The following is a 115,343-nucleotide window of genomic DNA, read 5'->3' as shown; positions in this document are numbered from 1 at the left end:
GCCAATGTTGTAATCCACATAATCCGTTCTGAGCGATAGATTGAGTATGGCATCTTCCCAGTCCAATACTGCGGTACTTAGTATCGGTTGAACAATGTCCACAAAAAAACCAACTTGCCGATCACCAAATTGCTGCGTAAAAGTGTCCGGAACATCGACCCATATGTAGGCCATCTCACCGATAAACCTTGTCCCCGTTTTTTTAATGGCAGTATTTAAATCCAGGGCAAGAACATCTACCCTTCTTGATTTTGTATCAACCTGAAGCCCATCAACTTCTTTCCTGTTGTATGCCCCGCCCATATAGGAAATGCCCAATTCTCCTAATTTTCTGTGCTTGATGGCGAACTTTCCATTGAGGAGCGCATTGCCGCTAAAATTCTCCTCGAAACGCGAGGAATTCTCCTTGACTGCGGCCAAAAATGTCCTTTCTTCCTCATTATCTATAATGCTTGTATCAAAGCCATTGGTGAGGTATGCTTCATAGCCCAAGGTCCAAGCTCCCTTATATGCCTTTCCATATATACCAAATCCGGCATTGGAGAAAGTGGCGGGCAACAAATTGGTGCTGACATCTGGCCGCTCGACAAACTCCCATTTTGGTCCGTCGTGATTTTGATTAAAGGATCCTATTGGATTCAGTACGATGCCTCCCCTAAGGTTCAACAAGGGGTGCAAGGCAATGTCCATTGAGGCGAATTCAATGGCAATTTCCTCTGTCCCGTTTTCAAATTCCAGTTCGGTCAAGAACTTAATGCGCTTTGAAATGGACGCCGAAACGAAAAGGGTCAATCTTCGGGCCTGAAAAGAAAGCCCCTCCGACAATCCGTCCTCAATACTGTAGATTGAGTTCGCCTCAAGATAACCACCAAGATTGACTGGAAATTTATCGAAAGTCAAAAACGGACGGTCATAAACCGCATCCATATTCATGGATTCCCGAATACTGTCCCTATCGATGGTTTGCGAGCTAAGGGTTAAAACGCAGACGTTCATTAAGACAAAGGCCACATATATTTTACCGGACATGCACATAGATATTCTCATAATCGGTGGTTATTTCAAATGATTCTAGGTTTTCTTCGGCCGGCCCTTCTAAAACCCTGCCTGAACGGTCGAACTCACTGCCATGACATGGACAGTTGAATATGCCGCCGCCAATGTTGAGTTCACAGCCCCTATGGGTACATTGCATCAAACTGGCCAGATAATTACTGTTTTGTGTTTTGAATATTCCGATCGGATATCGCATGGAATCGCTCTGGATGACTACGAAATCACGTTCAATCTGCTTTCCCCCTTTCACCTGTTGAAACTCACCCTTTGAAATTCGTAGCACTCTCCCTTCTTCAACAAAGGAAGCATAATACAGGCCTGCGCAACTACTGAGCAAAGCGGAAGAAGCTGGCAGGACTGCAATCAGATATCCAAATTGTTTAATAAAATCTTTTCTATGCACCTATAGGGAATTAATGAATTTTATCAGTTGTGATTTTTCTTTTGGGGTCAGGGACAAATACCGGGCTTTTGAATTATCGGCCTCACCGCCGTGCAATTCAATTGCCTCTTCAATGCTCGAAGCCCTTCCATCATGTAACAGGAACATTTGCCCGCCTTGGGAATTGGCCGATAAACCGATTCCCCACAGCGGTGGGGTTCTCCATTCAGAAGTCCCGACATTTCCTTCGGTGAATCCATCATCCAATTCAGGCCCCATGTCATGTAACAACAAATCCGTGTAGGGATGAAATTCCTTAAGGGATAACGATTCAATTGGGGAAAATCCTGTGGTCAACGTGGGTGTGTGACAGACAGCACATTGTACAGATTCAAAGAGTTCTTTCCCAGCAATTACATCGGGGTCTGTTTGATTTCTGGGAATTGGTGCTTTTAAGGTTTTAAGGTAGAAAACGACATCGTTCAAGGTCTGGGTGCTTATTTCAGGATCCTCTTCAAGTCCACTGAACGGGTCTATAGGGTCATAAAGGGATGTAATTCCTATGTCCTGGTTATATGCGCTGACGCTTTGGTGCAACAAATCATAACTACCCGCTTTCTTTCCAAACCTGAAGATATAATTGTTTCCCTGGGGAACACTATTATTCCGAATCTTGGTGAATTCAGGAGGAATATTGTAGTGAGGCCTTCCACTAATGCCGTCCTGATTTTCATCAGAAGGGTCTGCGTGAGCCAAAATATCCGCATCAGAGACAGCATCCAACAAACCCAATCCCGTCACCGCCGGAGCGACCAAAATGGAAAATGGGAAGCCTTCCGGCACGGTCTCCGGTTCAAAACCCGGTATGGCTTTATTTTGAATCTGGTTCCTGCCATCACCAAAGGATAACATCGAGGGTATGGTCAAATCATTGTTACCAAACCTAATAAGTTGATTAAATGGGTGACCTTTTCCATCCCCTGAATGGCAACTTGCACAGCTGGTGCCAACAAACAAGGGACCAAGGCCTTTTTCAACGGTAAAAACATCATCGTTAAAGGCAATATCCCCGGCTAAAAAACGCTGTTGCTCACTAACGGACAATCCATCCAACGGCCCATCCAATAACTCAAACTCCATAGGTTCTTCGGGTCCGAAATTTTCACAGCCAAGTAGAGCGATTAAGGACAGACCAATGTAAAATTGAATAATTTTAGGCATTGCTATATTTATATTTTTGTAAATATAAATATATTTTTAGTTTAGTCTAAATTTATTTATAGTAATTTATCAAGAAAGAAGTGTTTACATCTTAAAAGGGTTGTTGATTTAATTATGCAAATCCCGTACTGTGGGAAATTGTGCGTTGGTCAGAATGAAAATTTATATTTCGATACTTACTATTCCTAAGTCCACTTCATCTTCTGCAATCGAACCGCATTGAATATTGCCAATAACGCTACTCCCACATCGGCAAATACGGCCTCCCACATTGTGGCAAGTCCACTAGCTTCCAGAATGAGCACGATAATTTCGCGTAGTAAGCGAAAACTAATATTTACTAGAGCACATAAGTAGAAGGGCTACTTAACTATCAGCAATGGGGCCTTGGAGGCATACAGCATTTTTTTTCTTAGCCCCTTTTTGAAAACTGCCTCAAAAAATCCGTGTTCCCTGTAAAGCAAAACCAATAGGTCTATTGGGGTTTCAGTCAAAAATTCATCGATACCCTCTTCGGGTTTGCCTTCCTCGATAACTGTAAAAGACCATTGATTAGGTACAAGAAGTTTGCCAAATCTTTCACGAATAAATGCTTTCTCCGGCACCCTTTCCTGTTTGTCCGCTATATGTACAAAGTGCAATTGTGCATTATAGTTTTCCAATAATTTGGACAACATTTCAAAATCTATTCTATTATCCATACTATCCGTATCCACTGCGACCCCGATACGCTTATATGCAGTATAGCTGGCATCTTCAGGTACGGCCAGTACTGGACAAGGTGCCTTTTGTGTCACCTTTTCGGTAACGGTTCCAATAAAAATTTCATCAAATCCCGAAGCCGTACCCTTGGTACCCATAACGACAAGACTGGTATTTATTTCCTTAGCTAGGCCAGAAATCACATCGACCGTTGCCCCGAAACCGATCATTGCTTGAAATTCCAACTTGTCCAGTTCAGGAAAGCCTCTTAGAAACTTATCCAATTTTTCTTTATTGATTTTTTCTTGTGATGCTGTGGTATCTGTTACATTGTGTGCCATAGTTGCCATCCCGATGGGCGTACCGGATGGATATGCCACTGAATAGGCGTGGACAAAAACCAGTTTTGATTTCAATTTTTGTGCTAGCCCAATAGCATAGCTCACCGCATTTTCTGAAACCTCTGTGAAATCTACAGGTATTAAAATTCCGTCATCTTTCATATCATTTTGTTTTTATTGATTTGACTTCATTAATCTTTCTTTTTAGGTTTAATTATTCAATTGAAAAGCAGGTAAAAACCATATAGAATTGCATCTAGAAAGGCAATTGTCAGCACCGCAAGGAACATTGCCACAAAAACCAACAGGCAATACGCTTTCTCCTTTCTGGTTCTCACTTTTTTGTTTATTGAATTACCCTTTTTTTCCTCTAGTCTCCGCTTTCTCCTTTCCCGTGACATAATGTACTGTGCTTTACTTAAATTAACGCACCAATGCTATCCCCTAAGGTCATAAAACCATTCTTCTGCACGTTTGATTCCCTCCGTAATGGCCTTCTCACGAGAATACCCATTCTCCTTTACCAATTCTTGCGCAATTTTGAGGGCCTTCTTCCGAACTGACGGCTGTAGGCCATCAAGCTTTGTTTTGAAATCTTCAAATGTCCAGTCCATATTCTATACTTTTTTTAGAGCTTTCGCCCTTCCATCTCTGCTTTTACAATACCGCGTTCAAGGGCTTCCTCCTTGGAGCATTGGTTTGTTATATAGTATTCTTCAGCATACTTTACGGCCAATTTGTGGATGTTTTCATCCAGCATATTGAGCCTCATCGAGCAATCTTTAAAAAGTTCCTTTTTCATCTATCAAAAAGTTTCAACACGAAAAAAACCATGACCAGTAAATAGGCGACATAGGCAGCATCAAACACAAAAATTTGCCAACGAGAGAAACCGTGCAGTTCCTTGCTTTGATGCACAAATAGTGTGTAAAGCAGCGGCATAAGCCCGACAAAGGCCAGGTTGACCCAGAACAGTTCAAAATCCTCAATGGGGGTGGTTACCAACGCCAGCGGAAAAAATGCCACCGTCATCGTTACGGCATTGTCCGCTATAACACTGGTGGTACCCGCAGTCACCTCTCCCCCTTTTACCACGCTCCAGGTCTTGAATATTTCCGGTGCGGTGGTCATTATGCCCGTGATGAAAAGGCCTCCCACGATTTCAGAAATATTTAGGGCAGAAACAATATTTTCGGTCGCCTTCACTATGAAAAATGCTCCGACTGCTATGGCCAAGGCCCCGGCAATCGATAACCAGACCTGTTTTTTGTTCCATTCTACTTTTTTGCCCTTTTCCTTGCCTTTTATGATTGCGTGAGTCAAAAAGGCAGCATAAGCGACCAGCATAATCCACCCGTCTATTGGTTGTAGCCCGCGCCAGGGCTTTGGCAAGGTCAAAATGGCCACAAGGGCGATAATGCCCAAGTATGGAAGGGACAGTACGGAAACCGAACGTTTGTTCAATGCCAGAACGTTTTTATCAAGATGCTCTTGATGTTCCTTGTTGTTCTTGAACTGTTTCCGGGAAGCAAAATAAGCTATGGTCACCATTAAGGGAATGGAAATAATATTGGAACCCAACAAATTTCCCAGGCCAATATTGGAGACTCCCCGAGCTGCACTGGTAATATTTATGGCAACTTCAGGGCTTGCCGTTACAAAGGCAAGAAAAGCGGCTCCAGCGGAAGCGGTAAGGCCCCATTGCTTGCGGAGCAACTTTAAAGGGGTCAACAATCGATCCGCACCCCAGTGTGCTGCCCAGGCCGCTAGGCCCAAAACGAGTACCAATAGCCAACTGTTCATAATTCTGTCATTTTAACATTTCTCTCTTTGCTAGGTTCGATATGGATGTGCACGTCAAGTATCTCGGAATATGACCTGAACAATCTCTCCTTTACTTTGTGTGCAATATCATGGCCCTCGGTCACAGTTAATTCCCCATCGATCCAAATATGCATATCGATATGAAAGGCCGTTCCCATCTTTCGGGAATGGCAGCGCTCTACCCTTACCACTTCAGGAACGGCTTCGGCCTGTCGGATAACCTCATTTCGAAATTCGGGCTCAACAGCTTCGTCCAGCAACTCCCTTACCGATGACCTAGCTATTTTATAGGCATTGAACAGAATAATGCCCGCTGCAATGAGTGCCGCGAAATCATCCGCTATCTCAAACCCTTCGCCACCGATCAATGCTATGGAAATACCTATAAAAGCGGCTATCGACGTAATGGCATCACTCCTATGGTGAAATGCATCGGCCTTGACGGCCGAACTATTGATTTCATCACCTGTTTTCATGACATAACGATACAACGCCTCTTTCGTGAGGACAACAAATACCAGTATGAAGAGTGTGAAGGGTGCAGGAGTTTTGTGGGGTACCAGAATATGGTCGATGCTGTCCCTTATGATTATACCACCTGCAATGGTTAGGGCTATAGCAATACCCACCGCCACCAGGGCCTCTATCTTACCGTGTCCGTAGGGATGGTTTTCATCCGGTGGCCTTGACGACCATTTCAACCCGGCCCATAATAGTGCGGATGTCAGCACATCCGCCCCGGATTCGATCGCATCGGCAATAAGGGCATAAGAATGCCCGAACACCCCGCCCAAACCTTTGATCAATGCCAATAATGCACTGATCAAAATACCTACGAGGGTAGTTTTGAGTCCTATTCGGGATATGGCATTTGGATTCCTTTCCAAAATCTTTCTTTTGCTATTTCTTTTCTTCCCAATACGTTATTTGGACAATTTTAAAATTCTAATGGCTCCTCGCATCACAAAGGCAAATACAATACCGCCTATGACCAAATCGGGCCATTTACTGTCTAAAAAATAAACCAGCACCCCTGCCAGTATTACCCCGCCGTTCACAATAATGTCGTTTGAGGTAAAGATGGCACTTGCCTGCATATGCGCTTCCTTGCTTTTGGCCTTGTTTATCAGCCATAGGGAAACGAGGTTGCCGATAAGGGCGAAAATGGAAACGATTATCATCCATTGGAACAAAGGGGTTTCACTACTGCTCAAAAACCTTCTCAGGACTTCCGAAAATCCCAGCAGGGCCAAGGCCATTTGAAAATAGCCACTGAACTTCGCCACTTTCTTTTTTCTGGAAATAGCGCCGCCTACGGCAAAAAGGCTCAACGCGTACACAATGGAATCGGCTAGCATATCTAGTGAATCCGCAATAAGGCCCATCGAGGAAGAAATCCAACCCGTGGTCATTTCGATAACGAAAAACCCAAAATTGATGTACAAGACCCACCAGAGTATCTTCTTTTGTTTGGTCTCGTCTTCGGCAATAGGTGTTTCCGCCTTTTCTGTTCCCAAAAGTTTTTCCCCCAGCTTTAATGCACCCAATTCCACGTTTATTTCTTGGGCATTCCCCTGATGGTACACATCCAACTTTCTATTCGGAATGTCAAAGTCCAGATATTTGATTTGAGGGTTTGACTCCAGTTTCATCCTTATCATCTGTTCTTCTGAAGGGCAATCCATTTGACTTACCTTAAAAGTGGTTTTGTTTATGGTGGACATTTAAATAATCTGTATTAAATTCTACGTTTGGTCTTTTCACTCTTTACTTATTATGGGATTCCATATATTTTTCCAAAATCGATTTTAAGCTCTCCAAATAATCAGCGAACGATTTAATGGTCGGTTTTGCTTCATCATCTACGGGAATCGTTATGGGGTTCTCATCCAAATACCGATAGAGTTCGGGATATTCGTGTTCAATCCTTACTGTCAATTCGTTGATTTCCTGGGTTAGCTTTTGAATTTTCTTCATCATCTTATATTTTATATGGTATTACTTGCCCCAATATTTATATATGCAATGCCCTATCTTCGGTAGCGGCCAGAAAGGCTTCCTTAAAGGTTTCTGAAAATGTGGGATGCCAATGGGGCATCCGTGCGATATCCTCTGCCGCTGCCCTGAATTCCATTATCGCCAAAACACAAACCAATAATTGTTATATCATATTTTTCTATAGTTGTATTTTTTTGGTTAAATAAGGTGGAAGAACCTTGAACTTGACTCTTGGGCGCAAGGGTTCAAAGTTCTGGAACTCCCACCTGTTATTTTTTCTTACATTTCACGCATATTCCTTTTAATACCAGGTTGACATCGTTTATTTTATAATCAGCTGGTAAACTTTCTTCCGGTATTTTATTTGGCAAACAGATTGTTTTCTTACATTCGGTACAATGAAAGTGCAGATGTAAATCTGAACCGTATTCACCTTTTGCATTTTCACCGGAAATCGCAAATTTTGCCACTCCGGTTCCATCATTTATCTGATGAATAAGTCCTTTATCCTCAAAAATCTTAAGGTTGCGATAAAAGGTCGTTCTGTTTGCTGTCTTATTGGTTTCGCTCTTTTCAGCAAAGACCTTTTTCAAGTCGGAAAAGGACACGGCACTTTGCTTCCTTCTCAGATACCTGTATATCTTGGACCTCATTTGAGTAGGGCGAATACCGTAATTCGACAATATTTTTTCCGTTTTGTTCATTTTTAACCTTGATTCAAAGGCAATCTCCTTTATTGAATTTATTTTTTGTAGGCGAGCAAACGCAATGCATTGACCACCACTACCAACGTAGAGCCCTCGTGAATGGCCACGGCTATCCCTATACTTGCCCAACTCATAATTGTCGCAGGAATTAAAAGGGCAACAACCCCCAAGCTAACCCATAAGTTTTGCTTGATTATCGCCTTCGCTTTTCTGCTTAAACCGATGGCAAAAGGCAAGGTTTCCAGTTTGTCTGCCATTAGTGCTATATCTGCGGTTTCTAAAGCCACGTCGCTTCCCGCCGCACCCATTGCAATACCAACGGTACTGTTTGCCATAGCAGGGGCATCATTGACCCCATCACCTATCATTGCCAGTTTATTTTCCTGTTCCGCAAGTTTTTTGATGGCCTCCACTTTTTCTTCGGGAAGCAGACTTCCGCGAGCTTCGGTCAACCCAATTTCCTCGGCTACGGCATCTGCCACTTTCTGGTTGTCGCCCGTAAGCATTATCATTTTCTTGATGCCTATTTCCTTTAGTTGGGCAAGGGTTTCCTTGGCTTTTTCCCGTGGGGTGTCCATCAGCCCCAGCATCCCTATAAATTCATTGCCCCTTTTTATTAGCATCGTGGTCTTTCCTTCCCCTTCAAGCGCTCTTACCTTTTCTGATACATCGTCGGGTACGCCCTTATCAATATCCTCGAAGAGTTCCAGGTTACCAATGTAAATGGAATTCCCTTGATAGTTTGCCTTTATGCCCTTGCCCTGTACGGCCTCCAAATCATCGGCATCCGGAATCTTTGTGTCCTTCCCGAGCCGTTCCATTCCGTCCCGTACAACTGCCTTTGCCAGGGGGTGGTCGCTCAGTTCCTCAACCGCAATCGCGATTTCCAACAGTTCCTTTTTATCTATACTGCCAAAACTTTCGACGTCGGTAAGCTTTGGTTTTCCTTCGGTAAGCGTTCCTGTCTTGTCAAAGGCCAATGCGGTAAGCACCCCTAAATCTTCCAATGGGCGACCGCCTTTTATCAAGACCCCGCCACGCGCAGCCCTTGCCACACCACTCAATACAGCAGATGGCGTCGAAATGGCGAGCGCGCACGGACTTGCAGCTACCAATACCGCCAAGGAACGGTATAGGCTTTCGCTCCACGGTTCATCGATGACCAAAAAAGCAAAATTCAGTGCAACGACCAGTATAATGACCGCTGGCACATAGTACCGCTCAAACTTGTCGGTCAACAACTGGGTGGGCGATTTCTGGTCTTGAGCCTCCTGAACCATAGTGACCAAGCGGTTGAGGGTAGAATCTTTTGCCTCTTTGATTACCTTTATTTCAAGGGTATTGTTGCCATTGATGGTTCCTGAAAATACACGGTTCTCATTGGGAATATTGCTTTTTGAGGTATACTCTTTGTCCGGATTTTCTATTGGTGTTTTGTCCACCGGAACGCTTTCCCCGGTAATGGGTGCCTGGTCAACACTACTGTTACCTTTTACAATTACACCATCGGCGGATATCTTGCTGTTGGGGCGCACCACGATGATGTCGCCCACCTGTAGTTCTTCAATACCCACTTCAACGGTATCGTCATCTTTCTTGAGAAGGGCTGTTTTTGGGGCGAGGTCGGTCAGTGCCGCAATGGACTTTTTTGCCTTGCCCATTGCATAGTTTTCCAATGCGTGACCCAGACTAAAAAGGAAAAGCAACAAGGCACCTTCTGCCCATTCGCCCAGATAGGCCGCCCCCGCAGCCGCGACCAGCATCAGGAAATCGATTTCAAATTCGCCCTTGGCCACTTTGCTAATAGCTTCCTTCAGGGTAAAATAACCTCCAAAAAAGTAGGCCGCAATATAGAGTCCAAAAGGAATGTTTTCTGAAACCCCTGTAAATTTCTCCAATAGGAAACCTGTTATTAGTGTGACCCCACTTAATATAGCAAAATAGAGTTCGGTGTTTTTGCCGAAGATGCCACCGTGGTCGTGATTGTGGCCATCGTCATTACTATGTTTTTCCTTGTCATTCATATTATTAATCGTTTTGTTATCGTTAATTAAGATTTAATCCACTTTTGGGCTTGTGATTTCTCGGAAATATCGAAATACTTAACTTCCGAGCTAGTGAAAAAATCAGTTGCCTTAGCCACCCACTCCTGCCATTTTTTGTTACCCACAAAGGCTATCTTGCCGTAATCTCCCAAGTGTGCCGAATCAATTTTTAGGTCTTCCCAAAAGCCTTTAAGGGTATAGCCTTCAAAATCTTCCATTTCAATATAGAAATCCACTTTATGGCCTTTTTCTATGATGTTGTGGATGAGCGGATGCATCTTTTCCATATCCTTTTCCGTAAGTTTCCCGCTGATTTTAGCGGCAATAAGATGTTCCTGTTCTAAGTTTATTATCTGTACCATTTTTGTATATTTTTTAATCAATCTAATTAAAACAAACGTGCAACGGAAGTGCCAATAACCCTTCCTGCATGGCCCAATAACCTCCTGTTTCTAGTTGCACTGTGCCTTTTCCTTACCTATATACACCAGGGCTTCGGGCAAATCTAGTTCGCGCGTGGCATTGCCCGTGCGTATATAAAACCGTGACCGTCCCTCAAGGTTCACATATACCGGCATTTGGGCTGGTAAAATCTCGATACAGCACACTTGCTTTTGACCAAACCCAAAAAATGCTACGTTCACTAGCGTACAAAGATGGGTTCCCAGTTTTTGAGCGATCAATTGCATCAAATACTGCTCAAAGCCATCGCTGTCCGGCTTTTTAAGCGTATCGAAATCCTGTTGCAGGCCCAGAATGGTTCCCCCGTCATCGACACCCATGAGCAACTTGCCCCCCTCGGTGTTCATAAACCCGGCAATGGTCTTTGCAATGATAAGCTCAAGTTGTTTGTTTACCTTGCCCTGCCGTACATCCCATCGCAAGCTTGACTTGAATTCCACCCGGCTGCTCTCTCCCTTGTTTATGAGTTCGAGAACGGTTTGCCTGTCCATCCGTTGCCTGTTCAGTTGAAAAATCTTTTTTCTGAAAAAGACCATCAGGGCAAGGCTGCTTCCCATTGTCCCGAACAACAGGTTTCTAAGAATTTGGTCAACATCGACAACGTTCCATACGGTTTTGAAGGCTTCAAGAAAAAAGCTTGACCAGTGACCGGAATCGCCCGACCGGTCAAAGAGAAAAAGGGATAGGCCCAAGGGTTGCAGTATAAATACCCCAAAGGCAAAGCCTGCCAAAAGCCATATCCCTATTTTTCTTCTTTGCATAGATAACGGTGTTATGGTCGTTCGGTCAAAAGCAAAACACTGTTATTTTTTGTTCTTTAACAGGAACGTCTTTCGTTTTTCAAATTCCTCTTCGTCGATTTCGCCCCGGGCGTACCGCTCTCTCAGGGCTTCCATTGCGGTGTCCCTTTTTCTTTTCTGTCCCGGTGTGGGGTAGGGAATTAAAAATATCCAGAAGATGAGGATTATCCATAACCCCCACCATATCCAGTGCATTCCCCCAAAATACCAATCGTCCATCATAATTTTCTAGATTTAAAGATTCATGTTTCAGTTACTATTGAAATTGCTTGTTTGTTCGAGCCAGTTGTTGGCCATGTTTCCATCTTCAGGTCCGAAATATTTTATGTGGGCTTCGCTAAACGGCAATAGCGATTCGGTAAACCGTTCTTGCCAAGTTTTTTCGCCCACCAAGGCTATTTTCTTAAGCCGTGTTTCTTCGGGAAAGGAAAAATCCAACCTCTCACCGCTGCTTTTCTTCACTCCTTTTTTGCGAGGCTCCATTTCCATATACCAAGCGGCTTGTTCATTGCTTTTCAAATGTTCATTCAGGGCCTTGACCAAGGTCGCCCCATCATCGGCATCCATTTCTTGATCTGCGATGGTATATATGATTTGGTCTTTTTTATAGATTGCTATCATCGTCGTATTCTTTTGATGTTATTGGCCTTTAAGGCTACTCCAAATTGCCACTGCATTTATTGCATACTCCCGTTACGACCAGATTGATATCGTCTGCCATATATCCTTGAGGCAGGTTTACCTGTGGGATTTTACGATCGGTCAAACAAACGGTCTCGTTACACTGGGTGCAGTGAAAATGTAGGTGCAGGTCGCTGCCCACCTCACATCCACAGTTTTCCTCACAGAGTGCATATTTCATAATCCCTGTACCGTCCGCTATCTGATGTACAATATTTTTTTCCTCAAATGTTTTCATCGTCCGGAAAAGGGTGCTCCTTTCCGATTTCTCGAAAAAATTCTCTAGCTCTCCCAAACTGATGGCTACCTCGCTTTGCAGTAACTTTTTATAGGTCAACAGTCGCATCGGTGTGGGCCGTATTCCCTTGCTTTCCAGTTTTTTGACAATTCTTTCCATTTTAAAAGGGGTTAAAGATCGTAGCGTTTAAGGGATTTTCCTGTTTTGATCTGAAAGGCATCCTCAATATAGGATAGATAAATGATTCCATCCCCAGGTTCGGGCGTTTTACCATTTTCTAATATGATATCTATGGCTGATTGCGCCTCCTCATTTTGACATACCAACTCCACTTTTACCACCGGGCTATCGGTTATATTAAAATCAAGGGAGGGTCTTGCTCCTTTTGCTTTGAACGCCCCGGTACCCTCCGCCTGTGAAAGCGTCATACTTTTAAAACCGTTATCGCTAAGGGCTTCGATGACCCTTTGTATCCTGTTCGGTTAACAAATGCTTTTATTTCTTTCATTTTTAAAATGTTTAAATTTTTAATCGATTTTGAACCGGGCATGTTTTCTAATTTTTAACTAACTAATTAAGATGATAAACAAACCCGGAATCAAAATCCTTGATTTTTTAGAGAATTAATGTCCGTGCTCCAATTCGCCTTTCACCATTTCTGAAGAAAGGGTATAGGCCCCATTGATAACCACTTTTGAACCATATTGAAGGGGTTCCATGGGATTTATGGAAACAAAGCCCAAATCGATAACCCCTACCGATACCTGCACCATTTTAAATTTGAGCTTGCCTTCTTCCTGGGCATCGCCATCGTCAAGTACAAAAATGAACGACTTTTCACCCTCTTTGATGACCGCTTCCTCGGGTACTGCCAGAGTGTTTTTTTCATCCTGTACAATCCTGCCCTCTACATACATACCAGGCAATAAATCCCTTTCGGGATTTTCTATATGGGCGTGGATATGCACGGCCTTGGGATCTTCCTCGAAGGTCTTGCCTATGGAATGTACCTCAGCGGTAAGCAGCTCGTCTGGTCTCGAGGCAACACTGAAAAAAATCTTTTGCCCTTCTTTGACCCTCGGGATGTCCTTTTCATATACCTTTAGATCCACGTGTATCTTAGAATTGTCGCTTACGGCAAACATCTTGGATTGTGGTGCCACATAATCGCCAAGGCTTATCAACACCTCATCGACAAAACCGCTAATGGGACTTATAACGGGTACACCCTGATATATTTTACCATTGGCGATTTCGTCAACATTAAAGCCCAATAGCCGTAGTTTTGCCCGCATTGCATTGACCGAAGAGGTCGTGGAACGATATTTGGATTGTGCCATCTGAAATTCCTTGCCGGATGAGACCCCTTTGTCATAGAGGGTTTTTTTTCGTTCGTAGTCCTGATCCAAAAAGACCAGTTCGTCATTTTTCTCCTGAAATTCCTGTTGCATCGTTATGATATCGGGGTGTTCCAAATAGGCGAGAACCTGTCCCTTGCGCACCTTATCACCCTCTATAACAAGTACCGAGCTTATATTGCCGCCCACAAAGGGGCTTATATTGGCCCTGTCCTGTGGGAAAAGTTCGAGTCTGCCCGTTACCTTGATGTTGTTGCCCAGGCTACGTTCTTCCAAAGGTTTCATTTCGAGGCCGATGGTTTCCGCCTGCTGTTGGGTAATTTCAACGGAACCTTCTTCTTCCTCATGGCCGCCCTCTTCTGCATGGGCCTCATTACCATGCCCTTCTTCCCCTTCCTGTAACGTCTCTTTAGTGGTCGCTTTGCCCTCATCATGGCCTAATTCTCCCTTTTGCCTACCGTTGCAGGAAACAAGGAACGCTGTCAAGGCCAGGATTGATGTCAATGTAATTGCTATATTTTTCATTTCTTTTTCTTTTAAATTATAGGTTGCCCAGTTGATATTGAATTTCAATGGCCTGCTGGTTATACTGATTTATAAATTGTAAGTGGTTCTGTTTTATGCGTATGGCACTATTAAGGATAGTGATATAGTTTACATAGTCTATCTCGCCTTCCCGGGATGCCAGTTCTGCCGTGGCAATTTGTTCATCGGCCAACCGCAGTGCCCCTTTTTCGTAATACTCAAGACTTTTTTGGGTTTTTTCCAGAGCCTTAACCAATTGGGCCAACGTGCTTTCGGTCATCGCCTTCTGTTCAAGGTATTGGCTCTCGGCCAAAATCGCATCGGCCTTTGCCGCTTTCACCCTGTTCTTTTGCGGTAAGAACCACAGGGGAATACTTATTCCCACTTGATAGGTGTTAAAGCCTGAAACGTCGTCAACTGTTTGCCTTCCATAGGTTAGGTTGAACTTGGGCAGGAACTGTGATCTCTCTACCTCTACATTGGCTTCGCTTACGGCCACATTCTGTTCGGCAAACTGTAACAAAGGGTTCTTATTTATATTCTCCGAGGGTGAATCCAGAAACCTTTCCGCCCAAGCGGTAAAAGGTTCGTCAGCTATGTCGATGGGGTCATTAATGCCCAGATATTGCTTCAGCTGCCTTTTGGCAATCTCGATATCATCGTAGGCCTGTTGCCTGAGTACCTGTATCTGCTGGTATTCCGAAGAGGCCGCAATGTATTCCAATTTTCCCGTCTCACCGGTATCGTACCGCAGCTTTGCGGCCGATTCAAAGTCTGTATAGACGCTGTCAAGGCGCTCGGCAAAGCGCAGCTGGGCGGTATTGTACTGTATCTGGTTGTAGGCCAGCATCACATTGCGTACCAATTGCTGTTCGCTGAGCTCATACAGTTTTTCTCCCAAGGCTACCCTTTCCTTGAAAAACTTGGATTTGGAAAAGCCCGACAGTAGATCGATATTTCCCTGTTGAACACCAATCACGGTCTGAACGCCGGGCACACCGCTGCCCGTTTCTTCCTTACCGGTAAATACTTGGGTGTTCCCCAAATCGAAGCTTGTGCCCCTTAAGGCCTTCTCCCGTGCAATGAAGGCCTCGCCCTGTTTTAAGGTTGGGTAATACTCCCTGGCTTTGTCAACGGCCTGTTGCAGGGTAAGGGTCTGGACAGGATCAGGTTCTTGGGCAACCACCGTACCCGATGACAAAAAACCACTTACGGCAAGTAGAATCCCGAGCATAGGCAGACTGTTCTTTACATATCCGGTATCTCCGTTGTCGGATTGTTTGCGCTGCTTTCTGCTCTCGAGCCAGTTGTAGAGGACGGGCACCACCACAAGTGTCAACAAGGTGGCCGTAATCAAACCGCCAATTACCACAGTGGCCAACGGTCTTTGTACTTCAGCACCCCCCGACGTGGAGACCGCCATTGGCACAAAACCCATAATGGCTGCCGTAGCCGTAAGCAATATTGGCCTCAATCTCTCGTGGGTGGCCTCTTCGATGCGTTTTTTGATATTTGTCATTCCTTCTTCTTTTAAATCGTTGAATTTGTTGATGAGCACTAGTCCATTGAGGACGGCCACGCCAAAGAGTACGATGAATCCCACTCCGGCCGAGATACTGAAGGGCATACCACGTAACCAAAGGGCAAAGACCCCACCAATAGCTGCCAACGGTACTGCCATATATATCATCACCGATTGTGAAAATGATTTCAAGGCAAAGTACAGTAGGATAAAAATCAATACCAGGGCAATGGGTACCACCACCATAAGACGGTCTGTTGCACGCTGTAAATTCTCAAATGAACCACCATAGGTAATATAGTACCCAGGAGGCAGTTCCAGTTGTTCATCAAGTTTTGCCTGTATTTCCTCGACCATTGACTTAACGTCCCTGCCCCTAACGTTTACACCAACATAAATCCTTCTATAGGTATTATCACGCGATATCTGCATCGGCCCCGGTTTATAACTAATATCCGCAACCTCTTTTAATGGAACTTGGTTGCCATTGGGTAAATCGATGTACAGGTTTTTAAGATTGTCAATGTTCTTACGATAGGCTTCCGCCAATCGTATTACCACTTCAAACCGTTTTTCCCCTTCAAAGATGACACTGGCCGCTTCACCGGCAAAGGCCGCGCTCACGTAATCATTGAGCTTTTCAATTGTAACTCCGTACTGTGCCATTTTCGCACGATTATAGACAACGGTCATTTGAGGCAAACCGCTAGTGGCCTCTGCCCTTACATCACCGGCACCCGGCACGGTCTGAATTATGGATGCCATTTCGTTGGCTTTTTCAGCCAGAATGTCCAAATCTTCTCCATAGAGTTTTATGGCTACATCTTCCCTTACTCCGGTTAGCAACTCGTTGAACCGCAGCTCGACCGGTTGGGTGAACACGAAGTTCACCCCCGGGATGACCGATATTTTCTCCTTTATCTTTTCTATCAATTCTTCTTTACTATCGGCACTCGTCCATTTACTTTTATCCTTTTCTAGGATAACATAGCTATCGGCGATATCCATTGGCATCGGATCCGTAGGGATTTCGGCAACTCCAATCCTTGAAATCATTGTCTTGACCTCTGGAAATTCATTTACCAGGTTTTGTAGTTTTTTGGAAGCTTCAATGGATTCCGTTAGGCTGCTTCCAGGTTTTATAAGGGCCTGCATCGCTATATCGCCCTCATCGAGTTTAGGAATAAACTCACCCCCCATACCACTGAATATAAATACCGCAATGGCAAATAGGGCGACGGCGCCCAACACTACACCAGCCTTGAACCGTAGAGCAAAATTCAACAGCGGTTGATACCCCTTGTGCAAGGTTGCCATAATTTTATCGCTGAAACCTTCAATCTTATGTTCAAACTTGGCGAACCAGTGGTCTGGGTTTTTGGCGGGACGTAGGAACAGGGCGGAAATCATCGGCACGTAGGTGAGGCACAATATAATTGCCCCCAAAACGGCAAAACCGAAGGTGAAGGCCATTGGACGGAACATTTTGCCTTCTATTCCAGTAAGGAAGAGGATAGGGGTAAAAACAATCAGGATAATCAATTGACCGAAAAAGGCCGAGTTCATCATTGTACTGCCCGATTCATAGGCCAGTTCGTCCATCTCTACTTGCGTAAATACGGCCTTGGATTTTTTCAGCCGCATCTGTATATGGTGCACCATACCTTCCACAATGATGACGGCCCCGTCTACAATGATACCGAAGTCGATGGCACCAAGGCTCATCAGATTTGCCCAAACGCCGAACTGCCTCATCAATATGAATGCAAACAACAATGAAAGCGGGATGACCGATGCCGTAATAAGGCCCCCACGAAAACTACCCAATAGCAGGACAAGTACAAAAATCACGATCAACGCGCCTTCCACGAGGTTCTTCTTTACGGTACTGGTAGTTCGCGCTATAAGTTCACTTCGTGAAAGAAAAGGTTCTATAGTAACGCCTTCGGGAAGTGATTTTTGTATTTCAGCGATTCGCCCTTCCACATTTTCGATGACATTGCTCGGGCTCTCGCCCTTGAGCATCAAAATCTGCCCGCCCACGCTTTCGTGCCCGTCCTGTGTAAAGGCGCCATAGCGCACCTGGTTGCCATAGCCTACTTTTTCTGCAACATCGCTTACCAGTATGGGGGTCCCGTTTTGAGTCGTGACCACGGTATTTTTTAGGTCTTCAAGACTTCTTGCGAGTCCTTCGCCCCGAATAAAATTGGCTTGATGATTTTTTTCAATATAGGCACCTCCGGTATTTGCATTATTTTTTTGAAGTGCCTCGAATACCTGGCCCATCGTGATGCCAAAGCTCTTTAGCTTATCGGGATTTAGGGCAACTTCATACTGTTTGACATACCCACCAAACGCGTTTACTTCCACTACGCCGGGCACTAGGGCCATTTGCCTTTTTACCAGCCAGTCCTGAATGGTACGAAGCTCCATAGCATCGTATTTGTCTTCGTAGCCCTCCTCGACTTTTAAGGTATATTGAAAGATTTCTCCCAAACCTGTAGTTATGGGTGCCATAAATGGTGTACCAAAACCTTCGGGAATTTCTTCAGCAACTTCAGCTAATTTCTCCTGCACCAATTGCCGGGGCAGATAGGTACCTGCTTCATCCTTAAAGACAATGGTAACAACTGACAATCCAAAACGGGATACCGAACGCAGCTCGATAACGTCAGGAAGGTTTGCCATTGCCAATTCTACGGGATAGGTCACGAATTGCTCAATATCTTCAGTACCTAAATTTGGGGCAACGGTAATAACCTGTACTTGGTTGTTGGTAATATCAGGTACAGAACCCAGATTTATAGTGGCCATAGACCATATTCCGGTGCCTATTAGGGCAACCATAAACAAACCGATTATAAATTTGTTGTTTATGGAAAATGAAATGATTTTGTTAATCATAGAAAAAGTATTAATTCAGTTTAAACATCGCAATGCAATGAGATGCAATGCATTTAGAATGTGATGCTTACGTTGAAAGCATCACGATAGGATAGAGCTATCCTTAAAAAAACTGAATTATACTTGAGGGGGTTGGTAAAGGGAAAGGGCAAAATCTTTGCCAAGGCTATCAAAATAGGCAAAGTTTTCTTGAGAAATCACGGATTGAAGCGGTTGAAATTCGGCTATATCAAAATCAATTGTATGCACGTGGCAACAATGGCACTGGCAGAATGGTGAACACAGCTCACAATCTTGGTCGTGATTGCCATCATAGTCCATTACCGAAACGACCTGGGCGTCATCTTTAGCTTTGCCCGAATCGCCACAGGGCACTACATTGAGCGCCAAAAAGTAAAAGGACAATATGATTGTTAAAAATTTCACGGTACAAAAATATAAAAAAATCGATGCAACGCCTATGCAAAAACTGGAAAGACTGAAGAATTGGTAGTCTACGCTTTTGCGTCAAAACTTAAGAAATAACCTTTTTACCAATTCCAACTACCATACGGATTCATCATTTTTCAATTCAGGATAAAGGGTATTGAGCAATGGTCTTCTCAATTGGAAAAGTCCAATCCTTTTCCCATATCCTTATTATTCTTGTTTGATTGAACACTGGCAATATTTTGTGGTTTTACATTTGATTCCTGATGTTGGACATTTCCTTTATGTAGATTTTTATTTAGTTCGTTACTGTATTGCATCATTCCTGCTTGCACAGCATTCATGTGATCGTCGGTCGGCACGACACTTTTGAACATCGGAGTTTTTAGATTCAACTCTTTCGCCAATTCATATCCAAGATTGAATGCCTTTTTATACTCCTCATCAATTTTTATATTTTCTTCCATGGCTAAAAAGTTTCACGAACGTGTGCCTCGATATATTCATTAATAGAATCCCGATCGTACAGAATTACTTTCTTTTGAGGTTGGGAAAACCTGATTTTACCCTCGTCCCGCAGTTTTTGCAAAGTGGTGGTGGATTTTATTTTGAGATGAAACATTGCTTCCTCGCCGTCAATCCATTTTTCTGGCTTATCAGCTCTTTTTTGCTCTAAATATTCCACTACCTTGTCAAACAAGGCATAGAAAGCTTCTTCTTGTAGGCAAACTACTTGCATCGAATACAATTATAGAAAAGTACAAGGTACCCTAATAATCCAATTGTATTCAAATCTTTCGACAAAATACCCGAACTACTGGATGTTCTTAAAAGTTTACTACCTTTTCTAAGGCATCATCGGTTTCTTTGTGCATGAAATTCGATTGATAGTTAACCGTTGTTGTAATCGAAGAATGACGATACAGTTTTTGAAGCATTTGAATAGGTATTTTATCGCCAGAAATGTTTCCAAAGCTATGACGGGCTATATGCATAGATAGTTTTTTCTCAATACCCAGTTTTTCTCCAACGATTTGCAATCGCCGGTTTAAATTTCGGGTTACGGTTTTAACCCTAGTTGCTACTCTTTTGTCATCTTTCAAATTGGTGCCTTTTAAAAAAGGAAAAACCAAATCATCCTTCCCCCTCTTTTGAGCCTCAAAATACTTAAGAATTTCTTTGGTCTTATCGGGAACGACCAATGAGACAAGTTTCCTGTTCTTCCCCATACGATAATATAAGCGATTATCTTTAAAGTCGGACCATTTTAGTTTTATGACATCAGCAACCCGAACACCCGCAAAGTAAAAGCTCGTTAGCCATACGTACACCGCATGAAGCTGTGCTTTTGTCAAATTGTCTGCGGTTTCAAGTAATTGAACCTCTTCCTTGTTCAATCCGATTTTTTCGCTTTCAGGAAACTTAATCTGTATTTTACCTTTTCCAAATGGGTAGTTCCTATCATCAACATGATATTCCTTTCGGGCAAAATTATAAATGGTGCGGATAAGCATTAAATAGTTTATCGCCGTTCTTGGAGCGACTTTTCGTTCATAAAGAAGATATGCCTCGAACCTTTTCAATAAGGTGACGTCCAAATCGGTAAAGGAAAGCTCTTTTCGCCCTAAATAAGTTTTAAAAATCTCCAACCTCTTTTCTTGATTGTATTGTTGATTGAACTTTTTTCTTTTTAGGAGATTCGCCAAAAAAACCTCACTTACTTTGAAAAAATCATATTTATCCTCTCCCACAATCTTTTTAGTGATTGTAGCTACAGATTGCTTTTTTTCGCTTGATTCAATTTCCAAAGCCATGTCATGCGCTTCAGTAATCTTTTTCAAAAGCATGTTATTAAGGCGTGAAGAATTAGGATGACTTTTTTTAGCCAACCCCTTTGTTTGGTCCCAATCCTTTTCAAGAATGTACTCACCTGTAAAAAGGAACTTGGACTTTCTATCTTTTGTTATTCGTAGGGCAATTGGGAAAGTCCCGTCCTTCTTCTGATAATTCTTGCGTAATACTATCTTTACAGTCGCCATAGTGTTATTTTTTGCCTTATAAAGATACGAAATCTATGTACAACATATGTACAACAAATCATGTTTTAATATGAATTTTTATGGCTTTGAATAAAAATTGAACATCCTTAAATATCTTATAAACAATTGATTATCAAATCAAATAAGCCCAAATGGATTCAAAAGACTCAGGATTCATAACCCGGAGGCCGGGGGTTCAAGTCCCCCTCTCGCTACAAAAAATAAAGCCATTTAACGATTTATTAGTTAAGTGGCTTTTTTATTTTTCCATATTTTTTTTCCTAACTTCAAGACTTTAAACCAACCTTCGAATGAATTACTTTAAAAAGTTAGGGACTCCCAATTTACTCATGCTTTTGCTCTGCGCCATGATCATTATTATGGCGGAGTACCTCTTCCTTACTGGTAACACGGAGCATGGCCTCTTTGTGGGGCTTTGGGCACCAACCCTTCTGGGCGTGATGATCTACCTAAAACTTGTGGACAATGACAGCAAATGATATCGTTTTAGGGTTTTCCATTGTTGTGATTGTTCTGGTGGCCATCTGGGCCATCCTCATGATACGGGCCTACAACAGGGCAAGCAACGGAAAATAAAATTGCTCCGCCCACTGCCCGAATACCAAAGCATTTTGATTTAAGTGAACGGAGTTGTTCATATTTCCCTTAATTTTAGGTGACTATGAAGAATACCATTTCCGAGCGCATTGCCGATTTTCTCAAAAACTATCCTCCCTTCAATGCCATGGAGCCCAAACAATTGGAGCAATTGGCCTTGGAGGTAACCATTATTCATAAAGAGACCAACACGACCGTTTTTTCGCAGAACGAAAGCCCCCATTCCCATTTCTACGTCGTGAACAAAGGGGCTGTTTCCCTTTCCAAGGCAGGTTCCAGTCAAATATTGGATATCTGTGATGAGGGCGACGTGTTCGGACTTCGCCCCCTTTTGGCCAATGAAAGCTACAAATTGGAAGCCAAAGCCTACGAAGAGACCATACTGTACGCCATCCCCATTAGCGACTTTAAACCATTGGCGCTCGAAAACAAACGTATTGGCAATTTCTTGATAGAAAGCTTTGCTTCCAATACAGGTAACCCCTACTCCATCAAACATCGAGGCAAATTGTATGGGGAAAGCGGTGATTCCAATCAATATTCCAGTGATAAAATATTGGATCTTCAACCCATCAAATACTCCACGGACCTTATCACCTGTAAAAAGGGCACAAAAATTAAGACCGTAGCCGATAAAATGACCAAGCATAACATTAGTTGCTTACTGGTGATGAAAGATGAGCTGCCGGTTGGAATCATTACCGATAAGGACCTTCGGAAGAAAGTGGCAACCGGCCTATTTCCCATTACTGCCACGGCCAAATCCATCATGACCTCTCCCCTGATCACCTATCCCAAAGGGCTCACTTTGGCACAATCCCAGATGGCCATGATGAAGAGCGATATCAGTCACTTGGTACTTACCGAGGATGGCACAACGGATACCAAAGCAGTGGGCATCTTGTCCAAACACGATATTATGGTGGCTGTTGGCAATAACCCGGCCGTGCTCTTGCGTGCCATAAAACGTGCGACCAAATACAAGAGGCTCCGCAACATACGGCATGGAATTATGAACTTGCTACAAGGCTATCTGGATCAAAATATTCCTTTGGGATTGGTGGCCAAAATCATTTCGGAACTGAATGATGCCTCTACCAAACAAGTCATTAAAATAGCCTTATCAAAAATGGAAACGGAGCCTCCCGTGCTATTTACTTGGTTGAGTATGGGGAGTCAAGGGCGTGGTGAGCAATTATTAAATACGGATCAGGACAATGCCATCATCTTTGCGGATGTGCCCGAGGAACAACTGGAATCGACACGAAGCTATTTTTTGGCCCTTGGCGAACGGATTTCCAAAGGATTGAACACCATAGGATTTGAATACTGCCCTGCCGAAATGATGGCTTCCAACCCGGCTTGGTGCCACAGTTTGAATGAGTGGAAAAAGGTAACTCAGCATTGGATCCATAATCCGGGGCCAGATGAAATCCTGTTATCCTCTATCTTTTTTGATTACAATGTGACCTATGGGGAAAAAGCGTTGGCCGACGAACTCTCCCAAAGTATTTTTGAAAATGTCCAAGGTTATCCCCAGTTCTTTACCCATTTGGCAAGCGGAGCCCTACAAAATCCTTCTCCCTCCGGATTTTTCAGGGATTTTTTAGTGGAGCAGGACGGCGAACATAAAGACTTTTTCGACTTAAAATTGAGGGTGCTCATGCCCATTATCGATGCGGCCCGTGTGCTCATCCTATCCCATTCCATCAAATCCATCAACAATACGGCAGAGCGTTACGAAAAACTGGCAGAGCTGGAACCCAACAACAAGGAATTGTATCTCGCCTGTTCCTATGCCAGTAAAGCTCTATTAAAATTCAGGACCCGTCAAGGGCTTTTGCACAACGATTCGGGAAGATATATTGCTTTGGATAAATTGAACAAAGAGGAAAAAATCAAACTCAAGCGAACCTTTAAGACCGTCAAGGAAATCCAATCCCTCTTGGAAATTAGGTTCCAAGTGAAAAATCTGTTGCGCTAATGTGGCCATTCACCAAAAAGAAACCTTTGGAACTACCCGATTTTTGGTGGGAGTATGAAGCGTATTTTAAGGAACCGCTTCCGGATGATATCGCAGAAAATACGTTTGTGGTCTTGGATACGGAAACTACGGGTTTTAGTTTGACCCGAGACCGGATGCTTTGCATTGGAGCCTTAAAATTGAAGGACAACACCATTGTGGTGAAGGACAGTTTTGAGGTGTATATCGCACAGGAACATTATGACTCCGAAAGTGCGGAAATCCATGGTATCCTCAAAAAACACAAAAAGGACTCCTTAAATGAACTAGAAGCCCTGAAACGTTTTTTGGTATATGCAAAAAACCATGTTTTAGTGGGGCATCATGTCATGTTCGACATTAATATGATCAATGCAGCACTCAAACGGAACGGGCTTCCCAAGCTGAAGAACAAAACATTGGATACCGAATCACTTTATATTCGGACGCTTTTGATCTCTACCATAGTTCAAAAAAAAGAGAGGTATTCCTTGGATGATCTGGCCAAAAAGTACAGTATCTCCAGAAAGGATAGGCATACGGCGTTGGGCGATGCTTTTATCACTGCCATTGCATTCTTGCGAAGCGTAGAAAAATTAAAACCCAAAAGAATAAAGGACCTCTTACGATAAGAGGCCCTTTACCCATATCTGATAATGTCTGCTTACAGACTTTCTTTTATGATGGACTCCACCACTTCTGGGTTCAACAAGGTTGATGTATCGCCCAAATTGCTGGTATCCTTTGAGGCAATTTTTCGGAGAATCCTTCGCATGATCTTACCACTTCGCGTTTTGGGCAGTCCTTCCACAAATTGGATTTTATCCAACTTGGCAATCGGGCCGATATGTTCAGTAATCAATTGGTTGATTTCCTTTTTCAGGTTATCCCGATTACGGTCCTCCCCTGTTTCTTTTAAAATGATGTAGCCATAAAGTGCGTTTCCTTTGATGTCGTGCGGGAATCCAACAATGGCCGATTCAGCCACTGCAGGATGCTCATTGATGGCATCTTCAATCGGAGCGGTACCCAGATTATGGCCTGACACAATAATCACATCGTCTACCCTTCCCGTGATTCGGTAGTAGCCCACCTCATCTCTCAGGGCGCCATCTCCCGTAAAATATTTGCCTTCAAAGGCAGAGAAGTAGGTATCCTTGTACCTCTGGTGATTGCCCCAAATGGTCCGGGCTATGGAGGGCCATGGAAATTTGATGCACAATCTGCCATCCACTTGGTTTCCTTTGATTTCCTGACCGTTTTCATCCATCAATGCGGGCTGTATTCCCGGCATCGGAAGGGTCGCATAGGTGGGTTTGGTCGGCGTGGAAAATGGAATGGGCGAAATCAGTATACCCCCTGTTTCAGTTTGCCACCATGTGTCTACAATGGGACATTTCTTCTCCCCAACATGGTCGTTGTACCAGTGCCAAGCTTCCTCATTGATAGGCTCCCCAACGGTTCCCAAGACCTTTAAACTGGAAAGGTCATACTTGGTCACGAAATCAAGGTTCTCCTTGGCCAAGGCCCGAATGGCTGTTGGTGCCGTGTAAAACTGGGTCACTTTGTGCTTTTGCACCACATCCCAAAACCGACCAAAGTCGGGATAGGTAGGTACTCCTTCAAACATTACCGTAGTGGCGCCGTTGGCCAAAGGTCCGTAAACAATATAGGAGTGACCAGTGATCCAACCAATATCTGCGGTACACCAGTATACATCTTCCTCTCGGTATTGGAACACATTTTTAAAGGTGTAAGCGGTATACACCATATAACCTCCAGTAGTATGCACCATTCCTTTAGGGCGTCCAGTAGAGCCAGAAGTGTACAGGATAAATAATGGGTCTTCCGCATCCATAATTTCAGGTACGCAGTCCGAATAGGCTTTATCCAAAAGTGGTTGCACCCACTGATCACGACCTTCTTTCATAGTGACTTTCCCTCCTGTACGCTTGGTCACCAAAACGGTTTCCACATCAGGACATTTTTCCAATGCTTCGTCCACTATGCCTTTAAGGTCGAGTACCTTGGCTCCTCGGTAGGAACCATCAGAAGTCAATACAGCTTTCGCGCCACAATCGTTTATCCTAGTGGATAGTGCGGTAGAAGAAAACCCTGCAAAAACTACAGAGTGTATGGCCCCAATCCGCGCACACGCCAAAACAGCGATGGCTAAATCAGGAATCATGGGCAAATAAATTACCACCCTATCCCCTTTTTTAATCCCTTGTTCTTTTAGGACGTTGGCATATTTACACACGCGCTCATGCAATTCGCGGTAGGTAATGTGTTCTGCTTCCTCGTTTGGGTCGTTTGGTTCGAAAAGGATGGCAGTCTTATCTCCTCGGATGCGAAGATGCCTGTCGATACAGTTTTCGGTGATGTTCAATTGGGCTCCTTTAAACCAACTGATTTCTGGCTTTGAAAAGTCCCACTCCAACACCGAATCCCACTTTTTGCGCCATTGAAAGTGCTCTTCGGCCACTTCTTCCCAAAATCCTTCGGGATTCCTCACTGATTTTCGATACACCTGAAAATATTCCTCCAAGTGTTTGATATGATAATTACTCATCTAATATTGTGTTTGGTTATTATGTACATTATTCGTTTAGTTTCTAGTTTTTAATTGTGCTAGGCCAATAGCTCCTCTATTTCAGAAATTACCTTTTTCAGGGAAAATGGCTTGGTCAAATAACGGTCTGCACCCATTTTCAAGCCTTTTTCAACATCCTTCTCTTTACTTTTTGCCGATAGGAACACAATTTTGGTGTGTGCCAAATCCTCGTTATCCTTAACCTGTTTCAAGGTCTCGTACCCATCCATTTCGGGCATCATGATATCCAAAAGAATAAGGTTTGGCTTTTCCCGGTTCGATATTTCTATGGCCTCCGTACCATCCCGGGCGATAAAAACCTCAAAATCCTTCTTTTTGAACGCATACTCCAACGACATCAAAATGTTGGGCTCATCATCCACAATCAGTATTTTTTTCTGCTTCATTGTTCCTTCGGTATTGAAAATCGTATAAGTGCTCCTTTTTTATAGTCTTTGTCCACGGAAATAGTCCCTGCATGGCTCTCCACTATTTTCTTGCAAATCGCCAAGCCCAATCCACTGCCTTGTGGTTTTTTGATGTTTTGGTTTTTTGACTGATAGAATTTATCAAAGATATATGCCTTGTCCTCATCGGGAATCCCTCGACCATTATCCTTGACAATGACAGATACTTCCGCTTCGAGCTCTTCCAAAAGAATTTTAATTTTTCCCTTTTGTGGTTCCGTGAATTTAAGGGAATTTGACAACAAGTTGGTCAACACTTGCAAAATTCGGTCTTCATCATAGGTCGCAAATACGTTCTGTTTTTTTGAAAATTTGATGCTCACCCCTTTCTTTGATGCAATCTGCTCCACTCCATGTATCGCCTTTCGTATAGTATCCGACATATCCTGTTCTTCCATTTCCAATTCCGTTCGGTTACCTGACAGTTTTTCCAAATCAAGAATGTTCCGAATCAAGGTGTCCAATCGGTCACTGTCCTTGTTTATATTTTCCAGAAACTTTATCCGTAGTTCGGCTGGCATATCGGCATCCTCCAAAACTTCGGAGGCGGCCTTGATGGACGTAACCGGCGTCTTGAGCTCATGTGCGACGGTATCCAAGAATTCATCCTTTAGTTTGTCCTGTATGCGAAGCTCCTCGTTTGCCGATTTGAGCTGCTGTGCCATGGCAGCCAGTTCGTTGGACTTTTCCTGTAGCAATTTATTGTTGGCTTTGGTCTCCTTGCTCTCTTCCAAAATATGAAGCACCTCCACCAGGCTTATGGGGGTTTCTTTGGAAACTGAAGCCAATAGTATTTTTGCCGAGGCACTCCCAATGCTTCCAGTTAAAAGTTTCTCCGAAAAATTGATCAGCCGTGCATCCGCCCGTTCCTCGGTTTCCGAAATATTATATTTTCTATTGAACAACTGCAAGGCCCTGTTAGTCCGTTGTTCTCCCAAAAATCGATTCAATAGACGTTTGATGTCGGCCACATAGGCCTCTCCCTTCCAGATGAATCCTCCTTCTTGTAGGTTTCCATAATTTTCATGGTTGACGAACATCTCGGCGTAGTTCCTTTCCCGATAGTTTCCTTTGGTGTTAAGCGAAAATGCGACAAAACTCAAGGTGTTGAATGCCATACTCCATAAAAAGGCATTGCTCTCCGGCGATAAATAGTCAAATCCAAAGGTCTGGGCAGGTTTGAACCATGCGTATCCAAACAACCCCTCCGTTAAAACATCTACATTGGGCCTAGCTATATTGCTGATTACAGGAAGAAATATGGTATAAAAAACAATGGCCAAGCCAACCAGCATTCCCGTTTCTGCCGCACGAGCGGTTCCTCTTCTCCATGTTAATCCCAAAAAGAACGATGGCGCCAGTTGGGCAATAATCAAGAATGATATCAAACCAATGGAATACAACGATAATTGCACGGAAAAGCGGATATAGAAAAAATAGGCCGCGATAATCAATAAGAAAATGGAGATTCTTCTAATATTCTTGATGCGCTTCGCATTCTCTTCAGGGTTTCCCTCTACCAATGTTTTAATAAAACCGTAGGGAATCACAATATTATTGCTCACCATGGTGGATAGTGCCAAAGTGGAGACCACGATCATGGATATTACCGTGGTGAATCCACCAATAAAAACCATAACGGCCAATCCGTAGTCGTTTTGCTGCAAGGGCAACAACAAGGAATAATAATCATGGTTTACTGTTGCATCCAAGCGTATGTTGCCTGCCCATGCGATACTGATTACAAAGACGTTGAACAAGAGAAGGTATAGCGGAAACAGCCAAATCGCCTTGCGCAAATGGTTCTCGTTGTCATTCTCCACCACGGCAACATGGAACTGACGAGGCAACAAAAAAATGGCGAAAAAGGATAAACAAATGGTGAACAACCAGTTAAAACCATTCCCAAGTCCTCCAAAGGTGGTCAATTGGTCAAAATTTTCTCGTAGGCTTGCCTGTTGGTAAATATCCGTAGTGCCATCAAACAGATAAAAGGCAACATAGACCCCTATCGCCAAGAAAAAACAAAGTTTTAATATGGATTCTAATGCCACCGTGGCCACAATTCCTTTGCGGTGTTCTGACGTATCGGTGGATAGGGTTCCGTAAAAGGCCACGAAAATGGCGATGAGCAAAGCAATATAAAAGGTGGAGTCGTCAAAAAATCCGGTTGACTGATAACTTCCCTTGGCCGAAATCAAGGAAAAGGTTTCGGAGACTGCCTTTAACTGTAGCGAAATGTAGGGAATAATGGCAAACAAACAGGTTAAGGTGACCAATGCACCCAATTGACGGTTATTCCCATATCTAATAGAAATAAAGTCGGCAATGCTCGATATTTTGTGCTGCTTGGAGATGCGGATTACCTTTTTCATAAGGACTATCCAAAGTGGCATGGCCAAGACAGGACCCAAATAAATGGCCAAAAAACTGATTCCAGAACTCGATGCGATTCCAACACTGCCGTAATACGTCCAAGCCGTGCAATAAACTGCTAGGGAAAGTGTGTATACATAAGGGTTGTTGGTCCATTTGCTTCTTTTGTTTTTTTCGGCAACATAGGCGATAACAAAAAGCATGGACAAATACAGCACAATGACCAATCCTACGGCATAGTTACTCATAGAATCGTTTTAAAATTATATACATCAAAACGACAGCAATCAACCAACTCGAAAAAATGAAAACGTAAAATATGGGAAAACCCAACACCTGTCCCTCTCCATCGAATAAAGTGACGAAGGGTACGTTCCATAAAAAGAAAAGTACTATGGAAATGAGTATTAATTTTTGCTGATGTCGTTTTTTCATTTTTAACGTATGCTTGGCTCCATGGAAAATTACAAAAACGGTACGGTAAATTGATACCGCACCGTTTTGGCAACCGATTATTAATGTGAAGACGCTTCTCCTGCTCCGCTTGGTATGCGGATACGCTCCACAATTTCCTGTACTTCTTCCGGTGGTTCTGGAGTAAACCTGTTGACCACTAGTGCAACGATAAAGTTCACTATCATCGCAATGGTTCCAAAGCCTTCGGGAGATATACCGAACCACCAACTATCCTGAAGTCCGGCAACAGCTTCCTTACCACCGTCAAAAATTCCAAATTTGAATTTCAGCATGTAGAAGAGCATCAAACATAGACCGACAATCATACCGGAAATAGCTCCCTTGCTGTTCATTTTCTTATAAAAAATACCCAATATGATGGCGGGGAAGAACGATGCCGCCGCAAGACCAAAGGCGAGGGCGACCACGGCCGCCACAAAACCGGGCGGGTTGATTCCAAAATAACCTGCAATGACAACTGCAACGGCAGCAGAAAGTCGTGCTGCCCATAATTCACCCTTTTCAGATAGGTCTGGTTTAAGTACGTTTTTGATCAAATCATGGGAAACAGATGATGATATGACCAACAGAAGTCCAGCTGCTGTTGATAACGCTGCAGCAAGTCCACCAGCTGCAATAAGACCAATCACCCACGCGGGAAGGTCAGCAATTTCTGGGTTGGCCAATACCATGATATCACGGTCTACGGTAAGCTCATTTATTTCTGGTGCGGCCACGTACTGTATTTTACCGTCACCGTTTTTATCGTTATGCGCTATTAATCCCGTGGTTTCCCAACGACTAAACCATTCCGGCATATCATCATAGGCTTTTCCGCTTACCGTCTCGATAAGGTTGGTTCTGGCAAATACAGCTACCGCGGGGGCCGTTGTATACAAGATGGCAATGAACAACAACGCCAATCCTGCCGATTTTCTCGCATCACGTACGCGTTTCACTGTAAAAAAGCGAACGATTACGTGCGGTAATCCTGCCGTTCCTACCATAAGAGCAAGTGTGATGGCAAAGACATCAATTACACTTTTGGAGCCATCGGTATACTCTGCAAAACCAAGTTCGGTGGAAAGACCATCCAATTTATCCAACAGATAGGTTCCCGACCCATCGGCAAGGGTGCCACCAAAGCCTAATTGTGGAACGGGGTTGCCCGTCATCTGAATGGAAATGAAAATCGCAGGGACCATAAAGGCGAAAATCAACACACAATATTGTGCTACTTGGGTATAGGTGATTCCTTTCATGCCTCCCAAAACGGCATAGAACAAAACGATTACCATACCAATCACTACTCCTGTGGTGATATCCACCTCCAAGTATCTGGAAAACACAATCCCCACGCCGCGCATTTGTCCGGCCACATAGGTAAAGGACACGATCAAAGCACAGATTACCGCTACAATCCGAGCGGTTTTGGAGTAATAGCGTTCACCAATAAAATCGGGCACGGTAAATTTCCCGAACTTTCTCAGATACGGCGCCAATAACAGGGCCAAAAGCACATATCCACCGGTCCATCCCATCAAATACACTGCACCATCATAACCCGCAAAGGAAATGATACCCGCCATGGAAATGAACGAGGCGGCTGACATCCAATCCGCTGCTGTGGCCATTCCGTTTGCCAAAGGGGAAACTCCTCCTCCTGCTACGTAAAATTCTTTGGTAGATCCTGCTCGGGACCAAATGGCAATTCCTATATACAGACCAAATGACAAGGCTACCAAGACATAGGTCCAAATTTGTACATCACTCATAATTGTAAATTTTGTTGGTTAATTACTTCTCGTCGTATCCGTATTTTTTGTCCAATTTGTTCATGAGGCGAACGTATACAAAAATGAGTATGACAAAGACATAGATTGATCCTTGTTGGGCGAACCAAAAACCTAATTTAAACCCGCCCAATCGGATGGTGTTCAATGCATCTTTAAATAGGATGCCGGCTCCGTAGGAGACAAGGAACCAGATAATCAGTAGTATCAATAAATATCTGAGGTTTTCTTTCCAATAGGCCTTGGCCTTTTGCTGTTCTTCTGACATAATTTGTTGGTTTAGTTGTTATAAATAAATGTGTGCTTGTAACGTAATCATTCCTATTCCATCGGCATTACCTACCTTGGAATTTGCATACTCCAAGGTCAATTTGGAGTGATGGCCCGTCATGTATAGATTGGCTCCAACGCCCCATCTTGTCGTATTGTCGTCAATGGCATCAATGGCCCTGGTTTGATAGGACAAGTAGGGTTGTAAGCGCGATTTGGTGTCAGGTCCAGGAATCAAATAGCCCACATGGCCATAGACCATGTTGCCGGTTCCATACGGACCCAAGTTAAAGTTACGACCATAATCATTATTTTGATACACCGCATAGGCTGTTATTGCTGAACCATCCTCACCAAGTGGTGCATCGTAAAAGGCATCCACAGCAAAAATGTTTACATCTTCCCCTTCCATATTGCCAACCTCATCCATAACCACAGCCCCATTTCTGTGATTGAGAAAGCCTGCCCCTAAATTGAATATGCTTTTGGTACCGAGGTACGAACCTACTTTGTAGGGCAGAAAGTTGGACTCCTCGTCGAGAAAATGGTAATCAAAATAACCTTGAACCACCTTGCCAGCTTCCCCTGCCCCCAATAGTTCACGTCCACGGTACACCGCTCTGCCGTTCGGAGTAGGGTCATTTCCAGAGTCCAAGGTATTGGTGATTGCCTCATTATAGGACACTCGATACTGAAGACGACCTATTTTTCCCTTTGCATAAACACCCAAGTGCCTGGCAAACTGATCACTCAGGCCCAAGACGGCCCAAGAAGGACGGTTGTTGTCCAATGTCATAAAATTTAGCGTGCTACTATTGTTCAAGCGGGAAATCCCATTCCAATAATGGAGTCCGGCCCCAACCGCTGCATTTTTGCTCAAGGTCCATTCTCCCCAAAAATCATGAAAGAACAGTTGAGCGGATTCTCCCTTGCCCGTAGGACTCAAATTAGACCCGTTTAAGCTATTGAGACCGAAATGGGTCAAAATCAAAAACTTTTTGTTCAATTGGGTGTAGGTGAGAATCCTGGCGCGTCGCACACTCAGGTTAAGATTACTGGCATCTTCGGGCACGTTGTCTGAATACTGGGCCCAGAATTGTCCCCATGCGATGATACGGAGATACTTGGTACCATCTTCATTAAAACTCACTTTGTAACCACCGGTGTACTCGGTGTTCCCTTGTGGGAAAGACTTAGGAACGACGCATAAAAATAAAGTCATTCCGATAAGCATTTGTTTCATTTCAGTTTGGTTGTTAGAGGGTTATGTGCCCTACGAACATCTAAAAAAATTACGCTGAAATAAAAACTAGTATACTTTTCTGTAAAATAGCTATACTTAATCCCTGAACCTATCCCATTTTATGAGCATAAACTTGTCCCCAAGCTCAGTTACCAACTGGCCAGCACCTTTGAGATTTTCAGGGTTTTGAAAGTATTTTTGTAGCTCGGAGTGGTTCAAAATTTTGTAAGTGGGATGGTATTTGGAGTTGTATGGTCGTTTGATATTGTACTTACGGACCCAGTTCATCACGGACACGTGCGAAACACCGAGAATACGTTCGATTTCCCGATAGGCCAACCCCTCCAAATACAGCTGTAATGCCTTATTTACGAAGTAATCATCAATTTGTTTGCCCAACTTTGGAACCGTAAAATAGTAGTTGCAGGATTTACATTTATAACGCTGCCTATCTTGTACGACCCCTGCTTTGGTAAATACGGTTGAAGAGCAATTGGGACAACTTTCCATTGTAGATATATTTACTTAGCATAAATATATCAATTTAGCTTTTAATATGTATCAATAGGACTGTGAAAAAGCAGTGCAATCCCTAAAAAGGATGCGGTTTTATTGGGTAAATCTTAATTTTAGCAAACTATTTTTCCAAATAATCCATTACGTTGGATAAAATACGTTCATGGAGGTTGGAGATATCACTTTTGACAAATGGTTCGCCCGTAATATTTTCGTAGAGTTCGATATATCGATTGGAAACCGACTCAATATAGTCATCGGACATTTCGGGAACGGACTGCCCTTCCAGTCCTTGAAATCCGTTGGAAATCAACCATTGTCTTACAAATTCCTTGGATAGCTGCTTCTGGGCCTCCCCTTTTTCTTGCCGCTCTTCGTAGCCATCAGCATAAAAATAACGGGATGAATCGGGCGTGTGTATTTCATCGATCAGCACAATTTTCCCATCCTTGGTCTTACCGAATTCGTATTTGGTATCCACTAGAATAAGCCCTCTTTTGGCTGCTATTTCAGTCCCCCTTTGAAACAGGTCGCGGGTGTACTTCTCCAGAATTTCATAATCTTCTTTGGAAACAATCCCTCTCTTTAAAATATCTTCTTTGGAAATATCTTCGTCGTGGTCGCCCTTTTCGGCTTTAGTGGCCGGGGTAATCATAGGTTCTGGAAACTTATCGTTCTCCTGCAGCCCTTCGGGCATGGGAACACCACACAGCATTCTTTTTCCAGCTTTGTACTCACGGGCGGCATGGCCGGACATGTACCCACGAATGACCATTTCCACCTTAAAAGGTTCACAAGCTTGGCCCACCGCGACGTTAGGGTCTGGAGTGGCCATCAACCAATTGGGAACAATGTCCTCGGTATCCTTCATCATTTTGGTCGCGATCTGGTTCAAAATCTGTCCTTTGTAAGGGATGCCCTTGGGCATTACCACATCAAAAGCGGACAAACGATCTGTGGCCACCATTACCAAAATATCATTTTCCAAGGTGTAGACCTCCCTTACCTTTCCTTTATAAACAGATTTTTGCCCAGGAAAGTTAAAATCCGTGGACATCAGCGTATTCATTCCCATATTATTCCCTAAAATTGATTTTGGTGCTCTATGTTCTTGTAGGCATCAATTACCTTTTTCACCAATTTATGACGAATCACGTCTTTATCATCCAAATAAATGATACTGATTCCGTCTACGTTTTTTAAAATAAGAAGTGCTTCCTTAAGACCGGAGATTACCCTTCGTGGCAAATCAATCTGCCCTGGGTCACCTGTCAACAAGAACTTGGCGTTTTTCCCCATCCGGGTCAGGAACATCTTCATTTGCGCATGAGTGGTGTTTTGGGCTTCATCCAAAATCACGAAGGCATTGTCCAAGGTGCGCCCTCGCATAAAAGCCATAGGGGCAATTTGGATGGTCCCATCCTCAATGTATTTTTCGAGCTTTTCCGAAGGAATCATATCCCGTAACGCATCGTACAAGGGCTGCATATAAGGATCTAGCTTCTCTTTGAGATCACCGGGTAGAAATCCAAGATTTTCTCCTGCTTCTACGGCGGGGCGTGTCAAAATAATACGCCTTACCTGCTTTTCCTTGAGGGCCTTAACTGCCAAAGCGACTCCAGTATACGTCTTTCCCGTACCTGCAGGACCTATAGCGAATACCATATCGTCCTTTTTACAGGCATCTACCAAGCGTCTCTGGTTGGCTGTCTGTGCCTTGATCAACCTGCCGCTCACGCCATGCACGAGCACATCGCCGCTACTGGAGGATGAGGCATAATCTGCCTTACTGGTGCTCGTAAGCACCCGTTCGATCATATTCTCGTCGAGTTTGTTGTACTTGGCAAATTGACTGGTGAGCTCATCAAAACGCTTATCGAATTCTTCAAGCAGTTCTTCGTCACCAAAAACCTTGATCTTGTTGCCCCTTGCTACAATCTTTAATTTTGGGAAATACTTTTTGAGCAGCTCAATATTGGAATTTTGTTGTCCGAAAAATTCCTGGGGGCTGATTTCCGTAAGTTCAATTATCAGTTCGTTCAAAAATAGTGAGGTGTTACAGTTGTTTTTGAAGAATCTCGTTCTTTCTTTTTTGACTAATTTTACAAACAAACTTAACTAAAAATCACTTTGAACGCGGAAAAACATATCAACAGTATTGTATGCCAATCATAACCCTAACTACCGATTTTGGATACAAGGACCACTACGTGGGTGCTGTTAAAGGGGCCATACTGAGCAACCTCCCCGAAACCAATGTTGTTGATATTTCGCATGCCATCAGCCCCTTCAATATTCAGGAATGTGCCTATATCCTGAGGAATGCCTACCATTCGTTCCCAAAGGGAACGGTGCATATCGTGGGGGTAGACTCCGAAATTTCTCCCGAAAATGAGCATATAGTGGTATTGGTGGACGGACACTATTTTGTGAGTGCCAACAGCGGGGTAATTTCTTTGATAACTTCTGAGGTAGTGCCCGAAAAAGTGGTGGAAATCCATTTGCCAAATGCCGAAGCAGGCGCCTTTCCGGTACTGAATATTTTTGTGCAGGTGGCCTGCCATATCGCACGTGGCGGTAAATTGGAAGTAATCGGAAAACCATTCAGTAATTTGAAAGAACTCCGTGATTTTGAACCCCGCATCACCAATGAAGGGAGAACCATCTCAGGTAATGTCATTTATATCGACAACTACGGCAATGTGGTGACCAATATCCAAAAAAGTCTGTTCGAAGCCTACCGAAGTGGACGTGAGTTCGAAATTACCGCAAGGACCACTAAAATACGGCAAGTACACCAGAGCTATAACGGAATCATCAACTACAATCTGGAGCGCAACCAGCGCAAAGGTCCGGGTGACGCTTTGGCACTGTTCAATTCAGCCGGCTACATAGAACTGGCCATTTATAAAAGTGACCTCAACTCGGTTGGTGGGGCCTCTTCCCTTTTGGGACTCAATTACAGGGACACGGTAACCATAAATTTCCTTTAAATGTTGATACGCATCGTAAAACTGACTTTTAAACCCGAAAATATTGCTAGTTTTGAGCAAATCTTTGAAGCATCAAAAAGTGGTATTTTAGCTTTTGAAGGCTGTAATATGGTAGAATTGTATCAGGACATCAAAAATTCCAATATATTTTTCACCTATAGTTTTTGGGATACGGAATCGCACCTGAACAACTATAGAAATTCCGATTTCTTCCAAGAGGTTTGGGGCAATACCAAAAAACTGTTTGCCGATAAGCCCGAAGCTTGGAGCGTAACTAAAATTCAATCAACAAACCCATCTTAATGTTCGCAATTTTTAAGAGAGAGGTACGGTCCTTTTTTACATCGCCCATCGGTTATTTGATCGTGGGTTCCTTTTTATTGCTCAACGGTCTTTTTCTTTGGGTGTTTAAAAACGAGTACAACATTTTTGATTACGGCTTTGCCGATTTGGGCAACTTCTTTTTGCTTGCCCCTTGGATCTTTGTCTTTTTGGTGCCGGCCATCACCATGAAAAGCTTTTCAGAGGAACGCAAAATGGGAACCCTCGAATTGTTGCTCATCAAACCTATCTCCATTTGGAAACTCGTCCTTGGAAAATTTTGGGGAGCCCTTCTGCTGTGCATCATTGCCGTTGTTCCAACCTTGGTATATGTATTTGCCATATCCAAATTGGGGATGGTAGAAGGCAACTATGATCTTGGCGTAGTGCTGGGATCTTACTTTGGATTACTATTTTTGATGGCCTGCTACACGTCCATCGGAATATTCGCCTCCACCCTATCCGATAATCAGATCATCGCCTTTTTGGTGGGAATTTTGGTCTGCTTTCTGATTTTTAACGGGTTTGATGCCATAGCCACCTTGTTTTCCGATGGGGAAACCCAACAAACCGTTCAATCGCTCGGGGCAAAAGCACATTTTGATAGCATTGCAAGAGGCGTGATAGACACCCGCGACCTAGTGTACTTTATTTCGCTGACCTTAGTGTTTCTGTACCTTACTTTTCAACGTTTAAAACAATTGCCAAGGTAATGGGAAAGTTTGCCGTAACCCTTTTAAAAGTAATAATGGCCCTTGTGGCCGTCAATTTGTTGGCCAGTTTTGTCTACACGCGGTTCGACCTTACGGAAGACAAAAGGTATACCCTGTCCGAGCCTGCCGTTGAAGTAGCACAAAAGTTTGAGACACCGGTTATCGTGGATGTATTGTTGGATGGAAATATTCCTGCAGAGTTCGCCAAACTGAAGGCCGAGACCATCCAATTGTTGGAATCCTTCGCATCCAAAAACCGCAATATCAAATTTAATTTGGTAGACCCCATGGAGGATAGCGAAAATCCACAGGAAACCGTTGCGCAGTTGCAAAGTTTGGGTCTTCAGCCAGCAAATGTAACCGTTGAGGAAAATGGAAAGGTCTCCAATGAACTGGTATTTCCTTGGGCCATGGTCAATTTTAACGATCAAACGGTGAGAGTGCCCTTGCTCAAGAACAAATTGGGTTCCACGGCAGAAGAGCGCATCAACAATTCGGTACAGCAACTGGAATATGCGTTTGCCGATGCCTTTACCAAGTTGAGCATTGAAGAAAAAAAGAGCATTGCCGTCATCAAGGGAAATGGCGAACTGGACGATATTTACATTGCCGATTATCTTACTACCATTCGGGATTATTACAACATTGGGGCCATTACCCTAGACTCGGTGGCTACCAATCCGCAAAATGTTTTGGACAAACTGAAAGAATTCGACCTTGCCCTGATTGCCAAACCAACGGAAGCATTTAGCAATCAAGAGAAGTATGTACTGGACCAATACATGGTTCAAGGTGGCAAATCCATTTGGTTGATAGATCAGGTAGCCATGGAAATGGACAGCATCTATGCCGGTGGCGGAGAGGCCATAGCCATTCCCAGAGACCTTAATTTGAAAGATCTGTTCTTTAAATATGGAGTGCGCATCAACCCAGTGTTGGTAAACGACCTCTATTTCACCCAAATTGTTTTGGCTACGGGCGAAGGAAACGATTCACAATACAATCCGCTGCCTTGGTTGTATTACCCTATGGTGTTCTCACAGAACAATCATCCCATCAACACCAATATTGAAGCGGTACGCTTTCAGTTTACCAGTCCCATGGACGTGTTGGAAAACGATTACCAAAAAACCATTTTATTGCAGAGTTCACCCCTGTCAAAAACAGATGGGATCCCCAGAGTGGTCAGTTTGGATATGATCAACCAACAGCCCGATCGGGAAACCTACACCAATGGCAATTTGCCACTAGCGGTTTTGATCGAAGGAAGTTTCACTTCCATGTACAAGAACCGGGTCAAGCCAATCAAGCTGCAGAACACCTTGGAAGAGGGTCCAGAAAATAAAATGATCGTGATTTCCGATGGGGACGTCATCAAAAACCAATTGCGCAACGGTAGACCGCTGGAATTAGGTTACGATAAGTGGACCAGTAGCTTCTACGGCAATAAGGAGTTCTTGGTGAACAGTACAAATTACTTGTTGGACAACACAGGGCTTATTAACATTCGAAACAAAAAAGTGGCCATCCCCTTATTGGACGTTAAGAAAATTGCAACACAAAAAACCAAATGGCAGCTTATAAACATAGGATTACCAGTGGTTTTGACCTTGTTGTTCGGTGTCTTTTTTGGGTACTACCGTAAACGTAAATTCACCTCTTAGGTGTTAATAAAATTGTTTCTCTGCTAAATCCATTTGGGATATATTTGTTTTTATTGATTTTATAGGCCCTTTGGAAGGGTCAAATTGCTAAAAAAGCAACTATACTAAAGTATTTCTTTGATGAAGTTTATTGTATCCAGTACATATTTATTGAAACAATTGCAGGTTTTGGGAGGAGTTATCAACAACAGCAACACCTTGCCCATCCTCGACAATTTCCTGTTCGATTTAAAAGAAAGTAAGCTTACTGTTTCGGCTTCCGATTTGGAGACCACCATGAGTTCCGTCTTGGAAGTGGATTCCGATTCCGAAGGAACCATTGCCGTTCCGGCCCGTTTGCTTTTGGATACCCTAAAAACATTTCCAGAACAACCCTTGACCTTTGTGGTAGAGGACAACAACACGGTGGAAATCAGCTCCAACCACGGTAAATATGCCTTGGCCTATGCAGATGGTGCCGAATTTCCCAAAGCTGTGGAGGTTTCCAATCCAAGTTCCACTACATTATTGGGTGATATTTTGGCAACCGCCATTAACAAGACTATTTTTGCTGCTGGAAACGACGACCTCCGCCCTGTGATGAGCGGTGTGTTTTTCCAGTTTTCCCCTGAAAATTTAACCTTTGTGGCTACGGATGCACACAAATTGGTAAAATATCAACGTCAGGACGTAAGTGCTTCCGAAGTGGCGGAATTCATCATGCCAAAAAAACCATTGAACCTTTTAAAAGGGATTTTGGCAGGTTCCGAATCCGAAGTGACCATCGAATACAACGATAGCAATGCCAAATTTTATTTTGATAACACCGAATTGGTTTGTCGATTGATCGATGGGAAGTACCCCAACTACGAAGCGGTGATTCCTAAAGAAAACCCCAACAAGTTGACCATTGCCAGAAATCAATTCTTAAGCTCAGTCCGAAGGGTTTCCATTTTCTCCAACAAGACCACGCACCAAATCCGTTTGAAGATTGCAGGTGCCGAACTCAATATTTCTGCCGAAGATGTGGATTACAGCAATAAGGCCGAAGAAAGACTCTCTTGTTCCTATCAGGGCGATGATATGCAGATTGGTTTTAACTCCAGATTCCTATTGGAGATGTTGAACAATCTTTCTTCCGATGAAGTTTCTCTGGAGATGAGCTTACCGAACAGGGCAGGTATCCTTACCCCAATCGATGGATTGGACGAAGGCGAGCATGTGACCATGTTAGTAATGCCCGTGATGCTGAACAATTAAACTCACTACTACTCAATAAAAAAAAGCTGGAGCAAAAAGTTCCAGCTTTTTTGTTTTTATGATATAAATCTGATCGTCATAAATTGTGAAGGGGATTCCCCATTTGCAGCCTTCACTGCGTTTACAATAGGTAAAATAAATCCTAGGAGGGCAGCACCTATCAAACCCAATATACCTAAGCCCAAAAGTAGGATGGCCGGAATACTGATAATAATATATAGGATAAGGCTGATCTGAAAGTTGATAATGGCCTTTCCATGTTCGTTCATCCCTTCTACCCTATCCTTGGAGGATAACCAAATGATCAAAGGAACGATTAGGCTACCAAATCCTATGGCATAGCCCAATAATTGGGTCAAATGTGTTACGGCCAACAACGTATTGTCCGTTCTAACTGCTTTTTGATTGATGACTTCCATTCTGATTGATTTAAAGGGTTCAACTTATTAGTGTACAAATCACTAAAAATGTTACAAACAACAACGAATTTGTACTTTTGTGCCCATGTCGTATACAGATAACATCGTAGCCTTGGCGACCCCCTCTGGAACAGGGGCCATTGCAGTGATTCGGGTTTCCGGACCGGATGCCATAACCCTTATGGACCCTTTTTTCAAATCCATTAAGGGGAAAAAATTGGCCAACCAAAAAAGCCATACCATTCATTTAGGTCATATTGTGGATGATGGCAAAGTGTTAGACGAGGTGCTTGTTTCCCTATTTAAGGGGCCACATTCCTACACGGGCGAAAACGTGGTCGAGATTTCTTGCCATGGGTCACCCTATATCCAACAACAGATCATTCAATTGATATTGAGGAATGGATGCCGTTCCGCATCGGCCGGTGAATTTACGTTGAGAGCCTTTTTGAACGGTAAAATGGATTTGAGTCAGGCTGAAGCCGTAGCCGATTTGATAGCCAGTGATAGCGAAGCTGCTCACGACATCGCCATGCAGCAGATGCGGGGAGGTTTCAGCAACGAAATCCAGGAACTGCGACAAGAATTATTGAATTTTGCCTCCTTGATAGAGCTGGAGTTGGATTTTTCCCAAGAAGATGTGGAATTTGCCGACCGCACCCAATTCAACGAATTACTCAATCGGATTAGCGAAGTTCTCAAAAAACTGATAGATTCCTTTGCTTTGGGAAATGTAATCAAAAATGGTATCCCAGTAGCGATTGTGGGTCAGCCCAACGTTGGAAAGTCAACTTTATTGAATGTACTGTTGAATGAAGAGCGGGCCATTGTAAGTGAGATAGCCGGAACGACACGGGATACGGTGGAAGATCATATTAGCATTAAAGGCATCAATTTCAGATTTATAGATACGGCTGGAATACGCGAAACGGTAGATGTCGTCGAAAAAATAGGGATTGAGCGAACCTTCGACAAAATTGAAAAAGCCCGTCTCATCATTTATCTATTTGATGGTATGGCGTTTGATAAAAAGGAACTGCAACAAATTCAAGAAAAATATCCCAATAAACGATTGTTGCCCATTTGTAATAAAACCGATTTGCTGAACCCTGAACAAATTGAAAAAATTACCTCGGAAATTCCTGGTGTACTTTTCCTTTCGGCAAAGCTCAAAACCGGAATCCCCGAACTGGAACAAAAACTCCTATCATTAGTCGATTCTGGTGCTTTAAGCGGCGATACGACCATTATTACCAATAGTAGACATTATGATGCGCTGCTCAAGGCGTTGGAAGAAATCCAAAAGGTAAAGGAAGGGTTGGACATGGAACTTTCCAGCGATTTGATGGCCATCGATATCCGACAGGCCTTGTATCATTTGGGAGAGATAACGGGAAACGTGACCACGGACGACCTTTTGGGCAATATTTTTTCCAACTTTTGCATCGGGAAATAACTCCCTTCATCAATTTCATGGAAAGTAAAGCTACAACGGGTAACAACAACACGAAAGCTCAACTTATACCCTGGTAAGCATTAGGTAAAATAGCCAACTAAAAGTCTACTATTTTTTCCAGAAAAGGGAGTGAAAATTTGAGTTTTCTGGGCTTCGTTTAAACCCTTAAAACGGTAGTAATGCATTCAACAATACACACCAAATTGTGATGTTTAACAAAAAATTAGTATTGTGCGGATTATGCACCATATTAACACTATCCTTGTGTCATATCGCTAAATCAAATTTAATATTTTGCATTATATGTATTAAATATTCTTAATTTGATATATTATTCTTAAATCATAAACACTTTTTTTGCATTTCTTTTATTAAATCATCGTCGTTTTTTAAGACCGTTTCATTGGAATTGTTTTTAAAAAGGGTCATTTTCGTGGCTGACTAATTCAAAAATCATTCTAATGAAGACAAAAACAAATGCAGTTTTGCTACTGCTTTTTATGTTGTTTGTGCAGGCTACGTTTGCACAAAGTAGGACAATCTCGGGGACGGTTACCTCCGCCTCCGATGGTCTGCCACTACCCGGTGCAAATGTTATTGTGAAGGGCACTTCAAATGGTGTGCAGACAGATTTCGATGGTAATTACACCATCTCAGCCAGTAATGGACAAACCTTGGTTTTTTCATATCTGGGGCTTAAAACCAAAGAAGTAGCGGTAGGGTCACAATCCGTGATCAACGTTACCCTCGAAGAAGACGCCCAGGCGCTTGAAGAGGTTATCGTAACCGCTTATGGTACCAGTACCAAGGAAGCCTTTACGGGTTCCGCCAGTGTCGTTGGGGCCGAGGAGCTTTCCATTAGGAACGTAACCTCACCTATTGCCGCCATCGAGGGTCGTGCCACAGGGGTACAGTTTACCTCTGCAACAGGTCCTGGCTCCTCTCCCGGTATTGTAATCCGCGGTGTGGGTACGTTGAACGGTGACACCGATCCGTTGTTCATTGTGGACGGGGTACAGTACGAAGGCGCACTGAACACGATCAACCAAGAGGATATCGAGTCCTTTACCATCCTTAAAGATGCCGCTTCCACTTCCCTGTACGGTTCCCGTGCAGCGAACGGTGTGGTGATCATCACAACTAAAAGTGGTAGAAAAGGCGGTATCCAAGTAAATGCTTCCATGCAGTACGGATTGGTTGACACGTCCATTCCTTTTTATCCAGAACTTTCCCCTGGCGATTATTACGAGACCATGTGGGAAGCTTTGAAGAATTCAAGTGCCGGAGGCGGTGATCCTGCTTTCGCATCTGCGAATATCTACAACAACTTGGGATACAACCCTTTCAATGTACCTAACGACCAAATCGTGGGTACCGACGGACAGTTGAACCCCAATGCAAGCGTTATCTACCAAAGTCTTGACTGGTACGACCTTTTGGCTAGAACTGGTGTGCGCCAGAACTATAACGTAAACGTTTCCGGTGGTGGCGACGATCACAAAGTATTCTTCTCCGCTTCTTACTTGGACGAGGACAGCTACGTAGTAACATCCAACTTTGATCGTTTGACTACTCGTTTGAACGCAGAGTTTGACGTTAACGATAAATTGACCATCGGTGGTAGTGCCAACATTACCATCACCGAAGCTGTGGCACCAAGCTCAGCTGGTACTGGAAGTATTGTGAACCCATTTGGTTTTGCCAAGAACATTGGTTCTGTATATCCTGTATATGTAAACGACCTTCAAGGTAATATCGTAAGGGATGTACAAGGAAACCCTGTTTTTGATAGTGGTGAAGGCTTCCCAGAATTCAACATTGGGTCAAGACCCATCAGTCAAGGGCGTCACGCGCTACAAGAGCTATTGTTGAACGATGAGCGCAGCAGAAACAATACCTATGGTTTCCGTTTCTTTGCAGAGCAAGAGATCGTTGACGGTCTTAGCGTGCGATTGAACTACGGTAGGGACATCAATGAACTTCTTAATAAAGAGTATGAAAATGCCGTAATCGGTGATGCACAGCCTGACGGTAGATATGGCGAAGATAGAAGTAGAAGACAGGTGGAGAACTTTAACCAGATCATCACTTACAGGAAGAGCTTCGGTGATCACAACTTCGACATTACCGCAGGGCACGAAAGTTTTGATAGAACTTTCACCTCAAATAGCGGTTTGAAAACCATTCAAGCGGCCAACGGTATTTTTGAGTTCGATAACTTCTCTAACATTGTGGATTTGGGAGGTTCTTCGACAAGAAAAAGTATCGAAGGGTATTTCTCAAGGCTGAACTATAACTACAAGAACAAATACTATATCAGTGGTTCCGTTCGTCGTGATGGTTCTTCCGTATTTGATGCCGATACCCGATGGGGTACTTTTTACTCCGTGGGTGGTTCTTGGAGAATTGACCAAGAAAACTTCTTGAAAGGTTCTGAAGTGGTAAACCAATTAAAATTGAGAGCTTCTTATGGTGAGGTAGGTAACGATGACCTATTGGATTTCTTCCTTTCACAGCCAAGATTCTCCATTACTTCGAATGCAGCCAATCCTGCCATTATTTATACTGATATAGGTAACTCGGATTTGCAATGGGAGACCATCGAAAACTTTGATGTTGCCTTGGAATTCACCCTGTTCAACAATTTCTTGGACGGTTCCGTAGAATACTACAAGAGAAATTCCTCTGACCTTTTGTACAATCTGCCCATTGCACCAAGTAATGGTCTGAACGAGGTTCCTGTGAACGTTGGGGACATGTACAACTCAGGATGGGAGATGGCTTTGACCGCCAACCTATTTAGCAGACCGGACTTCAGATGGAACGTGACCTTGCAGGCCTCGACCTTCAAGAACGAGATCACCAGCTTGCCTTCTCCATTTGTGAACGGTTCCAAGCGTTGGGATGTTGGACGTTCAAGATTTGATTTCTTTATTTTGAGAACTGCCGGTGTAGACCCGGAAACTGGAGACCAGTTGTTCCTTCAGTATGAATTGGACGATGACGGAAACAGTGTTCCTGTATTGGATGCCAACGGCGAGATCGCCACAACCAACGATTGGCAGGAAACCGAGCGTGCCTATACTGGTGAAAGCTCCATCCCTGATCTATTGGGATCTATTGCCAACAGCATCAGCTACAAAGGGTTCTCCTTTGATTTCTTGATCAACTACGGTATCGGCGGTAGCGTATTGGACAATGCGTACTCCGCTATGATGCACAGTGGAAACTATGGTAGCTCCTTGCACCCTGACATTTTGAGGGCATGGAGACAACCAGGCGACATTACCGATGTTCCAAGAATGGAAAACGGTAACCCTAACTTGGTAAGAACACAGTCCGATCGTTTCTTGACAGATGCCTCATTCTGGGCGTTGCGTAACGTGAACTTGGGCTATACCTTCGACAGCAAGATCGCCAACCAACTTGGCCTTGACCAATTGAGGATTTCCCTTACCGGTGAAAACCTTTACACCAAGAGTGAACGAAAAGGACTCAACCCACAGTTCAACTTGGCGGGTACAGGTGCAGGTAACGACTTTAACCCTGCCCGTATCATCTCAATGGGGCTGAACGTAACTTTTTAAAAAATTCAAATGATGTTAAGAAAAATAAATCTAATGTTACTGGCTTTCCTAGGGATCGCCATAACTTCATGCGACGACGACTTTTTGGAAACAACGCCTACGGACGCCATTTCAGCTTCCGATGCGTTGGCCAACGAGGACAACATGCAGCTGATATTGAACGGGCTGCACCGTGGACTGTATTCACAGTCACAGACCATATTCCCTGGTGGAAATACAGCTAGGGCAAACAACCACTACTGGGTACCACTTGGCGATAACCTTTCCGGAGGTTTGATCCACTCTGCCAATGCCAACAACTTGGGTTGGAGAACGGAGATGCAGTGGAACTCACATACGGATCAGACTTCATTGACCTGCGAGTTGTTGTGGTACCACAGGTACAACATCATCTTGGGGGCCAACCTATTGATCAACAGAGGAACCGACGGAACCTTGGTGGAGTCACCACAGTTGAACGAAATTTTGGGACAGGCCTACACCTATAGGGCCTACGCCTATCTTTCATTGGTGCAGCATTATGCCAAGGGTTACTTGATCGGGAATCCTGCAAGCGACCCAGGTGTACCATTATTGTTCTCTTCGGAGTCTCCCTTCACCAGTGAGCCAAGATCTACCGTTCAGGAGATCTATGACCAAATCGAGGCTGACCTAGCTGCTGCCATCGATCGTTTCGAGGAAGGTACAGGAAGACCAAGCGGTGGACCTGAGACCAAGTCCCAATTGAACATCAACGTTGCCTACGGTCTTTTGGCCCGTACAGCACTATCCAAAGGTGACTGGCAAACTGCTGCCGATGCAGCCGTTATGGCTCGTCAGGGCTTTCCTTTGATGGGCGAGGACGATTGGAAGTCCGGTTTCAACTCCAATAACCTTTCAGAGGTGATCTGGGGAAGTAACGTAATTGCTGCCGAAACTACCTTCTTCCGTTCGTATTTCTATTTGGCCAGTAACACCTTCAACGGTAGCCAGATCAGGAACAACCCAAAGATTGCCGATAGAAGATTGGTGGATGCCATTCCAGCTACGGATTACAGAAGGGATGTATTCCTTCCAGATGCGCCGAACACCAACAGTTCTGCCGCCAACAACCAAGGAGGTCTTGACCCAGAAACAGGTCTACCAAGGGACCCAAATTATACAAATGATTTGGAAGGGTTTAATGAGAGAAGAGCAGAAATCAATGCTACTTACGGTATCACCAACTCATTCAACCAGCACCCGTATATGCACTTTAAGTTGAAGAATGCCAATCCTGGATCTATCGATCCCGATGACGTAATCTACATGCGTACTTCTGAGATGTACTTGATCGAGGCGGAGGCCAAGGCGATGTTGAACGACATTCCAGGTGCACAGGAAGCTTTGAGACCTCTGGGCGAAGAGCGTGACAGTGCTTACGACGTCACCATCTACAACACCCAAGAGTCCATGATGGATCACATCAAGTTCCAGAGAAGATTGGAATTGTGGGGCGAAGGTTTCGGCTACACCGACAAAATCCGATGGGACGAGGGAATCGACCATGCTGCTGACGGTGGTTCCGGAGCATCTGCTGTACTTTACCAAGAGGCGTACCAAGTGGAGCGTCCATCGGTGAACGACGACTGGATCTTTAAGATCCCGCAAGCGGAGTTGGATGCCAACCCGAACTTGTCACCATCAGACCAGAACTAATTTAGTTCCGGTAGTTAATACTAAAAAGGCCCCTTACTTCAGTGAGGGGCTTTTTTTTGTGTTGAACCAATAACCGACTCCTACGGACCAGTAAAACACACTATTTAAATTCTCTTTAAACGTACCCGCTTCCGTAGTGAGTGTAGCACTTGTCTGTGGGATTGCCCAAACTGGGGTTAAAGAAAGAATAAACATATCAAAATGATATTGGACAGGTAGGCTCAACTCCACATTAAGTATGTTGAATTCCGAAGCTTCCGCAATCTGCACATTTGTTGTTTGGCTCACATCCAATGCTCCACCTTGCCCGCTACCCTTTCCACTGGAGCCTGTTTTCCTGTTTCCTAATCGGCTTGTAGTATAGTACTCTTGATAAAAATACTGAGAGCCAGCATATACCGAAAATCTCGGCATCAACAACAAACGATCTTTCATCGCCTTGAAGGTACGATCTGCCATCAGCCCCAAAAAAAAGTCAGGAGAACTCTTCCTATTAAAATAAGAACTGGCATAAAGGGATAGTTCAACCAACTTAAAATCATAAGCGATCAGTCCCGTGATATCTGCCACCGTCTCCGATTGGACATTATAACTTGCATCATTATAAAAGTATGCACTTGCAGAAACACCTATATTCCAACGGTCGGAACCCAAAAGATATCCACCCGTTACATAAAACAGGTCCACACGTTGATCCTCTGAGCCTACCAAGTAGGAAACCGTGGCGTCGGCAAATAAACCAGAACTATGATAGTAGCTTACGGAAGGCAATAGATAGGGAGCGGCTATGGAATCCCTACGGCCCATAAACACAGCATCGCTGACATAACTTAAATCCATCAAGAAATAGGAATCCTTGTTCCCAGTTCTATCTTGTTCTGTTCTTTGAGCAAGTATAGCGTATGGCACAATACAAAGCAGAACCAAAAGAAGGAAGAGACGTTTCATGATACTCTAAATTACTGTTACATTGGGGGCTTGCCATTAAAGCAATGACAAGCCCTTCAATTGATCCTATGAAATTACCTGCCCCCTTTTTTCTTTAGGGCTGTTTTGTTCATGGACTTTTTGGATTTCATGTTGTTGATGGATTTCATCTGCCTGTTCATCATCATTTTTCGATGATTGTACATATTGGTGAATTTTTCACCGCTCAAATTCAAACATTCTCCTTCCTTAAGCCTTGTTTGTTCGCGGTTTTGGTTCATGTAGGATCCATTGGGATCTACCATGATCCCGTTGGCAATTTCAAGGCGTTCCTGCAATCTATTTTGCGATTGTGTACGTATTTGATAAACCTCTCCATCAATGCGTATTAGCTGGAATCTATTTTGGTTGCGTTCCATCACTTGCTGATCGGTAAGGCCCTTGTCGGATTGCAGCACCTTATAACGGTATTGATATTCATTCCGATATTTGACACCATCATTGTCCAAACATTCGCCATCCCTCAGCCTAAGTCTGTCACGGTCGCGGGTAAAATACGTTCCATTAGGATAGACAACGGTTCCATCATCCAACGTTAAGGGATCTTGTAAACGAATCTGGTCACGATCGCGAATCTGAAGTACATCACCATCGACCAACATTAAACGGTCTTGATTTTGATCGGGATCTTGGAGCCTGTCCCTATCCCTGTCCTGTGCATTTAGTGCCATTGTTCCTAAAACAACAAACACCAACATTACAATTTTTTTCATGGTACTTGTTTTTAAAAATTAACAAATACCAAATTAGAATCAGTAAAACTAAAATCCTATGATTTATGTCAGTAACAAACTGTTATACAGTGATTTACATGAAAAACAAAGTAACTTAGGTTACATAAAAAAGATAATCATTTGTTTTTCAATGATTAACAAATCGATACAGATCATCCGTAGCTTGTAACAACTTTCCCTTTAGGGAAGGTTCCAATTCCGGATGCTCCCCAAGATATGATTCCACCATCTGATAGGCTTCTGGAGACTGATATTGACCAACTGTTGCCGACAACCAACGTTTCGGGAAGAAAATATCACCTGTTTTTTGTATTTCTTCTAATAAATCGAGTGCCAATGGAAGTTGTGCTATGGCAGTTTTTTGGCGCAATGGATGGTGCAAATAGCCACAGGCCGTCACCACCCAGGATTCTTTCTCACGGTTCTTGGGATTCTCAAAGGATTCAAAAAAATCTGCCCTTATCTCTTGGTCCGAATTTACCGCAGGCATTAAAAATTCAAAACGCTCTATTTTATCGGGATTGTCCAATTCGCCCTTGGCCCTTTCCAAAATGGTCGTTGCCAGTTCGTGGTCATACACGGAAAGTAATAGCGCCATTTCGGTAAAATCGTCCTTATTAAGCCTCAGTCCAGGAATTTTTTGATCTTTGTTCCAAACAGCGTATAGACGCTCCATTCCATTTTTGGAATAGGCCAAATCCTTCCAAAGTTCAAACAGGTTTTTTTTGATGTTGGGTTGGTATCGATCTTTAAACAGCTCGTTCCAAAGGAGCGCTTCCACCTCCGACTGTGCCGCAACCCGTTGCTCTTGGGTAAAGAAGTTCCAGAACAAGTGGCTTGCCTGCCCACTGATGATACCATGCACAAATTCGTTTTGCTCGTTCAGTACACCGTTCATAAATACATCAAAAGCCAAAATGGGGTCCAGTTTTGCCGATAGGGCGTTTTCAAACGTATTCAAATAGGCATAGGCACGGGCCACCTCATCAGATAGCTTGGCAATGACGCCCAAATGATCTGTATCGATAGGAAAAAGTCCATACCCAAAGGCATCGGAATTATAAATAATCGTCTTAGGTTTAGGGAGTCCTTCAGCCAAATTCACCTCCACACTACGATCTGAAATAACTACAGGAATGGTTCTGGTGCTATCGGGATAGACCAAGGTAATCTCAAAGGACTGTGGCCACAGCTTATCACTCCCATCTTCTGCCTGTTGTGAAATGGTAAACTTCGAAATTTTTCCATTTTGATAACTGATCTCATCGGTTAAGATGGGCCTTCCGGATTGATTTACCCATACCTCGCTCCAAGCTTTGAGGTCGGTCGGAGTTTTTTCATCCAAAATATCCACCAAATCGTTCCATGTGGCATTCCCGTAAGCATAGGTTTTGATGTACTCCCGAATACCATCACGAAACGCTTTCTCCCCTATGGTCGCCTCCAGTTGGCGCATCATAATGGGTGCTTTGTTATAAATAATCCCGCCATATAAACTTCCGGCATTTTTCAGGTTGTCCAGATTTTGTCTGATGGGGTTGGTACCTCGGGTTCTGTCTTCTCCATACGCTCCACGGTAATGGGACATCATAAATTGCAGCTTGTGATTGATGTTGGGAAAGGCAGGATTAACGATTTTGTCGGCCATAAAATTGGCAAAAACCTCTTTCATCCAAACATCGTTGAACCAATCCATCGTAACCATGTCGCCGAACCACATATGGGAGGTTTCATGGGCAATGAGCTTGGCACTTCCCATGAGCCTTCGTTCCGTAGCGCTTTCGTCCAAAAAAATGGAACCTTGACGGTATTGAATGGCTCCCACATGCTCCATTCCCCCATATTGAAACCCCGGAATGGCTGCAAAGTCCAATTTCTTGAACGGAAAGTCGAATTGGGTGTAATCCTTCAAAAAATCGATGGACCGTTGGTGCAAATCAAATATTTTGGGCAGACTGAAGGCTATTTTGGCAGAATCCGTTTCTCGATACAGTAAGGTCATATCGAACTGTCCTGGGTTTTCGGTGACCGATTCAAACTTTCCTGCTACCATGGAAAACAAATAAGTACTCATCGGGTCACTGGTCTCAAAGGCATAATGCACTTTATCACCTTGTAAAGTACGTTTCTGCAATGGGGCTCCACAGAGTACCGCCCAATCTGATGGCGCTGTAATATCCAGAACATATTTCGCCTTGATGTTGGGTTGGTCAAAACATGGGAACAAGGTGCTAGCCCTATCCGGAACCAACAAGGTATAGAGATAGTCCTCATTTCGGTTCAATGAAAGTTCTCCGGCATGGAAGGTGATTTTGATGGTATTGGGACCTTTTTTCACTCCCTTCGCGATGATAATGTGTTCCTTTTGATGGTCAATTTCTTGGGATTCCCCATTCACTTGAATGCTTTTCAACAGAGAGGCATCTGCATTAAAATCAAGATATAAGGGCTGTGATATGTCATTGATTTCGAGCTCCAATTTCAGGGTCGAGGGTATCGGCTCTTCCTTTTCCAAAGGAATATCAAAAGATAGATGGTAAACCACGTTGGACACCTGGCCTTTTCTGTATTCGGCCATCTGCAGCGGAATACCTTCGGCTAAAACATCCATTTTGGGATGGGATTCGCATGCAATGATAAAGATGCACCCGATTAACTTAAAAAGATGTTTCGGCCTCATAAAAGGTTGGTTGGATTATGCACCGAAAAGGTACCGATTTTAAGCGTTGTAAGCAATTGAATTTATGTAGATGCGGCAATCTCTAAAAAAACTATTCCCTAACCACATAATTTACCATGTCCACCCCTGTATTCCCTGTTTGCGGATTGTAGGCATAGACCGTGATTTGGTAATATCCAGCTTCGGAAACGGTCATAGCACCCTTAAAAGTGTTTTGGGTTGGGTTGGTTAGCTGGAATTCCCCTAAGGTTTCGCCATCCTTTTTCACAATGGCCTTCACCTCCATAAGGTTGGAGTCCCAAATACCTCCAGCTTCAATGGGACAGCCGCACATCATTACAATATGGGCCTCAATGGGCAAACCTGATTGGGGTATCGATTCCAACGCGATGTATTGGTGGGTATTGGGCTTTAAGATATCTACAACAAATCCGGGGATTTCCAGAATGATTCCGTCACCTAAAATGTCTTTACCCGGAATCAGCCAAAGTTCCTTGCTTGCCTGTATCCGTGCATTTTTCTTGTGTACGGGGGAAAGGACTTCTACGCGAACCAAGATAGGCTCTTCAATATCAACCACCGCCAAGAAACCCGCTGTGTTTTCATCGCTCAATTGCGTATAGCGTTCGTGGGCACTTTTCATGATTAAATTAGTATTGCCTGTTGACCCCGTGGTATTGCCCTCGGCCAGTATTTCGCCATTCAATGTATTCAGAACGATGACATGTGCTCCCCCAATGGAGCTTCCCACAAACTTGGCGTCTTTGGCCTTGGCGCGCACCATCAGCTTGGTTTCTGTTGCGAATGCGTTTATGGATAACAAGAGTAAGGCTAGTAAAAGGATTGATTTTTTCATTTTGAATCATTTTCAATCCTAAAAGTAAGGCTTTTTAGCCCAAAATGGGGACTTGGTAAAAATTCCAGCTAATGAGAACTGCCTTTGTCATGCAGCCGCTGAAGTTCTAAACTGGCGGCTTGGATTAGCCGTTTGAGGTGGGTAGCGTCTTTTTTGGGGCAGGATTTCCCAAGATGGAACTTTGCGCTTTCGATCAATCTTTGGCAATAGGAAATCTGTTCTTGCAAAGGGCACTTGCAAATGGTTTCGGCGTATAAATGGTCCAATTGCCGCAACGAAGGGGTTTGCGTACTTTTTGTAAAAAACTTGATCATCGAAATCATCGGGGAGCTGATTTACAGAAAAAGACATCAAAAATCAAGCCAGAATAATTGACTACTCCCCTTCTACCCGAAGCATAAATCCCCTTCGACTCACATTAACAATGCTCAATTTTGGGTCTTGCGAAAGATGTTTACGCAAATGTGAGATAAATACGTTAAGGCTTTTTTTGTTGAAGTAATCATTTTTGTCCCAAACGGTGGTCAGGATTTCCTTGTGGGTACACAGTTGATTTTTGTTCTTGGCCAAAAGGGCCAGTAAATCAAATTCCTTTCCAGTCAATTTAATGGGCTGTCCCTTAAAACTGAGTTCAAAATTTTCCATGTTCAGCACATAATCGCCAATTTCATATTGGGCCACCTGTACTTCTTCCTCTTCCGTATTCACCAACCTGGCCAACAGCGCATTGATTCGTACCACGAGCTCTTCCTCGTCTATGGGTTTTTTCAAATAATCTACGGCACCCAAGGAGAATCCTTTGAGAACGTCGATTTTCATGGAACGCGCGGTCAGGAAAATAAAGGGCAGTTCGGGGTTGATTCCCTTTATTTTTTGGGAGAGCTCAAAACCATCCATATCAGGAAGCATTACATCCAAAATGGCCAAATCAAAAACACTGGTCTTTGTTTTTTGTATGGCTTCTGATGCATCTTTGGCCCATGTTACGGCGAAACCCTTCATGCCCAGATACTCGGAAAGTAAGTAGCCCAAGGAATTATCATCCTCTACCAAAATCAGTTTATATTTTTTCTCCATGTTTCGTCAGTTTTAGGGAAAGGGTAAATGTGGTCCCTTGTCCCGGTTCGCTTTGCACCTGAATGGCACCGCGGTGCATTTTAATGATTTTCTGGACGTAGTAGAGCCCCAGGCCATAGCCTTTAACTTTGTGAACATCGCCATTTTTGATTCGAAAGTATTTCCTAAAAATCTTTTTGATGTCCTCTTGGGCTATCCCTTGGCCGTTGTCGGCTATACTGATGAAAAGCTTTCCTTTTTGCTTGTACGCCTTAAGTTTTACAACGGGATCATCCGAATATTTCTTTGCATTCTCCAATAAATTGGCCACTACATTTTCCAAGTGAAACTTTTCCGCGCGGATGATGTAGAGTCCGTTCTCCAATTCAAATTCAAAATCGATACCTTCATGTTCAGCCAATAATGCAAAACCATTACAGATACGTTCCAGTTCGGGCTTAAAATCGATTTCCTGAAACTGCAGCAGTTTTTTGCCCGATTCCATACTGGCCAGTTCCAGCACCTTGTCAATATGCTTTCTGAGCCTATCGGATTCTGTTCGAATCAATTCGACTACTGCCCTCTTGTTTTCGGGCATATCCTGTTCCAGTATTTTGGTTGCCAGCCCAATGGAAAATACAGGGGTCTTTAATTCGTGGGTTAGGTTATTGATAAAGTCGTTGGTGGTGGTATTAATACTTCGCTGCAAATAGAACGATTTGAGCACCCAGATAACCACGACAATGATCATCAGCAGGAACAACAGCCCTGGAATAATCAATCCACGTATCTGTCCCAAAAAATAATTGTTCAGGTCTTCAAATCCAATTTCAAGGATAATTTCCTTTTTCAACAGTTCTGGCAAATACCCCCGTACTTTTATGGGATAGGTGAGATTTTTCTCTGCCCTGAGATGGGGTTTAACCGAGCTTACATAGGTAATGGAATCCCTAGAGTACAAAGTGTAGGTGAAAGGAGCATCAATTCCCGAGACATTCAATTGATAGGATATATAATCGTTCAGATAATATTGGGAGGCTTTTTGGAGGCTATCGAGCCCGATCTTGACCTCCGAGGTATCCTTTCTTATGGCATTGCCCAAGGTGTAGGTCAATGAGTTGACTTCGGATAGTTCACTGTTGATGTTTTCCCTGGCCTTATCAATCTTATCCGAAAATTGGGCTTTTGCCAAACCAAGCCCCACACGTAAATATTGGTATTGCACCACCAGTAGCCCAATAACGGCAATCACAAAAACTAGTACATAGAGGTTCCTCTTGGTCAGCATACCGCTAAATAAACAAAAATATACCAGCTAATTACCCAATGGTTAACCCTATTAATCTTTCATTAACCTTTTTGATCTTTTATTAGTCGCGCTGTGTACAACGAAACCTTATCTTAGACATGAGTTTAGTTAAAACATATAGAAGTAGTGAATCCATAAAACCGACCTCCCAAAGGGCGGTTTTTTGGTTTATGAAAGCTAAATGGTCCAATTTGGTTTGGATAGGGTTGCCCAAGTCTGCATATCCCTTATCTTTGAAGTCCAAATTTTACACATGTTCCATATTTTTCAGAAAAAGGAATTCCTCGTGGATCATCTGCACGGATTGGTGGATATCCACAACCATATTTTGCCCGGAATCGACGATGGGGCGAAAACGGTGGGATTTTGTTGGGACCATCAATAGATTCCCCCTTAAATACCACTCCAACCGCAAAGGTTTTAAAAAAATCATATCTTCTTTCAATACATATACAACATCTTTAAGATAAATTAATGACTTGTGCTATTCATCCGATTTTTTTAGCATCCTATCCTTTGAGATTATTTACGATTCTTGCATTCATTTATATTTGTACTATTAATGCTTTAATATAACCCCGATGAAAAAAATCTTGTCACTTAAAATCAGTATGCTGGTATTTTTCCTTTTGTCACTTGTTGCCTGTAGTGTTGAAGACGGCACCAATGGATTGGATGGAATGGACGGGATAGATGGCGTGGATGGTGTTGATGGGTCCAATGGCCTAAACAGTTTAATTAACACTGCCATAGAACAACCAGGACCCAACTGTCCTAACGGAGGTTACCAATTAAATTTTGGACTGGATTCCAATAATAATGGGGTTTTGGATACTAATGAAATTTCATCCACCGAATATCTTTGCAATATTGACCCTGCAGATGGTTTAACAAGTTTAATTAGCACTATGATTGAACAGCCAGGTGATAATTGCGTAAATGGAGGATATAGACTTGAGGTTGGGCTGGACAGTAATGCCAATGGCCTTTTGGATGCCAGTGAGATATCCACCTCAGAGTATCTTTGTAACGGGGATGCCGATGACTTCAACTATCAAAGTTATACTTCTATCTTGCGTCAAGTGGGGACAGAAGACCCTATTGAAGAAGTTCTGGAAAATAGCTTGGGGTTGACTCTTACCTGGGCCAGACAATCTCAAGGCATCTATGTTGGTACTCTCGATATTCCAATTGATATTAGTAAAACCGTAATATTTTTTAGTACCCCGATCTCACATACGGCTGTTAGAGGGGAGTTAATAAATTCTACTCAAATTAGATTGGAGCTTCAGAATGGGATAAATGCTTTTGCAGATAATTTTGATAACCTATCGTTTGAATTAAGGGTTTATGAATAAAAAAAAATAATTCCAATACATTCTAAACATCTATTTTTCAGACATGTACAAGTTAACCCTACTATTTTTTGTTTTTTGCCTTTCCTGTTTCAATATTTTTGGCCAAAATTCCTTTCCTGCTTCCGGTAGTGTCGGTATAGGCACTTTAAACCCGAACCCAAACTTTGCTTTGGACGTTAATGGAGCGTTAACCGCTTCAGAAATTCTTGTAGGCCAACTCAACGTGAATGAACTATTGGTAAATGGACTTCAGATAGAAAGTTCGCCTTGGAATCTAAACGGAAACAACGTTTTTTATACGGGTGGGAACGTAGGAATCGGGACCAACAGCCCTAATTTTGAACTGGACGTAGCTGGCACATTGAATGCTACGAACATATTGATAAATGGAACCCCTTTGGAAAATTCCTCTTCCCCTTGGACCCTATCCGGGAACAACATCTCTTACTCCGCCGGTAACATCGGCGTGGGAACCAGCTCCCCTGGATACCTATTGGACGTAAATGGGGCCTTTAACGCTTCGAACATCTTTATAAATGGAACGGAAATTGGGCCATCCCCTTGGAGCATTTCGGGAAATGACCTTTCCTACTCCAATGGGAACGTAGGAATCGGGACCAACAGCCCTAATTTTGAACTGGACGTAGCTGGCACATTGAATGCTACGAACATATTGATAAATGGAACCCCTTTGGAAAATTCCTCTTCCCCTTGGACCCTATCCGGGAACAACATCTCTTACTCCGCCGGTAACATTGGGGTGGGAACCAGCTCCCCTGAATACCTATTGGACGTAAATGGGTCTTTTAACGCTTCGAACATCTTTATAGATGGAACGGAAATTGGGCCATCACCTTGGAGCATTTCGGGAAATGACCTTTTCTACTCTAATGGGAACATTGGTATAGGAACTGTAAACACACAGGGCTACATGCTTGCGGTCGGAGGAAGTATGGTTGCAGAGTCCATTAAAGTTGAATTACAGGGGAACTGGCCTGATTTTGTTTTTAAAAAAGAGTTTAGCCTTGTAAGCTTAAAAGAAGTTGAGGCCTACATTCAGAAAAACCATCATTTACCAAACGTTCCAAGTGCTAAAGAGGTAAAAACAAAAGGAATAAATCTCGGTGAAATGGATGCAACATTATTGCGGAAGATAGAAGAACTTACCCTGTACTCCATAAAGCAACAAAAAGAAATTGACAGTCTAAAACAGATGTTAGGTAAAAAGTTGAAAGCCGAGAACAGCATCATTGAGTCCCTTGAAAAAAGGTTGGTAAAATTAGAAAAAAGCAGCTATTAGTTGTTGTCAATAAAAAGGTTCCTCCCTTCTTGTCTATTTTGCAGTTCAGAAACAGAAACTGCACCCGCTTTTATGGATAAAGGACATTATAACTTACCTTTGGGAGTCCAATTTTGCATATGATAACTTTTTTCCAAAGGAAACTCTATTTAGCCGATTATTTGCATGGATTGGTTGATATCCACAACCACATCCTACCAGGTATAGATGATGGTGCAAAGACGGTAGATGATTCCATAACTCTTCTGAAAGGTTTTTCTGAAATGGGGGTTGTAAATTTTATTTGCACTCCCCATATCATACATAATCATTATGACAATAATCCAGCATCTATTTTAAAAGCAAACGAAAAACTTCAATCGGCCTTAGACAAAGAAAAGGAACTGAAGATTAATCTTGACTATGCAGCAGAGCATATGATCGATGATAATTTTGAGCATATTTTGGAAGAAAAGGAAATTATGCCAATGGGGAAAGACCATCTGCTTATTGAAATGTCCTATTTACAGCCCTCATTTAATTTTGATACCGCTGTAGAGCAAATTGCTAAACACAAATATTATCCAATTTTAGCCCATCCGGAAAGATACATGTACTACCATGGAAAGTATGGCAAGTACCTTTCCATGAAATCAAGCGGTATTTTATTCCAACTTAACTTACTTTCCCTAAGTTCAGAACCCTATGGTTCAGAAGTGAATAAGATTGCCAAAAGATTATTAGAAGACGGTTTAATAGATTTTGTTGGCACCGATGTCCATAACATAGGACAGCTAGGTTGGTTAAAAGAGGTAAAGCTATCAAAAAAAACTTTGAATCGATTACTACCTATTATTGAAAATACAATTCGAACTTTTTATTGATTAAGTGAATTTCCACCATTTTTTAACGGTTTTTCCATAACCGTAACCGTACTTACCACCATAACCAAGGTTAGCCTTTTTTACATTGTTGACCACAAAGGACAAACCTTTGAGTTTACCCTCAGCCTTAAGCTTTACAGGAAAGTTCAATACCTTTTTCTCTGTTCCTCCGGCCTTAACCACATAAAGAATCTGACTGGCATATTCGCTAATTAACAATGTATCGGTTACCACCATCAACGGCGCTGTATCCACGATGACATAATCGTAAAGTTCGGATACTTTTTTAAACAGTTCCGCCATTCTATCCTTCATTAATAACTCTGTAGGATTGGGTGGTATTTTTCCAGAGAAGATAATATCAATAGAATTTTCATTTACTTTGGAGGGAATGGTAATATCTTTCACCTCTAAACTTGTATTCACAAGGTATTCTGTTAAACCATCTTTGGTACTGCGTCTAGGCTTCGCTTTGTTGCCGGGAACAACATCATCACTCGTGAAGAAATCATAAAGCTTTGGATTCCTGATATCCGCTCCTATCAGCAATACTTTTTTTCCAGTATTAGCGTATATGGCAGCTAGGTTGGAAGATATAAAGGTTTTTCCTTCCCCAGGCACACTGGAAGTGATAAATATAATGTTGTTAGGAATGGCCTTATTAGATCTTTGAATATAGTTAAGGTTGGTCCTCAATATTCGGAGGGATTCTGCCAACACAGACCTATCTTCTTTTTTGACCAATTTATCATCCTTTTTGCCCAATTTTGGAACTTCGACAATTACTGGGATTCCCTCAGCAATCTTTTCCAAGTCCAATTTGTTATGGACTTTGTCGTCCATCAGTTGTTTTGTATATATAATGGAAAAAGGCAATAACAATCCAAGAATAAAAGCGGTAAGATAAATCGCATTTGTTTTGGGTGATACGGGTCTATTGGAACCATACGCTTCGTCCACAATTTTAGATTTTGGCGATGCAGATGCAAAAGTTATTTGAGACTCTTCTCTTTTTTGTAACAAATACAGATATAATGATTCCGTGGTCTGTTGTTTTCTGGATATGTCCCTTAGTGCTCGTTCATTTCCAGGAGCGGCATATATCCTAGAATTTATCTGAGAAAGTTGCTTACTCAAACTGTTCACTTGCAAATTAAGGTTGTTAGTCACATTATTCAAACTGGACTGCATTCCTTTTCTTAAGGATTCTAACTGTTGGTCCAATTTAACTATGACCGGGTTTTTTTCGTTAGAACTTTCCAAAAGACGATTCCGTTGAGCAACAAGCTCATTGTATCGCTGAGCCGTATTGGATATACTGGGATCATTTAATCCCACATTGGTAGGAATGATGTCATAGCCTTCTTGATCACTTATCAAATCTTTCATAGAGCTTGCTATATTCAACTGAATATTTGCCTCCTGCAATTGCTGTTCACCAGCAGCGCTCATATCAAAATTCACACTCGATTGTGAACCTAAGTCTGCTATTCCCCTGCTTGCTTTATAGTTTTCGGCAGTTTCATCAACACTTGAAAGGTTAGTGTAGATTTCAGCTATCCTATCATTTATGAATTTTGTTGTCCTGTCTGCAATCTCCTTTTTGTCCCTTACTGCATTGGCATTGTTTATGTTGATCAAAGAGTTAATAATGTCTATTGCCCTTTGTTGAATACGATCATTCAAGGTTAAATTAATAATATTGGAAAATTTAGTGTCGTTGGCTCGAACACTTGTTTTTTTACGATAATAATCGGCAACAGCATCAACAGGGCTAACAGTCACCCTAATGTTCCGATTTTTATAATTTTCAAGATTTGTATTTGGTGTAAGGATGATATCGCCAATTTCAGTTTTGAATTTTTCACCAAATTCAACTTTTCTTTCGGGATTGTCCTCTTTTTCTCTGATTCCAAATGATGTATCCGAATAAACCTTTACAAAAAATATAGCTTTGGAACTACTTATAATGGAATCGTTTGCCAAAAAGTTTACTGAAAATGGTTTTGATTTTTGACTGTATAATTCGGCGTCCTTTATATTTCCTTGTAAAAAAAATCTAACATTCAAATCCAGATTTTTGACAATTCGTATAAAGTTGTCCCTAGCATTGATCAATTCTATTTCATCTTCCATTTTTGTTTTGCCCGAAGAAAACAAATTCAAATCTTCCAAAACACTCAATTCCGAACCACCGCTGGATTCTTCGAGTATTTGGATTTTTGCTGTTGCACTATATTCCGGTATCGCATATCTTAAGTAAAGTATGGCTAAAGCAATGAATACAAAAACACTTAGAGCAAACCATTTCCAATGTTTTGTGTAAGATTTTACGATACCTTTTAAATCCAAATCCGAGTTGTTCATTTTATTTGGGGAATATTTATTGAAAGATAATAGTAGGTTAAAATTAATTTCTTGTCAATAGAATTACTGTAGAAGTAATCAAGGTTGAAATTATAGAAATGGCAATCGTTGCTCTTTGGTCCAAACTGGATTGGGTTTTCCCAGATTTGTTGGGCTCCACATAGACAACATCATTTTGGGTAAGGTAATAAACCGGGGATTTAAGTGCGTCCTTGCTGTTAAGGTTTATACGATTGTACACTTTGGTACCGTCGAAGTCCCTAATAACCATCACATTGTCTCGCCTACCCTTTATATTGATATCGCCAGCATAGCCCAAAGCTTCCATTATAGAAATTTGCTCGCCGTTGATCGGATAAGTCCCTGGTCTGTTGACTGATCCCAGAACCGTTACCGTAAAATTCCTAATTCTTATGTTGATTATAGGGTCTTTTAAGTAGTCCTTGAGTTTTTCTCTTAATAACTCTCTAGTTTCACTTGGGGAAAGTCCTTCAATCTTAACTTTTCCTATAACCGGAAAATCTATCTCACCGTTCTTGTCCACCAAGTAATTTACTTGTTCCGGACGAATTCCCCCCTCCTCTGCTCCTCTAAAAAGGTTAAAAGGTGCACTAGCTTCGGGATCCAAAGTGGACACATTTATACTGACCAAATCATCCACTTTAAACTTTGTTGTAAAGGTATTGTCGTCCACTAAAGTTTCGAATTGACTGGCATCTTGAAAATAGACTACATCTTTTGAAGATGTGCAAGAAAAAATTAGGCATGAAATTACTAAATAACACACCCATTTGATATTTTGGCGCATGGAAATATACATTTTTTAGTTGTTGAGTTGAGGATATTCAATCTCTGAAGATTTTTTAATCTCCTTATTTGAATTCTTTTTGTCCAATTTACAAAAATCAGAATTGTTGGAAATATATTCTGGAACAATACTTTTCATAAGTTGAACCACATTATCCTTAAAGAAAAGATTGGAAATACAAAGTTCATCAATCATGTTGCGCACCTTATTGTAATCAATGTCCCGAACCTTACTTATCATTATTTTATCATGGTAAGTGGGCAGTGTATTTTCACCATTGGCCAAAAGCTCCTCATATAATTTTTCACCTGGTCTTAATCCGGTTATTTTTATGTCAATATCATCCGGATAATGTAATCCCGAAAGTCGAATCATATTCTTGGCCAAATCCATGATCTTTACTGATTCACCCATATCAAATATAAAGATTTCACCTCCTTTGCCCATTGCGCCGGCCTCCAAAACTAATTGTGATGCTTCTGGTATAGTCATGAAATATCTGGTGATATCCTTATGGGTAACCGTAAGTGGACCGCCTTTTTCAATTTGTTTTCTAAACAATGGTATTACCGAACCATTGGAGCCAAGTACATTCCCAAATCGGGTAGTGATGAATTTGGTTTTGCCCTCTTGCTGTCTACAGCTAATATACATCTCGGCAATACGTTTGGTGGCTCCCATGATATTGGTTGGGTTTACCGCCTTATCCGTGGAAACGAAGACAAACTTTTCCACTTCATATTCCGACGCTAGATCAACAATGGTCTTGGTACCTGCTACATTAATTTTAACAGCCTCATAAGGATTCTGCTCCATAAGGGGAACATGTTTATAAGCAGCTGCATGGAATATTCTATTGGGTTGGTACTGTTCGAACAGAACACGCATTTTATTCTTATCCCGAATATCACTTACAATAGGAACAAAATTGAAATAACCTGCTTGTTTTAACTCCTGTTGCAAATCGTAAAGAGCGGACTCGGCTTGATCGATTACTATTAACGATCGGTAATTGTATTTGCAAATCTGACGTACCAGTTCACTGCCAATAGATCCGGCCCCGCCGGTAACCATAATCACCTTGTCATCAAAATCTTTTTCAATTTTGCTATTCTTAATTTCAATCGGTGGCCTATCTAGAAGATCTTCAATTTGTACTCTTTTGATCTGAGACACCTTTAGCTCCCCATTTATCCAATCCTCAACAGGAGGTACGATTTTAACTTTAACGGGCAGGTCAACAATTTCATTGACCAACGTCCTAAGCTGTTTTGGATTGATGGTCTGAATAGAAAAAATTACTTCAGAAATGTTATTGAACTTTACAAAGTCTTCGGTAAGAATAGATTTATCGAATACTTTCACCCCATTTATCTGTTTACCTACCTTCTGAAGGTTATTGTCTACAAAACCAATGACCTTAACTCCCATTTTGGAATGATTGGTCAAGGTATTATATGTAATAATCCCAGACTCCCCAGCACCATAGATGATGAGGTTTTTTGATGGGGTCCTTCCTCTGTTCATTAAGCTTTCAAAAGCGATTTTAAAAACATATCTGGACGCAGAAAGGGCAATAAAGGTCAACAGACTATTAATGATGATGATTGAAAGTGGAATTGTAAACCCATCTACCAATTGCATATATCGATTCGCCAATACTACGGCAATAGCCCCTATACTGGCCAAACAAACTGCGTTGAAAATGGCATAAACATCTTTAATGCCTGTATGCCTAACAACCCCCTTGTAACTCCCAGAGATTAAAAAAGCAACTAAAAACAAGAGAACAACTATAGGAAGTTGAGTCCATAAACGCTGTACATCGAAATTAAAACTCAGGTTGAATCTTATAAAATAAGCCAATATAAACGAAAACGAAACAATACCAAGGTCAATTAAAAGTACCGTCCATTTTGAGGCGTAACGCCTACCGGTTCTAAAAAAGAATTCCTTGATCATTTGAATATGTTTTTAATGATTCCACAAACTCTTTCCAAATCTTCAATCTCTAGACTGGAACCACTGGGCAAGCATAGACCTCTTTCAAAAAGAGCTTTACTTACTCCGTTCTCAAACGAAACATTATCACAGAAAACCGGCTGTAAGTGCATTGGCTTCCATAATGGTCTTGATTCAATATTCTCACTTTCAAGAGCCATTCTTATTTTTTCCCGCACATCAAAAGAAGGGGTCAGTATACAGGTTAACCATCGATTGGAGTAACTACCTGCTGGTTCGTTGACTAATTCAATTCTGGTAATGCTGATAGATTTTCTTTGTAAAATTCAAAATTTTGGCGTCTTGCCTTCACCCTGTTTTCAAGAACTTCCATTTGTCCGCGACCAATGCCAGCCAGTACGTTACTCATCCTATAATTATATCCAATATGCGAATGCTGATAATGAGGTGCATTATCTCTGGCCTGAGTTGCCAAAAAAATTGCTTTCTCTTTTATTTTTAAATCTTTGCAAAGGAGAGCTCCACCACCCGAAGTAGTAATGATTTTGTTTCCATTAAAAGATAAAATACCTATTTCACCAAAACTACCACAATTAAATCCTCTGTAAGAACTACCTAAAGCCTCTGCACTATCCTCTATTACTGGAATTTCATATTTTCTTGCTATGGCATGGACCTCATCTACCTTGTATGGCATTCCATATAAATGTACTGCAACAATGGCTTTTGGTTTTTTTCCTTTGTCCATTCTATCTTTGATGGCCTCTTCCAAGAGAACCGGTGATATGTTCCAAGTTTCCTCTTCACTATCCACAAAAATGGGTGATGCTCCCAAATAGGTTATTGGGTTTGCCGATGCCGCAAAAGTGAAGCTTTGACATATTACTTCATCTCCTTGACCAACTCCGAGAATCTCCAAGCCCAAATGTATGGCACTTGTACCCGAGCTCAGACAAGCTGCATGGACATCATTTTTCACAAAGTCTTGTATGGATTTTTCAAATTGCTGGACATTCGGTCCCAAGGGAGCAATCCAATTAGTATCAAAAGCTTCTTTTACATAGGTTTCCTCGTTTCCACCCATATGTGGTGGCGATAACCAAATTTTCTTCAATACTACAGTTTTCATTTCGGTTTTGGGTTGATATAAGTAGGAAGGAATTTTATTTCTCCCTAGTAAAAGTAAGAGGAAAATCATGCTGTCGGATTATTTTTGAATACTATTCGCCAAAGGCAAAAAATAATCGATTAAGTGCTTGTTAATGATGATTTTTCAATCAGATTTTGGGTAATGAAAATGTGTGGCATTTTAAGTAGTGGACAATGAAAACCGAAAGATATTTAAGGTGAAGTTGCTTTTTTAATTTTTAAAAAAGTAGTCTTAAAAATCTAATAATTAAGTATTTATATCTTGTTCTTGTTATGTTTAAACCAAGTGATTTCGTTCATAAACATCCTTCACAAATTATGCTTCGCTCGGGAATTAATAATTCTTTAGATTTGATACATAATAAGTGGTATGAAAATTTTGGTAACAGGTGCTGCAGGCTTTATTGGTTTTCATGTTTCAAAGAAATTGATGGAACACGGACATTCTGTATTCGGGCTAGACAATTTGAATGATTACTATGATGTTAATCTAAAGCTTGGCCGATTAAATCAATTGGGAATAAATTCAGATAGTGCAAAAAAATTCAAAGAGATAACCCGTAGCGAATCTTTGGATAATTTTCGTTTTGTTCGCATGGATGTTCAGGATAAAGAATATCTCGGTCAACTTTTCAAAAAGGAAAAGTTTGATGTTGTATGCCATCTTGCCGCCCAAGCAGGTGTCCGCTACAGTATAAAAAACCCAACCGCTTACATCGAAAGCAACATCGTAGGCTTTTTCAATATTTTGGAGTGTTGTCGGCATTATAATGTGGAGCATTTGGTATATGCGAGTAGTTCCAGTGTTTATGGTTTAAACAAAAAAGTTCCTTTTGCAATCTCAGATTCAGTAGATCATCCTGTTAGTCTATATGCTGCTTCAAAAAAGAGCAATGAATTGATGGCGCACACTTATAGCCACTTATATGGCTTAAGAACAACAGGTTTGCGGTTCTTTACGGTATATGGCCCTTGGGGCAGGCCCGATATGGCCATGTTCTTGTTCACCAAGGCAATTATTAATGATGAGCCTATCAAGGTTTTTAATAATGGGGATTTAGAAAGAGATTTTACTTACATCGATGATATTGTGGAAGGTGTGATTCATATTTTAGAGGACCATTACACCGATGCGTACAGTGATAGTGAGCCCTATCATCTATACAATATCGGAAACAGTAAATCCGTGAGGTTATTGGATTTTATTGAGACTATTGAAGTCTCTCTTGATAAAAAAGTAACCAAAGAAATGCTGCCTATGCAAGCCGGAGATGTTAAACGGACCTGGGCAGATGTAACGGGATTGAAAAAAGATTACAATTATGAACCATCTACGCCTGTAAAAGTTGGGGTGGATGAATTCATCCAATGGTATAAAGGTTATTATGGTCGATAATATCAAAGACAAATACACCATTTTATTTTGGGAAATTACACTTTATCTGTTTTATGAAAAGTTTATCTAGAAGCCTAAAACCCTTTTATAGGTTTGTCGCATATTTGTAAATCTATTTATAGAAGAAAGTATTCCACTAAAAAAACATGTAAAAAAGCATGAAATTAACAATAGTAGGCACTGGATATGTTGGTCTTGTAACCGGAACTTGTTTTGCAGAAATGGGAAATACGGTTACATGTGTTGATATAGACAAGGGTAAAATCGAAAACTTAAAAAATGGGATTGTTCCCATTTACGAACCTGGCCTTGAACCCATGGTCGTACGCAATGTTGCCAATAAAACTCTACATTTTCAAACGCAATTAAAAGAGTGTCTACACGATTGTGACATGGTTTTTATCGCGGTGGGCACACCAATGGGAGAGGATGGGTCTGCAGACTTGCAATACGTTCTTCAAGTGGCCAAAGAAATTGGTCAACATATGACCACACCATTGATTGTTGTGGATAAATCCACAGTTCCTGTTGGAACTGCCGACAAAGTTAAATCTGCAATTGCCAAAGAACTTGCCAACAGAGGCGAAAACATAGAATTCCATGTTGTTTCCAATCCTGAGTTCCTTAAAGAAGGGGATGCCATCAGTGACTTCATGAAACCAGATCGTGTCGTTGTTGGTACTGAAGACAAAAAAACAGCCGAAACCATGCGCAGATTGTATGCCCCTTTCTTTAGAAGTAGCATGGACCGTATGTTGGTAATGGATGTGCGTTCTGCGGAAATGACAAAATACGTCGCAAATGCCATGCTCGCCACCAAAATATCTTTTATGAACGAAGTGGCCAATATTTGTGAATTAGTCGGGGCCGATGTGAATAAGGTGCGAATCGGCATCGGTTCGGATAGCCGTATTGGATATAGTTTTATCTACCCAGGAAGCGGATATGGTGGGTCTTGTTTTCCAAAAGATGTAAAAGCCCTTAAAAAAACCGCCGAACAAAACGGATATGAAGCACAATTGCTCAATGCCGTAGAAGATGTAAATGATAGACAAAAATTTGTTATAGCTGACAAAGTAATCAATCATTTTGGCAAGGATCTTTCTGGAAAAACCTTTGCTATATGGGGTCTTTCATTCAAGCCAGGAACGGACGATATGAGAGAAGCACCATCCATTTATATCATTAAAAAATTAACCGCTCTTGGAGCAAAAATACAGGCTTACGATCCTAAGGCCATACATGAAGCGAAATCCTTCTATTTAAAAGATGTTGAAGGGTTAACCTATGCCGATTCTAAATATGAAGCGTTGAAAGAAGCTGACGCATTATTGTTACTGACAGAATGGAAAGAATTTCGCTCCCCTGATTTTGGAGAAATGAAGTCTACATTAAAAGAACCTGTCATTTTTGATGGAAGAAATCAATTTGACGCAGAAAGGCTGGAAAACCTTGGCTTTATCTATTATCAAATAGGCAAAAGGTAATCAGTTCCACGATTTTATTTAAGTTGTTTAAATTTTCAAATAGCAAAAAGCCTGCTTTAATGAGCAGGCTTTTACCTTGTTTATCCAGCCGCTATACCTATGTGTTTTCCATTATGGTGTTATAGGCCTTCTCCGGTGTTAAATGGTTTTTCATGTAATCATATCCGTTTTGTCCCATTTTCATGGCCTTCTCCCTGTTATTGTACATCCACAACAAATTCTTTTTAAAGGCATCAATATCTCCAGCTTTGGACCATAGACCAGATTTAGTCTCATCCAACATCTGTCCAAAGTCTGTGCTTAAATCCAATGATGCCAACACAGGCTTTTTAAGACCAAAATAGGTTAGCACCTTAGACGGAAAATTAGGTATGGTAAATTTTTCACTTAACGAAATAAGTCCAACATCCGTCGCAGCCAAGATCTGAACATATTCTTTTTTGGGAACACGGTCCACCAACCTTATGTTGGTAAGATTATTTTTCGAAATCAATTCTCGTACGCGTTCACTCTCCGTGCCGCTCCCCAAAATCAAAAAGAAAACATCATCGATATCTTCACAGCTTTTTGCCAACTGAACAATGTTCTCCAACTGTTGTGGTTTACCCAAGTTTCCACCAAAAATGGCCATGAATTTGTCCGAAACACCCAATTTGGAACTGACCTCTTCAATTCCATCTTTAGAAATGGGAGCTGGTATTTTTTCCCAATTTGGCAATAAATGTAATTTTGAACGATCAAGAGTTGGGTTATGCTCTTCAACATATGCAATGTTCGCTTTCGACATACACCCAATCGCATCGGCTAATTGATATAACTTTAGCTCTTGTTTTCTAAAATACCGATGGAATAAACCATCTTCTTTCATCATTTTTAGGTCCACAGCATTTTGGGGAAAAATATCCCGTAAAATCAGGTAGATTTTTGCTTTTGTTTTAGCTTTTAACCAAGAGGCTACCGAAAACAAGGTAATAGGTGGTGTAGGTAAAATTACCAGGTCAAAGTCCAGGTTACCGTTTTTCTTTATGGCTCGCTTATATTGATAAGGCAGTAACAGGTTTGCAATACCTTTTTTTATGGCTCCCACCTTAAACAGTGGTAGGGTTTTTACCCGCAATACTTTCACATTACCCTCTACCCTACAACCATAATTACCCTTTTCGTAAGCGGGCGCTACAACCAAGACATCGTGACCCTTCTCGCCAAACTCCTGCATTAAGTCCGTATATAGAATGGTGGACTTTGCTACATTGGGATATCCCAGTGCCAAAAAAAGAACTTTCTTCTTCATAGAAAACTATTTCGACCAAACAACTCGGTTGATGTAGTCCACATAAGAGATAATAATACGAACTACTTTCTCACTTAGGTTGGGCATAGTGTAGTCTGTTACCTCCCTGAAATTTCTTTTGGGACTTCTTTCCTGCACTTCCAATGCGGTCAAGCCCTGCAAAATTCTTTCTGGATTCAGTCCAACCATCATCACTGATGCCTCCTCCATAGCTTCGGGACGCTCATGGGCCTCTCTTATATTTAACGCCCTGAAGTTTAAAATGGAAGACTCTTCCGAGATTGTTCCACTGTCCGACAATACTGCAAAGGAGTTTATTTGCAGTGCATTATAATCTGAAAAGCCTAAAGGTTTTAAAAACTGGATGTTCTTATGTGTCTTCACATTTTTGGAATCGAGCATATTCCGTGTCCTTGGATGGGTCGATACGATTACTGGATAATCATATTTTTCGGCAATCTGATTCAAAGATTCTATCAATCCTTCGAAATTTTTTGGATTGCTGATATTTTCTTCACGGTGGGAGGAAACGACAAAATATTTCTCTTTTTCGAGTCCAAGATCTTTCAAAACAGTAGAAGCTTCAATTTTACTTTTGAACTGATTTAACACCTCAAACATTGGACTACCCGTTTTTATAACTCTATCGGGCGGAAGTCCTTCACGCAGTAAATATTCTCGTGCTATATCGCTATAGGTTAGGTTAATATCCGCCACATGGTCCACTATTTTTCTATTGGTTTCCTCTGGCACTCTTTGATCAAAACAACGATTTCCTGCTTCCATATGGAAAACAGGAATTTTTCGTTTTTTAGCAGGTATAGCGCACAAACAAGAGTTGGTATCCCCTAGTACCAAAAATGCGTCCGGATCAATCTTCTCCAATAACGGATCTATTTTGATTAGAATATTTCCGACGGTTTCGGTAGCATTTTTTCCCGCGGCACCCAAAAAGTAATCGGGTTTTCGGATACCAAAATCTTCAAAGAATATTTCGTTGAGCTCGTAATCGTAGTTCTGTCCTGTATGCACCAATGTATGCTCAATGGCTTTGTTGGCATCCAAAGCATTTAAAACGCATGCCAAGCGTATAATCTCTGGTCTTGTTCCGACGACGGTTAAAACTTTAAGCTTTTTCAAAATGAATGTTTTATGGTTTGTTATTCAACATTTTCAAAATAGGTATCGGCATCCTCCGGATCATAGGGTTCATTGATCCAAAACAATGTGATCAATTCTTCATCCCCTGTATTGGTTATATTATGGGTATGCCAGATAGGCATATCCACATAGGCAGGTTCCTTACCGTCCAAATCATAATTGATGACTTCATCGGTTCCAATTTTGCGCAATTGAATCCTGGCCTTTCCACTTATCACAGCAAAGCGTTCAGCCTTTCTGGTATGAAAATGATTTCCCCTTGTTATCCCAGGAACAGTGGTGGAAAATGAAAACTGTCCAGAAGTCCTGGTTCTGGCAATCTCTACAAAACTACCTCTTGGATCAGTATGTTTGGTATATTTTACGGGGTAATGCGATTCTGGGATATAGCACCTGAAGGTGTTGAACAGTGACTTTTCGAAATGGTCTTCCAAATTCGGAAAAACTCCTTTTTCCATATAGTTGGATTTAAAACCGTTCAACAATTCCAATATCCTAGAGACCTTAATGTAATGGTTGGGCTCAATTTCAACTTCAAAACTGTTGTTGTTTAGGGGTTTGGATGATTGGTCGCCAAAAATAGTGTCAATAAAAACTTGAACCAGATCATTGATATATATCAAACCAACTTCACCATCATTAAGAATAGTCGGTTTCTCATTGTTTGCCACCTTATGACAAAAAGTCGCCACTACGGAATTATAATTTGGTCTCCCGAACGGGCCAAATACATTAGGTATGGTCAAGGAGGATAACTTTCCTCCTGTTTCCGCTGCCCATGCCATAAACTTCTCTTTGCCCTCCTTTTTTGATTGCCCATAAAGGTTGTCCTTTAATTCTTGTGACGATGATGAAAAAATAATATGTGGTGTAACCTTGGATATTTCACAAGCAGCGATTAAATCATCGACCAATTTTAGATTGGTATTATAGATCACTTTAGGGTCCTCGTGCCGGTTCATGGCCGCTAAATGGATTATGGTATCGCATTCTGAAACGAACTTGGATAACATTTCAATATTTTCAAAAAGGGAACGTTCAAAATTGACCAATTCCACATCCTGCCTTAAGGACAAAGTGGTATATAGATGGTTTCCGATAAACCCTGCTTGACCTGTAATTCCAATTTTATGTTTTTCCATCTTACTAATTTACCATTCGGCTGACCATTGATCCAATGGGAACCTAAAATCATCATCTTTTGATTTATTGAGAGCAGCGTTCGAAAACACCTGTAGTCTAGCATAATTGGACGATGCCTTTATGCCTGTTACAAAACCTCCGGGAACAGCAATGATTTTGGGATTTGATGCATCCAGTTCAATTCTTGTTGGAGTCAAGTCGTCCGAAAGGTTGTTAAAATCATTGATTTCGATTATATTTATTATAAAACTACCCGATACGCAATAAAACCATTTTTTCTCATGCTGATGGCCCTGCCATCCTCTGATCATATCTTGATTTGCTGGTAATATTTCGTAAAAACGCACAATTTCACTCATATTGAGCGTGTTAAAAAAACGCATTTCTCCTCTTTCATCTTGAAAGTTATCTCCCGCAATCACAAGATTATTCTGCATTCAACTGTTCTTTGATAAAATCCAGATTCAGCAATGTTCGTTTTAACTCGTCGTTGTTTAAATGCTTGGTATTGTGCGAATGATAATCTTCAATAGCACTAATATCCTTTTCCCCTTCAGAAAAATACCTGCTATAATTCAAATCTCTGTTATCCGCTGGAATCCTGTAAAACTCTCCCATATCCTCTGCTTTCTGCATTTCCTCTCGAGTACAAAGGGTTTCGTACAATTTTTCACCATGCCTAGTTCCTATAACCTTTACTTCATTGTCAGCATTAAATATCCCTTTTATGGCATCTGCCAAATCACCAATGGTACTTGCGGGAGCCTTATTCACAAATAAATCCCCTTGGTTACCATGTTCGAAGGCGAAAAGTACCAAATCCACCGCATCCTCCAAAGACATCAAAAAACGGGTCATATTGGGGTCTGTCACCGTAATTGGATTGCCCCCTTTAATTTGGTTTACAAACAATGGAATTACAGAGCCCCGTGAGGCCATTACATTCCCATAGCGTGTTAAACAGACCTTAGTGGCATCACCCGGAATGTTACGTGAAGCGGCAACGGCAACCTTTTCCATTAATGCCTTACTTATACCCATGGCATTAATGGGGTATGCAGCCTTATCCGTACTTAAACAAATAATTCGTTTTATTCCATTGGCAACGGCAGCATCTATGGTATTCTGTGTGCCAAATACGTTGGTTTTGGCAGCTTCTATGGGAAAGAACTCGCATGAAGGGACTTGTTTTAATGCAGCTGCATGGAATACATAGTCCACACCTTTCATAGCATGATTGATACTGTTAAAATCCCTTACATCGCCAATATAGAACTTGATTTTTGGATTTTTGAGCCTATTACGCATGTCGTCTTGCTTTTTTTCATCCCGACTGAATATGCGTATTTCACCGATATCTGTCTGTAAAAAACGATCTAGTACCGCATTTCCAAAAGATCCGGTTCCCCCTGTGATCATTAATGTTTTGTCTTTGAACATCTTTTGATTATTTAACTATACTACAAAATATTGTTTATCCAATGTCTTTATACTTTCGTGGCAATCCATCAATTCGGACATGGTAATTGTATTCAGAAAATCTGAAATCGATTCTTTATCTGTATCTATAGTCCATCCCATTTTGTTTTCCAACACCCTTTGGGCTACATAGGTGTCATTTGCACAAACAATGGGGATATTAAAAAAACCCGACTCATAATATTTGTTCGGCATTGCCACTTTTTCATTTTCCAAGGTATTGTTGTAAACAACAAAATTCAAGTTGTTTTCACCATAAATTCTTTCTAGGTCGTCCGGGTTTTTAAAAGGCCCGTGGTAAAAAATATTCGAATTTTCGTTCACCGCCTTTTTAATGCCTTGGATAATGGGGCCATCATGGGTAGCTCCATAAAAATTTAAAATGATATTTTGATTCGCTGCCACAACCTCCGTTAAACCCTTAATTATTTCTGCGTACCTAAAAGCACCGATGTAGGCAATACGAAGCTTGTCGGATTTCATCTTTTCAATAGGTCTCACCCGATTGTAGGTTTCCAATTTATTTTCTTCGACCACCAATTGGGACTCTGAAACGTTTTTTTTATAATACCCCTCGTAGAAACTCTTGGTCGTAAATACAACCTTACGTGATCTACGAGCAAGAAACCTATCCAAAAAGCTCATCAACTTTCTTTTAGTTTTGCCTGAGTACAACCAAACTATGTCACTGATTTCATAATCCACATCAGAATTGATTATAAGGAAACTTAAAGCTCTAAGGTCCAGTCCAAAAACATAGATCGATTTTTTCCTTAAACCATATTTTGCATAAATAAGTCGTAATAACTTAATAAAAATGGAAGCTCTTTGAAAATATTGGTTGTTCTTTAACTGACCAACCACTGTAATCTCAACGTTTTCGTTCTCCTCTAAGACTTTATGATTTTGAACAGAGTGAACATTTCTAGTAAAACCATATACATGAACTTTTTTATATTCCTTGGCTTTCTGGTTTATCCTTTTAACTATCCTAGGCTGCTCCAGTGATTGTGCCAAAACAATTAAAACATTGTTCATGATTGTAGTTTGTAATGTCTATTTCGCTTCTAAAACCCCGCAAAAATCCAATATACGCTTCTCTGTGTTTTTGGGTAGTTCCTTAAACTCATTATGTGCTACCAAGTACACAATAATATCAGCATGTTCGAAAGCGGTTTTGTAATCCGTTAACTTAAAAATATTGTGGGAATCTATATTGGGTTCAACGATGAAATATTCTTCGTTGTTGACGTTTTGAAGTACTTTTTGTACAATATATTTTGCTGGAGACTCCCGTAAATCGTCAATATTCGGCTTAAATGCCAGCCCCATAAGGGCAACTTTGGGCTTATATCCTTTTTCCAGTTCAAATTTTAGTTTTTCACTCTGCACTTTTTCCGCGCACCAAAAAGACTTATAGTTGTTGATTTCCCTTGCGGTACCAATAATTTTGGATTCCATAGGATAATCGGAAACAATAAAATAAGGGTCTACAGCAATGCAATGTCCGCCTACTCCACAGCCTGGTTGTAGTATATTCACCCTAGGGTGCTTATTGGCCAATTTTATCAGCTCCCAAACATTGATATCTGCCTTGTCGCATATTAGCGAAAGTTCGTTCGCGAAAGCGATCTGCACATCTCGCGATGAATTTTCAACCAGTTTGCACATTTCTGCAGTACGTGCATTGGTCTTGTGCAACTCGCCTTTCACGTATGCCGAATAAAACGCAACTGCCTTTTCAGTTGATTCTGCATCTATACCTCCAATCACCCGATCATTGTGCACCAGTTCGTACATAACATTTCCGGGCAATACGCGCTCTGGACAATAGGCCATATGAATCTTATCCGTAAGTTCTGGACGTTGATCAAAAATTAGGTCCCTCATTTTTTCAGTTGTGCCAATTGGGGAAGTAGATTCTATGATATACAAATCACCCTCCTTTAATAGTGGTAATATAGCTTTGGTCGCAGCTTCAACATAAGAAATATCGGGTTCATTCTTTTCTTTAAACGGTGTTGGTACCACAATAAGGTAAGTATCCGCTTGTTTAGGTTCAAGACTGGCTTTTAGAAAACCTTCTGATACAGCTTTTGAAACGGCTACGTCCAAATCTGGCTCTACAATATGTACCTCACCCCTATTAATGGTATCCACTACCCTTGGATTAACATCCACTCCGTGTACCTTGGTCCCGTTACCTGCAATCAAAGCAGCAGTGGGCAGGCCAATATAGCCCAACCCCATCATGGTTACGTTATTTTCTGACACTATTCTTGATTTTTCATGAATTCAACAATACGCTCACAAGCTTTACCATCGCCATACGGGTTGTGAAGCTTACTCATTATTTTATATTGATCTTTATCTGTTAATAAAGTAACGGCATGTGATACAATTTTCTCCTTGTCGGTCCCCACTAAAATCACCGTTCCTGCCTCAACGGCTTCGGGCCTTTCGGTGGTATCCCTCATTACCAAAACTGGTTTCCCTAAACTCGGAGCCTCTTCCTGAACACCTCCACTATCGGTAATAACTATATGGCTTTTATCCATTAACCAAACAAATTCAGGATAGGCCAAAGGATCGATCAATTTTATATTGTCCATATCGCCCAGTAATTCGTAGACCGGTTTTTGAACCTTTGGATTTAGGTGTACTGGGTAAACTATTTCAACATCGTCAAATTTTTCTGCAATTTCCTTCAATGCTTGACAAATATTGATAAAGCCCTGGCCATGATTTTCACGTCTATGGCCTGTGACCAAAATGATTTTTTTATCATAGGAAACCTTTGTCTTAAGTTCACTAAGCTCTTTGGTGTCCAATGTTTTTACCCGCTTCACACTTTCGTGCAATGCATCGATTACCGTATTTCCGGTAATCGAAATTGATTTTTTATCAACGCCCTCATTCAGTAAGTTTTGACTTGAGGTCGTAGTCGGAGCAAAATGGAAATCGGCCACATGACCCGTTACCCTTCTATTGATTTCTTCTGGGAAGGGTGCCCATTTGTTAAAAGTTCGTAACCCCGCTTCCACATGACAAACCTTTGCCCCTGAATAAAAACCTGCGATACTCGACCCCATAGTGGTGGTGGTATCTCCATGTACATAGACAAAATCCGGTTTATAGGATTCCAAAACCGACTGCATATTGGTTATTATGGCTGCGGTCAAACCATACAAGTTTTGTCCCGGTTTCATTAAATCAAGATCAAAATCGGGAGTTATCTCAAAAAAGTCCAAAACCTGGTCCAACATTTCACGGTGTTGTGCCGTTACACATACCTTGGTTTCAAATTCATCTGAATTTTGGAATGCTTTGACCAAGGGTGCCATTTTGATGGCTTCCGGTCTAGTTCCAAAAACAATGAGGTTCTTTTTCCGCATATCAGTTTTTTCTGTTTTTATATAAGAGTTGATAATATAATTTTGGGCAAAGTACTTTAAAATATCCCGTTAAAAGAAATATTGGTAGTCTTATCGGAAAATGCTTTTTCATGTGATGGGTCTGAGAAACAAAATCAAACCCAATTGGATTATGGAGCATTTTATATCTGTCCTTTAGCGATAGTTTCATAAATCTCAAATAGGGGTCGCTATGATCATTGATACATTCTCCTACGGTCCCTGGCATAATAAGAACGGGAAGCCCCTTTTTTGTTGCCCTGAGGGTATAATCATAATCTGCCATACCATGAACGTAACCGTCTGCAAGCATACCTATTTTATCAACTACATTTTTACTTACCCATAAAATATTGGCATTTCCCAACTCACATGGAATAGGTTCGCTCTTTGGCTCCAATCGCTTCATCTTAGCCAAAAAGCGGTTTTTAAAAACACTGCCTCCGTAACTTATTTTTTTTGTTTCAGCATCAACGGTTGAACCAACATATATTCCCCCCATTCCATATTTGGAGTTACTGAACTCGTGTGTTTTTAGTATGGCATCAAAAAGATGGGGATAGACATAGGTATCATCATTCAACAAAAGAAAAGCATCGTATTTGCCTTTCAAAGCTTCGCTCCAGGCATTGCGCATCCCTCCTGCCCAAAACAAATTTCCATCTCCCTTTAAAATTTTTACGTTTGGAAAACTTTTGGATACTGCCTCAGAAGTACCATCAGTTGAACCATCATCGGTAAGGTAAATGGACATTTCCCAGCCATGCGATAACTTATTATACGCTTTGTATAACGCCGTTAAGGATGCAATGGTTTTGTCTTTTCTATTAAAACAAGTGAGAAGAACAGCTAGTTTGCTCATTTTTGGGGTAATGGTCAGGTTGCTAAATTCAGGTTAAAAACGTCATAAAAGTACGCTAAAGTATCATGGGCAAAAGATTTATTGGACAACCTTACTCAATTACTGGATTATCGGTACTGTATTTTTTAACCACTCCGATGAAAAAACAGAAAAAGGCGAAAAAATCAAACATTCCTTCAAGTATTGGTTCCACCATAAAAACCAATGAAAAACCAAGGGTGAAAACGATAATTTGATTGTTAAAGGCATATGCTTCCTTTTTCTTTTTAATTGCCTTAAAAACAGTTAAATAGGATTTCGTTGTAAAAAATAGTAGAAAGAAGAAAGACAAAAATCCACCTATGCGCAGCACATCAAACCAAAGATTATGAGCATGCCCAAATTCATGTTCGCTCCATCCCAAGGGTTTTGTAAATAAATATTCCATGGACTTGATCCATCTATCGGTACGTCCACCGCCAGATGCCAAATCTTGACTATCTTCCATTCTATTGGCAAAAGCCGATAACCAGTCCTGATCCAAATCAAAACTTACGCTGTTAATTATATAAAAGATACCCAAGAAAAATAACAAAAACATGATCAGGTTCCGTCTAAATGATTGTCTTGGCATCACGTATATTAGGGAAACCAATAATGCAATTAGGCTAATACTTATCTGGGTTCGGCTACCAATCCTAAGAATACAGGCCATGGCAATCGCATAATACACCAAAAGCAATATCTTAGTTACAAAGGGGAGCTTTTTAAAGTGTGGGACCAATAAAGCGGGTAAGGTCATTATTAAGGTAAAATAGGAACCCATAATAGTGGCAGGAACAATATTGCCTGTCCAATAATTAGGTAGATTCCTATCTACTACATTATACCCATTTTGTAAAATATCGGTAAAAACAGATAGCACTGCTGTAATTGAAAATATTACCGCAGAAATCAAAAGTAGAAGTACCAAGTTAGTCTGATTGGAATTTAACTTTTCCGCAAAAAACTTGCCCAAAAGATAAAATGCTCCGGGTACAATAGCGTAAATAACAATGTATTGATTCCCCGCCTTAGGGTCGAAAGAAAAAAAGGCCGCATAGATAATGGAAAAAACGAATAAAAGCCAAAAACCAATATCAACATTTTTGACAAGAAAACTCTTTTGAGTTACGATCAGGGCTGCAATGAGATATCCAATATAAATATTCAACCCATAAGGATTTAAAAGGTAGACAAAGAACAATGCCACAAAAGGCACTCCTATTTTTCGTATCGCTTTGAGCACTTTATCGCTTTTTAGTTAATCTATTTATTAGGTTACTAAATTTTTGACGGGATTGCACTAAAAACAATTTCTTGGTCCATTTGTATGGTATTTGTTTATAATTATAGGCAATCTTTCTTTCAAAATCGGGTACATTGGGGTTTTGCTCTACTATGGATGTATCATATAAAAAAAGCTCCTTCCCGTCTATGGACTGAAGAACGTTATCCTCATGTGGTTTCAAAGATTTACCAAAAGACCGTATTGCTTTAAAATCCAATACTTTGGAAGAGAGTAAATACTTTTGTCCCTGTAAAGGTTTATATCCATATAAATCCACACACAATTCATCATTTTCCAATCCAAGTATTTGATACAAATTTTTATTCTCATAATAGGCATCGTATACAGCATTTGAGTCTTGCACTATGGAAAAATTATACTCCCTTTCTTTGCCAAAATCGAGCGGAACTTGGTATAGGGTACTATCATGGCCCACATGTGTACCGGCATCGCTAAAATTTGTGGTCAAGGATATCTTTGGATACAGGAAGTATCTATCTTTTTCCACCAAATAAGCAATGTTATATTTTAACCATGATTTAGGGGACCAACTCCTCACATATGCGGGTACCTGTTCGTTACTATCAATATCAGGTTCTTTTTCGTACCAGTACATAAACCCCGTCCACTGATGTTTTGTCCATGCCTGGCCCCAAGAAGAAGCAAATTGAAAATACCAGTTATCAAAACCATCTTGATGTGGTGAAAAATTTTGGCGGGTATGTACATTGAGTTGGTGATTGTACAGTGACACTCCCCCAATGCTTGATTCTTTTGTAGAGAATGTAAGCGCCTGTTCAGCAAACAGATAAAAATTAGGTGACACATAAAGGTCATCCTCCAGAACGATTACCGCTCCGTATTCCAAACTATAATTCCCACATTTTAAAATGTGTTTTCTTAGTCCCAGATTTATTTCTTGATAAATTACCTTTTTAGTACCGTGCTCCCATTGAAAGTCATTGGCTAAATCCAAAACATGCTGGTTGTTATCAGCTTTATCGATACTAATGATCAAATCAATTGTATCATGGGGATACTTGGCCTTTTGCAAGGAACTCAATAATCTGGTCAGTGACCTGGGTCTGTTATATGCGACCACCACAATGGGAATTCTCATTTCAAGCATTTTTAAGATGTTCCATAAAACCTTCTATATTTCTAAAATACGAAGCGTTTTCCTCTATCCATTTTCTACTTTTTTCCCACCACTTATACTCTACTAAAAATGCTATTTCATCATCATTGAAACGTTTCTTTATCAGTTTTGCAGGAACACCACCGACAATAGCATAAGGCTCTACATCCTTTGTTACCAACGCATTGGCAGCTACAATGGCGCCATCCCCTATTTTTACACCATCCATTAATACCACATTGGCACCTAACCAAACATCATTGCCTATGGTAATACTGAAGCCTCCTTTATGCGGTTCGGCGAATTCTTTAAAATGTTGTTCATTTGCATATGTAAATCCCACTGGGGTCTTTAACGCAAAAAAAGATGGGTGGGTCGAAACAAATGTGGTGGATGGATGTTTACCAAAGATGCAATTCACATTGGGGCCAATGGAACAATATCTTCCTATACTTGTTTTAGCCAATTTAGCACCTTCGGCCAAATAAGAACCATACCCGATTTTTGATGAAACAATGGCACTATTTTTACCAAAAGCATTTTTACCCTCGCACGCTACCGAGAAACCAATAAAGGCTCCTTTTTGATAGGTTATCCCTTTTGTTCTTTTGAGATGGATACGTCTATAAAAATTGGCCATCTTGGTTAAGAGCGAACTTGAAAGCACCAATTTTTTTAACTTATTGACCATACCTCTGGTAGTTTTTAGCTAGGAAATTTTCTCAGGTATCACCTATATCGACACAGTGTTATTTTTTAAGATGGCATTGCCCCAAATGTAAGGAGATAATTCTGTCCAACATTTTTGCGCTTCGGTGAAATTATGATTTTCCTTATTTACAATAGATGTTATCCTATCTCTCAATTGGCTTGGGCTGGATATCAGGTCCGATTGTAAAAATGAATTTGAGCTGGTGGTATCCATAAACCATTCGGACAAATCGTTCTGCATCCAGTCCACAATTGGGGAGCTAAATCCTATTTTTGATTTTCTCCACGTTACTTCCTTGGGTAAATAAGGGTCCAGAGCGTCTCTTACAATCCTTTTGGTGTACCCATTTCCAATCTTACTTGAATAAGGTAACGAATTCACAAAACTTACAATACGATGATCCATAAACGGCATCCGAATCTCTACGCCATTGATCATGGCATACCTATCGTAATTGCGCAATAAAGTTGGTAAAATATTCTCATGGAACATGGCGTAGAGATACTGGGACAGGTTATCCAGTCTTTTGAAATTGGGATGGCCGTTATCCACGGACGGCATCTTTTTACCCAATATTTTTTTACCTATCTTCCTGATCATATAATCACGATATAGTTTCCAGTTGCTTACCCGATCATACTGTACCTTGTCCTCATTTATGGAACCTTGGTAAATATTCAGGATATCCTTGGTATTCTTTACATTGAACCTTGCATCCCAAAGACTCTCCAATGTACCTTGTTGATAACCGCTCAACAGCTCATCGGCTCCATGGCCATCCAATGTCACCGTAGTTCCATTTTGCTTTACGGCCCCGTATAGCATAATCATTGGTAATGGGGATGTGATATACAAGTCTTCGAACAAATAGAAATAATGCTCAAGCTTATCCCAATGTTTTAAAGGATCAATATCTACGAATGTGGCACCTATGCCCAAATGGTCCGTAACCATCTTGGCATAGTGTGATTCATCCAATGGAGTTCCTGGAAAGGATGCCACGAAGGCATGTTGCCAATCGTCCGAGTAGCTATTGTTGTTTTTTGCCAGATTCGCCATGGCCGCAATGGTAGCACTACTATCCAAGCCACCACTCAGCGCAGTACCAATGGTGACATCGGAACGCATACGAAGTTTACAGGAATCCATGAAGAGCTCTCTAAAGCGCTCCACTTGTTCGTCATAGGTCTTGGGCACATCGACCAAATGATCCAACGTGTTCCAATAGCGATATATTTTTAACTCACCGCTTTCATAATGTCCACTATGTCCTGCCGGAAAACGCTTGATTCCCTTTACAAGACATTTCTCGGTTGCCTCATAGAAGAAAATATTCTTCTTCATCCAGTGAAAGTCATCGGAAACCTCCAATCTGTCCATAAAGGGGAAAATAGCCTTCATTTCGGAAGCAAAAACAAACTTTCCCTTTATGTTTGCATAGAACAAAGGTTTTTTACCATACCTATCACGCGACATAAAGAGCTTCTTTTCTTCTGCATCCCAAATTCCAAAAGCCCACATACCATTGAATTTTAGGACACAGTCTTCTCCCCACTGATTATATGATTTCAACAAAACCTCGGTATCCGAAGAAGACTTGAATGTATGCCCCAACTGCTCCAGCTCCTTTTTTATCTCCAGGAAGTTGTAAATTTCTCCATTAAAAATAATGGCATACCGTTTACTTTCATGAATCATGGGTTGGCTACCATTTTCAGAAATATCCAAAATAGATAGCCTTCTATGGCCTAAAGAGACATCCACAGAAATATGCTCGATGCCATAACTATCCGGACCACGATGTGTTAGCGTATCCAGAGCTCTTTTAAATAAATCCTGTTCTGAAGAAGGTACAGTTCCTAAAATTCCGCACATTATATTTTAGTTTTGTTGATTGATTCCTACATTACGATGTCGTCTCCGAAAATTTTATTCCATGGAGACAATAAAAAAACTCAACTTACGGACAAAAATTGCCCTTTATGATTCTATCCCAATGTGCTGTTAGACAATTTTTCCATCCTTAAAAACCTGAACGAAAAACAATGCTCTGAGCATCATAAAGAATGAATTTCTTGTTTTATTGAAAAATACCGGTGCCAAAACCGATGCCACAAACTGGGAAATTAAAGTCGCATAAGCTGCTCCCATTATTCCCATTTTGGGTATCATTATCACATTTAAAACGATATTGGCTACCATGCCCATACCAAGGCATATAATATTATATGCTTGAAAATTTTCACTGATGAACCATTTTTGGTTGGCCACACCCAAAAATACAAACACGCTACCTAAAATATGTATGTTCAAAACTCCTGCAGAACGTTGAAAAGCCTCGCCATACAAAAGGTTAATCATCCAATCGCTCAATGTTAGTACAGGTAAAATGATGACCATACCCAGAACCACCATTAAATTATACAATCGCTGCAAACGATCTTTGTATAGCTTATCGTCTTTTAACTTTGCATTGATGATTGCCGGAAACAGCGAACTACAAATTATTGTTGGGATAAAGTACCATGCCTCACTAAGCCTAACCGCTGCCGAATATTGTCCTACTTCACCGTTCCCCAGATATTCCTTTATCATCACCTGATCTATCTTCATATAAATGGAAACAATGATACCACTCAAGATTAAAGGCCAAGCATCTTTTAGAAGGTCCTTTGCCGTCTTCCAGGAAAATTTCCACTTTAGCAAGGACTCCCCAGACTTTTTAAAGAACCAAATCAGCCCGGTTACCAAAAAAATGACATCGAAGGCCAGTACATAAACAAAATAAATCAACGAATAGTTGCCCAATATCAAATAAACCTTCAGCAGCGCAGAGATGATTACACCCACCAATCCCGCGATAGCATAGAATTTACTCTTTACCTGACTATGAAAATAGGATGCGATTACATTAAAACTATTAATGAAAGTAAGAAGCCCCAGAATAATAATGATCTTATTTGTTAGAGGTTCATTATCATTGTAATAAATGCTGATTATCAATATCAACATTATAATTGTAGAACCGAGGGTCTGTAAACCAAAAGATGAACCTAAGATGAGATTTCTATTATCTTGATTTTTTACCAGTTCCCTGATAATTATATCGTTGAGTCCCAAAGAGGAAAGTGCTGCAAAAATACCCACAAAACTTTGGGCATAGCTCAATATTCCAAACTGCTCCGGTCCCAAATAGCGAGTCACCCATACCCCCACACTCAAAGCTATCAATAACCGTAGTACCTTCTCGCCCATTAACCAAGAGGTGTTTTTGAGGTATCTGGCAAAACCCACGTTTTTGCTTAATATTGTTTTGAGCTTGGCTATCAAGTCGATGTAATGAGATTAAGTATTTAGGTTTATCAATCTACTCCCAACTGAAGATAATAATCATACATCAGGGATAGTCCTTTATTAATTCCAATCTTATGTTTCCAGCCCAATTGATTAAGTTTAGTAATGTCAGTTCGTTTCTCCATAGTGCCATCCGGTTTATCTGTATTGAAAACAAATTCTCCTTTAAAACCAATAAGTTCCTTAATCAAATTTGCCAACTCGGCAATGGAAACGTCCGATCCCGTACCAATATTGATATGGGTGTTTCTAATTTCAGCTTGATTATTATTGTAAGTGTCGGTAAAATCCCTATTCTCCATTAAAAAAACACAAGCATCTGCCATATCCTCAGACCAAAGGAACTCTCTGCGAGGTTTACCACTACCCCAAATCTCCACGGTTACCCTGTCCTTGTCCACTTGGTCAATACCATATTTTTTGAGTACGGCCAGCTTGGATTCATTTGAAGATGAACCTGAAATGCTTTCAATGGGCAGTCGGTCCAAATCTTCATCTATCAACTTCCAATCGTTCTCTTCCAAAGCTTTGCCCAAATGTATTTTACGGATCAATGCAGGTAGCACATGTGATTTCTCCAAATCGAAATTATCGTTGGGGCCATAAAGATTGGTGGGCATCACAGAAATAAAATTGGTCCCGTACTGCAGGTTGTAGCTTTCGCACAACTTAATCCCCGCTATCTTTGCAATGGCATAGGGTTCATTGGTATATTCCAAAACATCGGTCAGCAAGTAGTCTTCCTTCATAGGCTGCGGACATTTCTTTGGATAGATACAGGTACTCCCCAAAAACATCAATTTTTTCACACCATGAAGGTAACTCTGATGAACCACATTATTCTGGATCATCAAGTTATCATAAATGAACTCCGCTCGATATTGGTTATTTGCTACTATACCACCAACTTTGGCTGCTGCCAAGAATACATATTCCGGCTTTTCCTCTTCAAAAAAGCTGGATACATCCATAGCATCTGTCAAATCCAGTTTAGCGTGCGTCCTGAAAACAATGTTGCTATATCCTTTTGATTGTAAGCTTTTTACTAGAGCACTACCAACCAAACCTCTATGACCAGCTACATAAATTTTTGCATCTAACCTCATGTTATTCGAAATAATTGAGGATGCGGTAGCCTCCATCCTTAAGGTACTGTTCCTTTTGCATCAATTTAAGGTCGCTTTGCATCATATCTTTTACAAGGCCCTTAAGGTCATATTCGGGTTTCCATCCCAGCTTGGTATTGGCCTTGGTAGGATCACCTATCAAAAGGTCTACCTCAGTTGGCCTAAAGTATTGAGGGTCGACCGCCAGTACTTCCTTACCTATTTCTATTTGATATTCCGAATTATGACAAGCTTTTACATAAGCTTTTTCATCCACGCCTTCTCCCTTGAACTCCAATTCGATACCTACCTCATTGAAACTCATTCGGACGAATTCGCGAACTGGAGTAGTTTTCCCTGTTGCAATAACCCAATCCTCAGGCTCATCTGCTTGCAAAATCATCCACATCATTCGCACATAATCCTTGGCATGCCCCCAGTCTCTTTGTGCATCCAAATTCCCGAGATAAAACTTATCCTGTAACCCAAGGGCAATACGCGCAGTGGCCCTGGTAATCTTACGTGTTACAAAAGTCTCACCTCTGATGGGCGACTCGTGGTTAAAAAGAATACCATTGCAAGCGTACATATTATAGGCTTCCCGATAGTTCACTGTAATCCAATATGCATACATTTTTGCTACGGCATACGGACTACGGGGATAAAAAGGTGTGGTCTCGCTTTGTGGCACTTCTTGAACTTTTCCGTAAAGTTCTGAAGTAGATGCCTGATAAATTCTTGTTTTATCCCCAAGACCCAACATACGTACTGCATCCAACACCCTAAGAGTTCCTAGTCCATCGGCATTACCCGTGTATTCGGGAGTTTCGAAACTAACATGAACATGGCTCATGGCCGCTAGGTTATAAATTTCGTCGGGTTGTATTTCTTGTATCAATCGGATAAGATTGGTACTATCAGTCATATCCCCATAATGGAGGATAAAATTCCGGTTTTCCACATGTGGATCTTGATACAGGTGATCGATTCGGTCGGTATTGAACATGGAGGAACGGCGTTTAAGTCCGTGGACCTCATATCCTTTTTTCAATAAAAATTCACTAAGATAGGCCCCGTCCTGTCCGGTGACCCCAGTAATTAATGCTTTTTTTGCCACGGTTTTCATATTTAATTACAAAGATGTGTATTAAACCACAGTTTACAAGTAATATTATATGAAATGCCTTTTTTTATGGATGGGAGACTCTGTTGAGCTAGAAATTAGTAAAAAAGTAACTTAAAATAAAAAAGGGGAGTCCCCCCCCCCTTTAATTGAAATATTCTTTTCACGAATTATCATTCCACAGTAATTGGATTACCACTGGCATCCGTACTATTAACCACCTGTACAGATTGAGACCCTCCCAATACTGTTATTGCATTGGCGCCATTTGCTCCAACCAAACTACTATTTCTTATCGAGTTTGAACTGTCAAAACTTCCCCTTAAATACCCGAATGGTCTAGCTGATGTTCCATTGGAGTAAGCAACATCCACATTATCTATGGTAACCCCAACAACATTTACACCATTACTTGCAATTACCCCGTTAATACCATTTGGAGAGCTCATATCTACATTAATGGAATTGTTCGTAAAGTTAACGTAACCTTGTGTCCCACTATTCTGCGAGAATCTTAAAGCACCTACATCAATACCCTGTGATGCTGTGAAGTTGAACAAGTTACTATCAACATCAATGGGTTGATTGTTAACTGGACGATATTGATACATTGCATTAACATAACAGTTGTTAAATGTATTGTTCGTAACCTGTATGTTCTGTAAAGCCCCGTTATATGAGCTTGTATTAGATCCTAATCTAACCCCCCCATAGTTACCTGTTCTCTCCATAGTGAAGGTATTGTTGGAAATAATTGCATCATTGACCTCGGTCAAAGAAAGTAGATAATAATGGGCATCGTTTCCTGGGACGGTACGAATTACATTATCGTGTACTCGAATGTTCTGAATCAGATTGCTACTTTGGGTGCTAAAAAAGTCAATCATTGTGCCCATTTGTTGCGCTGAATTGAATAAAGATTCTGGAATCTCTTCAAAATAACTGTTTTTAATTTCCACATTGGAAACACATGCTTTGATAGCTCTTCTCGTACAATATCGATAATCCTCATTGTCAAAAATGAACTTACTATCATGATCCAGTGACCCACCGCCTTGAATAGCATAAAAAGCTTCGGCATCGTCACCTATAATATTAGTGACCTTGTTATTTTTATGAATCACAGTGAACGGGTCACTATAATTGATTCCAGAAATGGTGTACCACCATCCTTTTGAAATCCCAGCAGGAGCATTGTTATAGTTTCCATCTCCTCTAGCCACAATTCTATCAATTGTACAATCTGAAAATTCACCATACTTGAATCCAGATGATGAAGCATTGATTGTGAATCTAAATGCAACTGCCCTATAGGTAGATGTAGCATAAAAATTATGCACATACAATTTGTGAAACCTAAAATACTCTTGCCCGTGCAAGTAAAAAAGCCTTCCGTATGTATCTGTACCGTCGAATTCACCATTGTAAATGTTGGGAGATAGGTTTACTATATCGAATACAGCGTCAACAGATACTTGGCCTGTATTAAAGCCAGCAGCACTTGTTATTTTAACAACAGCGCCATTTAAATTCCAATCTAAAGTACCAGATCTCCGGTAATTTGATGGCTTATTCTTGATATATGTTCCATCACTTACACCCACAGCCAAAGAACAGTTATTAATAAGAGCATCAATGGCATCGGTATCATCATTGTTGTCATCTGAGACACCTCCAAAAACATCGGGGCTTACACGTGAAGCTGTATAAACATCCTTGAAGGTAACTGAAGAAGAAAATGCCTGTTTGTATGTATTTAGGATGTATGCTCCGTTTAAATCAATATTTTGTCCACTAATAACCCCACCGGCAGGTTCTATGGTTTGATTAGCCGCAAATGTGCAATCGTTGCACTCAAAAGACTGGGATATTACTGCTTTCAAATTGGCATTAGCAGGATTGGTAATGTCCGCCATTGATGCAGGGGTATACGTCCCTTCAATTTTGTTAGTGTTTTCAGGATTGTCTGGAGTACTAAAATCAACACCACCATTAGAGTCTTGGTTGCCTCCATTGGTAGGTTCTTGGTCTGGCTCCTGATTCCCATCAGAATTACCATCTGTATTTCCTGGCTCAAGCACTTCTTCTTCAGGTGCTAGTACGTATTCGTCAAATAGGTCGCTGTCTTTTTCACAAGACGCAAAAAACAGAGAAATGGTGACCAAAAAAATCATGGTTTGTGGGGTACGATAAGATAACTTCATTTGTTCACTGAGAGATTACGGGGTTTAAAAATAGTACTTCAATAAATTTAAATCGTCAAAAAACCTATTTATTCGACGAAATACATGCATGGTACGTAAATTTGGATTCCCTTGGATTTCGTCGATGGCCATATATCGATGAACTACGTCTTTTTTTAACATCTTTTAAGATAAAGACCCTAAAACCAAGCGCTTAAACCCAGTTTTCAATACTTTAGCACATTGTTATGTTGGCTGTTTATATTTTGATTATTGAAATGTGCACAACACAATGCGGAAGGAAAGCCTGCGTTTATTAAAAAACCTCTAACATTTATGTATTCGTTATTTTTTAAAAGAGTTTTGGACTTTGTTTTGGCGGTATTTGGATTTATTGTGCTGTTTCCCATTTTTTTGGTTATCTGGGTTATCCTATTATTTGTAAATAACGGTAAACCTTTCTTTTTGCAACCAAGACCCGGAAAAGACGAAAAAATCTTTTCGATAATTAAGTTTAAGTCCATGACGGACAAGACGGATAAAAACGGTAAGCTTCTGCCCGATGAGCTCCGGGTGACCAAATTTGGAACTTTTTTGAGGAAGTCTTCTTTGGACGAGATACCACAACTATTAAGCATTATAAAGGGAGATATGAGCTTAATAGGGCCACGCCCTCTTAGAGTGCGTTACTTGCCCTACTACACCAAAGAAGAAAGTATTAGGCATACGGTAAGACCAGGTGTAACAGGATTGGCCCAAATATCCGGTAGAAATCTTTTGGATTGGGACACTAGGCTACAAAAGGATATTGAATATGTAAAAAATCTTTCCTTTGCCCTTGACATGAAAATTTTATTTAAGACCGCCTTAAAGGTGCTCTTGCGAAAAGATGTAGCCCTAGATGCAGAATCCGGTATTCCAGATTTTGATGAAGAAAGAAAAAAAGCACTTGGTCAGATTTAGACTAAGTGCCACATCCCCTATTTCCTGAACCTTTTTTTAGTCTTAGAAAATAGAGCTTAAAGTATCTATACGAAATATGGGATATAAAAATGGTAAGAAGTATTGTGATTGTATTGATTACCAATACGATTGTCCAAGTATCCAACACCATTGGCTTTTTTATTTCCAAAAATACAAACAACGTAAAATTTCTTTGTATGTATAACACCCGTCCTTTTCTGCTCATTATATAACGGGCATATTATCAAATAGCCACTAAGACATAATAAAACAGCAACAACATGTTAACCAAGATGAAATAAATAGGTAAGTCATTAAAATTCAGTAGCCCAACCACTTTTGAGACAAAAGGCAAATGGTACAATAAAACCAGAATTGCCAGAAATCCTCATAATCAATCTAAATTTTGATTCGCTTTTTCCTGGGCTGGATTGTAGTTAAAAGTACAGCTCATGAGCAAGTTCGTAAAATTCGAGCGAAAAAAACGTTACTTAAGCATCAACTTGTTGCTTTTCTAGCCGGTCCGTTTCGATATTTGCTTTTGCCTTAGCCTTGCCGTTTCCCAAAATAGCTTTATTCACCACTAGTTTTCGTTTCCCGGATGGCAAAAGGGGTACATCCTCTACGTATTCCACATGTATAATGGCGTTCTCTCCAAAATATTCTAAGTATTGACTACGAATCCTTCCTTCATCGTTTCGATCGTATTTGGACGACACCTTCAATTTTATAGTGTATTCTCCATTTTCTTCTTGAACAAATTGAAATTGCTCAATTCCATTGAATTGTAAAATATGGTGAATAATATGAGATGATATATGTTCGCCCTTTGTATTGGTGAACATATCCATTTTCCGACCTTCAATTTTAGTGAAAACCATAGCTTGGCTTTCCTCATCAAACTCAATTATACCAACATCACCGGTATCATACCTTATTATGGGCATGGAATAATTGAAGAAATCTGTAATTACAATCCTTCCGTTCTCACCAGGTGCCGCAGGCTTGTCCTCAAATAAGTCCAAAATCTCAATATGATAGCTGGCCCAATTTATCTCAAAATTACCTGATTTCCAATTCACTCTCTGTTGGGCCAATATGCCATTTTCACTGTTGGAATATCGTGATACTACCTCGGTGCCCAAATACTTCCGAGCTCTTTGCTTGATATCTGGATTTAATGCTTCCGCTATTGAAATAATCGAATCAAATTTACAGTTCAGTGGCCTGCCAAGCTTATCCTCAATATATTTTGACACTGTACCGAGAGCAGAGGAATAAGCCAAAATGCTTTTATTGGACTTATCACTTTCCAATTCAGTTACGAGTTTATGCAAATTCTCATCGGTAAAATCATCTACAGAGTAAGCTGCTATATTTTGAATTTGGGTCAACAATTGGTTTTTTTTGTATTGTTTGTCCCACAATCTGAAATAATATAACCTTGAGCCCAGCTTAAATCCAGCCCTATTTGCGAAAAAACAGGTGTCCGCCGTGTTTCTGCTCCTCTTGTTCTTATTGTGCAAAATTTTAAAGGGTTTGCCTGTGGACCCGCTTGTGGTAACCTCGTGGTTATATCCGTCTAGGTGGGCATCGCTCCTAAAATTCGAAAAATTCTCTCTTACAGTTTGTTTGTCAATAATAGGAAAGTCATGCAGTCCAAAGTTGTCTTCCGGGATATACTGATAGTAAGGAACTGTTCTCGTTGCGTGCTTCAAAAGATTTTGAAGGTTTTGCTCCTTTATTTTTTTGGTTCTTTCAGTTTGTGGATTTTCCAAGACCCATTGTATTTCCTTGTAATGCTTTCTTACATGTCCTCCCTTTAATGCATCCAATAACCAAAAGGCTGCATTTCTAAATTGTTCCAAAAGTTTAGTCATTTAAATAACCTTTTAAAATTTATGGGGTTCCTTTTATACTCTTTAAACATTATTTTTCGACAAATGAGCGACCGTATAATATACCATTGCCAACACTGTCCAAACTAAAGGTAAAATACTTTGCGGTACTATCAGGTACCATTACGTATCTCCCAAGCCTCTCTCCATCCTGCACACAGTAAATCATGTCGTTATCCTCCAGCTGGTCAAAATTCAGTGTTTTATTATCCGAAGTGTCATTGGGATACAAATCCCCAAATTCCATTGAAAACAAAGACACTTGTGTAAACTTGTACTTTGTATTGTTTATGATGCGGATTTGGGTTGATTCTTGAGTAAGATTATTCCGCTTTTCACACATTTTGACCACACTCAAAAGAATCAAACCCAAGCATATACAAATAACTTTGAAAATGCCCATATTGGAAAATATACCTAACCTATTTTCAAAATAAAATTAATGCTTAGCAAACCAACCCATTGCTAAACTCTTTTAACTCCCAAAATAATCTATGAACTACAGTACATAGTTAAAATAGATGGCAAAATGGGTCAATAAGATTCGAATGACGTAGCTTTGTTTTAAAGATAGTTTCGCTCGGAATGAGATTCGTATTTTTTCTTCTCCTGATAGTCACTGTGGATTGTGGTTATTCCCAATTCCAGGTCAAGGGCAAGGTTCTAGAGTTTAACGAAAAAGGGAAAACAATACCGATACCCAATGCCAATGTGTACTGGTTATCCAGCACAATTGGTACAACTACTGATTTTGATGGAAACTTTAGTACGGCCTACCAAAAAGATATCAGGCAATTGGTCATAAGCTCGGTAGGGTACCGTTCGGACACCATTCCTGTAAATAGACCCAATCTTGGGAACATTGTGCTCTATCCCAATGTAGTTCTAGATGAGGTTGTGGTTGAAAAAGAAGTCGCACCAATACAAAAATCACTCTTTAAAGTACAAAATGTGGTTTCGGTAGATAGCCGAGAGATGCTCAAGGCAGCATGCTGTAATCTATCCGAAAGTTTTGAGACCAACCCCGCAGTAGATGTAAATGTTTCGGACGCGGTCCTCGGTGCCAATCAAATACAAATGTTGGGACTCAACAGCCCCTATTTAATGTTCACCCAAGAAAACATGCCTTCGATTAGGGGAGCTTCACAGGTTTTTGGATTGTCCTTTATACCCGGTTCCTGGATAGAGAGTATACAAATAACCAAAGGCGCGGGAAGTGTTTTGAACGGTTTTGAAAGCATATCTGGCCACATTAACAGTGAGTTGGTAAAACCACTTACAGACCAACGATTTTTCCTAAATCTATACGCCAACAACTTTGAGCGCTACGAGTTCAACTCCCGATTTAACCATAACATTTCAGATGAACTAGGGGTCGGTTTATATGTTCATGCAAACCTTAGAAATGGTTATATTGACGACAACCAAGATTCATTTTATGACACTCCCTTGGCCCGGCAAATCAATTTTATGAACCGATGGCAATTCATGGATCCAGAAAGTGGATGGGTCAGTTATGCCAACATTCAATACCTCTCCGATACAAAGGAATTGGGTCAGACCGATTTTGATATTGACACGGACAAATTGACCACCAATGCCTGGGGAAGCGAAATTGCAACATCACGTTTGGACATCTCAGCCAAGGCAGGTTATGTTTTTCCGGAACTCCCATATCAGAGCTTCGGGTTTCAAACAGCATATAGTGCCCATGATCAAAATTCTTTTTATGGTTTAAATCAATATGATATCAACCATAAATCGTTCTACTCCAATTTTATTTTCAATAGCATCATAGGGAGCACACAGCATAAGTTTAAAACAGGGTTGAGCTTTACCTACGATGGTTACGAAGAGTTTGTTAATAACAATCCTTTCAACCGATACGATAACTCAGTGGGAGCTTTTTTTGAATATACCTACGATAATTTGGAGGGCCTTAGTTTTGTAGTAGGTATACGTGCCGATAGCCATAATAATTTGGGCGATTTTCTAACACCAAGATTTCATTTAAGGTATTCCCTATGGGACAAGGCTAGTTTTAGGGCCTCATTTGGACGAGGAAAAAGGGGTGCCAATATTTTCGCTGAAAATCAACAACTTTTTGCTTCCTCCCGGCAGATAAACATTAGTGAGAGCAATGGAAATTATTACGGCCTTCAGCCCGAAAAGGCTTGGAACTATGGAGTAAGTTTCATCCAAAAGCTTTATCTATGGAATCGGGTCATGGATTTTTCCATCGATTTTTATAGGACCCAGTTCGAAAATCAAGTCGTGGTCGACTGGGAAAACCCAAGGGAGATAGCGTTTTACAACCTGGAGGGAGATAGTTATTCCAACAGTGTTCAGGTTGACCTGAATTATGAAGTTCTACAGGATTTTCATATTAGGACAACATACAAATATTTTGATGTGGTTACAGATTACAACTCTGGCAGATTGGAAAAACCCTTACAACCCACTTACAGGTTCTTTGTAAACCTAAACTTTGAAACCCAAAAAATTGCTGAAAAGCAATGGAGATTTGATTTTACTTCCAACTGGCTGGGCCGGCAACGTTTGCCCAACACTTCTGCAAACCCTACAGAATTTCAATTGCAAGAATGGTCTTCGTCCTATAATTTGATAAATGCGCAGATCACAAGGGTGTTATCCAACACATTTGAAGTATATTTAGGTGGTGAGAATATTGGCAATTTCACCCAATCCAATCCCATTTTATCGAGCAATGATCCCTTTGGAACATATTTTGATAGTACCATACTATATGGACCTGTTCTGCAAAGTTTGTACTATGTAGGGTTCAGATACAAAATCTAAAAGTACAGTACAGTTATGAAAACAACAATGATCACTGCAATCGCAATTTTGATAATGGCCATGGGCCATGCTCAAGACAAAAACAAATCAGTTAGCTTTGAGGTAAAAGGAAACTGTGGTATGTGCAAAAGCAGAATTGAGAAAGCTTCAATAAAACTAAAGGGGGTAAAGTTTGCAACATGGAGTCCTGAGACCAAACTATTTGAGGCCGTAATCGACGAACGAAAGATCACGATTTCAGATATACAAAAAAGGATAGCCGAAGTGGGTCACGATTCTGATGGTTTCACTGCTCCCGATTCTGTTTACAACAAGCTTCCCGAATGTTGTAAGTATAGAGATCCGGCAAGTGTACATATGGATCACGGAAATAAAAATTAAATATCCAGTATAATAAATAAAGAAGGGGGCAAATTGCCCCCTTCTTTATTTATACTAATCTGTAAAAACGAATTACATCTTCACTATTCGTTTGACCACTAAAATATTTCCATTGGCATCAGTGACACGGATTACATAGAATCCTGAAGACAATCCATATAAGTTTTTGATTACCATGGTGTCTGTGTTCTGGAATGCTTCCTCCCGTATCAATTTACCCATCATATTGAATACTTCAATTACACAGTCCTTGCGTTTGCTCAACTTTATGGTGATTTTTTCTGTGAATGGATTGGGTGCTGCAGTCAATATTATAGTATCATCATCCAATAAATCGCCACCTTCTTCCCAAACAATGGGTTCGTATAATTTTTCAGAATACGGGTACGGATTTATGGCTCTAGTTTTTGTAAACAAAGGAGCTATTTTTCCTGTTCCGTTATTTTCCGTATCGATAGTGGCCTGGAATGATGATCCTGGGGACGCCTCAAATCCTGGAGTCAGATTGATCTCATTCACAGATTCAAATCGCGCAGCCGTTCCTGCTGGAACCAAAAAATTGTTTCCAGCCTCGATGTTGAATTGGTAATAAAAAATCTCTTCTGGATTATACGTATTGCTCACGATATAATTATCCAATTGGGCCAAACCGTTTTCCGCATAAAACACCCCATAAACCCTTGAATCTGTAATGTCATTGGGATCTACTGAGGGATATGTTTGACCATCAAAAACATAAGTACCATCATATCTTAACATAGATGTGGTCATAAATGCTGAGGTTCCATGAATTTCTTCCCAATCTTGCCAAACTTTATCCACAAAAGAATGGTGGAAAAAGAAGATTGGATCCCTTGGCGATACAGGAGTAGGCATAGCACCTCCCGTCCATACGTGTCCACCTCGGTGCACGTTTTGCCTTTCCAAAACATTTGAAAATTCAAAAAAATCTGTTTCTGTTAATAAATTACTAAGTTCTAGTGGTGTGGGTAGTCTGGGGTCACCTCCTAAATTTCTGTTCAATCCCCAATTCACGTCAAAGCTCCCTAAAAATTCCTCATCCCAAACTACATCGGTTGGAGATTGATATATTGTTGAATTCCAATACCCAATACTTAGTTCTGGATTGATATCTTGAACCGCTTGCTCCAATTCGAAAACCACCCTTCGGTGCCAAGCCAGGAATATTTCTCTTTCGGGTTCTTCCGGTAGGTTAAAATGAAGATCTAACCGAGTTGGGTCAAAAGTGCCATCATAATTAAAAAACTGACCATGAAAAGTTGCAATATCATTGAATAAATCTGGTCCGTTTCGTAAATCATAAAATGCATTAACAAGCTCGGCGATTTCGTAATCGGTCATTTCATCAAACCCCTTTCGAATACTTTGCGAATTGGCAATGAAAAAACAGCCAATCAAAAAACATGTAAATAAGAGATGTTTTTTCATTTTTGCCGGCAAAATAAACCTTATTGTTCTATGTCCTGATTTTGAATTCATATAATATCTCATGTTAATAGCTCACTCTTATTTAGGATGCTTCAGATAATATTTCTTTTAACAATGGGTTCTTGAGGTAACCGCCATAGGCTGTATCGCTCATAAAAAGGTCTGGAAATTCATTTGCCTCAATAATTACCGGACCATTCAGTGTTATTGCCACGTCCCAGCCAATATATCTATCTGGAAGGAATTCTGTGGCCTTGATCACCAGCTCACAACTTTCCTTAAAAAAGGGAACAATAAAATCCTTAAATGGATAATCACTGTTCGGATGACTGTAAAAGTCACGACCACCGAAATGAGCTTCTTCCATGGCAACTTCCTTTAATTTGCCATTTGTTCTGTCGACTCCAACATAAATACCTCCAGAATGGCCATTGTCAACAATATTGTCCCCAACACCAAATCGCATAAAAACATTCATGATGTTGATTTTACCACTTTTATCAATATAGGTTTCAATACGAAGTGTGTTGATACAACTTGAATTTATTTTATCAATTTCCTTGTGTTGAATCAATACATCCTCATGTATATAGTCATTGGCCAACAACAAATCTGCATTTTTGTGTATATCTTCCTCCATATGACTTTTCCGAATGATACAAGCACCCTTACCACCGAAAAGTGAAAAAGGTTTAAGGAACAATCTATCCTTTTTTGAACTGTCCAAAACCTTTCCAAAAAAGCTTACCAATTCCTGATTTTTGGTAACCTTATAGCTTTTATTTCCAAAATAAAAATTTGATCCAAAGTTGTAACTCACCAATTCTGGTGTGGGAATACCGTTTTGTTTACAAAACAAAGAGAACAACAATTTGTTCGACATGATTGCCATATATTCCGTTCGATGCAATTTTGGACTCCTTTGAATTTTGCCAGCCTCCTTGGTGCTTAGATAATCTGATATATTGGTTACATCCCTTCTGTACAAATATTTAAAATAGTATAAAGGCAATTCCTTTTTTTGACGCCATAAAGTCAAAAATTCCATAATGATTTTTGGATAAGCCTTTTTTCTTTTATCCTTGAGAAAAACTTTGAAGCCTTCCCTTTGATGTTTTGGTATCATTTATTTGGGGCAAATTATCTTAATTCTTCTTTAATTCTTCCAGCTCAACTTTGAGGGCTTCAATTTGCTCTTGCTGTTGTAGCATATACAAGGTCAACTCCTCAATTTTCTGTAATAATTTGGCGTTCATATCGCCTAGGTCAATTCCCTCTTCTTTTACCTTCTGGGCACTAGGAATATTAGGTAAATGGCCGTAAGTGGCAATAAATGCCCTAACCTCGTCCAAATTTGGTAAATCGTAACTATTCTCAAAGACAAAATCGGGCCAATTTCCTTGTAATTCCACTTTTACACCTTCAGCAATCACATTACCGGCTACGGCCAGTCTATATCCTTGTGTATTGGTGGTTCCGATGCCTATATTCCTATCGGCAAACAAATCGCGAGCCGTCCAGTCCACTGTTGCGATATTTGAATTTTCGGAAGTGTAATCCGTTATTCCTGTCCCTGCAGAAGTTAGAACTGTCTCCGTGTTGCCCACTGCCGATACATTGCCCGCGGCATCCTCGGCGAATACCGTGAAGTCATAGCTCGTGCTCGCCGATAGGCCAGTTACACCGAAGGTCGTGGCAGTGCCAGTATTGGCAATGCTCACACCGTCCTGGAACACCTCGTAGTTGGTCACGCCCACGTTGTCCGTGGAAGCGCTCCATGCAAGGTCCGTGCCCGTTGATGTCGTGTTGGAGGACGATACGTCCGTCACCGCGCTCGGTGCATCCGTGTCAGCGGCCGCAGCTGTCAGGACCGTCTCCGTATTGCCCACTGCCGATACATTGCCCGCGGCATCCTCGGCGAATACCGTGAAGTCATAGCTCGTACTCGCCGATAGGCCAGTTACACCGAAGGTCGTGGCAGTGCCAGTATTGGCAATGCTCACACCGTCCTGGAACACCTCGTAGTTGGTCACGCCCACGTTGTCCGTGGAAGCGCTCCATGCAAGGTCCGTGCCCGTTGATGTCGTGTTGGAGGACGATACGTCCGTCACCGCGCTCGGTGCCTCCGTGTCAGCGGCCGCAGCTGTCAGGACCGTCTCCGTATTGCCCACTGCCGATACATTGCCCGCGGCATCCTCGGCGAATACCGTGAAGTCATAGCTCGTGCTCGCCGATAGGCCAGTTACACCGAAGGTCGTGGCAGTGCCAGTATTGGCAATGCTCACACCGTCCTGGAACACCTCGTAGTTGGTCACGCCCACGTTGTCCGTGGAAGCGCTCCATGCAAGGTCCGTGCCCGTTGATGTCGTGTTGGAGGACGATACGTCCGTCACCGCGCTCGGTGCCTCCGTGTCAGCGGCCGCAGCTGTCAGGACCGTCTCCGTATTGCCCACTGCCGATACATTGCCCGCGGCATCCTCGGCGAATACCGTGAAGTCATAGCTCGTGCTCGCCGATAGGCCAGTTACACCGAAGGTCGTGGCAGTGCCAGTATTGGCAATGCTCACACCGTCCTGGAACACCTCGTAGTTGGTCACGCCCACGTTGTCCGTGGAAGCGCTCCATGCAAGGTCCGTGCCCGTTGATGTCGTGTTGGAGGACGATACGTCCGTCACCGCGCTCGGTGCCTCCGTGTCAGCGGCCGCAGCTGTCAGGACCGTCTCCGTATCGCCCACTGCCGATACATTGCCCGCGGCATCCTCGGCGAATACCGTGAAGTCATAGCTCGTGCTCGCCGATAGGCCAGTTACACCGAAGGTCGTGGCAGTGCCAGTATTGGCAATGCTCACACCGTCCTGGAACACCTCGTAGTTGGTCACGCCCACGTTGTCCGTGGAAGCGCTCCATGCAAGGTCCGTGCCCGTTGATGTCGTGTTGGAGGACGATACGTCCGTCACCGCGCTCGGTGCCTCCGTGTCCCCACCTACCGGTAGAATGGTTATGTTATCAATTAAAATTGCATTTCCAGCCACCGTTCTCGCTGACCATGGACTTGTGTATGCCCTAATGATGGGTGTAGCAGAAGTTGCAGAAACATTGAATGTGTATTCCGTCCATGTGTTACCAGTAATTGCTGTGGTACTGAATCCACTTAACCCTTGCCAATTGGCAAAAGCTGGCTGATTGGATTGATCACCTTCCCTTGCCCACAATGATATTGTGTAGTCTTCTCCAACAACGGCATCAAATGTATATTGAATCATCATACCATTATTGCCATTGGATTCTGCCCTAATGGAAAAGAGACCCGATTGGGCATCCGTATTGTCCGAAAACAATAAGGCTGAACCTGTCCAACCCGTTGTTGTATTCGCCTCATTGGTTGGCGAGGCAGCATTGGAATCATCATGGAGATTTTGCGCTATGGCGCTGAATGTTCCGAAAAGAAATAAATAGAAGAGTAGTTTTTTAGTCATTGTAAATGAGCTTTTTAGGTTGACACAGGGGGGAGCTATAACAAAAATATGCCGATTAGGACTCAGTCAATCTTTTTCATATAAAATATCGATGAAACGCAAAAAAATACTATGAGTGCACACCAGATCATAGCTCCATCATTTTTCATGAAATTGTTCATTTCCAAAACCGGAAATGCATGATGGAAAAATGATACTTTTTGTAAAAAAAAAGCGTTGTAATTAAAAGACAGTAAAAACTGGTTTAAAAGAAATAGCCTGTTAACTTTGTATATGAACCGAAATTTTGTTGCATGCAGTGTGACGTTTAACCACATAACCGTTTCTTAATAAATGAACAAACATCAATTACTGCATTTTGAAACATGAGTTTGGCTTGATAATACCCCAACTACTTACAACCTCAACCAATGAACAATAATAACTACTTAAATCGTATAAGATACTCCGCATTTTGGGCCTTGGATGCTGCAAGAGGAGGAAAAATCAGAAAAGATTTGACCGATATTGAGCAATCATTTTCCTTAAATTCTTTTGAGGCATTGAAAAAAAAGAATGAGGGACCACTTATGGAGCTGTTGGACAACGCTGTCAACAACTCTAAGTTTTACAACAATCTAAAAGGTTACAAAACGCTTGATGATTTTCCGGTAACGAACAAACATATCGTAAAAAGCAACCTGAACAGTTTATTGGTAAGAAATTCCGAAAACAGTAAATTGCATACGATTTTCACCAGTGGCTCAACGGGAACTCCCTTTACCATTAAACAAACCCAAAGAAAGCGAAATAGAAATACCGCCGACACCTTATTTTTTGCGGGCAGGGCTGGCTATACATTGGGAGATAAATTGCTTTATGTAAGACTCTGGAGCAAAACCCTCAAAAAAGGAAAACTCCCTTCACTTTTGCAAAATATCGAGCAAATAGATGTGGAAGAGTTGGAGCCTGAGAATATCAAGCGTTTACTTAAAAAGCTTCAAAAAGATAAATCTCCCAAAGGTTGGTTGGGCTATCCATCGGCATTGGAAAAAATTTGTGATTACCTGGACAAAATAGAATCAAAACCTATAGAGTGCAATGTAAAGTCAATTATTGGAATGTCCGAAAACCTTCCAAGACACGTTCGAAGTAGAATGTGGTACTATTTTAACACTCCAATGGTTTCAAGGTATTCAAATTTTGAAAATGGAATCATTGCCCAACAGGATATGGACAGTGAGCATTTTGTAGTGAATTGGGGCAGTTATATAGTGGAGATACTGGATTTTGACAAAGATGAGCCGGTAAAGAACGGAGAACTTGGAAGAATTGTCGTAACCGACCTTTATAATCATGCTACCCCGATGATTCGATATGATACAGGGGATGTTGGCGCCATGTCAACAGTATCTACTCATCCGTTCCCGATATTGGAAACTGTTGAAGGTCGAAAAACCGATATTTTAAAGAATACCGATGGGGCCATGATAAGTCCCTACGCATTCATGGGTATTTTACCCAACTTTTCTGAAATCAATCAAGTACAGTATTTACAAACAGATAAAAAGAAATACACCATAAAGCTAAATGTGGATTCAAGTTTTTCCAAAAAGAAAGAGAACGAGTTCTTAACTGTCTTTAAATCACTTGTGGGAAATTCTGCTGAAGTAACGGTAAATTACGTAAATGAAATACCTTTGCTAAGTTCGAAAAAGAGAAAGCTGACCCGCAACCTTTTGACAGAAGAACAGAAGAGAAAACAAAAAAAAAACATCCATAACCATTTAGCCAACCATAAATGAACACAACCAATATCCTTTTTACCTGTGCAGGACGCCGAAATTATCTCATAAATTATTTTAAGGAAGCCCTGAATGGCAATGGACTCGTTCTGGCTGCAGATAGTCAGCTATCTGCCCCTGCATTGGTAGATGCAGATGTAGCCTTTCAAGTCCCATCCATATACAGCGTTGGATACATTAATATGTTAAAGGACTTGATTGTTAAGCACAGAATAGACGCAATAATTTCGCTAAATGATCTAGAACTGCCCATATTAGCCGAACATAAAGATGAACTAGAATCCACAGGGGCCAAGGTAATCGTATCCAATCCAGAAGTAATTGATATTGCCTTTGACAAATGGAAAACGTTCAATTTTTTTAAGAAAATAGGTGTTCACACCCCAGAAACATATCTCACCATAAAAGATACCACCAATGCTTTGAAAAAGGGAGAATTGGAGTTTCCCCTTATTGTTAAGCCCCGCTGGGGAAGTGCCTCTATTGCCATTGATGTTGTTGAAAATGAGGAAGAGCTACAATTGGCATATCGACTTCAAAGCATTAAAATCCAAAAATCCATTCTTAAAGATGCTAGTTCCACTGATATTGACAAAAGCATACTTATTCAGGAAAAAATCAAAGGAGAAGAATACGGGATTGATATTTTAAATGATTTCAATGGCAATTATTTTGGCTCATTTATTAGAAAAAAAATGGCCATGCGTTCTGGGGAAACCGATAAAGCATTATCTGTAGTGAACGATAGTTTTTCTGCAATTGCACAGTTGATCGGAGAAAAAACCAGACATATTGGCAATATGGACTGTGACTTTTTTGTGAGTAATGGAAAAGTATATTATTTGGAAATGAATCCAAGATTCGGCGGTGGATATCCGTTCTCCCACGAAGCGGGCATCAATACGCCAGCCATTTACATCTCATGGTTGAAAGGTGAAATTTCCGTGGAAAAGTATAACAACTTCACCGATGGACTTATGTTTTCCAAATGTGATAAAATGATGCCCATTAAAAAATGGTAATCATCTTTGAGTGAAATAAAAAAGGCCCGGACATAAATCCGTGCCTTTTTTATTCAGCTTATCCAGATAACTCAGAAGTTAATTATCTGAAACTCCGACCTCCTATTCTTCGCATGCTGTTCTTCCGTACACCGAACGCCATCGGAACATTCGTTTACCAATCGGGTCTCACCAAATGCCTCGTGGCTTATCCTATCGGCTGCAATTCCTTTGGAAAGCACGTATTCAACAGTGCGTTCAGCACGGCGCTCCGAAAGCCATTGGTTATACTTTTCGGTACCCCTCGAATCGGTATGGGCCGTGATTTTGATTGCCAATCCTGGTTCGTCGTTCATAATGGCCACCAATTGATCTAGCAACTCCTTATCGTTCGAAGTCAGATACGAAGAATTGAGTTTGAAATACACATTCCCCAATTCGTTGATTTTGTTTTGAAGCGCAGCTCTTCTTGCGTCTTCGGCATCTTTTTTGGCCTTTTCAGCCGCGGCCAGTTCAGCGGCTTCCTTTTCCCTTTGCAAACGTTCGGCCATCAAACGGGCCTCCTCTTCCGCCTTAGCAATCGAATCCTGCACCCTTTTTTGTTCTTCTTCCATTTCCTTGAGCAAGGCCAGTTTCTCCTCCCCTTTTCGTGAAAGTCCTTTTTCCACCTCAAAACGATAGGCTACTCCTATGGCATGCTGAATGTGGTTGGTTCCATTTTCGGTGTTCATGGCCCATTTACCAGTAGAATTAAAATCAACTCCCCAACGGTCGGAGAACCACGTTCTAAAACCTAACGCAGCATTATAGGTACCTCTTCCTTGGTTGTTGGCATCAGTATAACCTGCTCCGATCCCAACGTAAGGATCAAAAAAGCCGGTTTCTCCCAAAATCATGTTCAAATCGTAACTCACTCGAAAATCTAGACCCCAGTAATCCACATCGGCCGGATTAACAACATTATCTATAATTTTCCCTTCTTTGTATTGGTTGTAAGACCCGATGGCTTCCAAGCCGATTCCGTTCCTAAAATACCTTCCGATACTCACTCGGGACGGGTATGGCACCATGTTCCAAGCCCTATCAATATCCAAGAGTTTCCCGAATTCATCCCCGGAATCATCCACGGCATTGACGCCTACGGTAACCAACCAGTAGCTCTGTACAATACTGTCTTTCTTGGTCAACTCTAGGTCTTGGGCAAAGGTCAAAGCAGAAAAAATAAGGGCCATGACCATCAAAATGGGTTTTGAAGTATTCATTTGTATTGATTTGAGGTTTTCGGTTTCAAAGCTAAATCAAGCCGCGAACTTATAGAACTTTGCACTTTTAAGTGCGATAATTTTCGATAAGAAGTAAAAAGGAAATGGAAAGCACTATTTCTCAACCCGTTGAAAATGCAGACTTTTATCGACCAATGGCATTTTGTACAGATAAAACGGATAGTACATCGGCTGGATGGTTACCGCTCCCTCCTGCTCTTCTTCCCACACGTCAATAGCAATCCATAATTCTGTTTCGGTTTGCCTTAATCGGGACAGGGCGACCTCTTTTTTGCCCTGTTGTTCGCCCAAACAGACCAAGACCAACATATCTTTGGTAAAATCAACCATGGGAACGGGCAGTCCAGGCTTACGGGTTTTATTGATCTCGCGATAGAACTTGTTCAATGTTTTAGTGTCCCGAATCTCACGTGTTTGAAAGGTATCGATGTTCGTAAAATCATCATGGTCCAGCAATACCAATCCGTCGATGGGTTCACCGGTAGGCGTGTTACCATCTTTTTGGGCCTTGCAGGAAATCAGTCCGATCAGCATTATGAGAAACAGGTATCTCAAAATCAAAAGGTGTTTTTAAAACGGGATTTGAAAGCCTTTTCATAAAGGTCTTCGTACAAAGGAAGAATGTGGACGATATCAAACTTGGATGCCACATTGTATGCGTTTTCCTTGAATTTATCCAGAGTGACATCATCTTTCAAAATTTCTATGGCCTTGGCCGACATGGTATCCACATCGCCCACATTGGCCAAATAGCCTGATACACCATCTATGTTCACCTCGGGAATACCACCTGTGTTACTGGAAATTACAGCAACCTTATTAATCATGGCTTCCAACGCGGCCAAACCAAAACTTTCTGTTTCCGATGGCAACAGGAACAAATCGGAAAAACAAAGGATACGGTCAATCTCATTGCTATTGCCCAAAAACAACACCCGATCTTTTATGCCCAAGGATTCACAAAGGTCCTCGGCCTTTTCCTTTTCGGGTCCCTCACCTACCATAATCAGTTTTGCAGGGATTTCTTGCTGTATCCGATGAAATATTTTGATGACATCCGGGATGCGCTTTACCTTTCTGAAATTACTGATATGGGTGATGATGCGTTCATTTTCCTTGGCCATCATGGAGCGCTGGCAATCGGTAAATACCTTTCGATACTTGGTCGTCTCAATAAAGTTGGGGATGACCTCTATCTCTTTTTCAATATCAAAAATATTCAACGTCTCTTGCTTGAGGGCTTCCGAAACCGAGGTCACCACATCCGATTTGTTGATGCTGAAGGTAACCGCTGGTTTATAAAAGGGATGCTTGCCCACCAAGGTAATATCGGTTCCGTGCAGGGTGGTGATCATCGGAATAAAGATGCCGTACTCCTGAAGCATTTTTTTGGCCATATAGCCAGCATAGGCGTGGGGAATGGCGTAATGCACGTGCAATAGTTCAATATCGTACAGTTTGATGGTATCCACCAACTTACTGGAAAGCGCCAGCTCATAAGGTTGGTAGTGGAACAAGGGATACTCGGGCACATGTACTTCATGAAAATGGATGTTGTTGCCCAAAAGTTCCAAGCGCACAGGCTGACGGTAGGTAATAAAATGTACCTCATGCCCCCGTTCCGCAAGGGCAATCCCCAATTCGGTGGCAACCACGCCACTACCTCCAAAGGTAGGGTAACACACTATCGCTATTTTCATAAGAACAAATCTACGGCAATATTCTATACCTAGTTAATAATGGAATCATAAATGGCCTGCTGTATGCGTGTTCTCAGCCCTGATTTGATCAATAATGTATTGGTTGCGGAGGGATAGGTCCTGTTCGACAAGAAAACATAGACAATTTCTTCCTCCGGATCCGCCCAAGTATATGTTCCCGTAAACCCGCTGTGTCCAAAACTTTTTCTGGAAACACATCCGCAGGTAGGACCTTTCTCGTCCAGTTGCGGTTTGTCAAAACCTACGCCCCTTCTCACGTTTTTATTACAGAAATAGCAGGTATTGAACCGCTTTACGGTACGGGCATTAAAAAAGCGTTCGCCCCCATAATAACCGCCCTGTAAATACATTTGCATGATCTTGGCCACCTCATTTGCCGTGCTAAAAAGTCCGGCATGACCACCAACTCCGCCCTGCATGGCGGCTCCCATATCGTGAACGTAGCCTTGCACGGTCTGGTACCTATAGTAGTCGTCCTCCTCGGATGGAACTATCGCTTCCTTTGGAAACTTTTTCAACGGGTTGAACAAGGTTCGCTGCAATCCCAAAGGCCTGTACAAAAATTCATCGACCAGCTCGTCAATCGGTCGCTGGTAGGTTTTTTCGATGTATTCCTTAAATACGTAATACCCTACATCACTGTATCGGTATCGATTGGACTTAAGGCTTTGCCTTCCTATTTTATCGTAAATCGAATCTTTGTACGATCTAGTGAGGTATAGATGTTCCGCAACTTTATAGGGAAAAGCCTCAGAAGGGTTTTCACGATAAAATTCGTTGGATGGTTTCCGGTCCTTCGTCAGTGTATCCAGATAGAAAGCAATCCAAGAAGGTAAGCGCCCATAATGGGACAAGGCCTTAAGGACCGTTACGTCCTTGAGTTCCGTATCGGCATATTCAGGCATCAAATCCTTAAAAGTGTCGTTGAGGGCAATTTTGCCTTCTTCCTCCATCTTCATGATCATGGGTAAGGTAGAAAGTATCTTGGTCAGCGATGCCAGATCATAAATGGATTCGGAGGTAATATTATCGTTCGATTGATAGGTAGGCTTTCCAAAATTTTTGTCATAGATCACCTTTCCCCTTCTAGCGATCAAGACCTGCGCCCCAGGGAACATGAGGGAATCAAGTCCATCGTTTACAAGGGTGTCCACCTCGGCCAAAAGCTCAGAGCTCATGCCCACCCGCTCAGGAATGCTGTAGCCCAATCGTTGAATGGGTTCAACCTCCAAACCTGTGCCCACAGGAAACTCCGCATGTGCGGAAACAGGCAGTTTTCCAGATGCACCAATGGCTCCAAAAATGACCTCAGCTACTTTTTTCTGGGCGATTTCACTGTTCTGATAGCCCATCACCACCCCGTCTATCGTATCAAAGTTGAGCACATCCAAAAGGGCGTAGGGCTTGGTAAAGACAGATAAAATGGTGTTACTGGTTCGCAATCTGGAAATTTCTTCCAACCAGAACAATTCGTTTTTGGAAAATGTATGTCCCTTCCATGGACTATCGTTGCTTTTATGAAAGCCGATAATGACCAAGTTGAATTCCTTTAATCGCTCCTTATACTCCGCAATATCCTTGGCAGTAATCGGGGTCACCTTTTGATATTTGTTCAAAGCTTCTAAAAAGATACTTCCTTCATCATCCCCAAAATGGACGTAGGCAATTTTTTTGTTGTCCAATTTTTTGATGGGCATCAACGAAAAATTGTTCTTCACCACCGTGATGGCAGCCTCCATAGCCTCTTCGTAAAGGACATCGTTTTCGACACTATTTAGGTCTTCTATCAAATTTTCTATAGCTACAGGGCGATAATTGTTCAATCCGGCTTTGTACTTGGCCATCAATATTTTTTTGACAGATGTTGACAGTCGCTCTTCTGTAATGATTCCATTGTTATAGGCCTCCATAAACTTTGTCTTGGCCTTGAGCACATTCTCAGGCATCAACAACAAATCGTTTCCGGCCAAAAAGGCTTGTAGTTCCACTTCGCCTTGTGGAGCAAATTGGGAAACGGCCTTCATATTGAGCGCATCGGTGATCACCAAGCCTTCAAAACCCATCCGTTTCTGCAACACATCCGTAACAATAGCTTTGGACAAGGTAGAGGGATGTCCCTCACGTGATTCCAGTGCCGGTACATCCAAATGGGCCACCATAATGGAACTTAGGCCTGCTTCCATAGTTTTTTTGAAGGGATACAATTCCAAAGTGTCTAACCGTTCCACCGAAGATGTGATTATGGGCAATGATTTATGGGAATCGGTAGCCGTATCACCATGTCCCGGAAAATGCTTTCCACTGGTCAAAACCCCAGCTCTCTCCATCCCCCGCACAAAAGCACGTCCCTTTTGAGCCACATTTTTGGGGTCTTCGCCAAAAGAGCGGTTGCCAATGATGGGATTCTGCGGATTGTTGTTCACGTCCAAATCGGGTGCGAAATTGATATGTACCCCGACCCGTTTGGCATGCTTTCCGATTTGATACCCCACTTTTTCAACAAGGGTGCTATCCTGAATAGCCCCTAAGGTCATGTTCCACGGAAAGGCATAGGTAGAATCCAACCGCATGGCCATACCCCATTCCGCATCCGAACCAATCAATAATGGAACTTTGGCAACGGATTGGTAGGCATTGGTCAATTCAGCCTGTTGTACAGGTCCTCCGACCGAAAAGATGACACCCCCAAGACCTTGTTCCTTGACTAGGTTTTCTACCCTGTCGGTAGCCGATTTTCCTTGATTGGAAGCCACGCTAACCATAAAGAGCTGCCCTACCCGTTCTTCCAAGGTCATTTTTTGATATTGACTTTCGACCCATGCCATTTGTGCCACGGAATCTTTGACCATCAAGGGGTTGGACTGCCCAAGGGCTTGCAAGCAAAAAAGTAATAAAAGGGAAATATTGAGGTTTATCCGCATAAATATCTTGTCTAAAACCTGAACTTATTGCTGATAAAAATATTGCATTTCATCGAGGAATGCACACAAATTAAGATAATTTAAAAGTTGCTTACACAAATCGGGAATGCCAGCTTTCACTCGCTGGGACTTCCCAGTTTTCGAGATATTCCTGCTTCGTGGCCACCAGATTGTTGAACACAATGGTATTGGCGGAAACCGATCTGGCCTTGGCCAGCTTTTTAAAGTCCTTAAGGGGCTTGTAGGCGATAAATTCCCCTTGTTTAAAGGAGACATTCATCCGGTCCAAGAGCTCTACTTGGTATTTTTTTTCAAGACTTTGGATGTAGTGAACGGAGGCATCAATGGAACAACCAGAAGCACTAACGTTCGTTTGGTCCAAACCGATGACGATAAATCTTTTGTACCTAATTTCGAAGCCTGCATGCAAATGGCTCCCATGGGCGGTCCATTCCTTTAGGAATTCGGTAAGGCTCTGCTCCAATTCCTGCAATTCCTCCTCGGTAAAACTTCTGTCCGCCTGATAAATCCAGATGCGGGCATTATCTGGCAATTCATTAAAATCTACTAGCATATCTTCTATCTGATAGGTCTTTCCTTTTTGACCTTATTCATTCCTTCTATTTCTTACAATCCTTGTGAATTGGCCAATACCTCGGCAACATCCAGAACCGTAACGCTGTCCTCCTTTTCGTGGGCTTTGATACCGTCCGTCATCATGGTATTGCAGTACGGGCATCCTGTTGCTATGATCTGCGCCTTGGTTTCCAAGGCATCCTTGGTCCGCATCACATTGATGTCCATATCGCCTTTTTCGGGCTCTTTGAACATCTGTGCTCCCCCTGCACCACAACATAGGGCCGTTTTTTTGAATCGTTTCATCTCCACTACATCGGCTTTGGTCTTGGTGAGCAGTTCGCGTGGCGCATCAAAAACGGAATTGGCACGCCCCAAATAACAGGGGTCGTGAAAAGTAATCCGTTTTCCTTTGTAGCCATCACCATCCATTGTCAAACGTCCATTATCGATAAGCTCTTTCAAGTATTGGGTGTGGTGCAGCACCTCGTAGTTCCCTCCCAGTTCCGGGTATTCATTTTTAATGGTATTGAAGGAATGCGGGTCACAAGTAACGATACGTTTGATTTCGTAGCCGTTCAAAAGCTCGATGTTCATCATGGCCTGCATTTGGAATAAAAATTCATTGCCAGCACGTTTGGCCACATCGCCTGTGGAACTCTCTTCCGTTCCCAATACGGCAAAATCAACATTGGCCTTGTTCAATAATTTGACAAAGGCACGGGTAATCTTTTTGGCGCGGTCGTCGTAACTTCCAGCAGAGCCGACCCAAAACAATATTTCGGGCTGTTTGCCTTCTGCCATAAACTCCTGCATGGTCTTTACCTTCAATTGCTCGCTCATAGTGCTTTTTTTATTCGTTTACCCAATTCAAACGGTCCATTTGATTGTAGGGCCATGGGGCTCCATTGTTCTCGATATTGGACATCATATTGTTCAGTTCCATTGGGGCTGCGGACTGCTCCATTACCAAATACCTTCGCATTTCCACAATAATGGACAACGGATCTATGCTCACCGGGCATGCTTCCACACAAGCGTTGCAGGTGGTACAGGCCCAAAGTTCCTCACGGGTAATGTAATCGTCCAACAACTGTTTGCCGTCTGGAACAAACTCTCCCTTGTTGGCATCCATATTTTTGCCCACTTCCTCCAAACGGTCGCGGGTATCCATCATGATTTTTCGGGGGGACAGCTTTTTACCAGTCTGATTGGCTGGGCATTCGGAAGTACATCTACCACATTCGGTGCAGGTATATGCATTGAGCAATTGCACCAAATTGAGGTCCATCACATCGGAAGCCCCAAATTTTTCCGGTTCCTCTGTAGTGTCCTCTTCCGCAGGAGCCGCAAAGGGGTCCGCATCGGGATCCATCATCAATTTTACTTCCTTGGTAACGGATGCCAGGTTATTGAACTGTCCCTGTGGCTTGACCCTTCCATAATAGGTGTTGGGAAATGCCAAAAGGATATGTAAATGCTTTGAATAATAGAGGTAATTCAAAAATGCCAAGATGCCCAAAATATGTAGCCACCATGCCGTTCTTTCCACCAAAATCAAAGAGGATTCTGAAAGTCCTTCCAGTAGCGGCAGCAAAAACTGGCTTACCGGGAAAGCTCCTGCCCTATTGTAGTGCTCCGCACCCATCTGCTGCAATTGAAAATCGGCAGCATTCATGGTAAGGAACAAAACCATCAGTACCAATTCGATATACAGAATCAAGTTCCCATCGGTTTTGGGCCATCCCTTCATTTCCGGTTTGATGAAGCGTTGGATGCGGATGATGTTCCGTCGCGCCCAAAAAACGATTACGGCCACGATTACCAAAAGGGCCAGAATTTCAAATGAGCCTATCAAAAAGTTGTACACAGAACCCAAAGGAGAGAACAACCGATGTGTTCCCAGAAGTCCATCGAGGATAATTTCCAGCACCTCTATATTGATGATAATAAAGCCCACATAAACAATAACGTGCATGATACCTGCAATGGGCCTAACGACCATCTTGGTCTGCCCCATGGCGATTCTTGCCATGTTTTTCCAGCGTTGTGCTTTGTTGTCGCTTACATCGACGTCCTTGCCCAGTTTAATGTTCCGGGTCAATTTTTTGACATTTCGAACAAAAAAACCAATGCCCGCGATCAGGGCCAGGGCAAATAAAATATTGGGCACGTATTCCATTAGTTATTTTCTTTTGGTTCGTTTGGATTCTCCTGTTCTGCGGGATCATCCGCTGGAAGTGTGTACTCTTTTTGCTTTTTGCCGAAAACGGAAACGTTGACATAACGTTTCGGGTTCAGTCTAAAGTCTTGTAAAAGCAAGTCCAATTCCCTAGAGGCTTCGGCTAGATTGTTGTACAGTGCATCATCCTTGTGCAGTTTCCCCAAGGAGCCTTCACCTTCCTCTATCTTGGCCAAAATACCGTTCAGCTTGCTCACCGTGCCTTGAAACTCGGCCAAAGTTTTCCCTAAATCAGCATTGACCAACGAATCGGAGAGTTTGGAGAAATTGGAAGTGATATGGTTCACGTTCTTCAAAGAACTGTCCAACTGGGTTTTGTTGTTTTCGAGCAGCACATTTAGATTATCGGCACTGGCCTTAAAGGAACCCACCAATTGGTTCATGGAAACTATGGCCTCTTGAAGCTGTTTTTTGGTGGGGTCATCCAATATTTGGTTTACGTTCATCAGCAATGAATCGGCATTGGAGACCGCACCTTCCACTTTCATTTGAAGCGGTGTCAGTTTTTGCTGTACCAGTTCAGTGAGCCCGGGTTTTATTTTTGATGGTAAGGTATCTCCCGATTGGGCTTTTGGGCCATCATCGAACACGGGAACAATCTGAAGGCCCTTTCCACCGATGATACCAGTATCAAACAGCTCAGCTATGCTGCTTTTGGAAAACTCGAACTTATTAGTTACCGTTAAGGTCACCAATAATTTTCCCGAGCTGTCCTTAAAACGAATATCGGTCACATTGCCCACATTAAAACCATTGATAGACACTTGGGTACCGGGCTGTAAACCACCTACATCATCGTAAACGGCATAAAAAGTTTTATTGTTCTCAAAGAGTGGAGAGGATTTTAAGTAGCTAAGCCCAAACAAGAAGGCTACGATTCCAGCGACTACGATAATCCCAGTTTTGATTTCCCTGGATAGTTTCAAAAGATTCGGTTTATGATTTAAACAAAATTAGGAATAATTTTCTCAAGAGACCATTTGAAGCATCGCTACTTCAATGCAGCTGAAACTGGCACCCTTGCCCCATTCTTGTATGCCACGATGTATGATGTGGTATACCCTTTGGCATCGGCGTTTTTCTTCAACTGCTTGGCTTCTTCGTAGGTACTGGCATTACCGTACATATATCGATACATATTCTTATAAGGTTCCTTGGATAACTGGTCTAGACCGTTAAAGTTCTTGGCGTCCAACGGTATGGTTTTTCCACTGGCCATCAACTGGACCTTAAAGATTACCCCTGAACTTTCTACAGGTGCTTTGGTCTGTGACTCCGTCTGCTTTGTTTTTTCTTCCGGTTGCTTAGCGGCAACAGTAGTAGGTTGTTCGGTTGTCTCCTTGGGAATATCCACCGCTACCGGGGTATCCTCCACCTTTGGATTCGCGGCTACTGGCGCCACTGCATAGCCCATTTCTTCTTTGTAGGCCAAGACTGCACTTGCAATCGCCGTTCCCATCTCGCTCTGCCCCTTTTTGGAGTTAAGGTAACTTCCTTCGTTTTTATTGGATAAAAAGCCTACCTCTACCAATACACTGGGCATAAAGGTCTGGTGCAGTACAATAAAACCGGCCTGCTTTACTTTTCTGTCCTTACGTTTGAGCTTTACGGTAAAATTATCCTGAAGCTTTTTTCCCAACAGAATGCTCTGGTCCAAAAATTCCTCCTGCATAATGGTCAATCCAATCACGGATTCGGGGGAATTGATATCGTACTCCGCATATCGTTGCTCATAATCGTCCTCCAAGTAGATTACGGAGTTTTCCTTTTTGGCCACCTCAAAATTTTGTCGATTGGCATGCAACCCCAGCACATAAGTTTCCGCCCCGTAGGCATCCGAGTTATGGGCATTGCAATGGACGGATACAAATAAATCGGCATTCGCCTGATTGGCAATTTCGCCCCGCTCGAACAAATCGACAAAAGTATCGTCATCCCTCGTATAAATCACTTTTATATCTGGGTGTTTTTTTAGCTCTTCCCCAATTTTCAAAACAATGGCCAGGGCAATTTCCTTTTCCAAGTAGCCGTTCCCAATGTTTCCAGGGTCGTGTCCGCCGTGACCAGCGTCCAAGACCACAATAAATTTATCTTTGGGCCTTACCTCGGTATCATTTTTGTGAAAAGAGGTCAAAGGAAAGACCAGCAAAAGAAATACTAAAAATGTCAACCGACTTTTATTCATAAGAACTGTGTAATTATAGTGTTCGCTATTGGTTAAAAATATCGTAATCACCAATAAGTAGAACAAAAAATATATGTAAGTTTGACCCCAAAACTGAGCCGACCTGTACAAAAATAGGATTTATCACGTTGCAACCAAATAAACATTTTTTACTTTTCCTATTTGTTCTTCTTTGTGGTATCGCTACCTTAAGTGCTCAGGAGGACCCTATTACGCCCTTGCCCATCAAGGCTGTGAAGGATACCATTTTCGCTCCTTTGTTGCCTCCGAACATCCTAAACGATTCCATTAGAACCGACACCACAAGCACAGATACCGTGCCAAAAAAACAGCCTTTGTTGTTGGACAAAATTAAATATAAGGCCAAGGACTATGTCAAGCTCAGTCAAAAGGACAACAAAATTTATTTGTACGACGAAGCGGAAATCTATTATCAGGATACCGAACTGAAGGCTGGCGTTATCGTTATGGATTACGTAAAAAATGAAGTCTATGCGGGCCGAATGAAGGATTCCTTGGGCAACTACTCCCAACTTCCCTTTTTTAAGCAGGGCGACAATGAGGTGCGACCGGATTCCATCCGTTTTAATTTTGATACCCAAAAAGCACTGATATGGAATTCGAGGACCGAACAACAGGCCGGTTTGGGGCAACTTGGGAGCGACGCCATGAAGGTGTATGCCGAAAAGACCAAAAAAGAGAACGACTCGGTCTACTTTTTGAACGAGGGTAAACTGACCACCTCCAACGATACGGTGAACCCCGATTACTACATCCGTGTGCGAAAGGCTAAATTTGTACCCAAAAAGAAAATCATTGCCGGGTACAGCAATATGTACATCGTAGACGTACCCACGCCCATTGCCATGCCATTTGCCTATTTCCCGTTGACCACGGGCAGGGTGGCCGGTATCCTGTTCCCTACCTTTGGTAACGATCCCAGAAGGGGGTATTTTATTCAGAACGGAGGGTACTATCTTCCTATCAGCGATTATGTAGACCTCAGTATTACGGGGGATTACTATACCAACGGTAGTTACGGGTTTCAGGGAAGGTCCGTTTACACCAAACGTTACAAATACAGCGGTAATATCAATATCAGTTATGAAAATTTGGTGACCAGCCAAAGAGGTTTTGATGATTACAGTCGAACGAGCAACTATAACATTCGGATTTCGCATTCGCAGGATACCAAGGCAAGTCCCAATTCCCGCTTTTCGGCCTCGGTGAATCTGGGCTCCAGTCAGTTCTTTACCAACTCCTTGAACCAGGTAAACCGGAACAATACGCAGACCAACACCTTCGCCTCCTCCATAAGTTACTCCAAGACGTTTCCCGAATACCCTTCGGTGAATACCAGTATTACGCTCAGTCATACACAAAACTCACGTACGCAGACCATCAACATGTCCTTGCCCACATTCCAAGCAAGCATGGAGCGTATTTTTCCCTTTGCCAAACGTGATGAACCCAAAAAGGGTGTTTTCCAAAATATCAACTTTCAGTACGATGTAAACGCCCAAAATAGCATCACCACCACGGAAGAGGAATTTTTTAAAAGTGGTATGTTCGATGATGCGCGAGTGGGTGCCCGACACCGAATCCCCATAGCGACCAACTTTAAATTGGCCAAGTACCTCAGCGTTAGTTTAAGCGGAAACTATGAAGATGTGTGGGCCTTGGAAACCATCCGGCGCGAGTTTGATGAAGAATCCGGACTTGTGGTTACCGATACCATTCCGGGTTTTGACAGATTCAACCGTTATAGTTTGGGTACCAGTATTGGTACTACCTTATATGGAACTTGGAATTTTGGCGAAGATAAAAAAGTGCAGGCCTTGCGCCACGTAATGCGCCCTTCCATCAGCTATGGGTACACGCCTTCCTTTGAACAGTTTTATGAATCCTACACCAATGGAGAAGGCGAAGAGGTACAATACACCCCATTTGAAACCAGTCTTTATGGCCGGCCATCATTGAACAGGGGTAGTTCCATTAGCTTTTCGCTACAGAACTCGCTCGAAGCTAAGGTTCGGGACAAGGATTCCACGGCAACGGAGCCCAGAAAGGTGAAGATTTTGAGCAACCTCACCTTCAATGCCAGTTATAATTTGGAAGCGGATTCCCTTAAACTTAGCCCCATCAGTATGAGCGGGGCAACGGAAATCATTAAAAACGTCCCCATCAACTTTGCCGCTACCTTTGATCCCTATGCCATTGACAATAACGGTAGACGCATCAATACCTTAAACATCAATAATGGAGGGGGGATTGCACGTTTGACCAGTGCACGTATCAACACCAGCTTTTCCTTGAACAGCGAAATGTTCCAGAAAGGTGGAGTTAAGGAAAAGAGTGATGAGGAAAAACAGTCGGACTTTAGTGAAAACCCGTTTGCCATTGACGATGTTCGTGGAGAA

At 41.7% G+C, this 115,343-nt stretch carries 94 protein-coding genes and 4 pseudogenes (2 of these 98 cut by a window edge); 23 read left to right on the top strand and 75 right to left on the bottom strand.

What is annotated here, in order from left to right; translation table 11 throughout:
• From ABNE31_RS09745 to ABNE31_RS09625, 25 genes and pseudogenes are all read right to left on the bottom strand, one after another.
• A protein-coding gene (locus tag ABNE31_RS09745) for a hypothetical protein (protein WP_116183712.1) crosses the window boundary here: on the bottom strand, positions 1-1,047 show its 5' portion. Its footprint begins 186 nt before the window's first position; 1,047 of the gene's 1,233 nt are visible here — the first part of the coding sequence; its start codon is at positions 1,045-1,047; its stop codon lies beyond the left edge, outside the window.
• Positions 1,019-1,459, bottom strand: coding sequence for a Rieske (2Fe-2S) protein (locus ABNE31_RS09740; RefSeq protein ID WP_067036929.1), 441 nt, complete (start codon positions 1,457-1,459; stop codon positions 1,019-1,021). The genes ABNE31_RS09745 and ABNE31_RS09740 overlap by 29 nt, the downstream gene beginning before the upstream one ends.
• Entirely contained in the window at positions 1,460-2,659 is a 1,200-nt protein-coding gene (locus tag ABNE31_RS09735) for a di-heme oxidoredictase family protein (protein ID WP_083158133.1), read from the bottom strand.
• Between the two features lie 362 nt (positions 2,660-3,021).
• Positions 3,022-3,864 carry a universal stress protein gene (locus ABNE31_RS09730; protein ID WP_067036932.1) on the bottom strand — a complete coding sequence of 281 codons (843 nt, stop codon included), beginning with the start codon at positions 3,862-3,864 and terminating at the stop codon, positions 3,022-3,024.
• A gap of 275 nt (positions 3,865-4,139) precedes the next feature.
• Positions 4,140-4,316, bottom strand: a complete 177-nt coding sequence (locus ABNE31_RS09725) for a hypothetical protein (protein ID WP_162987829.1) — start codon at positions 4,314-4,316, stop codon at positions 4,140-4,142.
• 14 nt (positions 4,317-4,330) lie between these two features.
• Positions 4,331-4,504, bottom strand: a complete 174-nt coding sequence (locus ABNE31_RS09720; protein ID WP_166247885.1) for a hypothetical protein — start codon at positions 4,502-4,504, stop codon at positions 4,331-4,333.
• Complete coding sequence (locus ABNE31_RS09715; protein ID WP_349351059.1) at positions 4,501-5,505, bottom strand: sodium:calcium exchanger; 1,005 nt, start codon at positions 5,503-5,505, stop codon at positions 4,501-4,503. The genes ABNE31_RS09720 and ABNE31_RS09715 overlap by 4 nt, the downstream gene beginning before the upstream one ends.
• The gene (locus tag ABNE31_RS09710) at positions 5,502-6,413 is read right to left on the bottom strand and encodes a cation diffusion facilitator family transporter (protein ID WP_083158134.1); all 912 of its coding nucleotides are present in this window, start codon (positions 6,411-6,413) and stop codon (positions 5,502-5,504) included. Before ABNE31_RS09710 ends, ABNE31_RS09715 begins: the two co-directional genes overlap by 4 nt.
• Before the next feature lie 36 nt (positions 6,414-6,449).
• Positions 6,450-7,250 carry a cation diffusion facilitator family transporter gene (locus tag ABNE31_RS09705; protein ID WP_067036940.1) on the bottom strand — a complete coding sequence of 267 codons (801 nt, stop codon included), beginning with the start codon at positions 7,248-7,250 and terminating at the stop codon, positions 6,450-6,452.
• Positions 7,251-7,293: 43 nt separating this feature from the next.
• Positions 7,294-7,506 (bottom strand): hypothetical protein, encoded by a 213-nt coding sequence (locus ABNE31_RS09700; RefSeq protein WP_229702480.1) that lies wholly within the window; start codon positions 7,504-7,506, stop codon positions 7,294-7,296.
• Between the two features lie 34 nt (positions 7,507-7,540).
• Positions 7,541-7,669, bottom strand: coding sequence for a hypothetical protein (locus ABNE31_RS09695; protein ID WP_258537667.1), 129 nt, complete (start codon positions 7,667-7,669; stop codon positions 7,541-7,543).
• 124 nt (positions 7,670-7,793) lie between these two features.
• The gene (locus ABNE31_RS09690) at positions 7,794-8,228 is read right to left on the bottom strand and encodes a transcriptional repressor (RefSeq protein WP_067035967.1); all 435 of its coding nucleotides are present in this window, start codon (positions 8,226-8,228) and stop codon (positions 7,794-7,796) included.
• 38 nt (positions 8,229-8,266) lie between these two features.
• On the bottom strand, positions 8,267-10,255 hold the full coding sequence (locus ABNE31_RS09685) for a heavy metal translocating P-type ATPase (RefSeq protein ID WP_067035970.1): 1,989 nt from the start codon (positions 10,253-10,255) through the stop codon (positions 8,267-8,269).
• 26 nt (positions 10,256-10,281) lie between these two features.
• Positions 10,282-10,638: an STAS/SEC14 domain-containing protein gene (locus tag ABNE31_RS09680; protein ID WP_067035997.1), complete on the bottom strand. Its 357-nt coding sequence runs from the start codon at positions 10,636-10,638 to the stop codon at positions 10,282-10,284.
• A 90-nt stretch (positions 10,639-10,728) separates the two neighbouring features.
• The gene (locus ABNE31_RS09675) at positions 10,729-11,499 is read right to left on the bottom strand and encodes an ATP-binding protein (protein ID WP_067035972.1); all 771 of its coding nucleotides are present in this window, start codon (positions 11,497-11,499) and stop codon (positions 10,729-10,731) included.
• A gap of 42 nt (positions 11,500-11,541) precedes the next feature.
• On the bottom strand, positions 11,542-11,760 hold the full coding sequence (locus tag ABNE31_RS09670) for an SHOCT domain-containing protein (RefSeq protein ID WP_067035975.1): 219 nt from the start codon (positions 11,758-11,760) through the stop codon (positions 11,542-11,544).
• 27 nt (positions 11,761-11,787) lie between these two features.
• A complete protein-coding gene (locus ABNE31_RS09665) occupies positions 11,788-12,159 on the bottom strand; it encodes an STAS/SEC14 domain-containing protein (protein WP_067035978.1) in 372 nt (123 codons plus the stop codon).
• A gap of 34 nt (positions 12,160-12,193) precedes the next feature.
• Entirely contained in the window at positions 12,194-12,616 is a 423-nt protein-coding gene (locus ABNE31_RS09660) for a transcriptional repressor (RefSeq protein WP_067035981.1), read from the bottom strand.
• 11 nt (positions 12,617-12,627) lie between these two features.
• Positions 12,628-12,965 (bottom strand): annotated as a pseudogene (locus ABNE31_RS09655) (P-II family nitrogen regulator).
• A 115-nt stretch (positions 12,966-13,080) separates the two neighbouring features.
• On the bottom strand, positions 13,081-14,340 hold the full coding sequence (locus ABNE31_RS09650; protein ID WP_067036003.1) for an efflux RND transporter periplasmic adaptor subunit: 1,260 nt from the start codon (positions 14,338-14,340) through the stop codon (positions 13,081-13,083).
• 16 nt (positions 14,341-14,356) lie between these two features.
• Positions 14,357-18,766: a CusA/CzcA family heavy metal efflux RND transporter gene (locus ABNE31_RS09645; protein ID WP_067035983.1), complete on the bottom strand. Its 4,410-nt coding sequence runs from the start codon at positions 18,764-18,766 to the stop codon at positions 14,357-14,359.
• A 117-nt stretch (positions 18,767-18,883) separates the two neighbouring features.
• Entirely contained in the window at positions 18,884-19,192 is a 309-nt protein-coding gene (locus ABNE31_RS09640) for a DUF6660 family protein (protein WP_349351058.1), read from the bottom strand.
• Positions 19,193-19,368: 176 nt separating this feature from the next.
• On the bottom strand, positions 19,369-19,662 hold the full coding sequence (locus ABNE31_RS09635; protein WP_067035988.1) for a hypothetical protein: 294 nt from the start codon (positions 19,660-19,662) through the stop codon (positions 19,369-19,371).
• 2 nt (positions 19,663-19,664) lie between these two features.
• Complete coding sequence (locus tag ABNE31_RS09630; RefSeq protein ID WP_067035991.1) at positions 19,665-19,934, bottom strand: helix-turn-helix domain-containing protein; 270 nt, start codon at positions 19,932-19,934, stop codon at positions 19,665-19,667.
• Between the two features lie 88 nt (positions 19,935-20,022).
• The gene (locus tag ABNE31_RS09625; RefSeq protein WP_067035995.1) at positions 20,023-21,234 is read right to left on the bottom strand and encodes a site-specific integrase; all 1,212 of its coding nucleotides are present in this window, start codon (positions 21,232-21,234) and stop codon (positions 20,023-20,025) included.
• Between the two features lie 311 nt (positions 21,235-21,545).
• On the opposite strand from ABNE31_RS09625, the gene ABNE31_RS09620 reads away from it, so the two are divergent.
• The 3 genes from ABNE31_RS09620 (at position 21,546) to ABNE31_RS09610 (ending at position 24,486) form a co-directional block, all read left to right on the top strand.
• Entirely contained in the window at positions 21,546-21,734 is a 189-nt protein-coding gene (locus ABNE31_RS09620; RefSeq protein WP_306013903.1) for a hypothetical protein, read from the top strand.
• 182 nt (positions 21,735-21,916) lie between these two features.
• On the top strand, positions 21,917-23,836 hold the full coding sequence (locus ABNE31_RS09615) for a DUF294 nucleotidyltransferase-like domain-containing protein (protein ID WP_349351057.1): 1,920 nt from the start codon (positions 21,917-21,919) through the stop codon (positions 23,834-23,836).
• Positions 23,836-24,486 carry a 3'-5' exonuclease gene (locus tag ABNE31_RS09610; RefSeq protein ID WP_349351056.1) on the top strand — a complete coding sequence of 217 codons (651 nt, stop codon included), beginning with the start codon at positions 23,836-23,838 and terminating at the stop codon, positions 24,484-24,486. Before ABNE31_RS09615 ends, ABNE31_RS09610 begins: the two co-directional genes overlap by 1 nt.
• A 32-nt stretch (positions 24,487-24,518) precedes the next feature.
• Here ABNE31_RS09610 and acs read toward each other — a convergent pair whose 3' ends face one another.
• The 9 genes from acs to ABNE31_RS09565 all read right to left on the bottom strand — a co-directional run bounded on the left by acs (position 24,519) and on the right by ABNE31_RS09565 (position 35,611).
• Positions 24,519-26,426 (bottom strand): acetate--CoA ligase, encoded by a 1,908-nt coding sequence (gene acs / locus ABNE31_RS09605; RefSeq protein ID WP_349351055.1) that lies wholly within the window; start codon positions 26,424-26,426, stop codon positions 24,519-24,521.
• 59 nt (positions 26,427-26,485) lie between these two features.
• The gene (locus ABNE31_RS09600) at positions 26,486-26,854 is read right to left on the bottom strand and encodes a response regulator (RefSeq protein WP_306013899.1); all 369 of its coding nucleotides are present in this window, start codon (positions 26,852-26,854) and stop codon (positions 26,486-26,488) included.
• On the bottom strand, positions 26,851-29,538 hold the full coding sequence (locus ABNE31_RS09595; RefSeq protein WP_349351054.1) for a sensor histidine kinase: 2,688 nt from the start codon (positions 29,536-29,538) through the stop codon (positions 26,851-26,853). Before ABNE31_RS09595 ends, ABNE31_RS09600 begins: the two co-directional genes overlap by 4 nt.
• Positions 29,539-29,805: 267 nt before the next feature.
• Positions 29,806-31,521, bottom strand: coding sequence for a sodium:solute symporter family protein (locus tag ABNE31_RS09590; protein WP_179384849.1), 1,716 nt, complete (start codon positions 31,519-31,521; stop codon positions 29,806-29,808).
• 22 nt (positions 31,522-31,543) lie between these two features.
• Entirely contained in the window at positions 31,544-31,807 is a 264-nt protein-coding gene (locus tag ABNE31_RS09585) for a DUF4212 domain-containing protein (protein ID WP_179384848.1), read from the bottom strand.
• 18 nt (positions 31,808-31,825) lie between these two features.
• A complete protein-coding gene (locus ABNE31_RS09580) occupies positions 31,826-33,031 on the bottom strand; it encodes a hypothetical protein (RefSeq protein WP_349351053.1) in 1,206 nt (401 codons plus the stop codon).
• 117 nt (positions 33,032-33,148) lie between these two features.
• Positions 33,149-33,562, bottom strand: a complete 414-nt coding sequence (locus ABNE31_RS09575; protein ID WP_179384846.1) for a helix-turn-helix domain-containing protein — start codon at positions 33,560-33,562, stop codon at positions 33,149-33,151.
• Positions 33,563-33,689: 127 nt separating this feature from the next.
• Positions 33,690-34,643, bottom strand: a complete 954-nt coding sequence (locus ABNE31_RS09570; protein WP_349351052.1) for a phosphoribosylaminoimidazolesuccinocarboxamide synthase — start codon at positions 34,641-34,643, stop codon at positions 33,690-33,692.
• An 8-nt stretch (positions 34,644-34,651) separates the two neighbouring features.
• Positions 34,652-35,611, bottom strand: a complete 960-nt coding sequence (locus tag ABNE31_RS09565; protein WP_179384844.1) for a PhoH family protein — start codon at positions 35,609-35,611, stop codon at positions 34,652-34,654.
• A 119-nt stretch (positions 35,612-35,730) separates the two neighbouring features.
• Here ABNE31_RS09565 and ABNE31_RS09560 point away from each other — a divergent pair, with 119 nt between their 5' ends.
• The 5 genes from ABNE31_RS09560 to dnaN all read left to right on the top strand — a co-directional run bounded on the left by ABNE31_RS09560 (position 35,731) and on the right by dnaN (position 40,498).
• The gene (locus ABNE31_RS09560; RefSeq protein WP_349351051.1) at positions 35,731-36,561 is read left to right on the top strand and encodes an SAM-dependent chlorinase/fluorinase; all 831 of its coding nucleotides are present in this window, start codon (positions 35,731-35,733) and stop codon (positions 36,559-36,561) included.
• On the top strand, positions 36,562-36,864 hold the full coding sequence (locus tag ABNE31_RS09555) for an antibiotic biosynthesis monooxygenase family protein (RefSeq protein ID WP_293283946.1): 303 nt from the start codon (positions 36,562-36,564) through the stop codon (positions 36,862-36,864).
• Positions 36,864-37,595 carry a gliding motility-associated ABC transporter permease subunit GldF gene (gldF, locus tag ABNE31_RS09550; RefSeq protein ID WP_349351050.1) on the top strand — a complete coding sequence of 244 codons (732 nt, stop codon included), beginning with the start codon at positions 36,864-36,866 and terminating at the stop codon, positions 37,593-37,595. Before ABNE31_RS09555 ends, gldF begins: the two co-directional genes overlap by 1 nt.
• On the top strand, positions 37,595-39,259 hold the full coding sequence (gene gldG / locus ABNE31_RS09545) for a gliding motility-associated ABC transporter substrate-binding protein GldG (RefSeq protein WP_349351049.1): 1,665 nt from the start codon (positions 37,595-37,597) through the stop codon (positions 39,257-39,259). Before gldF ends, gldG begins: the two co-directional genes overlap by 1 nt.
• 120 nt (positions 39,260-39,379) lie before the next feature.
• Entirely contained in the window at positions 39,380-40,498 is a 1,119-nt protein-coding gene (gene dnaN, locus ABNE31_RS09540; RefSeq protein ID WP_179384839.1) for a DNA polymerase III subunit beta, read from the top strand.
• Between the two features lie 56 nt (positions 40,499-40,554).
• Here the strand turns inward: dnaN and ABNE31_RS09535 are convergent, their stop codons facing one another.
• Complete coding sequence (locus ABNE31_RS09535) at positions 40,555-40,917, bottom strand: DUF4870 domain-containing protein (RefSeq protein WP_179384838.1); 363 nt, start codon at positions 40,915-40,917, stop codon at positions 40,555-40,557.
• Between the two features lie 85 nt (positions 40,918-41,002).
• On the opposite strand from ABNE31_RS09535, the gene mnmE reads away from it, so the two are divergent.
• From mnmE to ABNE31_RS09520, 3 genes are all read left to right on the top strand, one after another.
• Positions 41,003-42,373, top strand: coding sequence for a tRNA uridine-5-carboxymethylaminomethyl(34) synthesis GTPase MnmE (mnmE, locus tag ABNE31_RS09530; protein WP_349351048.1), 1,371 nt, complete (start codon positions 41,003-41,005; stop codon positions 42,371-42,373).
• Between the two features lie 461 nt (positions 42,374-42,834).
• Entirely contained in the window at positions 42,835-45,960 is a 3,126-nt protein-coding gene (locus ABNE31_RS09525) for a TonB-dependent receptor (protein WP_349351047.1), read from the top strand.
• 12 nt (positions 45,961-45,972) lie between these two features.
• Complete coding sequence (locus ABNE31_RS09520; RefSeq protein WP_349353043.1) at positions 45,973-47,637, top strand: RagB/SusD family nutrient uptake outer membrane protein; 1,665 nt, start codon at positions 45,973-45,975, stop codon at positions 47,635-47,637.
• 33 nt (positions 47,638-47,670) lie between these two features.
• On the opposite strand, the gene ABNE31_RS09515 is transcribed toward ABNE31_RS09520, so the two are convergent.
• The 6 genes from ABNE31_RS09515 to ABNE31_RS09490 all read right to left on the bottom strand — a co-directional run bounded on the left by ABNE31_RS09515 (position 47,671) and on the right by ABNE31_RS09490 (position 55,238).
• On the bottom strand, positions 47,671-48,585 hold the full coding sequence (locus ABNE31_RS09515; protein ID WP_349351046.1) for a hypothetical protein: 915 nt from the start codon (positions 48,583-48,585) through the stop codon (positions 47,671-47,673).
• A gap of 74 nt (positions 48,586-48,659) precedes the next feature.
• Positions 48,660-49,337, bottom strand: a complete 678-nt coding sequence (locus ABNE31_RS09510; protein ID WP_349351045.1) for a DUF6799 domain-containing protein — start codon at positions 49,335-49,337, stop codon at positions 48,660-48,662.
• Positions 49,338-49,485: 148 nt separating this feature from the next.
• On the bottom strand, positions 49,486-51,969 hold the full coding sequence (locus ABNE31_RS09505; protein WP_349351044.1) for a M1 family aminopeptidase: 2,484 nt from the start codon (positions 51,967-51,969) through the stop codon (positions 49,486-49,488).
• 160 nt (positions 51,970-52,129) lie between these two features.
• Positions 52,130-52,894, bottom strand: coding sequence for a hypothetical protein (locus ABNE31_RS09500; protein WP_349351043.1), 765 nt, complete (start codon positions 52,892-52,894; stop codon positions 52,130-52,132).
• Between the two features lie 375 nt (positions 52,895-53,269).
• A complete protein-coding gene (locus tag ABNE31_RS09495) occupies positions 53,270-53,971 on the bottom strand; it encodes a response regulator transcription factor (RefSeq protein ID WP_293288266.1) in 702 nt (233 codons plus the stop codon).
• Positions 53,955-55,238 carry a HAMP domain-containing sensor histidine kinase gene (locus ABNE31_RS09490; protein ID WP_349351042.1) on the bottom strand — a complete coding sequence of 428 codons (1,284 nt, stop codon included), beginning with the start codon at positions 55,236-55,238 and terminating at the stop codon, positions 53,955-53,957. Before ABNE31_RS09490 ends, ABNE31_RS09495 begins: the two co-directional genes overlap by 17 nt.
• A 274-nt stretch (positions 55,239-55,512) precedes the next feature.
• Between ABNE31_RS09490 and ABNE31_RS09485 the strand changes: the two are divergent.
• The 4 genes and pseudogenes from ABNE31_RS09485 to ABNE31_RS09470 form a co-directional block, all read left to right on the top strand.
• A pseudogene (locus tag ABNE31_RS09485) lies at positions 55,513-55,620 on the top strand (histidinol phosphatase); the annotation flags it as partial.
• A 220-nt stretch (positions 55,621-55,840) separates the two neighbouring features.
• Positions 55,841-56,617 carry a hypothetical protein gene (locus ABNE31_RS09480; protein ID WP_349351041.1) on the top strand — a complete coding sequence of 259 codons (777 nt, stop codon included), beginning with the start codon at positions 55,841-55,843 and terminating at the stop codon, positions 56,615-56,617.
• A gap of 43 nt (positions 56,618-56,660) precedes the next feature.
• Positions 56,661-57,917: a hypothetical protein gene (locus tag ABNE31_RS09475; protein ID WP_349351040.1), complete on the top strand. Its 1,257-nt coding sequence runs from the start codon at positions 56,661-56,663 to the stop codon at positions 57,915-57,917.
• 119 nt (positions 57,918-58,036) lie between these two features.
• Positions 58,037-58,780 (top strand): CpsB/CapC family capsule biosynthesis tyrosine phosphatase, encoded by a 744-nt coding sequence (locus ABNE31_RS09470; RefSeq protein ID WP_349351039.1) that lies wholly within the window; start codon positions 58,037-58,039, stop codon positions 58,778-58,780.
• Here ABNE31_RS09470 and ABNE31_RS09465 read toward each other — a convergent pair whose 3' ends face one another.
• The 4 genes and pseudogenes from ABNE31_RS09465 to ABNE31_RS09450 form a co-directional block, all read right to left on the bottom strand.
• Entirely contained in the window at positions 58,781-61,147 is a 2,367-nt protein-coding gene (locus ABNE31_RS09465) for a polysaccharide biosynthesis tyrosine autokinase (RefSeq protein WP_349351038.1), read from the bottom strand. It abuts the gene before it with no gap.
• 43 nt (positions 61,148-61,190) lie between these two features.
• Entirely contained in the window at positions 61,191-61,955 is a 765-nt protein-coding gene (locus ABNE31_RS09460) for a polysaccharide biosynthesis/export family protein (RefSeq protein WP_349351037.1), read from the bottom strand.
• 15 nt (positions 61,956-61,970) lie between these two features.
• Positions 61,971-63,917, bottom strand: a complete 1,947-nt coding sequence (locus ABNE31_RS09455) for a nucleoside-diphosphate sugar epimerase/dehydratase (protein WP_349351036.1) — start codon at positions 63,915-63,917, stop codon at positions 61,971-61,973.
• Positions 63,914-65,046: pseudogene (locus tag ABNE31_RS09450) on the bottom strand (aminotransferase class I/II-fold pyridoxal phosphate-dependent enzyme). Before ABNE31_RS09450 ends, ABNE31_RS09455 begins: the two are co-directional and overlap by 4 nt.
• Positions 65,047-65,436: 390 nt before the next feature.
• Between ABNE31_RS09450 and ABNE31_RS09445 the strand changes: the two are divergent.
• Both ABNE31_RS09445 and ABNE31_RS09440 read left to right on the top strand, forming a co-directional pair.
• Positions 65,437-66,462: an NAD-dependent epimerase gene (locus ABNE31_RS09445; RefSeq protein WP_349351035.1), complete on the top strand. Its 1,026-nt coding sequence runs from the start codon at positions 65,437-65,439 to the stop codon at positions 66,460-66,462.
• Between the two features lie 158 nt (positions 66,463-66,620).
• Positions 66,621-67,949, top strand: coding sequence for a UDP-glucose/GDP-mannose dehydrogenase family protein (locus ABNE31_RS09440; RefSeq protein WP_349351034.1), 1,329 nt, complete (start codon positions 66,621-66,623; stop codon positions 67,947-67,949).
• Between the two features lie 97 nt (positions 67,950-68,046).
• On the opposite strand, the gene ABNE31_RS09435 is transcribed toward ABNE31_RS09440, so the two are convergent.
• The 17 genes and pseudogenes from ABNE31_RS09435 to ABNE31_RS09355 form a co-directional block, all read right to left on the bottom strand.
• Positions 68,047-69,240, bottom strand: a complete 1,194-nt coding sequence (locus tag ABNE31_RS09435; RefSeq protein WP_349351033.1) for a glycosyltransferase family 4 protein — start codon at positions 69,238-69,240, stop codon at positions 68,047-68,049.
• Between the two features lie 6 nt (positions 69,241-69,246).
• The gene (gene wecB / locus ABNE31_RS09430; protein WP_349351032.1) at positions 69,247-70,380 is read right to left on the bottom strand and encodes a UDP-N-acetylglucosamine 2-epimerase (non-hydrolyzing); all 1,134 of its coding nucleotides are present in this window, start codon (positions 70,378-70,380) and stop codon (positions 69,247-69,249) included.
• Positions 70,381-70,400: 20 nt separating this feature from the next.
• A complete protein-coding gene (locus ABNE31_RS09425; protein WP_349351031.1) occupies positions 70,401-71,543 on the bottom strand; it encodes an NAD-dependent epimerase/dehydratase family protein in 1,143 nt (380 codons plus the stop codon).
• A 9-nt stretch (positions 71,544-71,552) separates the two neighbouring features.
• Positions 71,553-71,981: a hypothetical protein gene (locus tag ABNE31_RS09420; RefSeq protein WP_349351030.1), complete on the bottom strand. Its 429-nt coding sequence runs from the start codon at positions 71,979-71,981 to the stop codon at positions 71,553-71,555.
• Positions 71,971-72,984 (bottom strand): polysaccharide biosynthesis protein, encoded by a 1,014-nt coding sequence (locus ABNE31_RS09415; RefSeq protein ID WP_349351029.1) that lies wholly within the window; start codon positions 72,982-72,984, stop codon positions 71,971-71,973. Before ABNE31_RS09415 ends, ABNE31_RS09420 begins: the two co-directional genes overlap by 11 nt.
• A gap of 15 nt (positions 72,985-72,999) precedes the next feature.
• Entirely contained in the window at positions 73,000-73,668 is a 669-nt protein-coding gene (locus ABNE31_RS09410; RefSeq protein ID WP_349351028.1) for a hypothetical protein, read from the bottom strand.
• A 411-nt stretch (positions 73,669-74,079) separates the two neighbouring features.
• The gene (wecC, locus tag ABNE31_RS09405) at positions 74,080-75,276 is read right to left on the bottom strand and encodes a UDP-N-acetyl-D-mannosamine dehydrogenase (RefSeq protein ID WP_349353042.1); all 1,197 of its coding nucleotides are present in this window, start codon (positions 75,274-75,276) and stop codon (positions 74,080-74,082) included.
• Between the two features lie 20 nt (positions 75,277-75,296).
• Positions 75,297-76,418, bottom strand: coding sequence for a UDP-N-acetylglucosamine 2-epimerase (non-hydrolyzing) (gene wecB / locus ABNE31_RS09400; RefSeq protein ID WP_349351027.1), 1,122 nt, complete (start codon positions 76,416-76,418; stop codon positions 75,297-75,299).
• 1 nt (position 76,419) lies between these two features.
• Positions 76,420-77,298, bottom strand: a complete 879-nt coding sequence (locus ABNE31_RS09395; protein ID WP_349351026.1) for a glycosyltransferase family 2 protein — start codon at positions 77,296-77,298, stop codon at positions 76,420-76,422.
• Positions 77,299-77,389: 91 nt separating this feature from the next.
• Entirely contained in the window at positions 77,390-78,490 is a 1,101-nt protein-coding gene (locus tag ABNE31_RS09390) for a hypothetical protein (RefSeq protein WP_349351025.1), read from the bottom strand.
• 76 nt (positions 78,491-78,566) lie between these two features.
• On the bottom strand, positions 78,567-79,727 hold the full coding sequence (locus ABNE31_RS09385; RefSeq protein ID WP_349351024.1) for a glycosyltransferase: 1,161 nt from the start codon (positions 79,725-79,727) through the stop codon (positions 78,567-78,569).
• A 1-nt stretch (position 79,728) separates the two neighbouring features.
• A pseudogene (locus tag ABNE31_RS09380) lies at positions 79,729-80,013 on the bottom strand (CatB-related O-acetyltransferase); the annotation flags it as partial.
• Between the two features lie 465 nt (positions 80,014-80,478).
• A complete protein-coding gene (asnB, locus tag ABNE31_RS09375; RefSeq protein ID WP_349351023.1) occupies positions 80,479-82,332 on the bottom strand; it encodes an asparagine synthase (glutamine-hydrolyzing) in 1,854 nt (617 codons plus the stop codon).
• Between the two features lie 129 nt (positions 82,333-82,461).
• The gene (locus tag ABNE31_RS09370; protein WP_349351022.1) at positions 82,462-83,751 is read right to left on the bottom strand and encodes a flippase; all 1,290 of its coding nucleotides are present in this window, start codon (positions 83,749-83,751) and stop codon (positions 82,462-82,464) included.
• Between the two features lie 68 nt (positions 83,752-83,819).
• On the bottom strand, positions 83,820-84,917 hold the full coding sequence (locus ABNE31_RS09365) for a GDP-L-fucose synthase (RefSeq protein WP_349351021.1): 1,098 nt from the start codon (positions 84,915-84,917) through the stop codon (positions 83,820-83,822).
• A gap of 1 nt (position 84,918) precedes the next feature.
• Positions 84,919-86,043 (bottom strand): GDP-mannose 4,6-dehydratase, encoded by a 1,125-nt coding sequence (gene gmd / locus ABNE31_RS09360; protein WP_349351020.1) that lies wholly within the window; start codon positions 86,041-86,043, stop codon positions 84,919-84,921.
• Between the two features lie 170 nt (positions 86,044-86,213).
• The gene (locus tag ABNE31_RS09355) at positions 86,214-88,214 is read right to left on the bottom strand and encodes a hypothetical protein (protein ID WP_349351019.1); all 2,001 of its coding nucleotides are present in this window, start codon (positions 88,212-88,214) and stop codon (positions 86,214-86,216) included.
• A gap of 345 nt (positions 88,215-88,559) precedes the next feature.
• Here ABNE31_RS09355 and ABNE31_RS09350 point away from each other — a divergent pair, with 345 nt between their 5' ends.
• Positions 88,560-89,186 (top strand): sugar transferase, encoded by a 627-nt coding sequence (locus tag ABNE31_RS09350; RefSeq protein WP_349351018.1) that lies wholly within the window; start codon positions 88,560-88,562, stop codon positions 89,184-89,186.
• Between the two features lie 491 nt (positions 89,187-89,677).
• Here ABNE31_RS09350 and ABNE31_RS09345 read toward each other — a convergent pair whose 3' ends face one another.
• Entirely contained in the window at positions 89,678-91,066 is a 1,389-nt protein-coding gene (locus tag ABNE31_RS09345; protein ID WP_349351017.1) for a CoF synthetase, read from the bottom strand.
• Positions 91,067-91,669: 603 nt separating this feature from the next.
• On the opposite strand from ABNE31_RS09345, the gene ABNE31_RS09340 reads away from it, so the two are divergent.
• Positions 91,670-93,904, top strand: coding sequence for a carboxypeptidase-like regulatory domain-containing protein (locus ABNE31_RS09340; protein WP_349351016.1), 2,235 nt, complete (start codon positions 91,670-91,672; stop codon positions 93,902-93,904).
• Positions 93,905-93,919: 15 nt separating this feature from the next.
• Positions 93,920-94,285: a heavy-metal-associated domain-containing protein gene (locus tag ABNE31_RS09335; protein WP_349351015.1), complete on the top strand. Its 366-nt coding sequence runs from the start codon at positions 93,920-93,922 to the stop codon at positions 94,283-94,285.
• 72 nt (positions 94,286-94,357) lie between these two features.
• On the opposite strand, the gene ABNE31_RS09330 is transcribed toward ABNE31_RS09335, so the two are convergent.
• The 3 genes from ABNE31_RS09330 to ABNE31_RS09320 all read right to left on the bottom strand — a co-directional run bounded on the left by ABNE31_RS09330 (position 94,358) and on the right by ABNE31_RS09320 (position 99,210).
• Complete coding sequence (locus ABNE31_RS09330) at positions 94,358-95,734, bottom strand: tyrosinase family protein (RefSeq protein WP_349351014.1); 1,377 nt, start codon at positions 95,732-95,734, stop codon at positions 94,358-94,360.
• A gap of 82 nt (positions 95,735-95,816) precedes the next feature.
• Positions 95,817-96,782, bottom strand: a complete 966-nt coding sequence (locus ABNE31_RS09325) for a sugar-transfer associated ATP-grasp domain-containing protein (RefSeq protein WP_349351013.1) — start codon at positions 96,780-96,782, stop codon at positions 95,817-95,819.
• Between the two features lie 97 nt (positions 96,783-96,879).
• Positions 96,880-99,210 carry a hypothetical protein gene (locus tag ABNE31_RS09320; protein ID WP_349351012.1) on the bottom strand — a complete coding sequence of 777 codons (2,331 nt, stop codon included), beginning with the start codon at positions 99,208-99,210 and terminating at the stop codon, positions 96,880-96,882.
• A 410-nt stretch (positions 99,211-99,620) separates the two neighbouring features.
• Between ABNE31_RS09320 and ABNE31_RS09315 the strand changes: the two genes are divergently transcribed.
• Together ABNE31_RS09315 and ABNE31_RS09310 are read left to right on the top strand one after the other, a co-directional pair.
• Complete coding sequence (locus ABNE31_RS09315) at positions 99,621-100,994, top strand: hypothetical protein (protein ID WP_349351011.1); 1,374 nt, start codon at positions 99,621-99,623, stop codon at positions 100,992-100,994.
• Positions 100,991-102,016, top strand: a complete 1,026-nt coding sequence (locus tag ABNE31_RS09310) for an ATP-grasp domain-containing protein (RefSeq protein WP_349351010.1) — start codon at positions 100,991-100,993, stop codon at positions 102,014-102,016. The genes ABNE31_RS09315 and ABNE31_RS09310 overlap by 4 nt, the downstream gene beginning before the upstream one ends.
• Positions 102,017-102,087: 71 nt before the next feature.
• Here ABNE31_RS09310 and ABNE31_RS09305 read toward each other — a convergent pair whose 3' ends face one another.
• The 9 genes from ABNE31_RS09305 to ABNE31_RS09265 all read right to left on the bottom strand — a co-directional run bounded on the left by ABNE31_RS09305 (position 102,088) and on the right by ABNE31_RS09265 (position 112,923).
• Positions 102,088-103,257 (bottom strand): OmpA family protein, encoded by a 1,170-nt coding sequence (locus ABNE31_RS09305; protein WP_349351009.1) that lies wholly within the window; start codon positions 103,255-103,257, stop codon positions 102,088-102,090.
• 114 nt (positions 103,258-103,371) lie between these two features.
• Positions 103,372-103,833 carry a hypothetical protein gene (locus ABNE31_RS09300; RefSeq protein WP_349351008.1) on the bottom strand — a complete coding sequence of 154 codons (462 nt, stop codon included), beginning with the start codon at positions 103,831-103,833 and terminating at the stop codon, positions 103,372-103,374.
• Positions 103,834-103,835: 2 nt separating this feature from the next.
• Positions 103,836-104,978, bottom strand: coding sequence for an N-acetyl-alpha-D-glucosaminyl L-malate synthase BshA (bshA, locus tag ABNE31_RS09295; protein WP_349351007.1), 1,143 nt, complete (start codon positions 104,976-104,978; stop codon positions 103,836-103,838).
• Between the two features lie 29 nt (positions 104,979-105,007).
• Positions 105,008-107,920 carry a glycoside hydrolase family 3 N-terminal domain-containing protein gene (locus tag ABNE31_RS09290; protein ID WP_349351006.1) on the bottom strand — a complete coding sequence of 971 codons (2,913 nt, stop codon included), beginning with the start codon at positions 107,918-107,920 and terminating at the stop codon, positions 105,008-105,010.
• Positions 107,921-108,011: 91 nt separating this feature from the next.
• Positions 108,012-108,494: an ABC transporter ATPase gene (locus tag ABNE31_RS09285; RefSeq protein ID WP_179384778.1), complete on the bottom strand. Its 483-nt coding sequence runs from the start codon at positions 108,492-108,494 to the stop codon at positions 108,012-108,014.
• Between the two features lie 53 nt (positions 108,495-108,547).
• Complete coding sequence (locus tag ABNE31_RS09280) at positions 108,548-109,339, bottom strand: (Fe-S)-binding protein (RefSeq protein ID WP_179384777.1); 792 nt, start codon at positions 109,337-109,339, stop codon at positions 108,548-108,550.
• 10 nt (positions 109,340-109,349) lie between these two features.
• Positions 109,350-110,678 carry a (Fe-S)-binding protein gene (locus tag ABNE31_RS09275; RefSeq protein WP_349351005.1) on the bottom strand — a complete coding sequence of 443 codons (1,329 nt, stop codon included), beginning with the start codon at positions 110,676-110,678 and terminating at the stop codon, positions 109,350-109,352.
• Positions 110,678-111,664, bottom strand: coding sequence for an MlaD family protein (locus tag ABNE31_RS09270; RefSeq protein ID WP_349351004.1), 987 nt, complete (start codon positions 111,662-111,664; stop codon positions 110,678-110,680). The genes ABNE31_RS09275 and ABNE31_RS09270 overlap by 1 nt, the downstream gene beginning before the upstream one ends.
• Before the next feature lie 65 nt (positions 111,665-111,729).
• Positions 111,730-112,923, bottom strand: coding sequence for an N-acetylmuramoyl-L-alanine amidase (locus tag ABNE31_RS09265; protein ID WP_349351003.1), 1,194 nt, complete (start codon positions 112,921-112,923; stop codon positions 111,730-111,732).
• 128 nt (positions 112,924-113,051) lie between these two features.
• Here ABNE31_RS09265 and ABNE31_RS09260 point away from each other — a divergent pair, with 128 nt between their 5' ends.
• On the top strand, positions 113,052-115,343 hold the 5' portion of the coding sequence (locus ABNE31_RS09260) for a putative LPS assembly protein LptD (protein WP_349351002.1). 393 nt of this gene lie beyond the right edge of the window; only the first 2,292 of its 2,685 coding nucleotides appear in the window; it begins with the start codon at positions 113,052-113,054; its stop codon lies beyond the right edge, outside the window.

This window comes from Flagellimonas sp. MMG031 (assembly GCF_040112705.1).
GTDB lineage: Bacteria > Bacteroidota > Bacteroidia > Flavobacteriales > Flavobacteriaceae > Flagellimonas.
This window is presented reverse-complemented; position numbering and strand designations above follow the sequence as displayed.

Excerpts from the sequence above, each read along its gene's own strand:
- ABNE31_RS09735 (WP_083158133.1), bottom strand. The coding sequence starts at position 2,659 with ATGCCTAAAATTATTCAATTTTACATTGGTCTGTCCTTAATCGCTCTA.
- ABNE31_RS09730 (WP_067036932.1), bottom strand. The coding sequence starts at position 3,864 with ATGAAAGATGACGGAATTTTAATACCTGTAGATTTCACAGAGGTTTCA.
- ABNE31_RS09725 (WP_162987829.1), bottom strand. The coding sequence starts at position 4,316 with ATGGACTGGACATTTGAAGATTTCAAAACAAAGCTTGATGGCCTACAG.
- ABNE31_RS09720 (WP_166247885.1), bottom strand. The coding sequence starts at position 4,504 with ATGAAAAAGGAACTTTTTAAAGATTGCTCGATGAGGCTCAATATGCTG.
- ABNE31_RS09715 (WP_349351059.1), bottom strand. The coding sequence starts at position 5,505 with ATGAACAGTTGGCTATTGGTACTCGTTTTGGGCCTAGCGGCCTGGGCA.
- ABNE31_RS09705 (WP_067036940.1), bottom strand. The coding sequence starts at position 7,250 with ATGTCCACCATAAACAAAACCACTTTTAAGGTAAGTCAAATGGATTGC.
- ABNE31_RS09700 (WP_229702480.1), bottom strand. The coding sequence starts at position 7,506 with ATGATGAAGAAAATTCAAAAGCTAACCCAGGAAATCAACGAATTGACA.
- ABNE31_RS09690 (WP_067035967.1), bottom strand. The coding sequence starts at position 8,228 with ATGAACAAAACGGAAAAAATATTGTCGAATTACGGTATTCGCCCTACT.
- ABNE31_RS09685 (WP_067035970.1), bottom strand. The coding sequence starts at position 10,255 with ATGAATGACAAGGAAAAACATAGTAATGACGATGGCCACAATCACGAC.
- ABNE31_RS09680 (WP_067035997.1), bottom strand. The coding sequence starts at position 10,638 with ATGGTACAGATAATAAACTTAGAACAGGAACATCTTATTGCCGCTAAA.
- ABNE31_RS09675 (WP_067035972.1), bottom strand. The coding sequence starts at position 11,499 with ATGCAAAGAAGAAAAATAGGGATATGGCTTTTGGCAGGCTTTGCCTTT.
- ABNE31_RS09670 (WP_067035975.1), bottom strand. The coding sequence starts at position 11,760 with ATGATGGACGATTGGTATTTTGGGGGAATGCACTGGATATGGTGGGGG.
- ABNE31_RS09665 (WP_067035978.1), bottom strand. The coding sequence starts at position 12,159 with ATGATAGCAATCTATAAAAAAGACCAAATCATATATACCATCGCAGAT.
- ABNE31_RS09660 (WP_067035981.1), bottom strand. The coding sequence starts at position 12,616 with ATGGAAAGAATTGTCAAAAAACTGGAAAGCAAGGGAATACGGCCCACA.
- ABNE31_RS09650 (WP_067036003.1), bottom strand. The coding sequence starts at position 14,340 with ATGAAAAATATAGCAATTACATTGACATCAATCCTGGCCTTGACAGCG.
- ABNE31_RS09645 (WP_067035983.1), bottom strand. The coding sequence starts at position 18,766 with ATGATTAACAAAATCATTTCATTTTCCATAAACAACAAATTTATAATC.
- ABNE31_RS09635 (WP_067035988.1), bottom strand. The coding sequence starts at position 19,662 with ATGGAAGAAAATATAAAAATTGATGAGGAGTATAAAAAGGCATTCAAT.
- ABNE31_RS09630 (WP_067035991.1), bottom strand. The coding sequence starts at position 19,934 with ATGCAAGTAGTTTGCCTACAAGAAGAAGCTTTCTATGCCTTGTTTGAC.
- ABNE31_RS09625 (WP_067035995.1), bottom strand. The coding sequence starts at position 21,234 with ATGGCGACTGTAAAGATAGTATTACGCAAGAATTATCAGAAGAAGGAC.
- ABNE31_RS09620 (WP_306013903.1), top strand. The coding sequence starts at position 21,546 with ATGAATTACTTTAAAAAGTTAGGGACTCCCAATTTACTCATGCTTTTG.
- ABNE31_RS09615 (WP_349351057.1), top strand. The coding sequence starts at position 21,917 with ATGAAGAATACCATTTCCGAGCGCATTGCCGATTTTCTCAAAAACTAT.
- ABNE31_RS09610 (WP_349351056.1), top strand. The coding sequence starts at position 23,836 with ATGTGGCCATTCACCAAAAAGAAACCTTTGGAACTACCCGATTTTTGG.
- acs (WP_349351055.1), bottom strand. The coding sequence starts at position 26,426 with ATGAGTAATTATCATATCAAACACTTGGAGGAATATTTTCAGGTGTAT.
- ABNE31_RS09600 (WP_306013899.1), bottom strand. The coding sequence starts at position 26,854 with ATGAAGCAGAAAAAAATACTGATTGTGGATGATGAGCCCAACATTTTG.
- ABNE31_RS09595 (WP_349351054.1), bottom strand. The coding sequence starts at position 29,538 with ATGAGTAACTATGCCGTAGGATTGGTCATTGTGCTGTATTTGTCCATG.
- ABNE31_RS09590 (WP_179384849.1), bottom strand. The coding sequence starts at position 31,521 with ATGAGTGATGTACAAATTTGGACCTATGTCTTGGTAGCCTTGTCATTT.
- ABNE31_RS09585 (WP_179384848.1), bottom strand. The coding sequence starts at position 31,807 with ATGTCAGAAGAACAGCAAAAGGCCAAGGCCTATTGGAAAGAAAACCTC.
- ABNE31_RS09580 (WP_349351053.1), bottom strand. The coding sequence starts at position 33,031 with ATGACTTTATTTTTATGCGTCGTTCCTAAGTCTTTCCCACAAGGGAAC.
- ABNE31_RS09575 (WP_179384846.1), bottom strand. The coding sequence starts at position 33,562 with ATGGAAAGTTGTCCCAATTGCTCTTCAACCGTATTTACCAAAGCAGGG.
- ABNE31_RS09570 (WP_349351052.1), bottom strand. The coding sequence starts at position 34,643 with ATGGGAATGAATACGCTGATGTCCACGGATTTTAACTTTCCTGGGCAA.
- ABNE31_RS09560 (WP_349351051.1), top strand. The coding sequence starts at position 35,731 with ATGCCAATCATAACCCTAACTACCGATTTTGGATACAAGGACCACTAC.
- ABNE31_RS09555 (WP_293283946.1), top strand. The coding sequence starts at position 36,562 with ATGTTGATACGCATCGTAAAACTGACTTTTAAACCCGAAAATATTGCT.
- gldF (WP_349351050.1), top strand. The coding sequence starts at position 36,864 with ATGTTCGCAATTTTTAAGAGAGAGGTACGGTCCTTTTTTACATCGCCC.
- gldG (WP_349351049.1), top strand. The coding sequence starts at position 37,595 with ATGGGAAAGTTTGCCGTAACCCTTTTAAAAGTAATAATGGCCCTTGTG.
- dnaN (WP_179384839.1), top strand. The coding sequence starts at position 39,380 with ATGAAGTTTATTGTATCCAGTACATATTTATTGAAACAATTGCAGGTT.
- ABNE31_RS09535 (WP_179384838.1), bottom strand. The coding sequence starts at position 40,917 with ATGGAAGTCATCAATCAAAAAGCAGTTAGAACGGACAATACGTTGTTG.
- mnmE (WP_349351048.1), top strand. The coding sequence starts at position 41,003 with ATGTCGTATACAGATAACATCGTAGCCTTGGCGACCCCCTCTGGAACA.
- ABNE31_RS09525 (WP_349351047.1), top strand. The coding sequence starts at position 42,835 with ATGAAGACAAAAACAAATGCAGTTTTGCTACTGCTTTTTATGTTGTTT.
- ABNE31_RS09520 (WP_349353043.1), top strand. The coding sequence starts at position 45,973 with ATGTTAAGAAAAATAAATCTAATGTTACTGGCTTTCCTAGGGATCGCC.
- ABNE31_RS09515 (WP_349351046.1), bottom strand. The coding sequence starts at position 48,585 with ATGAAACGTCTCTTCCTTCTTTTGGTTCTGCTTTGTATTGTGCCATAC.
- ABNE31_RS09510 (WP_349351045.1), bottom strand. The coding sequence starts at position 49,337 with ATGAAAAAAATTGTAATGTTGGTGTTTGTTGTTTTAGGAACAATGGCA.
- ABNE31_RS09505 (WP_349351044.1), bottom strand. The coding sequence starts at position 51,969 with ATGGATGTTTTAGCCGAAGGTATTCCGCTGCAGATGGCCGAATACAGA.
- ABNE31_RS09500 (WP_349351043.1), bottom strand. The coding sequence starts at position 52,894 with ATGAAAAAATCAATCCTTTTACTAGCCTTACTCTTGTTATCCATAAAC.
- ABNE31_RS09495 (WP_293288266.1), bottom strand. The coding sequence starts at position 53,971 with ATGGAGAAAAAATATAAACTGATTTTGGTAGAGGATGATAATTCCTTG.
- ABNE31_RS09490 (WP_349351042.1), bottom strand. The coding sequence starts at position 55,238 with ATGCTGACCAAGAGGAACCTCTATGTACTAGTTTTTGTGATTGCCGTT.
- ABNE31_RS09480 (WP_349351041.1), top strand. The coding sequence starts at position 55,841 with ATGAAAAAAATCTTGTCACTTAAAATCAGTATGCTGGTATTTTTCCTT.
- ABNE31_RS09475 (WP_349351040.1), top strand. The coding sequence starts at position 56,661 with ATGTACAAGTTAACCCTACTATTTTTTGTTTTTTGCCTTTCCTGTTTC.
- ABNE31_RS09470 (WP_349351039.1), top strand. The coding sequence starts at position 58,037 with ATGATAACTTTTTTCCAAAGGAAACTCTATTTAGCCGATTATTTGCAT.
- ABNE31_RS09465 (WP_349351038.1), bottom strand. The coding sequence starts at position 61,147 with ATGAACAACTCGGATTTGGATTTAAAAGGTATCGTAAAATCTTACACA.
- ABNE31_RS09460 (WP_349351037.1), bottom strand. The coding sequence starts at position 61,955 with ATGCGCCAAAATATCAAATGGGTGTGTTATTTAGTAATTTCATGCCTA.
- ABNE31_RS09455 (WP_349351036.1), bottom strand. The coding sequence starts at position 63,917 with ATGATCAAGGAATTCTTTTTTAGAACCGGTAGGCGTTACGCCTCAAAA.
- ABNE31_RS09445 (WP_349351035.1), top strand. The coding sequence starts at position 65,437 with ATGAAAATTTTGGTAACAGGTGCTGCAGGCTTTATTGGTTTTCATGTT.
- ABNE31_RS09440 (WP_349351034.1), top strand. The coding sequence starts at position 66,621 with ATGAAATTAACAATAGTAGGCACTGGATATGTTGGTCTTGTAACCGGA.
- ABNE31_RS09435 (WP_349351033.1), bottom strand. The coding sequence starts at position 69,240 with ATGAAGAAGAAAGTTCTTTTTTTGGCACTGGGATATCCCAATGTAGCA.
- ABNE31_RS09425 (WP_349351031.1), bottom strand. The coding sequence starts at position 71,543 with ATGGAAAAACATAAAATTGGAATTACAGGTCAAGCAGGGTTTATCGGA.
- ABNE31_RS09420 (WP_349351030.1), bottom strand. The coding sequence starts at position 71,981 with ATGCAGAATAATCTTGTGATTGCGGGAGATAACTTTCAAGATGAAAGA.
- ABNE31_RS09415 (WP_349351029.1), bottom strand. The coding sequence starts at position 72,984 with ATGTTCAAAGACAAAACATTAATGATCACAGGGGGAACCGGATCTTTT.
- ABNE31_RS09410 (WP_349351028.1), bottom strand. The coding sequence starts at position 73,668 with ATGAGCTTTTTGGATAGGTTTCTTGCTCGTAGATCACGTAAGGTTGTA.
- wecC (WP_349353042.1), bottom strand. The coding sequence starts at position 75,276 with ATGATGGGGTTGGGCTATATTGGCCTGCCCACTGCTGCTTTGATTGCA.
- wecB (WP_349351027.1), bottom strand. The coding sequence starts at position 76,418 with ATGCGGAAAAAGAACCTCATTGTTTTTGGAACTAGACCGGAAGCCATC.
- ABNE31_RS09395 (WP_349351026.1), bottom strand. The coding sequence starts at position 77,298 with ATGAGCAAACTAGCTGTTCTTCTCACTTGTTTTAATAGAAAAGACAAA.
- ABNE31_RS09385 (WP_349351024.1), bottom strand. The coding sequence starts at position 79,727 with ATGAGAATTCCCATTGTGGTGGTCGCATATAACAGACCCAGGTCACTG.
- asnB (WP_349351023.1), bottom strand. The coding sequence starts at position 82,332 with ATGTGCGGAATTTTAGGAACTGTACCTTCTTCAGAACAGGATTTATTT.
- ABNE31_RS09365 (WP_349351021.1), bottom strand. The coding sequence starts at position 84,917 with ATGAGGTTAGATGCAAAAATTTATGTAGCTGGTCATAGAGGTTTGGTT.
- gmd (WP_349351020.1), bottom strand. The coding sequence starts at position 86,043 with ATGAAAACCGTGGCAAAAAAAGCATTAATTACTGGGGTCACCGGACAG.
- ABNE31_RS09355 (WP_349351019.1), bottom strand. The coding sequence starts at position 88,214 with ATGATTTTTTTGGTCACCATTTCTCTGTTTTTTGCGTCTTGTGAAAAA.
- ABNE31_RS09350 (WP_349351018.1), top strand. The coding sequence starts at position 88,560 with ATGTATTCGTTATTTTTTAAAAGAGTTTTGGACTTTGTTTTGGCGGTA.
- ABNE31_RS09345 (WP_349351017.1), bottom strand. The coding sequence starts at position 91,066 with ATGACTAAACTTTTGGAACAATTTAGAAATGCAGCCTTTTGGTTATTG.
- ABNE31_RS09340 (WP_349351016.1), top strand. The coding sequence starts at position 91,670 with ATGAGATTCGTATTTTTTCTTCTCCTGATAGTCACTGTGGATTGTGGT.
- ABNE31_RS09335 (WP_349351015.1), top strand. The coding sequence starts at position 93,920 with ATGAAAACAACAATGATCACTGCAATCGCAATTTTGATAATGGCCATG.
- ABNE31_RS09330 (WP_349351014.1), bottom strand. The coding sequence starts at position 95,734 with ATGAAAAAACATCTCTTATTTACATGTTTTTTGATTGGCTGTTTTTTC.
- ABNE31_RS09325 (WP_349351013.1), bottom strand. The coding sequence starts at position 96,782 with ATGGAATTTTTGACTTTATGGCGTCAAAAAAAGGAATTGCCTTTATAC.
- ABNE31_RS09320 (WP_349351012.1), bottom strand. The coding sequence starts at position 99,210 with ATGACTAAAAAACTACTCTTCTATTTATTTCTTTTCGGAACATTCAGC.
- ABNE31_RS09315 (WP_349351011.1), top strand. The coding sequence starts at position 99,621 with ATGAACAATAATAACTACTTAAATCGTATAAGATACTCCGCATTTTGG.
- ABNE31_RS09310 (WP_349351010.1), top strand. The coding sequence starts at position 100,991 with ATGAACACAACCAATATCCTTTTTACCTGTGCAGGACGCCGAAATTAT.
- ABNE31_RS09305 (WP_349351009.1), bottom strand. The coding sequence starts at position 103,257 with ATGAATACTTCAAAACCCATTTTGATGGTCATGGCCCTTATTTTTTCT.
- bshA (WP_349351007.1), bottom strand. The coding sequence starts at position 104,978 with ATGAAAATAGCGATAGTGTGTTACCCTACCTTTGGAGGTAGTGGCGTG.
- ABNE31_RS09290 (WP_349351006.1), bottom strand. The coding sequence starts at position 107,920 with ATGCGGATAAACCTCAATATTTCCCTTTTATTACTTTTTTGCTTGCAA.
- ABNE31_RS09285 (WP_179384778.1), bottom strand. The coding sequence starts at position 108,494 with ATGCTAGTAGATTTTAATGAATTGCCAGATAATGCCCGCATCTGGATT.
- ABNE31_RS09280 (WP_179384777.1), bottom strand. The coding sequence starts at position 109,339 with ATGAGCGAGCAATTGAAGGTAAAGACCATGCAGGAGTTTATGGCAGAA.
- ABNE31_RS09275 (WP_349351005.1), bottom strand. The coding sequence starts at position 110,678 with ATGGAATACGTGCCCAATATTTTATTTGCCCTGGCCCTGATCGCGGGC.
- ABNE31_RS09265 (WP_349351003.1), bottom strand. The coding sequence starts at position 112,923 with ATGAATAAAAGTCGGTTGACATTTTTAGTATTTCTTTTGCTGGTCTTT.